Source organism: Streptomyces calvus (genome assembly GCF_006782915.1).
Lineage (GTDB): Bacteria > Actinomycetota > Actinomycetes > Streptomycetales > Streptomycetaceae > Streptomyces > Streptomyces calvus.
In genome coordinates this window covers 1-93,420 of sequence record NZ_VCNP01000007.1, presented here as the reverse complement: position 1 = coordinate 93,420, position 93,420 = coordinate 1, and the positions used below count along the sequence as shown (strand labels likewise).

The following is a 93,420-nucleotide window of genomic DNA, read 5'->3' as shown; positions in this document are numbered from 1 at the left end:
GCAGCGGGGCCGCGGCGCGGGCGGGCACCGTCAGCCAGCCCTTGACCGGATGGCCGCCGAACCCCGCGAACGTCACGTCGAACACCTCGACCGTGGACAGCCCCGTGTCGACCGGCTCGAAACGGGCGTCCAGATCGTGCTCGCGCGCCTCCCGCAGCGTCTTGGACCAGAACGCGTCGAAGTCCTCGGGCGCGGTGGACGCGCTGCGGTACTCGCGGAGTTCGTCGAGGGGAAGGTCGAACAGGGCCATCGGGGACCGCCTTCGTGAAGAGTCCGTGCGGAGCGATGACACCGTACGTGGATCACCGGGTGAATCGCCAGAGTGTGACGGGAAAGACGCAGGTGAAAGGGTAGAAAGCGGTTGCCGACGAAGGCTTCTCGCGTGCGGCTGTGCGGCTGTGCGGCTGTGCGGTTGTGCGGTTGTGCGGCGTCGGTCTCCCTCGGGCGCCCGCAGGGGTTCGGGCGCCGGGGAGGTCGGCAGGAGGGGTCAGCCGGAGACGTCAGCCGAAGCGCTCGATACGGATCCGGTCCACGGGCTGCCCGGCTGCCACCAGCAGCCTGGAGGCGTGCTCGGCAAAGGAGTTGGAGCCACACACATAGGCCTCCCACCCACCCGGGGGCTGCTCGGCCATGAGCGGCGACACATGTGCGGCCGTCATACGTCCGACTGCCACACCCTCGGGCGCGCTCCGCGTGAACACCGCAGTGGTCTCGGCACCCAGCTCCCGCGCGTAGATCAGGTCCTCGGGCCGGCGCGCCGACACCAGGAGCCGCAGCGGCACGGAAAGGCCGCGGGCCCGGTGGTGCCGCACCATCGACATCAGCGGGACCACTCCAGAGCCGGCGCCCACCAGCAGCGCGGGCCGGTCGCCCGGCCAGGCGAAGAAGCCGCTGAGCGGGCCGCGCACCTCGACCCGGTCACCGGGCCGCGCCACCGTGTGGAACCAGCCCGAGACCTCGCCGTCCTCGACGTGGTCCAGGGTCAGTTCCAGGTACCCGGAGCCGTCGGGTGCGGACGCGATCGAGTAGTGGCGCTGGGCCACATAGCCGTCCTCGGCGGTCAGCCGCAGCATCAGATGCTGGCCGGGCACGTGCCCCGGCCAGCCGGGCACCGCGAACCGGAACGTCGCCACGCGCGGCGTCTCCCGGCGGATCTCGGTCAGGGTGGCCGTCCGCCACACGGATGCGGTCTGCTCGCTCACCCCGATGCGCCCGGGCACGGCGAACCGCGTCGGCGGGGTGAAGCGCTCCGGTGCGGACGGCACCGGCCGCGTCGTCGGCGTGGTCTGCTCAGTCACCGGAGTACCGCTGCTCCTCCCAGGGGTTGCCGCGCGCGTGGTAGCCGTTGCCCTCCCAGAAGCCCGGCTCGTCGTGGTCGAGGAGCCGCAGGCCCGCGATCCACTTGGCGCTCTTCCAGAAGTACAGGTGCGGCACCAGCAGCCGCGCCGGTCCGCCGTGCTCGGCGGGCAGCGGGCGGCCGTCGTACTCCCAGGCGATCCACGCCCGGCCGCCGGTCACGTCGGCCAGCGGCAGGCTGGTGGTGTAGCCGGTGTGCGCATACGCGACCACATGTGTCGCCGACACATGGGGCCGGACCACGTCGAGGAACGCGTCCAGCGAGACCCCGCCGAACCGCACGCCGAACTTCGACCAGCCGGTCACACAGTGGATGTCACCCTCGTACGCCGAGTCGGGGAAGGCGTGTGCCTCGTCCCAGGTCCAGGTGCGGGGTTCCGCCACGAGACCGTCGATCCGCAAGGTCCAGTCGGCGGGCGTGAGCTCGGGGGTGACCTCGGCGGACAGGACGGGCCAGTCGTCGCCCGCGTCGTACTGACCGGGCGGCAGACCGGGATGGTCCACGCGGGGGCGGCCGGTGAAGCCTCGGGTGATGTTCACGTGATCGGCGATTCCGTTGCGAGTGGTACTCAGGTGTTTCCAGGTTCAACCGTACGCGGTGTCCGCGAACAGCGTCCCGCCAGGCCGGACCGGCCCCGCCGCCACCCCGGCCACGGCGTCGCCACGCCCCGCCACGGCGTCGCCCCGCCCCGCCGATGCCCGGCCACGAATCCGCTCACGTTCCTGCCCGGCCACCCGGCTCAGCTCACCTTCCGGCCACGGCTCAGGCCACGTTCCGGCCCCGCCCCGGCGCGCCGCTCACGCCCTGCCCTCGGCCCCGCCCCGCCCCGGCGCTCACACCCCGCCCTCGGCCCCGGCGTCCCCTCACGCCCCGGCCACGTGCTCCGGTCACAGGGCCCGCCCACGTCCTGCGTTCCCTCACGCCCCGAGATGCCGGTGCCGAGCGTGGCCCGATGCCGGCGTCCGCTCACACCTCCGCCGGCCCGTCCGTGCCGTGGCCTGCCCGCCCGTTGTAGCGCTCCAGGTACCCGGCGAACCGGCGCAGGTCCTCCTCCGGCCAGTCCGCGAGCCGCTCCGCGAAGGCGGCGCGGCGACGGTCGGTCACCTGGGCCAGGATCCGCCGTCCGGCCGCCGTCAGCCGCACCACCTGGACCCGCTGGTCCGCGGAATCCGGCCGCCGCTCCACCAGCCCGGCCCGCTCCAGGGCCGTCACCTGGCGGCTCACCGTGGACTTGTCCAGCGCGTAGTGGGCGGCCAGGTCGGTGGCCCGGCAGCCGCCGCTCGTCTCCAGATGCCCCAGCAGCGTGTACGACACCAGCGACAGCTCGGGGTGCATGCGCCCGGCCGAGGCGCGGGCCCGGCGGGCGAACACCGTCATCTCGCGCTGGATGGCCTCCACGGCCTCCGCTGCGTCCACCCCGTACACCTCCCCGCGCACCCTGCGCGCGCATCCCGGCTCCTTCATGCACCGTACAACCGCGCAGATCGTCGGGTACTGTGGCGGTCCGGCCGCGGACCGACCCGGCCGGGACGACCAGGGAGGTGAGACCCATTACCGCTGTGTCAGGTCGGGTGCTCTCACCTCGAAGCGACGCGGACCACCGGCAGTAGGTGACCGCGAGAGCGCCCTTCGGCTCCCGAAAGGCCCAGGCTCTTGCCGCACATGCCGTCCTCGTCCCTGTCCGCCGCCTCCTCGTCCCCCGTACCGTCCTCCTCTCCCGCCGTCCCGTCCCGTGACGCCGTCGTGGCCGCGCTGCGCGCCGCCGGGTGCGTCTTCGCCGAGGACGAGGCCGAACTGATCCTCGCCGCCGCCCGCGACCCGCGGGACATCGTGCCCATGGTCCGCCGCCGGGCCGCCGGGACGCCGCTCGAACTCGTCGTCGGCTGGGCCGAGTTCCGCGGTCGGCGCATCACCGTCGAACCCGGCGTCTTCGTGCCCCGCCGCCGTACTGAGTTCCTCGTCGAGCAGGCCCTCGCCCAAGCGCCCGGCGCTGCCGTCGTCGTGGACCTGTGCTGCGGCTCGGGCGCCGTCGGCGCGGCCCTGGCGGCCGGGCTCGGTCAGGTCGAGCTGCACGCCGCCGACATCGACCCGGCGGCCGTGCGCTGCGCCCGCCGCAACATCGCGCCCCTGGGCGGACGGGTCCACAGCGGCGACCTGTTCGACGCGCTCCCCGGCACCCTGCGCGGCCGTGTCGACATCCTCGCCGCCAACGTGCCGTACGTGCCCAGCGGCGAGATCGGGCTGCTGCCGCCGGAGGCCCGTGACCACGAGCCGCGCGTCGCGCTCGACGGCGGCGCCGACGGCCTCGACGTGCTGCGCCGGGTCGCCTCCGGCGCGCCGCGCTGGCTCGCGCCCGGGGGCTGCCTCCTGGTCGAGACCAGCCGCCGGCAGGCGCCCGCCGCCGTCGAGGCCTTCACCACCGCCGGACTGCGCACCCGCCTGGCCGTTTGCGAGGAGCGCTGCGCCCAGGTCGTGGTCGGGGTCAGGACACCGGCAACTTCGCCAGGAACCCCGTAGTCGGACACCTGCGGCCGGCGGCCTCGCGCAGCCTCAGCGGAAGACGGCATTTTCTCGCGGGCCGCCCTCAGGACTGCTTGGGGGCGAGTGCCCGGGTGTCCGTGTCGACGCGGTAGTTCTCGACCACGTCCGTCAGGCGTCCGGCGACCTCCTGAGGGTCACCGTCGGCGCTGACCTCCGGAACGTCCAACTCCGTCACGCGCTCACCCGCCAGCGGCACGAGGCTGGCCACCGGTGCGCCGGGAGGAGACGCCGCGAGGGCGGAGATGAATCCCTGCTCGTCGTGTACAACAGAAACGCGCATGCCGAATCCCTCCAGCGATTTCGGGTGCGGTCAGGCAGTGGTACGGGTGAGGTACACGGTGTGGGACTTGACGGTTCCCTGCCCGCTGAGCCCGCTGTTCCTCGTCTTCGCCCAGAGGTAGGACTGGACATTGCTGATGTCGCCGGAGCCGATGTCCTTCTTGCCCACCGAGACGTCGTCGAACGTCAGCCAGTAGAGGGTCTGCCGGAGGTTGGTGACCGGGTGGGCGGAGACGGTGAATGTGCCCCGGTCGAAGAACGGATCAGGGCCCCATGTGATCTCTCCCCGGTACCCCGGGGGCAGGTTCTGGACGAAGAAGTAGGAAAACGTCTGAGTGGCCATCGCTTCCTCCTGGATGTGCGGACGTTCAGATTGGCGCATGTCGCCGTTTCCAGAGTTCCGCCACCCGTGTTCGGGACGTGGTTCACACCTGTTGCCCGAGCCACTCGCGATAGAGCCTTATGTGCAGCCGAACTGCTGGCCGCGACGTTCACCTTCCCTTCCACGGTGATCCCGACGGCCCGGTGCCGCAAGTCGATCAGACGGTCCCACCACCCCCGTTGGCGGTCCGCGCAACCTCTCAAACGGCCTGGCCCCAGGTCAGGTCGAGGGCGTCTTCCTCCTCCATGCCGTCGCCGAAGGCGCGCGGGAAGCGTGCGACGCGTCGGCCGTTGAACCAACGCGAGGGAACGGCAGAGGAGTTGGCGAGGGACGTCTTTCGTCCGGCGTCGTGTCGGCGAGCCGTGGCTTCCGACAGCAGCCGATACCGGGGGAGCAACGTCCCGTGCAGAACGAGGACTTCGTCCGCGTGCCAGCCGCTTTGCGCATGCGAGCCGGACCGCTTCGCGGCAGCGGGAACGGCGTCGTCCCGACCCGCGTGCTGCGGACCACGGCGCATCCACCGTCGCGGGCCCGCGTACATCCGGTACGAGAATCCGTGCCCGGTGCGGCGCGAAGGCGTGACAGGTGCCGGGAACCGGGCGCGACGTCGAAGACACCGCCCGTGGGCGGAGACCTCAGGCGAAGGGTGTCGCGCGGGCGATCAGCAGTGCCACGTCGTCGGCGTTGTCGGGTTCGTGCAGCGTGCGCAGGAGCAGGTCGCAGACCTCCTCCAGCGACTCGCCGGGGTGGTTCAGCAGGGCCAGCAGCGTGTCCAGGCGCTCGTCCAGCGGGTGCCGGCGCGTCTCGACCAGGCCGTCGGTGTAGAACACCAGCCGGTCGCCCGGATCCAGTGCCACGGTGGTCGTGGAGAACGCGACACCGCCCACGCCCAGCGGCACCCCGGTGGGCAGATCGAGCAGTTCGGCAGCGTGACCGGCCCGCACCCGGGCCGGCGGCAGATGCCCGGCGTTGGCGATGGTGCACTGCCGCTCGCGGGGGTCGTGGACGGCGTAGACACACGTGGCGATCGACTGGTCCACGTCGCCCGTGATGCGGTCCAGGTGCTCCAGGAGCACCGCCGGATCGAGGCCCAGGGAGGCCAGGGTGTGGGTGGCCGTGCGCAGCCGGCCCATGGTGGCCGCCGCGGGGATGCCGCTGCCCATCACGTCACCGACGACCAGCGCCGTCCTGCCGTCCTCCAGCGGGATCACGTCGAACCAGTCGCCGCCCACCTCGCTGGTGGCCCCCGCCGGCTGGTAGCGGGAGGCGACCTCCAGCCCGCCCGTGACGGGCGGATGGCTCGGCAGCAGGCTCCGCTGCAGGGTGAGGGCCGTGCCGCGGGCGTTCTGGTACCAGCGGGCGTTGTCGATCTGGACGGCCGCGCGGGACGCCAGCTCCCGCGCCAGCAGCAGATCGTCCTCGTCGAAGGGGCGCGGGTTGCGCGTACGGATGAGGTCGAGGGCGCCCAGCACCTCGCCGCGCGCGATCAGCGGCACCGCAAGGTACGAGTGGACGCCGACCCGGGCCAGCAACTCGGCGGCCTCCGGCGAGCGGGCGATCCGCGCCAGGTCCTCGTCCTTGGCCCGCGGCACCATCACGGGCAGACCGGTGCGTACGCACTCGGTGATCAGCCGGTCCGGTGCGTAGCGGGTCACCCGGCCCGGCGGATCGGCGGCCGGCAGCACGTCGGCCGAGTCCACCCAGCGGACCGCGAGCGCCCGGATCACCGCAGGCTCGTCGGGGCCGAGGGTGTGGCGGCGGCCCTGCACCACCGCCTCCAGCAGATCCACCGCCGCCGCGTCGGCCAGCTCCGGCACGGCCACGTCGGCCAGCTCGCCGGCCGTGCGCTCCAGGTCCAGGGTGGTGCCGATCCGGGTCGTGGCGTCGGCGATCACGGCCAGCCGGCGCCGGGCCGTCTCCGCCTCCACGCCCGCCCGGTGCTGCTCGGTGATGTCCACCACGGACAGGGCCACGCCCAGCACCGTCCCCAGCGCGTTCTCCAACCGGTACAGCGAGACCGACCAGGCGCGGTCCTCGTCCGGATCCGCCGGCGTACGGCCGGTCATCGACCGGTCGACGGACGGCCGGCCGGTGTCCAGGACCTGGCGTGCCGCGTCCTCGATGGCGTCGGCGTCCACCAGCGGCAGCACCTCCCGGATGGTGCGCCCCAGATGCTCCGCCGCCGGGATGCCGTTGATCTGCTCCAGCGCCGGGTTGACCGAGACGTACCGCAGATCGGCGTCGAGGACGGCCAGCCCGATGGGGGACTGGGCGACGATCCGGGTGGACAGGGCGACGTCCCGTTCCAGGCGGCGCACGGTGGCCTGGTCGACCGCGAGGCCGAGGGCGTACACGTCCCCGTGGTCGTCCAGCAGCCGCATGTTGCGGAACTCCACCAGCCGGGTGCCGCCGTCCTTGTGCCGGACCGGGAACGCACCGGCCCAGCTCCGGCCGGTGCGCATGACGTCGGAGAACAGCTTCACCACGAGGTCCAGGTGCTGCTCGTGCACCATGATCCGGGCGGCGTACTGGCCGAGCGCCTCCCGCGCGCTGTACCCGAACAGCTCCTCCGCCTGAGGGCTCCACAGCACGATGCGGCCCTCGGTGTCGAGGACCACCGAGGCCACGCGCAGCACGTCGAGCAGCCCGCTGGGACGCACCGGCCCGCGGACCGGCCCGTCACCGTCGGCCAGGGGTGACTCCGCTGCACTCATCCCACGCCCCGCCTTCGCCGATCCTCACGGCACGCCGTCACGATGCCGACACACCCCTTGTTGTACCGCGCGCGGGGCCCCTTTTCCGCCGCTCCAGCCGTTGGATTACAGCTTCTCCCACCATCGTGGCGGGCGCCCGCGAAGCCGTCACCGCGGCAGCGCCACGCGGGTAGTGCTCACCGGCGGGCGGTGCTTTGCTGAGTGGGGGCGGGGGATGGGGGTAGGCGGCGTGGAGTACGAGAGGAGCGATCACGATGGGCAGTGAGCGACCGCACCCGGAATCCGTCTCGGTCGAGATCAGCGGATGCAGCAAGGACGACGCCCGCATCGTCTTCGACGCGCTGTGCGCGTGCTTCACGTCCGACCGGTGCTCGGACGACGTGCCGCAGGACTTCTCCGAGACCCGCCCGACGGTGTGGCTCGGCACCTTCGACGTCTCCGAGGCGCGCCAGGGCGCCCGGCCGTCGGCCCGGCTGGCCGCGTCGGTCGACGCCGACGTGCACGGCGGCTACTGGGCGATCGACCGGTTCCGCACCACCCTGGACTCCCTGTTCACGGTGCACGAACTCAGTACGGTGCCGGGCGACCAGGAGGAGGAACTGCACGTCCGTCTGGAAAGCCGCTGACGTCCCCCGGCCGGACGGCGACGCCCTCCGGCCCCGGGGCACTGTGCCCTCCGTCACGCTTGTGCAACTAGTTGCACAAAGCTGTGTGCGTGCCTTACAACTACAGGCACGACACCGCGTGCACGGAGGGCCAGATGAGCCGTTACCCCCACCTGCTGACCCCGCTCGACCTGGGCTTCACCACCCTGCCCAACCGGGTCCTGATGGGCTCCATGCACGTCGGCCTGGAAGAGGCCGAGGGCGGCTTCTCCCGCATGGCCGAGTTCTACGCCGCCCGCGCCCGCGGCGGAGTGGGCCTCATCGTCACCGGCGGCATCGCACCCAACGACGAGGGGCGGCCCTACGAGGGCGGCGCCCGCCTCACCACCGAGGCGGAGGCCGAACAGCACCGGGTGGTCACCGAGGCCGTGCACCGCGAGGGCGGGCGCATCGCGATGCAGATCCTGCACTTCGGCCGGTACGCCTACCACCGCGACCTGGTCGCCCCGAGCCCCCTCCAGGCGCCCATCAGCCCCTTCCCGCCGCGCGAGCTCACCGACGCCGAGGTCGAGCGCACCGTCGGCGACTACGCCCGCGCGGCCCGCCTCGCCCGGCAGGCCGGCTACGACGGCGTGGAGATCATGGGCTCCGAGGGCTACCTGATCAACGAGTTCATCGCCGCGGGGACCAACCACCGCACCGACCGCTGGGGCGGCTCCTACGAGAACCGGATGCGCTTCCCCGTGGAGATCGTCCGCCGGGTGCGCGAGGCCGTCGGCGAGGACTTCATCGTCATCTACCGGCTGTCCATGCTGGACCTGGTGCCAGGCGGCTCCACCCTGGACGAGGTGATCACGCTGGCCAAGGCCGTCGAGGCGGCCGGCGCCACCATCATCAACACCGGCATCGGCTGGCACGAGGCCCGCATCCCCACCATCGCCACCTCCGTCCCGCGCGGCGCCTACACCTGGGTGACCCAACGCCTCATGGGCGAGGTGGGCGTCCCGCTCGTCACCACCAACCGCATCAACACGCCCGAACTCGCCGAGCAGCTGCTCGCCGAGGGCCGCGCGGACATGGTGTCGATGGCCCGCCCGATGCTCGCCGACCCGGACTTCGTCGCCAAGGCCGCCGACGGCCGCCCGGAGGCGATCAACACCTGCATCGGCTGCAACCAGGCCTGCCTCGACCACACCTTCAGCGGGCAGATCACCTCCTGCCTGGTCAACCCGCGCGCCTGCCACGAGACCGAACTGGTACTGGCCCCCACCCGCCGCCGCAAGCGCATCGCGGTCGTCGGCGCCGGGCCGGCCGGCCTCGCCTGCGCGGTGAGCGCCGCCGAACGCGGCCACCACGTCACCCTGTTCGACGCCGCGAGCGAGATCGGCGGGCAGCTCAACGTGGCCCGCAAGGTCCCCGGCAAGCAGGAGTTCGACGAGACCCTGCGCTACTTCCGCACCCGGCTCGCCGAACTGGCCGTGGACGTACGCCTGGACACGCGCGTCACCGCCACCGACGTCACCGGCCACGACGAGGTCGTCGTCGCCACCGGCGTCACCCCGCGCGTGCCCGACATCCCCGGCGTCGACCACCCCAGCGTGCTCGGCTACCTCGACGTGCTGCGCGACGGCGCGCCCGTCGGCGACCGCGTCGCGATCCTCGGCGCCGGCGGCATCGGCTTCGACGTCGCCGAGTTCCTCACCGACGGCGGCGACAAGGCGCACGAGAACCCCGAGACGTACTTCCGCCAGTGGGGCGTCGACCTCGCATACCGGGCACCGGGCGGCCTCGCCGCGCCCGAGCGTCCCGCCCCGCCGCGCACCGTGCACCTGCTCCAGCGCAAGACGTCCAAGGTCGGCGCCGGACTCGGCAAGACCACCGGCTGGATCCACCGCACCGAACTCCGGCACCGCGGCGTCACCATGGTCCCGGGCGTGCGCTACGACCGCATCGACGACGCCGGACTGCACGTCACCGTCGACGGCGAGAGCACCGTGCTGGAGGTCGACACGATCGTGCTGTGCACCGGCCAGGAGCCGCGCCGCGACCTGTACGAGGAGCTGGTCGCCGCCGGGGCGCCCGTGCACCTGATCGGCGGTGCCGACGTGGCCGCCGAACTGGACGCCAAGCGCGCCATCAAGCAGGGCACGGAGCTGGCGGCGGCGCTGTAGGCGGGGCGCGGGCCGTCCCTAGGATGAGCCCATGTCACTCCCGCACGCGATCCTCACCGCCCTGCTCGAGAAGCCGTCGTCCGGGCTGGAGCTGACCCGCCGGTTCGACAAGTCGATCGCCTACTTCTGGTCCGCGACGCACCAGCAGATCTACCGCGAGCTGGGCAGGCTCGAGGCCGAGGGCCTGATCCGGGCCCTGCCCTCCGAGCAGCCGGCGCGGGGCCAGAAACGGGAGTACGAAGTGCTGCCCGCGGGGCGCGACGAACTGGCCCGCTGGACTGCCGCCTCCCAGGACCCCAAGCCGCTCAGGGATGTGACGCTGCTGCGGCTGAGAGCGGCGGCGGTGGTCGGCACGGCGGGCCTGGAGACGGATCTGCGGCGCCACCGGGAGCTGCACGCACGGCAGTTGGCGACGTACCTGGAGATCGAGCAGCGCGACTTCCCGCCCGGCAAGGACGGGCCGCAGGACCGGCTGCGGCATCTGGTGCTGCGGGCCGGCATCGACCTGGAGACCTTCTGGACCCAGTGGCTCGACCACGCCCTGTCGGAGTTTGCGCACCTGCCGGACACGGACGGAACGGGCCGGCCGGGTGCCGGGGAGGACTGACACCCGGCGCCCGGGTGGGGCGACGCCGGCCGCCCGACCGGAGCGCGTCGGACGTGAAGGCGGCCGGCGCCGGGTCTACAGGTGGCGCGGCCTGTCGCGCCGGCGCAGGTACCAGGCGGTGGCGACGAGGCCGGTGCCGACCAGGACGCCGCCCGCCACCAGCGTCACCGTGCCGTAGTCCGTGGCGGAACCGCCGATGCCGCCCATCACTCCGCGGGACGGCGAGGACGTGGGGGAGACGGAGGGACTGGGCGACGGTGCGACGATGACGGACTGCGTGCCCGCGGTGGTGCCGTTCGAGCACACGACGGTCACGGTGTACGTGCCCGGAGCGACGTTGGACCACGCGGCGGACTGTCCCGCGCTCGTCCCCGTCAGCGCCGCCTGACGGCCCTGCGAGAAGTTCGTCTGGCTGCTGTTGAGCAGCGAGGCGGTGCCCCACTGGCCGTTCATCTGGGTGCACGCACTGGTGCTGACCGAGACCGTCGACCCGCTGGTGTTCACGGAGATCCCCGGGGCCGCCGCGGCCGGACCGGCCAGGGCGAAGGAGAGCGCGGCAGCGGCTGCCACGGTCGGACCGGAGCGGAGCAGTGGCTTCGAGTTGCGCATGGTGGGCTGCCTTCCGGCGGCACGGCCGGCGGTACATCCTTGCGCCGCCGAGGTCGGGGAGCGCCCGTGCCGCCACGAGGCCAGCCAAAGGCCGGCCCGCCCGCCGCGCACTCCGGCCGCCGCCGGGCAGGTGACAGCCCCGTCCGCCGGGTCCGCCCGGCAGCGTCCGGTGCGGGTCAGTCCCCGGTGCCGGTCGTCACCGTGCGCTCCGCCGAGAAGGCGCCCCAGGTCCCGTCCGGCAGCTTCGCCCGGATCCGCACCCGGTGGCCGACACCCGCCTCCCGGCCCACGTAGAAGCGGTACGTCGCCCGGTCGCGGGGCGCGTCACCGCCGTAGACCAGCGAGGTCGCTGCGCGGCCGTCCAGGTGCACCTCGTACTCGGTGACGACCCCGTCGACCGGCGGCGGCACCCAGCCGAGGACGAGGTGGTGGGCGCCGTCGGAGCGTTCGGTGGTCACGCGGAAGCCGGTGGGTGCGGTGGCGCGGTCGTCCGCGCGGCCCGTGGTGGTGAGACGGACGGTGGCGCCGGGCGGTGACAGGTTGTCGGCGGCGTCCCGGGCCCGGACGGTGAAGGCGTAGCGGGTGCCGGGACGCAACCCGGTGACCACGGCGGCCCGCCGGCTCCCGCCCACACTGTGGATCTTCGTCCCGCCCTGGTACACGTCGTACGACACCACACCCCGGTCGTCCGTCGAGGCCGACCACGACAGCTGGGCGGCTCTGCTGCCCGCCGCCCGGCCGCGCAGTTCCGCCGGACGGGTGGGAGCGGTGTCGTCGGCCGCCACCGCCCGCGGTGTCGTCGCCCGGACCTTCCGGCTGGGCGGCCCGAGCCGGCCGTCCGCGTCCCGGGCCCGCACCGTGAAGACGTATGTGGTGCCGGGCCGGAGGCCGGTGACGTCCACCATGTGGCGTGAACCGGGTACGTCCTTGACCTTCGTGGTGCCCCGAAACACCTCGTAGTGGCTCACCTCGGCGTCGGCGGCGGTGACCGCGTTCCACATGACGTGCACGCCGGTGGCGCTGCCAGCCTCGGCCGTGACGCCGGTCGGCGCTCCGGGCGGCCGTTCGCCGGCCGTTTCCCCGGAGCCGCCCCAGCGGCACGAGACGGCGAGCAGGACCCCGCAGAGGACCCCGCACAGGGCGAGTGGGCGACGCGGGAACACGGCTGGGCGAACGCCACGCACGACTCTGCCTCCCCGGGCGGGACACGGCGACGATCCGAAGAATGGTCCGTACCAATATGCGCGGATGACGCGGCCGCATCAAGAGGTCGGAAGTGGGGAGCCGTCCGCGGGATTACGTATGCTGGAGCTTCGAGCGGCTCGAACGCCCCCTGAGGGCTGGGGAGTTCGGGCTCGTGGCGCGGACCGCTGTCGTCGCAGATCCCGCGCCGGTGCGGGTGGCCGGACGGCTCGAGTCGACACGGGCTCGGGCGCCCGGCCCCTGTCGCGGACGCTGGTTCGAACGGGCGCCGTCCGGCTCTGTTGGAGTCGCCATATCGTCATATCGGGACGAAATGGGGCAAAGTGCCCCGTGAGTGTGTGTCAGTGTCCCCGACGAGAGGCTCCTTGACCGTGTCCCGTGTCCACTCGCTCACTCTGACCGTGGCCGGTGTCGCCCTGCTGGCTCCCTCGACGCCCCCCGCCGCCGCGCCCCAGCCCCGTGCCGAACCGGCGGCGCGGCGCGCGGACTCCGTGGCCCCGCCCGGGCCGGCGGTGCGCGGCGCGGACGCCGTGACCGTCGCCGGGTCCCCGGGACGGCGTGCGGACTCCGGTTCCGGCGCGGGTACCGCCGCGCGGCGCACGGGCTCCGTGTCCGCCGCCGAACTGCTGGCCAGAGTGCGCGACTGCACGCCGGTCTCGAACGGCCGTTACCGCAAGGACCACGGCATGCGGGCCACCGTCCCGGTGTGCGGCACCAACGAGGCCGTCTTCTGGAAGGCGGACATGGACATCGACTGCGACGGCCGTCCCGGCCGCCGCTGCAACGCCCGCACCGACCCGTACTTCTCCGCCTCCACGGCATTCCCGCAGTCCGACGGCCGTCCGTTGAGCTCCGAGGAACTGCCCTACGTGGTGGTGCCCGCGCCCAGCACCGTCTGGAACTACCGGGCCCACGGCGTGCGCGGCGGGTCGGTCGCGGCGGTGATCCACCGCGACCGGGTGCGCTACGCGGTCGTCGGCGACGTCGGACCGGCGGACATCATCGGCGAGGCGTCCTACGCGGCGGCCGAGGAACTCGGCATCAACCCGGACCCGCACGGCGGCGGCACACCGGCCGACGTCACCTACGTCGTGTTCAAGAACAGCCGGGTCACCCCCATCGAGGACCGGCGGTCGGCGGTGACGACGGGGGAGCGGCTGGCCCGGCAGTTCGTGGACTCCACCGACTGAGCCCACCGGCCGTAGTCCACCGGCAGCACTTCGCCGGTCGCAGTTTGCCGACTGAGCCCCGTCGGCCGTACTCCGCCGGCCGCAGTCCACCGGCAGCACTCCGCCGGTCGCACTCCGCCGACTGAGCCCCGTCGACCGCACCCGTCGACCGCACTCCGCCGGCGTGCGGCCGTCGGTCGCGCGCCTCACACCTTCCGGTACGCGTACGCCTCCGCGGCCGCCGCCTCCACCGCGGCGAGGTCCGCTCCCGTGGACGCGGTGACCACCGCCGCCACCGCGCCCTCCACGAACGGCGCGTCCACCAGCCGTGTCCCCTCGGGCAGTTCGTCACCCTCGGCGAGCAGCGCCTTCACGGTGAGCACCGCGCTGCCCAGGTCGGTCAGCACGGCGACCCCGGCGCCACGGTCGACCGACGCGGCCGCCGCGGCGATCAGTTCGGCACTGGTGCCGAAGTCGCCGCTCTCGGTGCCGCCCGCAGGAGCCACCGGCACCGCGGTGCCGGCGCCCGCCAGGCCCTTGGCCAGCTCCGCCACCGAAGCGGCCACCGCCGCGCTGTGCGACACCAGCACGATCCCCACCAGTCCGGCCTCACTCACCGTCGCCCTCCGTCTCCGCCGAGGCGTCGACCAGAGCGGCGATCAGCAGCGCCGCGGACGTGGCCCCCGGATCCTGGTGCCCGATACTGCGTTCACCGAGGTAACTGGCCCTGCCCTTGCGGGCCTGCAACGGTGTCGTCGCCACGGCGCCCTCCTCGGCGGCGGTGCGGGCCGCGGCGAAGGAGTCACCGAGCGCCTCCACCGCGGGCACCAGGGCATCGATCATCGTCTTGTCGCCCGGCGCGGCACCGCCGAGCTGCCGCACTGCGTCCACCCCGGCGCGCAGCGCCTCGGCCAGCTGCCCCGCGTCGACCTCGGCGGCGTCGCCGAGCGACTTGCCGGTGCGGCGCAGCAGCGTCCCGTACAGCGGGCCGGACGCGCCGCCCACCGTCGAGATCAGCAGCCGCCCGGCCTGCGTCAGTACGGCGCCGGGAGTGGCGGGCGGCTCCTTCGCCAGGGCGTCCGTCACCGCCCGGAAACCGCGCTGGAGGTTGCTGCCGTGATCGGCGTCCCCGATCGGTGAGTCGAGGGCGGTGAGCCGTTCCGCCTCGCGGTCCACGGACGCGGCGGCGGCCGTCATCCAACGGCGGAAGAAGTCGGCGTCGAGCACGGGAACTCCTTGCTGGTAGGTGAGTGTCGGACGATGGACGCGGCGTTCCTCACATGCCCCAGCGCAGCCCGGGAGTGCGCACCGGGGCGTCCCACAGCCGCAGCAGCTCCTCGTCGATCTGGCACAGGGTGACCGAGGCGCCCGCCATGTCGAGGGAGGTGACGTAGTTGCCGACGAGGACGCGGGCCACCGGGACACCGCGTGCGGCGAGCACCCGCTGCACCTCGGCGTTGAAGCCGTACAGCTCCAGCAGTGGTGTGGCGCCCAGGCCGTTGACCAGGACCAGGACGGGGTTGCGCGGGGTGAGGTCGTCCAGGATCGCGTCGAGCGCGGCCTCGGCGATCTCTCCGGACGTCATCATCGGACGCCGTTCCCGGCCCGGCTCGCCGTGGATGCCGATGCCCAACTCCAGTTCGCCGGGCGGCAGGTCGAAGGTGGGGGTGCCCTTGGCCGGCGTGGTGCAGGCGCTCAACGCGACGCCGAAGCTGCGGGAGTTGTCGTTGACCTGCCGGGCGATGGCCTCCACCCGCTCCAGCGGCATTCCCTCCTCGGCCGCGGCGCCCGCGATCTTCTCGACGAACAGCGTCGCGCCGGTGCCTCGCCGGCCGGCCGTGTAGAGGCTGTCGGTCACCGCCACGTCGTCGTTGACCAGCACCTTGGCGACCTGGATGCCCTCGTCCTCGGCGAGTTCGGCGGCCATGTCGAAGTTGAGCACGTCACCGGTGTAGTTCTTCACGACGAAGAGCACGCCCGCGCCGCTGTCCACGGCCGCCGCGGCCCGCACCATCTGGTCGGGCACGGGGGAGGTGAACACCTCGCCGGGGCAGGCCGCCGACAGCATTCCCGGTCCCACGAATCCGCCGTGCAGCGGTTCGTGCCCGGACCCGCCGCCGGACACCAGGGCCACCTTCCCGGGCACCGGGGCGTCCTTGCGGACGATCACCCGGTTCTCCACGTCCACTGCCAGTTCGGGATGGGCCGCCGCCATTCCGCGCAACGCGTCCGCGACCACCGTCTCCGGAACGTTGATGAGCATCTTCATGGGTGCCTCCTGATGAGCCGGGCAGGTGGGTCGTCGTCCCGCGTTTGTGCTGTTCGGAGTGGGTGCGGTCAATCCTAGATCTTGGTGGCGCGCAACGGTCGGAAGACCGCTGAAGTCCTCCTGCCGGAAGTATCGACCGTGCGGGAGCGAAGGTCACGTGCGCGGACGCGCGGGCGTGCCCCGGGACGCGCCTCGGTGACCGGCGCGACCGGGTTCGGGGCCGGGCTGCGAAGAAGGGCAGGTGGGAGGGCGCTGTCGCGGGGCGGCTGCCGGTGCTCACGGCACGGGCGCTGCGGGGGCATCGTCCGTCGGGGCAGGCCGACCCGTGTCCGTCCGTACCGTCGACGCAGGCGCGTGCCGGTGCGTCCGGTGCGTCCGGTGCGTCCGGTGCGTCCGGTGCGTGCGGTGGGGGCGTGGGGTCGGTGTGGCGCGGACGGCTCGGGGCCTCGGGCCTCGAGGGAGGGGGCGCGGTGTACGGGTGTACGGGTGTACGGGTGGGATCCGGACGGCGGGGCACCGTCACCGGGTCAGGGGCGGCGGAACCGGCGCCGGTCGGGAGCCGACCGGTGACATCGGTCGGCTCCCGGCCGGTGCGGACCGCGGCGCCCGTGCCGCTCGTCCGCGGGATCCGCCGGGTGCGGGAGAACCGTCAGTGGCGCAGCTTCGCCCTGCTGACCGCCGCCACGCCGACGGCGGCGAGTGCGATCTGGATGAGCCACTCGATCCAGTCGACACCGTCGGTGTCGGCGACGCCGAACGCGGAGGCGAGGCCCGTGCCGATGAGGGCCGCGACGATGCCGATCGCGATCGTCCAGAGAACGCCGATGCGCTGGCGTCCGGGAAGGGCGAGTCGGCCGAGCACTCCGATCACGATGCCGATGACGATCGCGCTGACGATGCCTGAAATCTCCATGGTCGGTCCGTCACTCCTCAGTCGTGTTGGTGACATGCGAGTGCCCGTTCGAACGTGATGCAGTCCGCCGGGCGGCCGGAGGCGCCTCGGGCCCGCGTGGCGAACGGGCCTCCCGCCTACGGCCTGGGGTCCTGCGGAGGTGTGTCCGCCGAGCGCTCGGTCCGTTCGGTGGCGGAGCCCAACGGTCCTTGCGCACCCGGGGCGTTGCCGTCGGCGGCCGGTGCGGCGGTCTCGCCGCGGACGATCCGCGGGGAGGTGTCCGCCGTCGCCTCGCTCTCCTCCTTCATGGCGCGCGCCTCGGCCTTGAGGATGCGGGCCGACTTGCCTGCGGAACGGGCCAGTTCCGGGCCCTTCTTGGCGACGAGGACGGCGATGACGACGATGAGGACGACGGCGAGTTCGCTCAGTCCGAACATGGATGTCCTGCTCTCTTCTCCGGGACCCGGGCCTCGTGGCGCGAGCGGTGGCGGCGGTGGGGCTTACAGGTGGGGGCGTCGGCCGGACGCGGCTGGTGGACCTGCGGCCGGATCCGCGCGGAGGTACCGGCGCAGACGGGGCAGTATGCCCCGTTCCAGCAGCGCCCGTTGCCAGTCCAGCCGCGCCTGCCTCAGCCGTGCCGCGTGTACGGAGTCGTCACCGCCGCGCATCGCCGTTCTCAGCAGCGCGGCGAAGGCGAGGAGGGCACTGACGCCCGCGATCAGCGTCAGGACCCATCCGGCGGTGATCAGTGATCCGGTCAGCGCGTCCCGCGCGTCGGTCAGCCGGAGCAGGTGACCGAGAACGAGCAGGGCCGCGGCGGACGCGGTGGCCACGAGCGGGGTGAGCACCGTCAGGGCGGGCAGCAGGGTGCCGGCGGCGGGTCGGCGCGCCGCGCCCGGCCGGCCCGCCGCCCGCAGGGTGACATACGCGCCGTACTCCTCGTGCGCCGCGGCGGCTATCTCGTCGGCGTTCGCGAGGACGAGGCGGCGCAGCCGCGCGGCGGCTCGGCCGCTGGGGTCGGCGTCCAGGGTCTCCCGGATGTCCGTCGTGGTGAGCGCGCGGCGCAGGACCGCCTCGAAGTCCGGCCTGTCCTCCGGGCGGAGGGGCAAGGGGTCGGCCACGTGGTCTCCTGCGGGTGGGATGCTTCGGTGTTCGGTGTTCGGTGTTCGCGGTTGCGGTTGCGGTTGCGGTTGCGGTTGCGGTTGCGGGTTGCGGGTTGCGGGTTGCGGTCGCGGTTGCGGTGGGCGGTGTGCGGCGGATGTGCGGGGTGTGCGGCGGATGTGCGGTGGGCGGGCGGGCGGGTGCGGGCGGGCGTGGCGGGGCCCCGGCCACCGGGGGAGCCGGGGCCGGTGGAGCCGGCCCGGCGCCGCCGTCACGGGCTGTCAGACGTTCACGCCGAAGTCGGCGGCGATCCCGGCCAGGCCCGAGGCGTATCCCTGCCCGACGGCGCGGAACTTCCACTCCGCGCCGTTGCGGTACAGCTCACCGAAGACCATCGCGGTCTCGGTGGCGGCGTCCTCGGACAGGTCGTAGCGGGCGAGCTCCCGGAGGTCCGCCTGGTTGACGACGCGGATGAACGCGTTGCGGACCTGGCCGAAGCTCTGACCGCGGTTACCGGCGTCGTGGATGGACACCGGGAACACGATCCTGTCGATCCCGGCGGGTACGGCGGCGAGGTTCACCTTGACGACCTCGTCGTCGCCGTCGCCCTCACCGGTGAGGTTGTCGCCGGTGTGCTCCACCGAACCGTCGGGGCTGGTCAGGTTGTTGTAGAAGACGAAGTGCCGGTCGGAGGGCACCTTGCCGGAGGTGTCCAGGAGCAGCGCGGAGGCGTCGAGGTCGTAGTCGGTGCCGGTGGTGGTGCGCACGTCCCAGCCCAGGCCGACCAGGACGGCGGTCAGGCCCGGTGCCTCCTTGCTGAGCGAGACGTTGCCGCCCTTGGACAGGGAAACTCCCACTGCGTACTCCTTCTCGGCAGGTGCGGTCGTGGCCCGGAGCGGGCCCCCGGACGTAGAATCTACAGCACTGTAGAACAATCGGCAGGGGGATCGGGGGTGCGGGGGAGGCGCATCGGATGGCGTGAGGGGCAGGGCGGCGTCTATACGATGTCCGCTCGGGAACAGGCGCGGAAGGGAGACAGGGTGTGGCTGAGCAGCAGCGTCCCCGGCGACGGGGGCAGGGCGAGCTGGAGGCGCTGGTCCTGTCGGCGTTGCGGGATGCGGACGGTCCGGCGACGGCCGGCTGGGTGCAGGAGCGCCTGGGCGGCGACCTCGCCTACACCACCGTCATCACCATCCTGACCCGGCTGCTGGCCAAGGGTGCCGTCACCCGGGAGCGCGTGGGCCGCTCCTTCGCCTGGACCTCCGCCTCCGACCACGCCGGACTGGCCGCCCACAAGATGCGCAAGGTGCTGGACTCCGAGAGTGACCGGGAGGCGGTGCTGGCCAGCTTCGTCACCGGCCTCGGACCGGACGACGAACGGCTGCTGCGCGAACTGCTGGGCCAGCACCGGAGCGAAAGGGAAGACTGAGACCTCATGGGGGTGTTCGTCTTTCTGCCGCTGGTGCTGCCCTTGACGGCGTGGCCGATCGCGCGCCTGGCCGAGCAGCATCTGCACCCGCGCACCGCGACGCGGCTGCTGACCGCCGTCGCGGCGGTGATGGCGGTGTGCAGCACGGTGTGCCTGGGCCTGGTGATGGTGGTCGGCACCGCCCAGCTCCCCGGCAACCCGCTGCCCGACGGCTGGTCCGACCCGGAGGTGCGCGAGGCGGTCCCGTACGACGAGATCGTCGGCAAGGCGGCCATCCCGGCGCTGTGCGTGGTGCTCGTGGCGTGCGGGAGGACGCTGTGGCGGCACGCCCGGGTGCGCCGCCGGGCCCACCGGGCCCTGGCCGGACTGCGCCCGACGGAGGTGGCGGTCCTCCCGGACGGCGCTCCCTACGCCTACGCGCTGCCGGGCGGCCGACGCGATCGCGTGGTGGTGACCACGGCCCTGCTGCAGTGCCTCGAACCGGCCGAGCGGCGGGCCCTGTTCGCCCACGAACGGGCCCATCTGGCCGCCCGTCACCACCGTTTCCTGCTCGCCGTGCAACTGGCCGCGCGGGCCAATCCGTTCCTGCGACCGCTGCGTACGGCGGTGGCGTACACGGCGGAACGCTGGGCGGACGAGGAGGCGGCCCAGGTGGTCGGCAGCCGCCGGACCGTGGCGTGCGCCATCGGCAAGACGGCCCTGGTGTCCCGGGGCACGCCCGTGGTCACGCTGGCGGGCTTCGCCGCGGCGGGCCCGGTTCCCCGTCGGGTGGCGGCCCTGCTCGGGCCCGCTCCGGCGGCGCGCCGCTGGCCCTCGGTGTTCACCACGGTGGGCCTGGCCGTGTGGGCCGCCGCCGCGGGAACCGCCGTGTCCGCCATGTCGTCCGCCAACTCCGCCGTGACGATGGTCCTCATCCTGTACGCCGCCACCCCTCTGTGATCCGCCGGGAGCGGGCCGTCGGACGTCACCGACGGGCGACGAACCCCCGCCCCGTTCCGTCCCCGAGCGGCCGCTGTCCTCCGAGCCCCGTCGCCGCCCGCGCCCGGCCCGCCAGGTCCTTCAACCGTGCGGCCCGACCGTCCCCGCTCCCGCCGGAGCGCCCGTCCGACAGTCGGGCCCTGCGCTCAGCCCTCGTCGCCCTCGTCGTCGCCCTCGAAGAAGTCGCCGACCTCGTCGACGACCTCGGCCGCGACCATGCCGCCGACCACGCCGACCGCCAGACCGGCGGCACCCGCGGCGACGACGGTGCCCATGCCCGGACCCGAGCGGTGATGCCCCTCGTGCCCGTCGTGCCCGCCGTGCCCGTGCCCGGCGTACGGGTCGCCGGACACGTGGGCGCCGTGCGTGCCGTACGAGGCCCGGTGCTCGATCAGTCGGCGGATCCAGCCGTCGACCTCGGTGTTCCAGTCGCGCACGTCGTGATGGCCGACGGTGAACCGGGTGAGCGCGTCGTGGCCGCCGGAGAGGAACCCGCCGCGCTTGTCCGCCTCCAGGACGACCTCCAGTCCGGCCGGGCTCGCCAGGAAGGTCACCTCGATCTCGTTGACCTGGTGCGCGTACTGCGGCGACGGCGTGATCTCGATCTCCTGGTAGAAGGGCAGCTGCTGCCCGGTGCCGCCGATACGCCCGTACTCCAGGTCGGTGGACCTGAAACCGAAGCCGAGCCCGCCGAGGGCTTCGAGGATCGCCTCCTGGGCGGGCAGCGGACCGACGGCCAGCGGGTCGAGGTCGCCCTTGTCCCTGGCGCCCGCCACCGACAGTTCGGTCCGCACGCCGAGCACGACGCCCAGCGGCTGCCCGTGCAGCTCGGTGACCGGGGTCTCCCACGGCAGCGTCACGCTGAACGGCACGGCGCGCTCCTCGCCCTCGGCCAGCCGGAAGCCGCCGCCGACGGTGAACCGGTCGAAGGCGACGCCGCCCTCGCTCTCGCCCTCCTCGTGCTCGATCTCGACGCGGGCCACCAGCTCCAGGGTGATGTGCTCGATGTCGAAATCGGCACTGCCGCCCTTGAGGCGTACCTCTCCGGTGAGCGCGCCGCCGGGCCGGGCGGGACCCGGGTCGAGGACCGTGTCGACGGTGGGTCCGCCCACGCCGAGCGAGCCGAGCAGTCGTTTGAACACCATGGTGGCGTCCACTCCTTAAACGTGCGTGTGGTTCCTGAGGGTGCGGTGCCGCACAGATGCTTCTACAAGCGAGTAGAAGCATAGGGTGGTGCGGGGCAGGGAGGGACGGGCTGCATGGCCGGGGTGCGGGAAATGGCCGAAATAGGGCTGCCGTGTCGGCCGGGTGCCGCCGCCCCGCGCGACGGCGCGCGCCTTCGCCGCCGTCCGCACCGGGCCCCGCAGGTCCTCGCGTGCTGTCCGTACCGGGCCCCGCCCGGCCCTCGTGTGCTGTCCGTACCGGACCCCGCCCGGCCCTCGCGTGCCGTCCGCCGTCGGTGCCGCAGGTCCTCGCGTGCCGTCCGTGGCCGTGCGCGTTCCCCGCGGAAAGGCTCCTCCGTCACTGCTTTACAGTTGGTGTAGAGGCAGGGCATCCTGCTTCCCCATCCGTCTTCACCCCACGTCCACAGAGAAGGAGCGACGGTCCCCCGATGGGTGATCCTCCCAGTAGCAGCCGTGCCATTGCCCGCCGTCCACGCCGTACGGCCAGTGAGGGAGCGGGGGTGGCGCGGTGACCGAGGTGCTGCTGCTCCTGCTGGCTCTCCTGCTGACCCTGGCCTGCGCGGTGTTCGTCGCGGCCGAGTTCTCGCTCACCACCGTCGAGCGCGGAGAGCTGGAGCGCGCCGTCGAGGCCCGCGAACGCGGCGCCGACGGCGCACTGCGGGCCGTACGGCGCCTGACCCTCCAGCTCTCCGGCGCCCAGCTGGGCATCACCGTCACCTCGCTGGTGATCGGCATGCTCGCCGAGCCGTCCCTCGCGGCGCTGCTGCGCGGCCCGCTGCGGTCGGCCGGCCTGGGCGGCGCCGCGCCGTCGGTGGCGACCGTGCTGGGCGTGCTGGTGTCCACCGTCGTGCTCATGGTGATCGGCGAGCTCGTGCCCAAGAACTGGGCGATCTCCCGGCCCCTGGCCGTCGCGAAGGTGGTCGCCGGCCCGCAGCGCGCGTTCACGGCCGTCTTCGGGCCGTTCATCGGCCACCTCAACGCCACCGCGAACCGCTTCGTGCGCCGCCTCGGCCTGGAGCCGGCCGAGGAGCTGGCCTCCGCCCGCACCGCCGAGGAACTGGGCGCACTGGCCCGGCACTCGGCGGCCGAAGGCGCCCTGGAGGCGGACTCCGCGGAGCTGTTCGTGCGGACCCTGCACCTGGGCGCGCTGACCGCGGAGAACGTCATGACCCCGCGGGTCGACGTCAAGGCGCTCGAGGCGCACGCGACGGCCGCCGACGCGGCCAACCTCAGCCACGCCACCGGCCTGTCCCGCTTCCCGGTCTACCGCGACAGCCTCGACGAGGTCATCGGCACCGTCCACATCCGCGACGTGCTGGCCCTGGAGCCGGAGCGGCGGGCCGGCACCCCGGTCACCGAACTGATCGCCCCGCCGCTGCTGGTCCCGGACAGCCTCACCGCCGACCGGCTGCTGGAACGCCTGCGCACCCGCCACGCCATGGCCGTGGTCATCGACGAGTACGGCGGCACGGCGGGCGTGGCCACCATGGAGGACATCGTCGAGGAGGTCGTCGGCGAGGTCCGCGACGAGCACGACCCGCTGGAGGCGCCCGACCTGGTGCCCGCCCCGGCGGCGGAGGACGGCCGAGCGGTGTGGGAGGCCGACGGCAGCGTCCGCGTCGACCGGCTCGCGCAGCTGGGACTCACCGTGCCGGAGGGCCCGTACGAGACCGTGGCCGGACTGATCGCCACCCGCCTGGCCCGCATCCCCGGCAAGGGGGACGCCGTGGACGTCGACGGCTGGCGGCTGGACGTGCTGGAGGTCGAGCACCACCGCGCCGACCGGATACGCATCACCGAACCGGCCCCCGTGCCGGCCGCACGGCTCGCGGAGGACGCCCGATGACCGCGCTGCAACTCGCGATCGGCGCCCTGACCCTGCTCACCAACGCCTTCTTCGTCGGAGCCGAGTTCGCCCTGATCTCGGTGCGCCGCAGCCAGATCGAGCCGCGCGCCCGGACGGGCGACAAGCGGGCCCGGATGACGCTGTGGGCGCTGGAGCACCTGTCCGCGATGATGGCCACCGCCCAGCTCGGCATCACCGCCTCCTCCCTGGTGCTGGGCGCGGTCGCCGAACCGGCCATCGCGCACCTGCTGGAGCCCGCCTTCGAGGCGGTGCACATCCCCCACGGCCTGGTGCACCCGATCGCGTTCGTCATCGCCCTGGCCCTCGCCACCTATCTGCACATGCTGATCGGCGAGATGGTCCCCAAGAACATCGCGCTCGCCGCGCCGGTCACCAGCGCGCTGCTGCTGGGCCCGCCGCTGGTGGCGCTGACCCGGGCGCTGCGGCCGGTCGTGTTCGGCATCAACGCCTTCGCCAACGTCCTGCTGCGGCTGCTGCGGGTGGAACCGAAGGACGAGGTCGCGTCGGCCTTCACCGACGACCAGCTCGCGCGCATGGTCGTCGACTCCAGCGAGGCCGGCCTGCTGTCGCCCGCCGACGGCGAGCGGCTGCGCGACGCCCTGGAACTGGGCACCCGGCCGGTCGGGGAGATCATCGTCCCCGCGCAGCGGATGCGCACCGTCGACCACACCGTCACCCCGGCCCGGCTGGAGCGGAAGGCCGCCGAAGCGGGCTTCTCCCGCTTCCCGGTCACCGATGCCGACGGCACCGTCCTCGGATACCTGCACATCAAGGACACCCTCGGCGTGACCGACCGGGACCGGCCCTTCCCGCGCAGCGCGCTGCACCGGATCACGCGCGTGCGCATCGACACCCCGCTCGACGACACCCTCACCGCGCTGCGGGCCGAGGGCAGTCACCTCGCCGCCGTCGTCGGGGCGAGCGGCCGCGTCATCGGCTTCGTGACCATGGAGGACGTGCTGTCCGAACTGGTCGGTCCGACCGCACCGGCCACCGGATGACCGCCGGGCCGCCGCGGGCGCGCCCCCGCCCGGGGCGGCCCGGTCCGGCGGTCCGGTGACAGCACCGCCCTGCGCGCGCGGGTTCCTCCCGGCATCGGGAACATGATTCCGGCCGGATTCGTTACCTGTGCACACCCATGAAAGAAGGAGTCACCCCCTTGTCCGCCAGATCGACGACGGACCCTCCGGGGCACAGTCCCCGACCATTCCGCCAGGCGTTTGCTGAGCGCGGCACACGGCGGGATGGTGTTCGATGAGTGCCGCGAACGCCCTCCTGGGCCTGCTGGCCGTGGTCGTCCTGACCGCCGGCACCGGATACTTCGTCGCCCAGGAGTTCGCCTACGTCTCCGCCGACCGGCTCGCCCTCGCCCGTGACGCCGAGGCGGGCGACCGGAAGGCCGCCCGTGCCCTGAAGGTGCTGGAGCGGCTGTCCTTCATGCTGTCGGGCGCGCAGCTCGGCATCACCGTGACCGGTCTGGTCGTCGGTTTCATCGCCGAACCGTCCGTCTCCGCACTGCTCGAACCCGCGCTGTCGGGTGCCGGACTGCCCGACGCGGCCGTCAGCGGCATCTCGGTCGTGCTGGCCTTCGTCCTCGCCACCGTCGTGCAGATGGTGCTGGGCGAACTGGCCCCGAAGAACCTCGCCATCGCCGTGCCGGAACGGCTGGCGAAGTCGCTGGCCGCCTCGACCCTGGCGTACCTGAAGGTCGTCGGCCCGGTCGTGCGGATCTTCGACGGGGCGGCGAACCGGCTGCTGCGCCGGGTCGGCATCGAGCCGGTGGAGGAACTGCACCACGGCGCCACCCTGGAGGAGCTGGGCCACCTGATCGGTGAGTCCCACGAGCGGGGCGCGCTGCCGGAGGACACCGCCGCCCTGGTGGACCACGCGCTGGAGTTCTCCGACCGGACGCTGGACGAGGTGATGGTGCCCCGCGTGGACGCCGTCTTCGTCCGCAGGGACGCCACGGCCGCCGAGGCCGTCGACCTGATCGCCGCACACGGCCACTCCAACTACCCGGTGCTCGGTGACCACCCCGACGACGTCAACGGGGTCCTCGGCGTCGCCGAGCTGATGCGGCTGAGCCCCGAGCGGCTGGCGGACAGCACGGCCGGTGCGGTCGCCCGGCGGCCGCTGCTGCTGCCGGACACGCTCCCGCTGCCGGACGCGGTCACGCAGATGCGGGAGCGGGACGACGAGTTCGCCGTCGTGCTGGACGAGCACGGCGGCGTGGCCGGCATCGTCACCTACGAGGACATCGCCGAGGAGCTGGTCGGCGACATCGCCGACGAGACCGACACCGTCACCGAGGTGGCCGTACCGGACGGCGAGGGCTGGCTGGTGGACGCCGGCCGCCGCCTGGACGAGGTGGCCGAGGCCACCGGCGTCGAGCTGCCCGAGGAGGACGACTACGACACCGTGGCCGGCCTGGTCGTCGACCGGCTCGGCCGCTTCCCGGCCGTCGGGGACCGGCTCGCGGTCACGCTGCCCGACGGCGGACGTGCCGTGATCGACGTGCACACCCTCGACCGGCACGTGCCGGGACGCGTGCGACTCGAGCGACGGACCGAACAGACGGAGAGGCAGACATGAGTTTCCCGATGGCGCTCTTCGTCACCGTGCTGCTGCTGATCGGCAGCGGGTTCTTCGTGGCGGCCGAGTTCGCGCTGGTCGCCGCCAAGCGGCACCGCATGGAGAAGGCGGCGGCCGAGGGCCGGCGCGGCGCCGGGTCCGCCCTGGCCGGCATGCGGGAGCTGTCCCTCATGCTCGCCGGTGCCCAGCTCGGCATCACCGTGTGCACGCTGGGCCTCGGCTCGGTCTCCAAGCCCGCGATCTCCCACGAGCTCGACCCGCTGCTGCAGCGGCTGGGACTGCCCGGCGCGCTCGGCTACGGCGTGGCCTTCGCCGTCGCGATGATCGTGGTGGTGTTCCTCCACATGGTGGTCGGCGAGATGGCACCCAAGTCGTGGGCGATCGCTCACCCGGAGCGTTCCGCGATGCTGCTCGCTCCGCCGTTCCGGGCCGTGGTGAAGGCCGTACGGCCACTGATCCGGCTGCTCAACGCGTTGAGCAACGCACTCGTACGGCTGTGCCGGGTCGCCCCGCGCGACGAGCTGGCCTCGGTCCACAACCGGGAGCAGCTCACCCACCTGGTGACCGAGTCCGAGCGGCTCGGCCTGATCAGCCGGACGGACTCGGAGCTGCTGACGCGTTCGCTGACCGAGCCGGAGACCCCGGTGCGGGATCTGCAGGTGCCGGCCGACGGGATCACCTCGGTCGACGGCGCCGCCGACGCCGACGAGATCCTGCGCCTGGCCGCGGAACGCGGCCGCACCCGGCTCCTGGTGCGTGACCACGACACCGTCCTCGGCTCGGTGCACGCCCGGGACGTCGTGGTGGCGCGTGCGCGGGGGCGGGCGACGAACGCCCGTGCACTGGCCCGTCCGGTGCCCGAGCTGAGCGGCGACGCCACGGTCGCGGACGCCATCGACCTGCTGCGCCGCCGCCGGGCCTCGCTCGCCGTCGTCCGTGACGAGACCGGCCGGCTCACCGGCATGGTGAGCCTGGACGACCTGCTGGCGCGCTTCCTGCAGCCGCAGTCGGCCTGACGGCACCACCGCGCGGGCGCCCCGGTGTCACCGGGCCGCCCGCACGGTGAAAACTACAGTGCTGTAGAAGTCTCTTCGGGGCGTGACCGTTTCGGCGGGCCCCGGTCCGGCCGGACCTGCCGGTGCGGGCCGTCGCACGGCGCGGAGGAGACAGGGCAGCAGGATGCCGCAGCACCACCACGATCACACGGCCGCAGCCGTCGCCCCGCCGGGGCGGCGGCGCCTGGCCCGCCACTGCCGTGGCATCACCGAGGCCCGCTGGTTCGCCCTGACCGTCTTCGGCGTCATCCTCGCCAACGCCGCACTGCTGGGGGCGGAGACGTACTCCGGGGTCGTCGACGAGTGGCACCGCTGGTTACGGCTCGCCGAACACCTCTGCCTGGCCGCGTTCACCGTCGAAATCCTGCTCCGCATGGCCGCCCACGCCGACCGCCCGCGGAACTTCTGGAAGGACCCGTGGAACGCCTTCGACCTGGCGGTGGTCCTGTGCGCCTTCCTGCCCGTGGTCCGCGAGAACACCACGGTGCTGCGGCTGCTCAGGCTCGCCCGGGTCCTGCGGACCGCCCGCTTCCTGCCCCAGCTGCGTGTCGTGCTCGTCGCCGTCGCCCGCAGCCTGCCCGGCACCCTCGGCTTCCTGCTCGTCGGGGCGCTGCTGCTGTACGTGTACGCCATGGTCGGCTGGGTCTTCTTCGGCCACCACGACCCCGAGCACTACGGCTCCATCGGCCGTGCCGTCCTGACCCTCTTCCTGCTGATGATGCTCGACGGCATCGGCGACGCCGTCCACGCGGGGCTGGAGATCTCCCGCTGGAGCCTGCTCTACTACGCCTCCTACGTGCTGCTCGCCTCGTTCGTCCTCGTCAACGTCCTCATCGGGGTCGTCCTCAACTCCCTCGACGAGGCCAAGGACACGGACGAGGACGGGAACCCGTCGGGTGCGCGCCGGGCGGCGGCCGAGCCGGAGGACCGGCACCTGCTGCTGCGGCGCATCGAGGCGGCCCGCCGTGCCCTGGACGACCTCGAACGCGACCTGGCCCGGACGGCCGGCACGGCTCCACCGCCGTCCGGCGAACGGGAACGGGTCGTGCCGGGTGCGGAGCGGCGCACGTGACGGCCCCGGCGGGCCCGCCGCCCTCGGCGTCGACACCGGTGCCCGCCCGGTCCGGGGCCGCGGTAATCGTCGCCCGGCCCGCGCGACGATCGCCGACCGCGCCAGCCTCAAGGCCGCGCCGGTCTGGAGGCCGTACCGGCTCGGAGGTCGCGCCGGATCGGAGGCCGCGCCGACCCCGACGTCGCACCGGCCGGAGGTCGCATCGGCCCGGAGGTCGTACCGGCTTGGAGGTCGCGCCGTCTCGGAGGCCGTACCTGCCCTGGGGTCACGGGTGTACGGGCCGCCCGGCCGGGTGCGGCGGGACGGTGGCGCCGTCCCGCCGGGCTGTCCGGCGTCGGTCAGAGGTCGAACTCGTGCGGCGGCAGGTCCAGGGCGTAGCACGCCTCGCGGACCACCGCCCGCTCGTCGGCGTCGAAGTCGCCGTCGGCGCCGCCGATGACGATGCCGATCTGGACGACCGCCCGCGCCTCGGCGGGCTTCTTCTTCGCCTTGGCGATCTCCTGGAGGACGCTCACCTTGCCGAAGTCGAAGTCCGTGGTGAGCTTGCCGAGGTTCTCCTCGAAGCGGCGGCGCAGATCGTCGACGGGGAAGTTCGCCAGTACCTCGTTGGTGGCGATGAGCTGGGCCACGCGCTGCCGCTCGGATGCGTCGACCGTGCCGTCCGCGGCCGCGACCAGGGCGCACATCGCCATGCTCGCGTCGCGGAAGGCGCCGCTCTTCAGGTCGTTCTTCCGCGCCGTCAGCTGGGTCTGCATCAGTGACGCGGACTCCTTGAGGCGGTCCCACAGGGCCATGAGAACTCCGTACGTGTCGGGAGGGCGCCCGGCGCGACGACGCCCCGGACACCCTTCACTTCTACAATGCTGTAGAAGTTACCAGTCGTCGCCGTCCGGGCGCCGGTCGACACCGCACTCCGTCGGCCCGACCCCCGGATGAGTCCGCGTCACGGGCCCGACGTCGATGTCAGGCCGCGGTCGGGGGTGGCGTGAGGCCGCCCACCGGCGGTGCGAGGCGGGCGAAGCCTTCCTGGCGCTCGTAGGGGAAGTACGGGTAGGGCGCCGCCTTGCCGCTCGCCGCGTTGAGTCTCGCCATTTGGTCGGGCGTGAGCGTCCAGCCGACGGCGCCGAGGTTCTGGCGGAGCTGCTCCTCGGTGCGGGCGCCGATGATGACGGAGGAGACGGTCGGCCGCTGCAGCAGCCAGTTGATGGCGATCTGTGGGACGGCCCTGCCGGTCTCCTCCGCGACCTCGTCGAGGGCGTCGATCACGCGGTAGAGGTGTGCGTCCTCCACCGGCGGGCCGTAGCCGGCGGTGTCGTGGAGCCGGCTGCCGGCGGGGAGCGGCCGGTCCCGCCGGACCCTGCCGGTGAGCCGTCCCCAGCCGAGCGGGCTCCAGACGAGGGCCCCGAGGCCCTGGTCGAGTCCGAGGGGCATCAGCTCCCATTCGTAGTCGCGGCTGACGAGGGAGTAGTGGACCTGGTGGGCGACGTGGCGCGCGTGGCCGTACCGCTCCGCGACGGCGAGGGACTTCATCGCCTGCCAGCCGGAGAAGTTGGAGATCCCCGTGTAGCGGACCTTTCCCGCGCGGACGAGGTCGTCGAGCGTGGACAGGACTTCCTCGACGGGTGTGCCGGCGTCGAAGGCGTGCAGCTGCAACAGGTCGATGTGGTCGGTGCCGAGCCGGCGCAGCGCGTCCTCGCAGGCCGTGATCAGGCGCGACCGGGAGGAGCCCGCGTCGTTCGGGCCGTCACCCGTCGGCAGGCCGGTCTTGGTGGACACGATCACCCGGTCCCTGCGGCCCTTGATCGCTTCGCCCAGCACCTCCTCGGACGCGCCGTCGGAGTAGACGTCGGCCGTGTCGAACATCGTGACCCCGGCGTCCAGGCAGATGTCCACGAGGCGGCGCGCTTCTCGCGCGTCGGTGGTGCCCCAGGCCCCGAACAGTGGTCCCCGGCCGCCGAAGGTGCCCGCGCCGAAACTCAGTGCGGGCACCTTGAGCCCGGACGCACCCAGCCGCCTGTATTCCATGGTCACTCCTCGATCTGCTCAGCCGGTCACTAACGGTTCCAGAGTTCCGTTAAGATGGGAGCCAAGGTAGCAGGTGGAAGCGATTAACGAAACTGGAGTCCCGTTATGGGTTCTGAGGGTGCTGCGGAGCCGGGAACCGTCCGGCCGGGAGGACGCACCGCGCGGGTGCGGGCGGCGGTGCTGCAGGCGGCCGGGGACTGTCTGGCCGAGCGGGGCTTCGCATACCTGGACCTCGCCGACGTCGCTCGCCGTGCCGAGGTGGGCAAGACGACCGTCTACCGCCGCTGGGGAAGCGTCACCGGCCTGGTGGCCGACCTGCTCGCGGACATGGCCGAGCAGTCACTGCCGCGCACCGAGACCGGCACGCTGCTCGGCGACCTCAGGGCCAACGCCCGGCTCGTCCAGCGCACTCTGGCCGATCCGCGGCAGGGCGCGCTGTTCAGGGCGGTGATCGCGGCCGCCACCTGCGAACCGAAAACCGCCGAGGCCCTGCACCACTTCTACGACACCCGCGTCGAGGAGTGGGCCCCCTGCGTCCGGCAGGCCGTCGACCGGGGCGAGGTGCCCGAGGGCACCGACCCTCACGAGGTGATCCGTGCCGTCTCCGCCCCCCTCTACTACCGCCTGCTGACCACCGGCGACCGCCTCGACGAAGACGCCGCGGACCGGGCCGCCGAGGCCGCCGCGGCCGCGGCACGCGCGGGCGTGTACGTGCGGGGCGACGGCGTGGTGTGACCGGCGCGCAGCCGTCACCGGGGGGCGTACCGTCGTGCGTGATCTGCGGCGACGTGGGGCGCGCCAGATCGTCCGCGGACCCGGCGCGCACGGGCGGTCGGTGCGGGCGGCGACTTCGGCGGGTGGGCCGCGCGGTCACCGACGGGCCGACGGGGGAGCGAGGGTGAGTGTGCCGTCGGCGTCCACGGTGAAGCCGACGCCGCTGATCCGCTCCAGCGTCTCCCGCAGCCACGCCCGCTCCTCCCGGGATGCGTCCTCCAGCCGCATCCGCCGGGCGCGCAGCGGCACCAGGCGCAGCCCCGGCCGTCCACCGCCCGCCTCGACCGACACCAGATGGGCGAGCCGGAGGTCGTCGCGGTACTCCTCGTGACCCGAGATGCCCTCGTAGTCGTCCACGAAGTCACCGCAGCCGTACAGGATCAGCCGGTCCCGGTACACCTCGACGGGCCGGGGATGGTGCGAGGAGTGGCCGTGCACGACGTCGACACCGCCGTCGACCAGCGCGTGGGCGAAGCGGACATCGGCGGACGGGACGCCGTACCCCCAGTTCGAGCCCCAGTGCACGGACACCACCGCGATGTCACCCGACTGTTTCGCCCGTCGCACCCGCCGCAGGACCGCCTCGGCCGCGGCGGCGGACGCCGTGGGAAGGTACGCCACGCCCGACTGCTCACCGGTCGCCGCCCAGCCCGGCGGGATGCCGCTCGACGTCAACCCCACGGCGAACACCAGCACCCTGCCGCCCGCGACCGGGACCACCGCGGGCGCGTACGCGGCGGCGGCGTCCCTCCCCGCGCCCGCCGTCCGCAGACCCGCCCCGCGCAGCGTCTCCAGCGTTTCCCTCAGCCCCGGACGGCCGAAGTCCAGCACATGGTTGTTGGCCAGGACGCACACGTCGGGCCTGGCCACCGCCACCGCGGGCACGTTGGCCGGGTGCATCCGGTAGTGCACCGCCTTCCCCGGCGCGAACGCGCCGCCGCGCGTGACGGCGGTCTCCAGATTGACGATCCGCACGTCCGGCGCGGCGTCGTCCAGCACCTCCAGCGCCCGGCCCCACGGCCAGGAGAACGGGACCGGGCGGGGGACCGGGCCGTTCACGGCCTCCGCCAGCGCGACGTAGTCGCGGGCGTCGCGGACGTATCCCTCCCGCAGCACCGGATCCCCCGGGTGCGGGAGGATCTGGTCGACGCCCCGACCCAGCATCACGTCGCCGCACAGGAACAGCGTCACCATTCCGGCCGCCCTGAACTCCGTAGGGGCCGACCGGGTACCCGGGGCGGAACGCCGTCGAACCCGCGGCCGGTGGCGGGCCCCGCAGCGGACCCGGTGGTGCCCGCGCTTGCCGGGCGCCGCCCCGGGTACGCGAGTCGCCGTGGCATCCGGCGCGCGGCAGGAGACGGCGGCACCGGACGTGGCCGTGCTCGTGGGGCTCCAGGCGTCCGGCAAGTCGACGTTCTACGAGCAGTGCCTGGCCGGCCGTTATGCGCCGGTCGGCAAGGACCGGATGCCCCGGTCGGCGCGGCGCAAGCAGGACCGGCAGATGCGCCTGGTGCACGAGGCGCTCGGCGCCGGCAGGTCGGTGGCGGTCGACAACACCAATCCCTCCCCGGAGGAGTGGCGGCCGCTCGTCGCCGCCGCGCACGCCTGCGGGGCGACCGTCACCGCGTACTGGTTCCCGCCCGACCTGCCGGGATCGCTGGAGCGCAACGCCCTGCGGGACGGCCGTCACCGGGTCCCCGACATCGGCCTCCGCGCCACCGTGCGGCGGCTGCGCCGCCCCACCCGGGCGGACGGGTTCGACGCCGTTCACGAGGTGCGGTTCGACGGCCGCGGCGGATTCCTGGTCCGGCCCCTGGACGGGGAGAGCTGACACCCGGCCGGACCGCGACGACGACCGGCGTCCCGCCCTGACCGGCCGGCGCATCGGCTCGGGACTCGTCGTCGCGCCTGCCCGCGTCCCGCTCGGCGTCCCGCCGCTGAACCGGTCCGCCCCTGCCCGCGGCCCGGCCGACGTCCCACCCACGTCCCGCTCGGCGTTCCGCCCGGAACCGGCCAGTGTTCCTGCCCGCCGACCGGCTCGGCGTTCCGCCCGGAACCGGCCAGTGTTCCTGCCCGCTGACCGGCTCGGCGTTCCGCCTGGAACCGGCCAGTGTTCCTGCCCGCCGACCGGCTCGGCGTTCCGCCCGGAACCGGCCAGTGTTCCTGCCCGCTGACCGGCTCGGCGTTCCGCCTGGAACCGGCCAGTGTTCCTGCCCGCCGACCGGCTCGGCGTCCCGCCCGGAACCGGCCCAGTGCTCCTGCCCGCCGACCGGCTCGGCGTCCCGCCCGTGGACCTGTCGGCGCCCCGTCAGGAGTGGTCCCCGCCCGTACCGTCGTCCTCCGCGCCGGTCCGCACCCGCGCCCCCTGCCGCAGCAGTTCCTGCTGGACGAGCGCGTACGGCAGCTCCCGCGGGGTGCGGCCGAGGCGCACCGCCAGCGCCGCGCAGACGCCCGCCGCCTGACCGGTGGCCATCGCGATCGGCATGACCCGGTACGAGGAGTGCGCCACATGCGTGCCGGAGATGCAGCGCCCGGCCACCAGCATCCGCTCCGTCCCCCGGGGCAGCAGACAGCGCAGCGGGATGTCGTAGAACCGTCCGCGCGGCACGCGTTTGAGGACGGTGCCCGTGCCCCTCGGGTTGTGGATGTCGACCGGATAGGCGCCGTGCGCGACGGCGTCGGGGAAGGAGCGGGCGGCCAGGATGTCGTGTCCGGTCAGCTGGTACTCGCCCAGGATGCGGCGCGTCTCCCGGACCCCGATGTGGGTGCCGCTCTGCACCACGTAGGAGTCCTCGAAGCCCGGCACGTGGTGGCGCAGGAAGTGGTCGATCTGCTGGAGCTGGCGGCGGGCGGTGTACTCGGCACGGCTCAGGTCCCACACGTCGGTGCCGAGCGCCCTGGTGACCCGGGTGCTGTTGACGCTGACCTCGCCCGGGTGCGGGGTGCCGAAGAACAGCATGTCCTCGCGCGGCAGCCGCAGTTCGCCGTCGGCCGTGGCCTGCTCCACCAGGTCCCACAGGCCGTGCACGCCGCGCCACTGGTCCGGGTGGGCGCGGACGTACTCGGCGAACCGCGGCCGGAGGAAGTCGGCGACGCGGAACATGAGCGTCATCGGCTGCACCAGCCCGTCCTCGGGCCGCCCGATCTCGTACGGCGCTCCGCAGGCGGCCGCGACGTCGCCGTCACCGGTGGCGTCCACCACCACGCCCGCGTCGATGACCACCGGCCCCGACTTCGTCTCGAAGACCACCCGCCAGCCGCCGTCGGCCGGCAGACAGGCCGAGGCGAAGGAATGGAACAGCATCCGCACCCCGGCCTCGTCCAGCAGGTCCAGCAGGACCAGCTTGAAGACCTCCGGGTCGAACGGCACCGTGTACCCGGTCTCCAGGGACGGCGGGACGCATCCGCCGCGCTCGGCGAGCCGGTCCAGCAGCCGCCACAGCACCCCGGCCACCACGGGCTCGCCCTCGCCGTGGTCCGTGGGCAGCAGCCGGGTGCCGTCCCCGGCCGCGTCGAACGCGGCCTGCCGGTGCTCGTTGTGGAACGACATCAACGGCATGACCAGGGCCACCGTCGCGTTGCCGCCGAGGAACCCGTAGCGCTCCACCAGCACCACGCCGGCCCCGGCGTCGGCGGCCAGCGCGGCACCGCAGCCGGCCGGGCCGCCCCCCACCACCAGCACGCCGGTGCGGCCCGCGTGCCGGGCCGCCCGCGGCGGCAACGTGACGGTGCGGGACGGATCGGGTGCTTCGAGGATGGGCATCGTGTCACTCCCGTCGGCTCGCTCGTGCCGTGCCGCTACGGCGGTCCGCCCGCGGCACGCACCCCCTGCCCGGGGCCGCCCGCGCCCTCCGCGCCGCCCGCGCCCCGCTCGCCGGCGCCCGTCGCCCCGGCGTCCATGCGGTCGAGCAGCACGCCGCAGCGCGTGCACGTCTCCAGGGCCAGCGTGCGCAGTTCCCGCACCCGGCACCGCAGCTCCGCGCGGCGCTGCGGATACTCGTCCCAGAGCCGGTCGACCTCGGCCAGCAGCAGCCCGGTCTGCTCCCGGGCCACCCCCACCAGCGCGGGCGCCCCGATGCGCCGCGCGAAGTCGAAGACCTTGCCCGAGTACGGCAGCGGCAGCACCGGCAGTCCGGCCAGCGCCGCGAACATCACGAAGTGCAACCGCATGCCGACGGCGAGGTCCAGATGGCGCATGAACCCCAGCACCTGCCCGGGACTGTAGGCGCCGTTCAGGATCCGTCCCCGGTCAGGGGCGCTCATGTGGGACAGCACGGCGTGCGCGTGCCGCACGTCGTGCCGCTCCATCGGCATGAACACCACGAACGCGTCCAGACGCCGCACCAGGAAGTCCGCCACCTCGGCGAGCAGCACGTGGTAGTCGCTCTCGTCGAGCTTCTCGGCCGCCCGGCCCGGCTCCCGCACCGACATGCCGACCAGCCGGGTGCCGGTGGGCACGCCCTCGTCCCGCATCATCCGCGCGGTGAACGGCTCGGGGCACAGCCGCAGCGCCGGATCCGCGGTGACCCTCAACTCCCGTTCCAGGCCGACTTCCTCCAGCACCAGCCGGGACTCCTCGTCCCGCACCACCACGTCGTCCATCCCCGGCAGCACCGCCCGTACCGCCTCCCGGTCCTCCGGCTCCCGCAGCGGGCCGGCGCCGACGGCGTACGCGAACGTGCGCACACCACGGGTCTGCGCCGCCCGGACCAGCCGGAGATAGCGGCGCGCCTCGCCGTCGTAGAGGATGCCGCCGCCGCCCAGCACCAGCAGGTCCAGGCCGGACAGCACCTCCAGGACCGCGCCCTGCGCGACGCCCTCCCAGCCCGCCACCTCGTCGGCGTCGCCGCTGTGGGCGCGGGTGTGCGCGGGGTCCCGGCTGAAGACGACGAGCCGGGCGGCCGGGCGGTGCGCCCGCAGACAGCCCAGCACGCAGGCGAGGATGGCCTCGTCGCCGGTGTTGAAACCGCCGTAGGAGCCGAGGACCCCGATGCGCGGGCCCGCCGGGCCGGGGAACGGGCGGAGGCGCGGGGCGACATCGGACATCCGTGCACTCCCCTCGCGTCGAAGCCGGGGCGACGACCCGGGTAACCGCCATCGCCCCTCTTCACACAACGGGCCCGCGGCCATACGGGACGGGCCCGCGGTCGTAGGGGACGGGCCCGCGCTCGTACGGGACGGGCCCGACGGCCCACGGTCCGCAACCTACGGCCTACGGCCTACGGCCTACGGCACGCCGAGCTCGAACAGCACGTATCCCGCGTACGACCCGGAGGCCACCGCCGCCGTGCCCAGAACCGTGAGCAGCGACGGCAACTTCAGGCGCCGCATGGCCAGCGCGAGCGGCACGAACAGCGGGAACAGCGGCAGCAGGTAGCGGGAGACGTTCCCGAAGTACTGCTGGGTGGCCATCACCATCAGGTACGACAGCACCGTGTACACGACGAGCACCACCGGCGGGCGCAGCCGCACCAGCAGCACCGTCAGCACCGGCACCAGCAGCACCACCCCGACCCCGATGGTGTCCTCCATGGGCATGGCGAACAGATAGTCGTGGTGGCCCACCGGCAGCGAGGTCAGCACGTCCAGCGTGTGCCGGCCGAAGTCGAACTTGTGCGCCCAGGCGCCGTCCTGGAGCTTGTTGTAGCCGCCCCAGTCACCCATCCGGTACCCGACCCAGCCCAGGTAGCCGACCGCGCCGAGCGGCGCGATCAGCACCGCGACCAGCGGACGGCGGATGCCCTCCTCCCGCCGCAACACCGCCACCAGCCCGGCCACCGCCAGCGCGGCGACCAGGGTGACCGCGGTGGGCCGGGCCAGTCCGGCGGTGAAGGTCAGCACCCCGGCGGTGAGCCAGCGGCGGGTCATCACCGCGTAGCAGGCCCAGGCGGCCAGCGCCGTGTAAACGGACTCCGAGTACACCGCCCACTCCGCGCCGGACCCGGGCCACACCGCCCACAGCCCGACGGCGACCAGGCCGGCCGCGCGCCCGCCCAGCCGGGCCGTGACGGCGTAGATGCCGAGCGCGGCGACGAACGAGGCCACCACGGACACGGTCATCCCGGCGCCGTACGGGCCGAGCCCGGTGACCTCCGAGACCAGCCGCATCAGCGCCGGATAGAGCGGGAAGAACGCCGCCGAGTTGCCCTTGAGGGTGATCAGGCCGGTCGCGCCGGGTATCGGCTCCAGCGCCGGGTCGTAGCCGTGCAGGGCGATCTGCTGGTACCACCAGCCGTCCCAGCTGCCCAGGACGTCCCAGGGGTGGGCGCCGCCGCCGAAGCGCGGATGCTTCTCGCGGAAGTCCCCGGCCGCGTCCAGCAGGTACATGAACACGGCGAAGCCCACGAGCTTCAGTCCGCCGTACATCGCGAGGACGGGGCCGTAGTGCGCGGCGGCGCGGCGCAGCCGCTCGCGCCGGTCCGGGGCGGCCTTCCCCGGTTCGGGCTCGGACGCCGGGGCCGGGACGGCCCGGCTGGTCCCAACGGTGGTCATGAGGCGGAGGATCCTGTCGTACGGCGGGAGCGGTGGCCGGGGAACACCCAGGCCCGCAGGAGGAGGAAACGCAGCAGGGTCGCGGCGAGGTTGGCGGCGACCAGCGTCAGCAGTTCCACGCGCGGGCCGGCCCCGGGCGCGGTGCGGTGCAGCACGGCCAGCGAACCGCTGGTGAGGGCCAGCCCCACCAGGAACGCCGCCAGGCCCTTGAGCTGGTGCCGCAGCACGCCGGCGCGGCCCCGCACCCCGAAGGTGAGCCGCCGGTTCGCGGCGGTGTTGGCGACGGCGCTGGCCAGCAGGGCGAGGGCGTTGGCCGCCTGGGCGCCCGCCGCGGGCCGCAGCAGACTGTAGAGCAGCAGGTAGAACAGGGTGCTGGCCACGCCGACGGCGGCGAAGCGCAGCAGTTGCGGAACCAGCGCGGGCGGCAGCCCCGCGGCCTTGTCGACCTCCTCGGGGCGGCGCAGCACGGCCAGCGGCAGCCGGCCGCCGGCCAGTGCCCGCCCCAGCCGGGCCATGCCGCGCAGGTCCGCCAGCGCCGTCGCCAGGATGTCGACCCGGCTGTCGGGGTCGTCCACCCAGTCCACCGGCACCTCGTGGATGCGCAGCCCGGCGCGCTCGGCGATGACCAGCAGCTCGGTGTCGAAGAACCACTCGCGGTCCTCGACCAGCGGCAGCAGCCGCTCGGCGACGTCCCGCCGCACCGCCTTGAAGCCGCACTGCGCGTCGGAGAACCCGACGGCCAGGGTGCCGCGCAGCAGCCCGTTGTAGCAGCGGGAGATGATCTCCCGCTTCGGGCCGCGCACCACCCGGGACCCGCGGGCCAGCCGGGTGCCGATCGCGATGTCCGAGTGCCCGGAGATCAGCGGCGCCACCAGCGGCAGCAGGGCCGCCAGGTCGGTGGACAGGTCCACGTCCAGATAGGCCAGGACCGGGGCCTTCGACCGCGACCACGCGGTGTGCAGGGCGCGTCCGCGGCCCTTCTCGTCCAGCCGTATCCAGTCCGTCCCGGCGAGTTCGCCGCTCAGCCGCTCGGCGATCCGCGGTGTGCGGTCCGTGCTGGCGTTGTCGGCGATGGTGATGCGGAACGGGTAGGGGAAGGTCTCCGCGAGGTGCGCGTGGAGCCGCCGCACACAGGGCTCCAGGTCGTTCTCCTCGTTGTACACGGGGACGACCACGTCCAGGACGGGGTCCGGGTGGTGCGCCGGCAGCGGCGCCCGGCGCGGCAGCGCCAGCGGGACCGCGGGCGCGGCGGTGGTGCGGCGGTCGGTCGGCGCCGACCGCCTCGCGGTTCTCATGACGGGCTCACGGTCTCTTTCCGGCGTACGGCATGGCGGGTGTTCGGTGGGGACACGCCACGGTCGCCCGAGGTGGGTGGTCGGGTGAACGGCCCGGGCGGCGGTCGCCCGGGCGGGCGGCGGTCGCTAACCGCCGTCGGCCGAGGCGGAGTCGGCCGGAGTCGAGGACGCCCGCGTCGCGTGCGTCGGCGGCGGAGCGGACGTCGACGACGTCGCGCCCCGGAGGCCGGCACCGGGAGTGGCGGACGGGGGAGGGGGATACGACGGCGTGGCGTCCCGCGGGGGGATCGTCGTCGCGTCCGTGGGCGGGCGGGAGGTGCCGGGCGCGGACGTCGTCGGCGCCGGGGACGCGGGCGGCGGTGTCGGACTGGTCGCCGGCAGGGGCCGCCGATCGGCCGGCCGGGTCTCCGGGCCGGTGCCCGGCAGCAGCGCCAGCGCGGCACCGAGCCCGGTCACGGCCAGCGCCGACCCGCCCGCCCGCCACAGCAGACGGGCCCGGCGGCGGGCCCGGATGCCCTGGTACAGACGCCGCTGGTGGCGCGGCTCGAAGGGAGCGTGCTGCCGGGTGTCGTGCAGCATGCGCGTCAGTTCCCGCTCGAAGTCGTCCATCGCTTCTCCCCTCACCCCACGGGCCTGACGGAGTCGGACAGGAGTTGCCGCAGGCGCGCCACACCACGTGAGGCGTGGGAGCGGGCGGTGCCCACCGGGCAGCCGAGGGCCTGCGCGACCTGCCCTTCCGGCAGGTCCTCGTAGTAGCGCAGCACCACCGCGGCCCGCTGCCGGGGCGGCAGTTGGGCCAGCGCGGCCTCCAGGCGCGAGCGTTCGGCGACGGCCGAGGAGACGTCGTCCGGTTGCGGCCGGTCCGGCACGTCCCCCACCGGCCGCTCCCCCCACCAGCGCCGCCGGGCCGATCGTGCCGCGAGCCGCACCAGGATCTGCCGGACGTACGCCTCAGGGGCCTGCTCGGCGACCTTGGGCCAGGCGAACCAGAGCTTCACCAGGGCCTCCTGGACGAGGTCCTCGGCGCGCTGCCGGTCGCCGCCGGTGAGCAGTCGGGCGACATGGAGCAGCGCCGACCAGCGGGCGGCCACGAACTCGTCGAAGCCGTCGGCCCGAAACCGCTCCATCCCCACCGTCCCGCATTCGAACAACCCCTTGCACCTCAGACAAAGACTCTTGGCCCGCCGAAACGATGCACCGAGGCGCTGTGATCCATCTCACTCCGGGCGTGCGAAGGGGCGGGCCGGTCGCCCACGACCGCCGCGAACGGCGATCGGTGGGCGCACGGCCCGCCCCTTCGCACCTTTGGGGTCACTGCACCTGGTACTCCGGTGCGGTTCGGGACGATGAGTGTGGTGCCCCTGCGGACCGGACTCGGCCCGCGGGCTTCCACGCGGGAGCTACGGGGTGTCCGCCTCGGTGAGGGTCAGGGACGGCGGCCCGTCCGGATCGGGATTGAACTCCACCTTCCCCCCGCCCCTCGTGTAGAGCTGGACGCCGCCGATCGTGCCGGTCCCACCGGTCTCGATCGCCAGGTAGACGAAGTCGCTGCCCGCCTGGTCGCCGAGGAACTCCCATCGGCCGCTGAAGTCGACGGGATCGGCACCTCCCCGTCCCAGATACTCGTCCGCCGAGATGCCGGTGGCGGTGAACGTCCCGTCGGACCCGAGTTCGATCTCGCCGCCGGTCTCGGAGTTGCGGTACACACCGGGGAGTTCGCCGGCGTCGACCGATTCCGTGCACCCCGTGGTGAGTGCCGCGGAAGCGGCCAGGACGGCACCGAGCCACCGTCCACCTGTCGTCTTCAGGATCACGGGCCCAGCGTAGACGTCGAAGTCCATCACCTGGGCCCCGGGGTCACCGACCGCCCGGAAGCCGCCGACGACCGTGCCGACGCGACGGCCGTGTCGACGCGACGGCCGACGGCGCCGCTCCGCCCGTCAGGCGTTGTCCGATGACGGTGGGTGGGGCGCCGACTCGGGCCGTCAGCTGCGGTCGCCCTTCGGCTTGCCGCGCTGGTCCGGAGTGCCGTGCGGCGGCGGGCCGAACGGCTCCGGCGACGTGGCCGGCGAGACCGGCGACCCGGACCGGCCGGTGCTCTGCTCGGGGCGCAGGGCGTCCGGGTCGCCCGACGTCGGCTCGGCGCCCGCGCGCAACTGGTCCAGCCGGGCCGTCAGCACCTCGGTCACCGGGAGCCGGTCGGCGTGCGACCGCTCGTAGGCCAGGAGTTCCTCGACCTCGCCCGCGGACAGCGAACGGACCCGGCTCTCCAGGCCCCCGACGGGCAGATGGTCGTAGTCCGGCAGCGGCAGGGCGTTGCGGGCGGGATCTGCCATGGTTCTCACTTCCTTGTACGACGTTTGCCTGGGCGCCGGGCACGGCGCCGGGCCGCGGACGGTCAGCGGCCGCCCGGGCCTCCGCTGCCGAACGCACCGCTGCCGCCCTCGTCCCAGCGGGGCCGCTCCTGCGAGGCGCTCGTGCGGCTGCCGGAGTTGCCGTGCTCGTTCAGCTCGTGCGGGGTGAGCCGCTCGTCGCTTCTGGGCATCTCGTCCGGCTCCCGGTGCTCCCGCACCTCGTGGACCGGGCCTCCCTCGGGCATCCGGGGCTGCTCCTCGGGCCGGGGCCGACGCACCTTGTTGTTCCTGACCCGGCGGCTGCCGAACACGAACATGCCGATCAACAGGGCCAGCACCACCACGCCCGCCACCACGAGCCCGGCGCCGAGGGCGCCACGTCCTGCCGCGAGGTCGGCCGCGTGCATCCAAGAGGTGTTCATCATGGCTCGCGAGTACCCCCCGTCCCGGCCACGAACCCGCTCATCTCACCGCTCACCGTGCACCGCTCATCGCTCACTGATCACCGATCTCCGTGCACTGGTCACCGTGCACGCTTCACCGTCCGTACGTCGTCCCGCGCGTCGTCCACTCGTCACCGTGCCGCGCGCGTGCGGCCGCGGTTCGCCTTGCGGATCGCCTCCAGCAGCTCCGCCTTCGACATCCGCGACCGTCCCTCGACGCCGAGCCGCCGGGCGACCCCGTAGAGGTGCTCCCTGGAGGCCTGCTCGTCCACGCCCTCGCCGCTGCGTCCGCCCTGCTGCCGCGGGCGCGCTGACCGCGGATCCGAGGGGCCCTTGCGGCCGCCCTCCTTGCGTTCCCAGTGGTCGCCCACCTTTTCGTGCGTGTGCTTGAGGGCTCCGTAGGCCACGCGGTGCGCCCGTTCGCCCTCGCCGTACTGCTCCACGGCCGCGTCATGGGCCTTGATCCAGGTGCGCCGGGCCTCCTCCGAGGAGCGTTCCAGGGTCGAGGGGAGTTCCTGACGTCCGGGCATCTTCCCCACCTCCGTCACTGCTCGCTCCGGGCCGCCCGGGTGCCCTGCGCGGGTCCCCGGAAACCGGACGGAACCCTTGCGGGAGCCGGGTTTGGCCGCCCCGGCCGGGGCTACCCGCGCCGTGTGACGACGACATCTCAAAAGGAGCTGTTCCGGTTCCTGGAGGACCGCTTCGCCTGCGCCCAGGCGTGCACGGAGTGCGCGCGGGCCTGCGCGATGCGGGCGAGTCTCGTGGACCCGGACGGCACCGAGAACCAGGAACTCGTACGACGCAAGGGCATCATGTGCGCGGAGGTGTGCGACGCGACCTGCCGCGTGCTGTCCGAGCAGAACCAGGTGGACGAGGCGGCCATCCGCATCCAGGTGGAGTGGTGCCGCCAGGTGTGCCTGGAGAGCGCCCAGGTATTCGACGAGCACTCCGGGGCGGAACAGGCGGCGGAGGCCTGCCGCGCCTGCGCCCGGGCCTGCACGGAGTTCCTCGTCACCCTGAACTGACCACGCACACCGGGTGATCCGCCCGTGCGAGGTGCCGTTCGGCGACGAGGCGGGCAGGAGGGCGCCGGTCATCCGGCCGGGCCGGGCGGGCACCGAGCGGCCGGAGGAGCAGGGCTGCCCGTCGTGCGTGCCTGTGCGGTGGACGGCGGGACGGCAGGCGTCGGGCTCGTGCGGCAGCAGGCCGTGGGCGTGACCGGGCGGCGGGCGGACGGACGGTCCGGGGCCGGTCGGGCACCGTACAAAATCGGGCGAGTTGTCGCCATACTGGACGGGCCAGGGGAGGGCGGCGACTGCGACGGGGGCGGGCGGCTCAGATGGGGGACAGCGGGCTGATCCATGGCCGTTACCGGTTGATGGACCGGATCGGACGCGGCGGCATGGGGGAGGTGTGGCGGGCACGCGACGAGTCGCTGGGCCGGCAGGTCGCCGTGAAGTGCCTGAAACCGCTCGCGGAGCAGCCCGACCCGTCGTCCGCCCGGGTACTGCGCGAACGGTTCCGCCGCGAGGCCCGGGTGGCCGCGGCGCTCCAGCACCGCGGGATCACCGTGGTGCACGACTTCGGCGAGTCCGAAGGCGTGCTGTACCTGGTGATGGAACTCCTCCGGGGCCGCAACCTCAGCCGGCTCCTGGAGGACAACAAACACCACCCGCTGCCCCTGGACGAGGTGGTGGAGATCGCCGGGCAGGTCGCCGACGCCCTCGCCTACACCCACGACCAGGGCGTCGTGCACCGGGACCTCAAGCCCGCGAACATCGTGCGGCTGCACGACGGCACCGTGAAAATTTGCGACTTCGGCATCGCCCGCCTCGGCCACGACATCGGCTTCACCTCCCGGCTGACCGGCACCGGCGTCGCGATGGGCACCCCGCACTACATGTCGCCGGAGCAGATCGGCGGCGGCCAGGTCGACCGGCGCAGCGACCTGTACTCCTTCGGATGCGTGCTCTACGAAATCGCCACCGGCGTACCGCCGTTCGACCTCGACGACGCCTGGGCGATCCTCGTCGGCCACCGCGACACACCGCCCACGCCGCCGCGCGGCCACCGCGCCGACCTGCCCGAGCGGCTGGAGCGGATCATCCTGGACCTGCTCGCCAAGGACCCCGGCGAACGGCCGCACAGCGCCCGCGAACTCGCCGACCGGATCGGCGTGTTGCGGGCCGCCGGGTCGGGCGGCGTGCCCGCCGCGGTGGCGGCGGCCCGCCCGGAACCCGCGGGCACGCCAGGCGGAAGCGGGCGCGCGCTCCGTCCGCGGCGCGCCGCCGAGCCCGCCCCGGCCGGCCGCGCCGCCCGGCTGCCGTCCTGGACCCGCACCACGACCACCGGCCACGAGCCGGTCGACACCGGCGACACTGGCGACGGCGGCGGCGGCGGCGACGGCGTGGACGGGCGGGCCGCCGTCGGCGGTGGCGGCCGGCCCGGGCTGCGCACCACGCCGCCCGCCCCGTCCGACGAGTGCGCCCGACGCCCCGGAACCGCCGCCCGCCAGCGCACCGCACCGCCGAAGCGGCCCACCCCGTCACCGCAGGAGCCGCCCGACGACCCGGCCGGGCGGCACAACGCGGGCCTCGGCCTCGGACGCCTCGGCCGCTGGGCGGAGGCGGCACAGCTGCTCCGCGAGGTCGCCGCCGAGCGCACACGCCTCCTCGGCCCGGACCACCCCGACACCCTCGCCAGCCGCTACGAGGCCGCCTTCGCCCTCAGCCGCACCGGCCGCGCCGCCGACGCGCTGCGCGAGTACAAGCAGGTCGCCGCGGCCCGTATCCGCGCCCTCGGCCCCGACCACCCCGACACCCTCGCCGCCCGCCAGGAAATGGCGTACGTCCTCGCCCAGTCGGGCCGCGCCGCCGACGCACACCAGGTGTACCTGTCGGTGCTCGCCGCCCGCGAACGCACCATGGGACCCGACCACCCCGACACCCTGCGCTGCCGCCACAACCTGGCGTACAACCTCAGCCGGCTCGGCCGGCCGGAGGACTCCCACGACCTGGCCCGCGAGGTCGCCGCCGCGCGCGCCCGGGTGCTCGGGCCCGAGCACCCGGACACCCTCGTCACCCGGTGCGAGGTCGCCCACGCGCTCGGCCGCCTCGGCCGCTGGAGCGAAGCCCTGGAGACCTACCGCGAGGTCGCCGAGGCACGCGCCAGGGCCCTCGGCCCGGACCACGCCGACACCCTCGCCGCCCGCCACGAGATCGGCATCGCCCTGGGCCGGCTCGGCCACGTCGGCGAGGCCCTCGACCACTACCGCGACCTGGTCGCGGACCGCACCCGGGTGCAGGGCCCGGCCCACCCCGACACGCTGCGCGCCCGGCACGGCATCTGCGTCGGTCTCGGCCGTCTCGGCCGCTGGGCGGAGGCCCTGGCCGAGGCCCGCGAGGTGTGCGCGCAGCGCGAGCGGGTCCTGGGCGCCGAGCACCCCGACACCCTCGTCAGCCGCCGCGAGGTCGCCGTCGGCCTGGGCTGGCTGGGCCGCTGGGCGGAGGCGCTGACCGAGTACCGGCGGGTCGCCGAGACCCGCGCGAGCGTCCTCGGCCCCGACCATCCCGACACCCTCGCCGCCCGCGACGACGAGGCGCACTGCCTGGACCGGCTGGACCGCGGCCGCAAGGCGGGCCGGCCGCACCGCCGGGCGGCCGCGCTGCGACCGTGGCGGGCCGCTCGCGGGGCCTGACCGCGGACCACGTCTGGCCGGTGCGGATCACCGCGTGCTACCAAGAACCATGACCGCAGCCCAGGCATCCCGGACGTACGACGCCGTCATCGTCGGCGGAGGCCACAACGGCCTCGTCGCCGCCGCCTACCTCGCCCGTGCCGGCCGCTCCGTGCTGGTGCTGGAGCGGCTGGACCACACCGGCGGGGCGGCGGTGTCCACCCGCCCGTTCACCGGCGTCGACGCCCGGCTGTCCCGGTACTCGTACCTGGTCAGCCTGCTGCCGCGGAAGATCGTCCGCGACCTGGGGCTGGACTTCCGGGTGCGCACCCGCACCATCTCCTCCTACACGCCCGCCGAACGCGACGGACGGCCCACCGGACTGCTCGTCGGCGGCGGCGAGCGGCGCACCCGCGAGGCCTTCGCCCGGCTCACCGGCTCCGACCGCGAGTACCGGGCCTGGCAGCGCTTCTACGACCTGACCGGCCGCGTCGCCCGCCGCGTCTTCCCCACCCTCACCGAGCCGCTGCCCACCCGCGACGCCCTGCGCCGCACCGTCGACGACGAGGAGGCCTGGCGGACCCTGTTCGAGGAACCCATCGGCGTGGGCATCGAGGCGCACTTCACCGACGACCTCGTGCGCGGAGTCGTCCTCACCGACGCCCTCATCGGCACCTTCGCCGACGCCCACGACCCCTCGCTCCAGCAGAACCGCTGCTTCCTCTACCACGTCATCGGCGGCGGCACCGGCGCCTGGGACGTCCCGGTCGGCGGCATGGGCGCGCTGACCGACGCGCTGGCCGCAGCCGCGCGCGACGCCGGCGCGCTCCTCGCCACCGGCCACGAGGCGGTGCGCGTCGACACCGACGGCCGCACGGCGGAGGTCACCTACCGCACGGCCGACGGCGAGGGCGTCGCCGCCGCCCGGCACGTCCTGGTGAACGCCTCACCGCGGGAACTGGCGCGGCTCACCGGCGACACACCGCCGCCGCCCGCCGAGGGCGCCCAGCTCAAGGTGAACATGCTGCTGAAACGGCTGCCCAGGCTGCGCGACACCGCCGTCGACCCGCGCGAGGCGTTCGCCGGCACCTTCCACATCGCCGAAAGGTACGGGCAGTTGGCCGCCGCGCACGCCCGGGCCGCCGCGGGTGAACTGCCCGACGCCCCGCCCTCCGAGATCTACTGCCACTCCCTCACCGACCCGACGATCCTCGGCCCGGACCTGGCCGCCCGCGGCTACCAGACACTCACCCTGTTCGGACTGCACACCCCGGCCCGGCTGTTCACGCGGGACAACGACGCCGTGCGCGAGGAACTGCTGAAGTCGACGCTCGCCCAGCTCGACGCGCACCTCGCCGAACCCCTCGCCGACTGTCTGGCCACCGACGCCGACGGGCGGCCCTGCCTGGAGGCCAGGTCGCCGCTGGACCTGGAACACGACCTCGGGCTGCCCGGCGGCAACATCTTCCACCGCGCGCTGTCCTGGCCCCACGCCCAGGACGGCACCGGCCGCTGGGGCGTGGAGACCCGGCACGCCAACGTCCTGCTGTGCGGCGCCGGCGCGGTGCGCGGCGGCGGAGTGAGCGGCGTACCGGGGCACAACGCGGCCATGGCGGTGCTGGAATCGGGCGCGGGCTGAGCCGCGGGAGGCGGGGTCAGTCCGCCGACCGGGTCCAGCCCTGCGCCCGGATCCGCGCCGAGTCCGCCGGCCGTGCCTCGTCGAACAGCACACCGCCGTCGGCCTCGACCCGCAGCCCGTCGACATAGGCGCCGCGTCCCACGTACAGCCGGTCGGTGGTGTACCGCCAGCGCAGGACGAGGCCGGGCGTGGCGGGCAGGTCGGCGGAGAGGGCGTGCCAGACGCGGCCGGACCAGCCGGTGGCCGTGCCCGACGGGTGCCGCTGCGGCTCCCCGTCCCCGGCCGCGGTGGTGAACGGCACCGGCTGCCAGGTCGAGCCGCCGTCCGTGGTGGACTCCAGCACGAGGACGTCGGCGCGGGGCTCCGTGTCCCACCACAGCGCGCAGCGCAGCCGCGCCCGGCCCGAGGAGGTGTCCAGCGCGGGCAGGTCGAGGGTCGCCGCAGCCGGGCCGGCCATTCCGGAGAACCACGCCGTACGGCCCCGCGCGGGACGCACCGCAACCGCGCGGGCCAGCTGGTTCGCGGTGGCCACGCGGGGCGCCGACCCGGAACGCCACGTGCGCACCGGATGCACGGAGTTGCCCAGGACGACGAGGAAGGAGTCGGTGGTGGGGTCGAGCACCAGCGAGGTCCCGGTGAAGCCGGTGTGGCCCGCCGTGCGCGGGGTGGCCATCGCGCCCATGTACCAGTGCTGGTACAGCTCGAAGCCGAGTCCGTGCTCGTCGCCGGGAAAGGCGGTGTTGAAGTCGGTGAACATCAGCTCCACCGACTCCGGCGTCAGGATCCGCCGCCGGCCGTAGGAGCCGCCGTTGAGCAGGGTCCGTCCGAGGACCGCGAGGTCCCAGGCGTTGGAGAAGACGCCCGCGTGGCCGGCGACCCCGCCCAGGCTGTGGGCGTTCTCGTCGTGCACCTCGCCCCACACCAGCCCCCGTTCGAGGCCGGACCACGGCTGGCGCGCGTCCTCCGTGGCCGCGATCCGCGGCTTCCAGGAGGCGGGCGGGTTGTAGCGGGTGCGGCGCATGCCCAGCGGTCCGGTGATCTCGTCGCGCAGCAGGACGTCGAGCGTGCGGCCGGTGATCCGCTCCAGGACCAACTGGAGCGATATCAGGTTCAGGTCCGAGTACAGATAGGTGCTGCCGGGCGGATTGGCCGGCTTCTCGTCGTAGACGAGCTGGACCTTCTCCTCGTAAGTCGGAACCCTGTACAGCGGGATCCATGCCCGGAAACCCGAGGTGTGCGTCAGTAGTTGACGGATCGTCACCTCCTGCTTGCCGGCGCGTCCGAAGTCCGGCAGGTACGAGGCGACGGCCGCCTCCAGCTTCAGCGCGCCCCGTTCGATCTGCTGCACCGCCAGGATCGAGGTGAACAGCTTGGAGATCGAGGCCAGGTCGAAGACGGTGTCCTCGGCCATGGGTATCTGCCGGTCCGGCGGGAACTCCACGCCGGTGTCGGTCTCCTCGTCGTACGCCTGGTAGCGCACCGCCATGCCGATCGGGTGGTGCAGGGCGACGGTGCCGCCGCGCCCGGCGAGCAGCACGGCGCCCGCGTACCACGGGTGCAACGGGGAGGGTGCGAGGAACGCCTCGGCGTCGGAGACGAGTTGGCGCAGCGGCTCGGCGAGCAGCCCGGCCCGCCGGGCGGACCCGTGCCGCAGGGTCGGCCGGGCGCCGCTCGACGGGACGGCCGCCGCGGCCGGGTCGGCCGGGAGGGAGGCGAAGGCCAGTGCCCCGCCCAAGGCGACGGCTCCCGCCGCCAGTTGACGCCGGGTGAGGCCTCTCGCCCCTTCGTCCGCCATGGAGTTCCTCCCGTGTCGTGGCCCGGATCGGGCTGAAAGAATTTTTCGGGGGTCGCCTTGCGGAGTGAAACTTTCCTGTCAGGGGTGGGATGTGTCAATGGTGCGTGCGAGGTTCGCCGGCAACGGACGCTCCGGGGAGGGTGGCCGCGGGCCGAGGTGATCCGACCGCGGCGGCGCGCAGGGGTCGGTACGGCGGCGTGGTGCCCCTGGCGCGACGGAACGTCCGGCGGCGCGCTCGCCGCCGGACGTCCCGGCCAGCCGGAGCGGGAACAGCCGGTCTCCTCCGTGGTCCTCAACAGGTCGGGCCGTGCCCGCTGCGTGGGCGCAGCGGACGGAGACGGTCGTTGTCCGCCCGCTATCCGCGCGGCTCGCGCAGGTCCACGATGCGCCGGATCTTGCCCACCGACCGCTCCAGCGTCTCCGGATCGACGATCTCCACGCCGACCGAGACCCCGATGCCGTCCTTCACGGCCGCCCCGATGGACCGGGCGGCGGCCTCACGCGCGGCCGGGTCCGCGTCGGGCCGGGCCTCCGCGCGCACGGTGAGGCAGTCCAGGCGGCCCTCCCGGGTGAGCCGCAGCTGGAAGTGCGGGGCGACGCCCGGAGTGCGCAGCACGATCTCCTCGATCTGCGTGGGGAAGAGGTTCACGCCGCGCAGGATCACCATGTCGTCGCTGCGGCCGGTGATCTTCTCCATCCGCCGGAACACCCGGGCGGTGCCCGGCAGCAGACGGGTCAGGTCCCGGGTGCGGTACCGGACGATCGGCATCGCCTCCTTGGTGAGGGAGGTGAAGACCAGCTCACCCCGCTCGCCGTCGCGCAGCACCTCGCCGGTGACGGGGTCGACGACCTCCGGGAAGAAGTGGTCCTCCCAGATGTGCAGGCCGTCCTTGGTCTCCACGCACTCCTGCGCGACGCCCGGCCCGATCACCTCGGACAGCCCGTATATGTCGACCGCGTCGATCGCGAACCGCTCCTCGATCTCCTGCCGCATCCGCTCGGTCCAGGGCTCGGCGCCGAAGATGCCCACCCGCAGCGAGGTGCCGCGCGGATCGACGCCCTGCCGCTCGAACTCGTCGAGCAGCGTGAGCATGTAGGACGGGGTCACCATGATGATCGAGGGCTTCAGGTCCTGGATCAGCCGCACCTGCCGGGACGTCATCCCGCCGGAGGCGGGGATCACCGTGCAGCCGAGCCGCTCCGCACCGTAGTGGGCGCCCAGGCCGCCGGTGAACAGGCCGTAGCCGTACGCCACATGGGCCGTGTCGCCGGGCCGGCCGCCCGCCGCGCGGATCGACCGGGCCACCATGTCGGCCCACATGGACAGATCGCCCTCGGTGTAGCCGACCACCGTGGGCAGTCCCGTGGTGCCGCTGGAGGCGTGGAGGCGGCGGATCCGCTCGCGGGGCACGGCGAACATGCCGTACGGGTAGTTCTCCCGCAGGTCCGCCTTGGTGGTGAAGGGGAAGCGGGCCAGATCGGACAGTGAGCGGCAGTCGTCCGGGTGCACGCCCGCCTTGTCGAAGGACTCCCGGTAGAACGGCACGTTGTCGTAGGCGTGCCGCAGCGAGCTCCGCAACCGCTCGAGCTGGAGCGCCCGCAGGCCCTCGACGTCGAGCCGCTCCGCCGGGTCCAGCAGGTCCGCCGCCTCCGTCATCAGCACCCTCACCTCGCCAAACGCATCAAATCGGGCGACCGATCATTCGGTCGATGTTCCGGGATCAGTAATTCAGGCCACCACCGCCCAGGGCAAGAGGCCGTCCTTACTTTTTCCCGTGTCGCGGAGGCTCCCCGGCGGCGGCCGGGCTCGCGGCGCGGCGGGCAGCGGGCGCCCGGGCACCACCCGGGGCCGGCCCACCCGCGCCGGTTCGCCCGAACGCGTGGCGCGATGCCTCACGGGGCCTGCGCAGCGGCCCCCTCGCCCCGCGGCCCGAACGCCGTCATGAAGCGGTCCCGGAACGCGTCCATGCGCCACCGCGGAGCGTCCGGCGCGGGCTCGAGCCCGTCCGTCCAGTCCCAACCAACCACCCGGTCCAGCACCGCGGGATCCTTCGCGACGATCGACACCGGCACGTCCTTGCCCGCGTTCCCGCCGGTGACGGTCGGCACCGGCTGGTGGTCGCCGAGGAAGACCAGGACCGTGTCCTCGTCGCCGTACCGCTCGACCCACTCGGTGAGGCTGCGCAGCGAGTACTCGATGGCCCGCCGGTACTCGGTGCGCACCCTCTCCGGATCCCGCCAGACCTCCTTGGGGTCCGTGCCCTGCTTCTTGATCCCGTGGAACACCGAGCCGTCGCCGAGGTCGTCCCAGTCGATCATACGCGCGATGGGTGACCAGGGGTTGTGGCTGGAGGCGAGGATGATCTCCGCCATGATCGGCTCGCGGTCCTTCTTCCCGTGCTCCAGCCGCTCGAAGGCCTCCAGGCTGAACTGGTCGGGCACGGGCGTCCAGCTGAAGTACGGCCCGTGGTAGCCCAGGTGCTCGGAGTCGTAGATGTGGTCGAGGCCGAAGAACTTCCCCTCCGGCCAGGCCCGCCGCACCCCGGGCACGATGCCGACGGTGCGCCAGTCGCCGGCCCTGCGGAAGTACCTGGTCAGGGTCATGCGGTCGCTGGTGGTCAGGCTGCGGTAGCGCTGCTGGTTGCCGATCCACAGGCCGGACAGGAGGGTCGAGTGGGCGAGCCAGCTGCCGGCGCCCGTCACCGGTGACTTCAACCAGCCGCTGCGGGAGGCGAAACCGGCGTCCCGAAGCCTGCGCGTGCCGTCCTCGAGCGCCGCGCCGACCGGGCCCGCCATCGCCGGGTCGTCGATCGCGACCCGGCCGTAGCTCTCGATGAACGTGAACAGGACGTCCTTGCCGCGCAGCGCGGTGAGCAGCCGGTCCGGCGGTGTCTTCGCGAAGGCGTCGACCGCGGACTGCCGCTCGAAGACCCGCGCGTCGCGCAGCCCTGCGCGCACCTGGTCCACCCGGTTGCCCAGGATGTCCGCGTTGGCCCGGGTGGCCACGGGTGTGCCGGTGATCTGCACGCCGAGGGTCACGCAGGTGATCCACGCGACGCCCAGGACCAGCGTGGTCCGCACGGCGGCCGGGCGGTGGCGGACCATCAGGTCCGTCAGCCGCAGCGCGGCCAGCGTCATCAGCACGAGCAGGCCCAGGAACAGCACGACCGCACCGGCCACGGCGAGCACCTGTCCGCCCCGGCCGAACGACTCCCGGACGAAGTCCGCCGCGTCGTCGAGCAGGATCCAGTCGAGCACCAGGTCGAACGGCCGGGCCAGCACCTGGTAGAAGCCGATGTCCACCAGCTTCAGGACCGTGAGCAGCCCGAGGAACGCACCCGAGACCCCCGCCGTGATCCGCCGGAAGCGCGGCGGCAGCGCGAGCAGCAGCGCGGCGACCAGGATCCCCTCGGCGGGCAGCCGCAGGAACGCGGCCGCGTGCACACGTTCCGGCCGGTTCGGCAGCAGCAGCGCGAAGAGCACCAGCGCACCGGCCAGAACGGTCGTCCCGACGGTGACGCCGCGCGCCGCGCGGGGCCACCGGCGCAGCAGGCCGAACCGGCCACGGGGCCCCGGAACCGGTGTGCCGGCAGCGGTGTCGCCGGCGGCGGCCGGCGCGCCGTCCGGGTCCGCCCCGCCCGCGCCGGCGTCCTGTGGTTGACGGGAGCGAATGAAGAGCGGCACCCGGAGGGTCCTTCCGTGCGGTCCTGCGGCGGCATGGCGAACGGGGCCGCTGAGCGGGCCCGCCCCCACCAGTACGTCCGCGCGGCACCGTGGGTTCAACGCTCCCGGCACGTCCCGCGCCGCCCGTGCGAACGGGACTTCCCGCGCGGCCTGTCCGGGGCAGGGGCCGGTCGCTAGGCTGGCGCGGACGACGGAATCGGGAGGAGCACGGACGTGGCCGAAAGCACCACCCAGCAGCGCCCGCTCACGGGCTGGGACAAGCCGGACCTGGACCTCAGCAACGCGCAGTGGCAGTCCAGCAGCCGAGGGCTGGGCGATGTCCAGATCGCCTTCGTGGAGGGCTTCATCGCCATGCGCAACAGTGGCCGCCCGGAGAGCCCCTCCCTGATCTTCACGCCCGCCGAATGGGGCGCGTTCGTGTCGGGGGCGCGGGAGGGCGAGTTCGACCTGACCTGACCGGCAGGTCCGCGCCGGCCGGCCGCCGGACGTGTTCCGCGCGTTTTTCCGGACACGCGACCTGAAGCGCCGTTCCCGGGCCACGCCTGAGCCAGGCTGGCCCGGGGAGGGTGAAGGTCGTACTCCGGAGGCGAGGAACCATGAGCACTCAGCCGGTCGTCGCGGCGGTCGACGGTTCGGACGACAGCCTGCGCGCCCTGGAGTGGGCCCTCGACGCCGCCCGCCGGCGCCAGGCCCCGCTGCGGGTCGTGCACGTACGCCAGTACGTGCCCTGGGTGCAGCCCGAGGTCCTGGCGGCCGGGCCGCCCGACCCGGACGAGGACCCGGTCCTCGACCGGGTCCGCGCCCTTCTCACGGGACGGACCGCCCTCCCGGCCGTCGAGTACGCCGCCCTGGAGGGCGCGCCCGGCGCGCTGCTGCCCGAGGCCGGGTCCGCCGCGCAACTGCTGGTGCTCGGCTCCCGCGGCCGCGGCGGCTTCGCCAGCCTGCTGCTCGGCTCCAATTCGCTGGCCGCGGCCCGCGACGCCGAGTGCCCCGTGGTCGTGGTGCCCCGGCCCGGACGCGGCACCGACGGCGCGCCGCGGGCCGGGTCCGGCCGGCCCGTGGTGGTGGGACTGCACGCGGACAGCCCCGACGAGGCCACGCTAGCCTTCGCCTTCGCCGAGGCCGCCCTGCGCGGTGCCCGGCTGCGGATCGTCGCCGCCTATCCGTGGCCCCTGCAGACGTGGATGCTGCCCGGCGAACTGCCGCCGCCGGAGATCGACCAGGACGCCGTCGAGCACGAGACCCGCATCCTCGCCGACGGCTTCCTCGCCCCGCACCGCGAACGCCACCCCGACGTCACCGCCGACACCGACGTGCTGCCCGGGGACGCCGCCGGTCACCTGGTCGACGCCTCGCGGGACGCCGAGTTGGTCGTCGTCGGCCGCCACCGCCGCCGTCTCCTGGCCCCCGCCCGGATGATGGGTTCGGTCACCCAGGCCGTCCTGCTCCACGCGGCGAGCCCGATCGCCGTCGTCCCGCCGGCACCCGCCGAGGAGTGACCCGCCCGGCGCCGGCGCGGACCCGCGCGGAGCAGCGGCGGCCCGGTCGCCCGGCCCGCTTACGGGGTGCCCGCCGCAGCACGAGAGGGGTCCCGTCCGGGCCGCCCTCGGCGTGTGTACGGGCGACGCACGACAGCGGCCGCGCGCCTGCCACGGGCCGCGCCGCGTCCGCCACTTCCCGCCGGAGCACCCGCGCCGGAAGCGGTGCGAGCCGTCCCGCGCAACCGCCCCCGCGCGGCCCGCCACCACGAGCGGCACCGGACCCCGACCGGCCTCCGCGGTCGCCGCCCGACCGTCCGCTCACGGGCCCGGGCACGTACCATGGCGGCATGTCGTTCCTCCGCCGCCGCAGCGCCACCCCCGCCGGGCCCGACTTCGACGTACTGGCCATGGACCCGGGCGACTGGCCCGGAAACCTGGGTGCCGGACTGCTGCCCGCCCCCGACGGAAGCTGCCAGGGAGTCTTCCTGCGCTACGACCTCTTCGGCGGCCGCGGCCCCGCGATGGTCATCGGCAACCTGCCCGAGGGCTCACCGGCCCGGGACGTCCCCGAGGGCGAGGTGCCCTTCGAGGTCGGACAGCTGCTGCTGGCGCTGGAGAACGACGAGGAGGTGACCGTCGTCGGCACCGAGGACGTGCCGGTGATGCAGGGCGACAACCTGCTGATCGTGCGGCGGGTCAAGCTCTCCGAGGGCCGCATCTCCTGCGTGCAGTTCGACCGCAGCGACAACGTGCTGGTGACCATCGCCGCCTGGGACCGGCCCATCACCGACGACCTGTACGCCCTCCTCAAGCCGCTGCCCGCGGAACTCTTCCAGCAGGGCTGACCCCCCGTACGACACGGACGCTCCCGGCGCGCCGGAGGGCCGGGCCCCCGTGGGAACCCGGCCCTCCGCCCCGCTCCGGCGGTGCTACGACGACGTCACCGTCACGTCCGCCGCCCGCACGAAGCCGACCCGGTGGCCGAACTGGATCTCGTAGTACAGGTCCTTGCCGGTCACCACGCGGTGCGAGGCCTCGTCGAACGTCACCGCGTAGTAGTACTCGCCGGGCACCTTCCCGCCCGTGACGTACTTCTGGCCCTTCGGCAGGGTGTACGGCAGCGGCGACACCGCCTGCGCCGGCACCCCCTCCGGATAGGCCTCCTTCTCCGGGTAGGCCCGCCCGTACACCGGCACCGACTCCAGACCCTCGCGCGGGGTCACGACCAGGCCCTTGGACGGCACCGCCGCCGGCTGCCGCTCCGGGTTGCGGAACCATGCCTTCTGCCCCAGGTACCAGATGGCGGTCCAGTCGCCCCAGCGGTCGGCGACCGCGTACTGCTGGCCGGTGGACACACGCGAGGACAGGTCGTTCACCCCGGTGGTCGGTGCCCTGCCCAGACCGACGTCCTTGATCAGCGGCGCGTTCTCGTCATGGTCGGAGTACAGCCGCACCGCGCTCGACCCGTGCGTCGCGCAAGGCTCGCCCGCGCTCTCGCAGCCGGTGAAGACCGGCCGGTTGGCGGAGTAGTCGGGCCGGATCGTCACGACGCCGGAGTTCTTGCCCGCCGTGGCCTCGAAGGGACGGCCCAGCAGCTCGAAGTAGTGCGCCCAGTCCCAGTAGGGGCCGGGGTCGGTGTGCATCCCGGGGATGGTGCCCGAGGTCGGGCCCGGCACCGTGTCGTGGCCGAGGATGTGCTGCCGGTCCAGCGGAATGTCGTACTTCTTGGACAGGTACTTCACCAGCCGCGCCGAGGACCGGTACATCGCCTCCGTGTACCAGGCGTCGGGCTCCGCCAGGAACCCCTCGTGCTCCAGGCCGATCGACCCCGCGTTGACGTACCAGTTGCCCGCGTGCCAGGCCACGTCCTTCGCCTTCACGTGCTGGGCGATGTGACCGTCCGTGGAGCGCAGACTGTACTGCCACGACACATAGGTGGGGTCCTGCACCATGTCGAGCACGCCCTCCCAGGCGCCCTCCGTGTCGTGCACGACGATGTACCGGATCGGTTGCGAGGCCGGCCGGTTCCCCCGGTCGTGGTTGCCGTAGTCGCCGTCCCCGAACTCCTCGTAGGGCGCCGGGATCCACTCGCACGACACCGTCCTCGGGCACTCCGTCCCGGCGGCGGAGGCGGTGCGCAGCCCGGCGCGGTCCAACGCCGAGGTGTCGGGCGCGAGGTCCGGGCGGGCGGCCAGGGCGACCTCCTGCCCGGCGTCCGTGACACGCGCCTCGCCGGAACGGATCACCGCGTACACCTCGTCGGCGTACGCCGCGGCCGACGCGGAGTCGTCCGCGCCGGAGAACAGCGCCACCGCCGCGTACCAGTCCGCCGGGTCGTCGCTCGGCGGTTCGCCCAGCCGCCGCTGCGCCTCGGCCAGCAGCGCGGCGCCGCCCGCCACGTTCGCCGCCGGGTCCTCGCGCAGCAGCTCGGGGCTCAGACCGGTCAGCCGGGCCGCCTTCGGCAGGGTGGTGAGCCGGTCCGGCAGGCCGGTGGTGCGCGGCGCACGCTCCTCGGGGCGCAGCGCCGGGCGGGCGTCGTCCCCGCGGGGGTCCTCGGTGCCCTCCGCGTGGTGCTCCGACGCGGCGAGCGCGGCCTCGGCGTCCGTGAGGTGCATCGGACCGTAGCCGCCGGTGACACTCGGGGCACCGCCGTGCGCGTCCCAGCGGGACTGCAGATAGGAGACGCCCAGCAGCACACTGCGCGGCACGTCGTACTCGGCGGCCGCCGCGGAGAACGCCTGCTGGAGCCGGGCGGTGGACGGCCGGGCCTCGGACGGGGCCGCGCCGAGCAGCGGCAGGGTCAGCGCGGCCGCCGCCAGGGCGCACAGGGCACGCCGGGTGGCACGTCGGGACGGCCCGGCCGCACGGCCGGGCTCGGTGGCGGGTTCTCGCAATGCAGCCTCCTGGGACGGTCGGGCACGACGTGATGTACGGAGCCGAGCGGTGCGTCAGTGGTACCGGTCAGCAGATAATCCGTCAATCATGCCCAGGGAGGCGCGATATCCCTTGTCAATCGGGGTGTGCGGGGGTTTCGTGGCGACGGCCGCGGGGCCTGCGACGCGTCACAGGCGTACACCAATGGTCCCGTACGGAAGCGGCCGGAGGCCGTACGGAGCGTTCGGACGGGGACACATGCGGACGTCCGCGGTGCGCCTACGTCGGAGCGCACCGCGGACGTCCGCCGCCGTCAGCGAGTACCGACCGCCGCGCGCACGGCCCGGCGGGCCAGCTGGCAGTCGTCGTGCAGCCGCCGCAGCAGCAGCCGCTGTTCCTCGCCGGACGGCACCGCACCCGGGTGAGCCGTCCCGGGGGCCGCCGTCACCGTGTCCCGCATCGAACGCTGCACGGCGGTCTCGCAGGTACGGATCTCCCGGGTCAGCACCAGCATCAGGTTCACCAGGAAGGCGTCCCGCGAGGCGGGACCGCCCGACTGGGCGATCTGGCTGATGTGGCGCCGGGCCGCCGGCGCGTCCCCGAGGACCGACCACAGGGTCGCCAGGTCGTAGCCCGGCAGGTACCAGCCCGCGTGCTCCCAGTCCACCAGCACCGGACCGGCCGGGGAGATGAGGATGTTCGACAGCAGGGCGTCGCCGTGGCAGAACTGGCCCATGCCCTGCCGTCCGGCCGCGAGCGCGATGCCGTGCAGCAGCTTCTGCAGGTCGCCCAGGTCCCGGTCGGTGAGCAGGCCCAGCTCGTGGTACCGGGAGATGCGGGCCGCGTAGTCCAGCGGCGCGTCGAACGTCCCGGCCGGCGGGCGCCATGAGTTCAGCCGGCAGATCGCGCCGAGTGCCGCCCTGATGTCCGCCCGCGGGGGTGCCTCGACCGGGTGCCGCTGGAGCGCCGCCACCCGGCCGGGCAGCCGCTCGATCACCAGCGTGCAGTTGTCCGGATCCGCCGCGATCAGCCGGGGCGCCCGCACGGGGGGGCGGTGCCGGACGAACGAGCGGTAGGCCGCTATTTCATGGCGGATCCGCTCGCTCCACGCGGGGGAGTGGTCCAGTAAACACTTGGCGACCGCGGTGTTGCGTCCGGCGGTGCCGACCAGCAGGACGGAACGGCCGGTGCGGCGCAGCACCTGGACCGGCGTGAACTCCGGGCAGATGCGGTGCACCGAGGCGATCGCCGTGCGCAGCTGGGCGCCCTGGGGGCCGGACAGGTCCAGCCTCCCGCTGAGCGGCTGGGTGCCCGGTCCCGTGGTGCGCCGTGCGGTGCCCGCGCCGATCAGGGGGGCCGCCGGGCGTGCGGGGGCGAGGTAGGGGCCGCTGTCCGAGGGACGCGGACGCAGCGGCCGGGGCGGGGCGGACACGGAGGACGATGCTGCGTACATGGGTGATACAGATCCCTTCGTGTGCCTGCGACGTCTGCGCACCACACGGCCCGGCCGCCCGGGCGCACCCTGGGGAATGCCCCTGCGGCGACGGGGTCGTGGTGGCGCGTTCCTACTCGACACCCGATGGCCCCTGGCACACCATCTGGCGCACCCTGGCGAACCCTGGCGAATAGTCGCTCGGCAACCCGCACCGGGCTACTGTCAACTCAGCCGAGAACCTGGGGGCTTGACGTGAGCGGACAACCCAACACCCGGCTCGCGGACCTGTTCGGCCTGGCCGGCTGGTCCAAGGGCGAACTCGCGAGGCTGGTCAACCGGCAGGCGGCGGCCATGGGCCACGCCCAGCTGGCGACCGACACCTCCCGGGTGCGGCGGTGGATCGACATGGGAGAGATCCCGCGCGATCCCGTGCCGCGGGTGCTGGCGGCTCTGTTCACCGAGCGTCTCGGCCGTGTCGTGACCATCGAGGATCTCGGTCTGGTCCGGCACGGGCGTACGGGGAAACGGCCACGCGACGGGGGTGCGCAACACCCCGACGGAGTGCCGTGGGCGCCCGAGCGGACAGCCGAGGTCCTCACCGAATTCACGGGAATGGACCTCATGCTCAACCGACGCGGCTTGGTGGGCGCGGGCGCCGCGCTCACCGCGGGATCCGCACTCAGCAGCGCCATGCACGACTGGCTGCACACCGATCCGGCCCTCACCGCCGACGCTCCCCGACTCGACAACCCCCTGCACGCCGACCCCGCTGGGTTCGACCGCTACGAGGCCGCCCCCATCGGGTCGCAGGAGATCGAGGAACTGGAGCGCTCCGTGGAGGTGTTCCGCGCCTGGGACGCCGCCCGGGGCGGCGGCCTCCAGCGCAAGGCGGTGGTCGGCCAGCTCAACGAGGTGGGCGGCATCCTCGCCTACCGCCACCCACCCCATCTCCAGCGGCGCCTGTGGGGCGTCGCCGCCAACCTCGCCGTCCTCGCCGGCTGGATGTCCCACGACGTCGGCCTGGAGCCCACGGCGCAGAAGTACTTCGTGATCGCCGCCCACGCGGCCCGGGAGGGCGGCGACCGGCCGCGCGCCGGCGAGGCGCTGTCCCGGGCGGCCCGCCAGATGGTGCACCTGGGCCGGCCCGACGAGGCGCTGGACCTGATGAAGCTCGCCCAGTCCGGCTCGGGCGAGGAGGTCCTGCCGCGCACCCGCGCGATGTTCCACACCATCGAGGCCTGGGCGCAGGCGTCCATGGGAAAGGGCCAGGCGATGCGCCGCACCCTGGGCCGCGCGGAGGACCTGTTCGTCTCGGACAAGTCCGACGTGGAGACGCCGGACTGGATGCAGACCTTCAAGGACGAGGATCTGTACGGCATGACGGCCCTGGCCTACCGCACACTGGCCGAGTTCGAGCCCGGCGCCGCCGTGCACGCCCAGCACTACGCCGAGAAGGCGCTGTCGCTGCGCGTCGACGGGCGGGAGCGGTCGAAGATCTTCGACCATCTGTCCATGGCCTCCGCCTGCTTCATCGCGGACGACCCCGAACAGGCCGACCGGTACGCGCGCCTGGCGCTGATGTCGATGGGCTCCAACTCCTCCCGCCGCACCTGGGACCGGCTGCGCCAGATGTACCGGCTCACCGCGGAGTACGCCTCCTATCCGAAGATCCAGGAGCTCAGGGAGGAGATCCGGCTGGCGCTGCCGAAGCCGCGGGGCAAGGGCGGTTCCGGCGCCCAGGTGTGAGGGACCGCCCCGTCGAGGGGCCCGCTACCCGGCGATCCGGGCGACGAGCACACAGGCGTCGTCCTCGCGCTCGCCCTCGCCGAACTCCCGTACGACGGCCCGGACGCAGTCCTGCGCGGTACGGGCGCCGGCGAATCGGGGAGCCAGGGCGAGGAGCCGGTGCGCGGCGGTGTTCCCGGCGTGCCCGGGCACCAGTCCGTCGGTGTACAACAGCAGGAGATCACCGGCTTCGAGGGTCTCCTCGGCCTGTCCGTAGGAGGCGCCGGAGACGGCGCCGAGCAGGACGCCCCGGGGCGCGTCGAGCGCACGCCCCGTTCCGCCGCGGAACAACAGCGGAGCGGGGTGTCCGGCCTGCGCCCACACCAGTGAGCGGGTCTCGGGCCGGTAGCGCAGGCAGACGGCGCTGCCCAGGGCGGGCTGTGCGGTGGTGTCCAGTAACCGGTTGAGGCAGGCCAGCAGCGGGCCGGGATCGGCGCCGGTCATGGCGATGCCGCGCACGGCGCCGAGCATCATGGCCATGCCGGAGGCCGCGCCGATCCCGCGGCCGGTCAGGTCGCCGACGCTCAGCAGCGTCGTGCCGTCGGACAGGCCGAGGGCGTCGTACCAGTCGCCGCCGACCGGGGTCTGCGTCGACGGCGGCAGATGGGTGGCGGCGAGGTCGAGGGTGTGGGAGGCGTCGTGCGGGAGCCGCAGGGAGCCGTGCGCCGGTGGCAGCACGGCCTCCTGCAACTCGACCGCGAGCCGGTGCTCGGTCCGCGCGGCGGCGTGCCGTTCGCGGCGCAGCGAGTCACGGGTCTCGCTCACCGTCCGTCGGCAGCGGCGCAGTTCGCTGACGTCGCGCAGCACCGCCCACATCGAGGCGGTGCTGCCGTCGGCACCGAGCACCGGTTCGCCCACCATGTGCACCGTTCGTACGCCGTCGCCGGGGCGTACGACACGGAACTCGCCGTCGATGGGCCGGGCGTCGACGAGACAGCCCGTGACCATCGACGTGAGCCTCGGCCGGTCCTCGTCGAGCACCAGCGAGGGCAGTTCGTCCAGGGTGAGCGGGGGAGCGGCCGGGTCGCGGCCCAGGATGCGGTACAGCTCCCCGGACCAGGTCACCTCGTCCGTGAGCAGGTTCCACTCCGCGCTGCCGACCCGGCTCAGCAGTGAGCCGCGGCGCGGCCCGGGCTGCGTCACCGGGTCCCCGGCGGACGGCCCGGACGCGGTCTGCGGGTCGTCCCGCAGCTGCGCCAAGTGCCGGTCGACGTCGTCCAGTTGGTGCAGCGTGAGGTCGTACAGGGCGCGCCGCCAGCGTTCCCGCGGGTCGGTTCCGTCGGCCGGCGTGTCCCGTCGTACGGCGTCCACCTCGCCCTTGAGCCGTCGGGCCTGCGTGATGAGCGCGTCGACCGGGCCGCTTCCCTGCGGCTGGGCGGCTGGGCGGTCCGCGGAGAGGTGGGACGGCATGACGCACTCCGATGCGGGGGAGGAACGGCCTTCAGGCGGACGGAGGGACCGTAACGACTGTCGCACAGCCCGCGACGGCCTGTAAGGGATTCGGCAACACACGATAAGGCGGTGCCTACGGCATATGCCACCGTCTTCGCCCGGTTACTCCCGGATATACGTCAGAGGTGCGACCGGCGTATCAACTCCCATGGTACGCAAGTGATATGACGCTCCGTCGGCCGGGCCGCCGTCACTCATACGCGCGTTCGACACGGGGTCGTCCATTCGTCGAGTACCGGCGGGTAGCCCCGGCCCGGTGAAGCCTCAGTAGCGGAGCACGCCGGCCATGCCGTCCGCGTCGCCGAGCATGCCGTCCGGGACGAAGCGGACCTCGGCTCCGGTCTCCAGGCACTGCTCCACGATCTCGTCCACGATGTCCTCGCGGGTGTCCAGCTCCCCGTCCCCGGTGACGATCAGATGGTCGCCGGCGTCACGGACCGTGATCCGGTAGTTCTCCTCGACGGCCAGCAGCCGGACGCGGCCCTCCCGGGCGCTCTGCCACAGCTCGTCCACCCCGGCGGCGAACTCCTTGCGGCCCCGGGCCGATTCCAGGGACCGGGCCACGTCCTCGGTGCGCTTGCGGGCCTCGCTCTCGAGCACCGGCCGCACGGCCTGCCACACCGCCTCCGGCGTGCCGTGCGCGAGCCCGCCGTGCTGGACGTGCACCGCGTCCTTGGCCGCGCTGCCGGCCTCGCACAGCAGGGACAGGGCGGCGGGCTCACCGGTGACGTACAGGGGCCGCGGGTGGTCGCGCAGCAGCCGGCCCAGCGCGGTGTCGGCGTCGCGCAGGAACCGGCGGGTGCCCTCGTCGCGGAACGAACTCGGCTGGTCGCCGATCCGCTCCTGCCGCTCGGGGTCGAAGTTCGGCGCCTCCCGGTTCAGCGGGAAGCCGCCGGAGCGTTCCTCGACGACCCGGTCCACGCCGCCGTTCCACAGGGTGACCCGGTCCGCGGAGACGGACAGGACCCAGAACGGCCGCTCCGCCGTGTGCGCGGAGACCAGGTTGCGGGTCAGGAAGGTGTCGGAGACGACGATGCGCTCGGGCACGGTGCGGGCCAGCGACCACACCTGGTGCTCGCCCGGGGCGGCGAAGATGGCCAGGCCGTCCTCGGAGTGCGCCAGGTCCACCTCCGCCAGGGCCTGGTCGAGCTGGCGGGCCACGTCGACGCGCCGGTCCCGGGTGACCGCCGGGTCGGACTCCAGCTTCTTCTTGGCCTCGGCGACCGCGTTGCGCAGGCGGACCGCGTCCTGGGCGTTGAGGGGATCGCGCCGGTGCGTCGGAGTCAGCACGGACACCGCCGGATAGGGGCGCGGGCGGCGAAGCTCGGCAAGGGTCGCGGGACTCAGATCGTGCTCCATGACAGCACCATAGGGCGGATCGCCCGGCAGGGCATTCGGTACGAAATCGCCCAGGTGCGAGTGGGGCCGTGGCGCTGGTGGGTGCAGCCTGGTGGGGGAGGTGACCGTCGATGGCGCACCTGGTCGTGGAAGGGTCCGCCGCCGCGCGGACCGTGGTCGTCCGGCTGTCCTGGTGGGAGGCTCTCGTGGCCCGGCGCCGCGCGGTGCGCGTGCCGTTGGCCGAGGTGCGGGCCATCGGTGTGGAGCCCGACTGGTGGCGCGCGATGCGGGGGACGCCGGTCGTCGGGCGCTGCCGTGCCGGACGGTTCTGCGTGGGCGAGCGGGAGCACCCGTGGGGCCGGGACTTCGTGGCCGTACGGGCGGGCGTGCCCGTGGTGGTCGTGGACCTGCGGCATCCGGTGCCGTTCGTCCGGCTGGCCGTGTCCGTGCCGGACGCCGGGGCGGCGGCGCGGGCACTGCGGCGGCACCTGGGCGCGGACGGAGCCGCCGAGGACGCGGCCTGACCGGTCAGAGGCGGTCCTGGTCCTCCGCGCCGCAGGAACTGCCGCTGCGCGGCAGGGAGCCGTACAGCAGGAAGTCGTCGATCCTGCGGTGCACGCACTCGGACGACCCGTAGCCGGTGTGCCCCTCGCCCCGGTTGTCCAGCACCACGGCCGAGGAGCCCAGCCGCTCGGCCGTCTCGATCGTCCAGCGGTACGGCGTGGCGGGGTCGCCGCGGGTGCCGACCAGCAGCATCTTCGGCGTGTCGAGGTCCTTGACCCGCTTCCGGATGTAGTCGGTCCCCTTGGGGCGGCCGTAGCACAGCACCACCTGGGCGAGCCGGTACCGGCCGAAGACCGGTGAGGCCTCCGCGTAGGCCGTGCGCAGCCGGGCCAGGTCACGGGTGAGCCGCCCGGCGGCGGGACGGTCGGGATCGTCCGCGCAGTTCACCGCCATCAACGCCGCCGGGAGGTTGTCGAGGGGCACGTCCTCCTCGTCCACGAGGGGGTCGTCGGCCCGCTGCGGGACGGGCAGCATCCCGCCTCCGGCGAGGGCCTCCACCCCGCTGGTGTCCCCGTCCTCCATCAGCTGGGCGAGCGCCCGTTGCAGCAGTGGCCACATCTCCTGGGTGTACAGGCCCTGCCCGATGGCGCCGGCCAGGTCCTGGCCGGTGAACTCGTAGCCGAAGTCGGTCGGGACGGGATTCTCGTCGAGCGACTCGACCAGGTCGACGACCTGCACACGGGCGTCCCTGGGGTCCTGCCCGAACGGACAGGACAGCTCCTCGGTGCACCACGTGAGGAAGTTCTCCAGCGCCCGCTGCTGTCCCCGGGCACTGGCCAGCCCCTGCTCGGCCAGCGGCTCGGTCAGCGTGTCCACGCCGTCCAGCGCCATGCGGCCCACCCTGTCGGGGAACCGGGCGGCGTACACCGCGCCGAGCCGGGTGCCGTAGGAGAAACCCAGGTAGTTGAGCTTCTTGTCGCCGAGCACCTGGCGCATCACGTCGAGGTCCTGCGCCACGTTCACGGTGCCGATGTGGTCGAGGACCGGACCGGAGTGCTCGGCGCACTCCACGGCCACCTCGCGCAGCTGCCGCAGCGTCTCGCGCGGATCGGACATCTCCTCGCCGTCGGTCGCCTCCAGCGCCTGGCCGGTGGCGTCGGCGCCGCAGCTCACCGGTGAGGAGCGGCCGACGCCACGGGGGTCGAAGGAGACCACGTCGTAGTCGTCGGTCAGGCCCAGGAAGTCCTTGCGGCCGTGGGCGAGTCCCAGCACTCCGGAACCGCCCGGACCGCCGAAGTTCAGCAGCACCGAGCCGCGCGGCTCGTCGGACGCCCGGTAGCGGGCGAGGGCCAGTTCGAGGGTGCCCTTCTCGGGGTGCGCGTAGTCGAGGGGCACGGTGATGCTGCCGCACTGGAGGTCCTTGGGCAGGTCCATGGCCTCGCAGGCCGACCAGGTGATCTCCTGGTCGTAGAACCGGTCGAGGTCCGCGTTCGAGCGGCCGGTGGCCGTCAGGCCCGCTCCCAGCAGGACCAGTCCGACGGCCCCGGCGGCCGCGCAGCCGGGGAACGCGGACCGCACCGCAGGGCGCCGGGCCGGGGGTCGCGTGGACAGCTTGGCCAGCATCGATGCCTCCAGGGGCGCCCCGCAGCGGACCGGGAAACGGCGCCCTCGCCCACCATAAGCGGGCCCCGCGGCCCCCGCCTGTCGGCCCGGCGGCCCCCGGGGAGCGTCCCCGTCCGGGTGTTCGGGCGCCGCGGGTTCGAGGGCCTTTTGCCCGGGGTTCGAGCGACACGCCCCCCGATGGGGTGAAGCCGCTGCGGCATTCGGACGAGCCATAACCCGGATGCCGCGCCCGCGTTCTCCCCGGTGCGGGCGAGCGCCCGCGACCATGGCCGGGAAGGCAGGGAACCCATGAGACAGGTCACGCGAAACGGTGTGATCGCCGTCGCCGTCGTGTCGGGCGCGATGGCCGTGGCGGCACCGGCGTACGCCGATGCCGGGGCGGAGGGCCGCACGGCCGGCTCGCCCGGGGTGGGCTCCGGGAACACCCTGCAGGTGCCGGTGCACCTGCCGGTGAACGTCTGCGGGAACACCGTGAACGTGGTCGGACTCCTCAACCCCGCGGTGGGCAACGCCTGCGTCACCGAGGACGGGGACCGGGCCACGCAGGGCGGAAGCCGTGAGTCCGCAGCCGGTGCGACGGCCACGGGCGGCGCGTACGGCTCACCGGGCGTGGTGTCGGGCAACGAGGTGCAGCTTCCGGTGGACCTGCCGGTGAACGTCAGTGGGAACAGCGTGAACGTGGTCGGTGCCGGGAACGCGGCCGTGGACAACGAGTCCGTCCACTCCGGGCAGCGGCCCGACCGCCCGGCCGACCCCGGGCCCCGGCCGTCCGAGCCGCCCCGCGACCGTCCCGCCCCGGCGCCGCACGGAACGCCGCCGCGGACCGCCGCCCTCGCCGACACGGGCGCCGACCGGACGGTCCCGGTCCTGGCGACCGGAGCCGCGCTCTTCCTCGGCGGCGTCGCCCTCTACCGCCGGGCCCGCCCGCGGACGGACGGCTGAACGGCTCCGCGGGAACGATCAGCACCGCCGGGCCCGCCCTCCATCGTCCGGCGGGGCTCCGCGGGTCCCGGGCCGTCCCGGTCCCGGACCCGCGGCACGGGCCGCCCGGTTCAGGCCTGGCCGCGGTGGAACCGCCGGTGCAACCGCCTGACCTCCTCGGCCAGCCCGGGCACCGGCCCGTCCACCGCCACACCCGGGGCCACCTGTGCGACGGGCAGCGTGCGCACCGGCGGGGCGGGCACGCCCAGCTCGGCGAGCCAGGACGCCAACTGCTCGGAGGAGGCGACGTACACGATGCGTCCGAGGCCCACCCAGGCGTGGGCGGCGGCGCACATCGGGCAGTGCTCGCCCGAGGTGTACACCGTGGCGGCGGCCCGCTCGGCGGGGCTCATGCGGGCCGCCGCCCAGCGCGCCAGCTCGAACTCCGGGTGCCGGGTGCGGTCCCCGGAGGCCACCCGGTTGCGGTCCTCGGCGAGCACCGTCCCGTCACCGGACACCAGGACCGAACCGAACGGCTCGTCGCCGGACTCCAGCGCCTCGGCCGCCAGCTCCACGCAGCGGCGCAGACGGGGCAGCTCCTCATCCTTCACGGCCATGGCCCGGCCTCCTCACGACGGCTTGATCGACGGCCACCTTAATCCCGTTGTGCCCGGCTACGCCCGGTGATGGACTTCGGCACCATGGATCACGCCGCCGTACTCGCCCTCTTCGACCACCACCTGCGCGAGAAGGCGCGGCCCGACGGCCCCGGCGCGCGGGTCGAACGCGTGGGCGCCGTGGTGCGCCAGAGCGCCCCCGAGCACGGCTGGAACGGCGTTCTGTGGTCCGCGCTCGGAACACCGGGCACGGACCCCGACGCGGTGATCGCCGAGCAGATCGCCCACTTCACCCGGCTCGGCCGCGAATTCGAATGGAAGCTGTACGGCCATGACCGGCCCGCGGATCTCGGACGGCGGCTCCTGGCGGCCGGCTTCGTGCCCGAACCGGACGAGACGCTCATGATCGCCGACACGGCTCGGACGGCCCTCGACACCGAGCAGCCCGCCGGGATCCGCGTCGTGCCCGTCACCGACCGGGCGGGTGTCGACCTGGTGGCGGACGTGCACGAGCGGGTCTTCGGCACCGACGCCTCCCGGCTCCGCCGTCAGCTGCTGGACCGGCTCGTCGACGACCCCGGCACCGTCGTCGCCGTGGTGGCGCTGGCCGGTGACGAGCCGGTGAGTTCCGCCCGCATGGAACTGGTGCCGGGCACCGGGTTCGCCGGGCTGTGGGGCGGCGGCACCGTGCCGGGTTGGCGCCGCCGTGGCATCTACCGTGCGCTGGTCGCCCACCGCGCCCGGGTCGCCGTCGACCGCGGCTACCGCTACCTCCGGGTCGACGCCTCCGGCCAGAGCCGCCCCGTTCTCGAACGCCTCGGCTTCGCCGCCCTCACCACGACCACGCCGTACGTGTACCGGCCGGTGCGGTAGCACTCCACTCCCGTCCGCCCCTCGTCCACGGGGCCGCCTCTCCGAGCACCGACCCCTTGGCGCTTTCCGGCCCCGAGGGGCCATGAAGCGCGGGCACACCCCGTGGATTGCTAGCCGCTATCCCTGGAGTTATAGTCTCTAACTATTGCGAGGGTCGATAAGCGGCCCGTCGCGTCCGCTGCCCAGGAGACCGTCATGCCTGCTGACGTCCACGACTCCCGCCCCCTGCACGCCGTCCTCGGGTCCGGTCCCGCCGGCACCACCCTGGCCCGCGAACTCGTCCGCCGCGGCCACCCCGTCCGGCTCGTCGACCGCACGGGCAGTGGCCCCGCGATCGACGGCGTCCGCCGGCACGCCGCCGACGTCGCCACCGAAGAGGGGGCACGGGCGGCGGTCGAGGGGGCCGCCGTGGTGTACCACTGCGTCAACGTCGGCTATCACCTCCAGGTCGAGGTGATGCCCCGGATCCAGCAGGCCGTGCTCGCCGCCGTCGAGGCGTCCGGGGCCCGGCTCGTCGTACTCGACACGCTCTACCCGTACGGCGAGACCCAGGGAGCGGTGATGACCGAGGAGACCCCCTGGCGGGCGACCACCCGCAAGGGCCGGATGCGCGCGGCCCTGGACGAGCGCTACCTCGCCGCGCACCGGGAGGGCCGCGCCCGTGTGGTCCTCGGCCGCTCCGCCGACTTCGTCGGCCCCGGCGTGCTCAACTCCACGCTCGGCGCGGCCGTGTTCCCGGGCGCGCTGACCGGGGGTGAGGTGCTGGCGCTGGGCGACATCGACCTGCCGCACAGCTGCACCGGCATCGAGGACGTCGCCGTCGGCCTGGCCACGCTCGGCGAGCGGCCCGAGGGCGACGGCCGGGTCTGGCACCTGCCCACCGCGCCCGCGGTCACCACCCGCGACATCCACACCATGATCGAGAAGCGGACCGGCCGGCCGCTGAACGTCGTCGTCCTCGCCGAACCGCGCCCCTTCGGGCCGTTCGACGAGCAGTTCATCGCCGAGTACGCCGAGATGTTCTACCAGCACACCGAGCCCCAGATCATGGACTCCTCGGCCGTGGAGCGGGCCTTCGGCCTCCGGCCGACGCCGCTGGAGGACACCCTGGACGCCACGGTGACCTGGTACGAGCAGTGGTTGTCCCGTCCCTGAGGCGGCAGGCGCCGACCGGCTCGCGAGGTATCCCGCGCGCGGGCGCCGGCCCGCACGCCCGGCGCCCGCGGTGCGCCGCGAGTCCGCACCCGTCGGTCGGGCGGACCGGCCCCCGACCCGCTGCCGGGACCCTCCCCCGACGTGAAAGGGCCGGCCCGCGGTGTGCGCGGACCGGCGCTCGGCTCCTTTCGCGACCTTGCTACGGCCGGGCGGTGCTCTTGGCGGCCGTGGCCGCGCAGACCGCGCCGAGGAGCACGGCGAGGGCGCCGATGACGATGTTGTTCCAGATCACGCCGGCGTCGGGTCCGTCACCGACGATCCACGGCGAAATGATCATCCACGCGCCCAGTGCGCACATGGCCCAGCTGAGGCCGTACATGCGTGCCGGGGCCGCGGTGAACCCCAGGGCGAGCAGACCGATCGCGATGCCCACGATCAGGTTGTGGGTCACGAGCGCGGGCTGGCTCGTCGTGTAGTGGAGTATCCACGGGGACACCGCACAGTAGAGGCCGAGCAGGAACACCGGTCCGTCCACGAGGGCCACATCGCGACCGCCGAGCATGCGGTCGTAGCGTGCCCGCATCTCGTGAGCATCGGGGTGGCTCGTGATGTCACCGCGCGGGTGCGAGACGTTGGCCATGGGTCGTCTCCTTTGACTAGCAGGCCTGACCGCGGCTGGTGCGATATGCGGGTAAACGCCGCGTACGTATCATTCTGCGCTTATTTGCCCTTTATGTGTAGGGGTTGTGGGGGAGTTCGGCGCGGACGCGGGGATGCTCTCCGCGGTCCTGGCGATGTTGCGGGCCATGCCGCCGAACACCACGGCGTGGAACGGCGCGACGGCCCACCAGTACAGGTGGCCGAGCAGCCCGTGCGGATGGAACAGCGCCCGCTGGCGGTACCGGGTGCGGCCGGCGTCGTCCGTCTCGGCGTACATCTCCAGCCAGGCCAGACCCGGCAGCCGCATCTCGGCCCGCAGCCGGAGCAGACGGCCCGGCTCGATCTCCTCCACCCGCCAGAAGTCCAGCGAGTCGCCGACCCGCAGCCGGGACGCGTCCCGCCGCCCCCGGCGCAGCCCCACCCCGCCGACCAGCCGGTCGAGCAGGCCGCGCACCGTCCAGGCGAGCGGGAAGGAGTACCAGCCGTTCTCGCCGCCGATGCCCTCGACCACCCGCCACAGGGAGGCGCGCGGGGCGTCCACGGTCCGCTCCCGCACGTCCGTGTAGAGGCTGCCGCCCGCCCAGTCGGGGTCGGTGGGCAGTGGATCACTGGGTGCCCCGGGCACCGAGGCCGACGACCACCGGGTCGCCACATCGGCCTCGCGTACGCGCTTCAGAGCCAGCCGCACCGCCTCGTCGAAGCCGATCGGATGCCCGGGCGGATCGGGCACGTACCGTGCGATGTCGTGCTCCCGGCACACCACCTCGTGCCGCAGGGACTCGGTGAGCGGCCGGGCGATGCCCGCCGGCACCGGGGTGACCAGGCCCACCCAGTGACTGGACAGCCCCGGCGTGAGCACCGGCACCGGCACGATCACCCGGCGCGGAAGTCCGGCGACGGCCGCGTACCGCACCATCATGTCCCGGTAGGTGAGCACCTCCGGGCCGCCGATGTCGAAGGTCCGACTGACGTCCTCGGGCAAGCCCGCCGCGCCCACCAGGGCGCGCAGCACATCACGCACCGCGACCGGCTGGATCCGGGTGTGCACCCACCTCGGAGTGACCATCACCGGCAGCCGCTCGGTGAGATGGCGCAGCATCTCGAAGGAGGCCGAACCCGAACCGATCACCACGGCCGCGCGCAGCACGGCGGTCGGAACGCCCGACTCCAGCAGGATCCGGCCCACCTCGGCCCGCGAACGCAAGTGCGGGGACAGCTCCCGCTCCGGGACGCCCGCCGGGGTCAGGCCGCCGAGGTACACGATGCGCCGCACACCCGCCGCGCGCGCCCGCTCGCCGAAGGTACGCGCCGCCTTGCGGTCCGTCTCCTCGAAGTCGCGGCCCGTGCCCAGCGCGTGCACCAGGTAGTACGCCACATCCGCCCCGCGCAGCGCCGCGGCCAGTGACACCGGGTCGGTGACGTCGCCGCGGACCACCTCCGCGCGCTCCGCCCAGGGGTGGTCGCGCAGCCGGTCCGGCGACCGGGCCAGGCAGCGCACCCGGTACCCGGCGTCGAGCAGGTCGGGCACGAGCCGCCCGCCGACGTAACCCGTCGCACCGGTCACCAGGCACAGCGGTGCCCGGCCGGTGCCGTCCTCCGGTACCGTCACCGCGGCCTCCTCATGTCGCCTGCGCCGCCGTACTCCTGCTCACCCCCGGTTCCCCTCTTTGTCTCCTTTCTCCCTCATTCCTCCCCCTTTCCCCCTTTCCTCCTTTCCTCCTTCCTCCCCTTCCCGTCGTCCTCTCCTCCCGCTCGTCCCCCGAGGCGTCCCGCGGACGACGGCTGCGCGCATGTCCCCGCCCGGCCGGGGCAGGCGAACCGTACGCAGGACGACGGCCGGGAGGCCGAGCGACGACCGGAGGTGTGCACCCCGATGACTGCCGTGACCGGAGCGAAGGTGCTGAAGCGGTTCCCCGCGGGATCCCCGCGCGGATCGTGGCCGGCGGAGGAGTACGCGGCCCGGCGCCGTGCCGAGGGCGAGCCCGCGACGGTCGTCATGGATCTGGAGTCGGACGCCTTCCTGGTGGTCGTCACGCACCGGGACGCCGACTGACCGCACCGTCCAGCGACCGGGCCCGCCGCACGAACGCCTCGTGCAGGGCCCGGGCGGCCAGCGGCACCGACGCGGCCCTGCGCCGCCGCAGCACGAGCAGCACCCCGGCCGGGTCGCCCGCGAGCGGCCGCCACACGAACGCGCCCCGCCGCTCCAGCGGATCCCCCACGACACTGAAGTCCGGCAGCACCGTCGCCCCCAGCCCTTCGGCGACCATCAGCTTGCCCATCTCCGCACCGTCGGTGGAGCAGACGAACGCCGGTGCGCGTCCCGCCAGCAGCCGGTGCACATAACGGTGCATCACATAGCCGGACCGCATGACGATCAACGGCTCGGTCAGCAGGTCGTCCACCGACACCTGCGCGCCGGCCGCGAGCGGACTGTCCGGGTGCAGGCACACCACCGGCCGGCCGCGCAGCAGTTCCGTCGACTCGAACTCGGCCGGCATGTCGTCACCCTCCAGGTGGTTCACCAGCCCCAGATCGAAACCGCCCTCCAGCAGGGCCCGTTGGATGTCGCTCTGCTGCGCGCCGACCACCTCGACCTGGGTGAGCGGATGCGCGGCGCGGAACTCCCGCACCACGGGCACCAGCAACGGCACGGTCGCCGCGTTGACCGTGCCGACGCGCACCATGCGGCGGACACGGTGCTGTTCGCCCGCGGCCGCGCGCAGCCGGTCCACCGCGTCCAGGACGTCGACGATGCGCGGCAGCAGCTCCCGGCCCGCCGCGCTCATCGTCGCCCCCGAGCGCTTGCGCTCCAGCAGGTCGACACCGAGTTCCCGCTCCAGGTTCCGCACCGTCTCGCTCAACGCCGGCTGCGACAGGCGCAGTTCCTCCGCCGCGCGGCGCAGCGAGCCCAGCCGGGTCACGGCCGCGATGTATTCCAGTTGTTCGGTCCGCACGGCAACAGAATGCGGACGCCCTCCACCGGCGTTCAAGGGTTTTCCTGTCACGCCTTCGTTAAATTCAATGGTCCGCGATACGAGACCGGTCGGGTTTTCCTTGACGGTGCAGGGCCGCGGCTGTCACGATCGTCGGCATGACGATGCGACTGGAACTCACGCGGCGACGCCACGTCGACCTCGCGCGCGTTTCCAGCTCCTGCTGTCGCACCGCGGCCTGATCCCCCCAGATCCGCCGCCGTACGCTTTCCCCGCCGCGCCCGGTCCGAGACCGGTTCCGCGTCGTTCCCTCCCGGCACCGCCCATTTCGCGCTCCCGCGCGCCTTTCGAATGCGGCGTGCCCGAAATCCCTCTGAATTCCGCACGAGGAGTTCCGCATGTCCGCAGAGCCTGTGAAATTCGCCTATTGGGTCCCCAACGTCAGTGGCGGACTGGTCACCAGCACCATCGAACAACGCACCGACTGGGGATACGAGTACAACCGGAAACTGGCCGTCCTGGCGGAGGACAACGGCTTCGAGTACGCCCTCACCCAGGTCCGCTACATGGCCAGCTACGGTGCCGAGTACCAGCACGAGTCGACCGGCTTCAGCCTCGCCCTGCTGCTCGCCACCCAGCGCCTAAAGGTCATCGCCGCCGTGCACCCGGGGCTGTGGCATCCGGGCGTCCTCGCCAAACTCGGCGCCACCGCCGACCACCTGTCCAACGGACGCTTCGCGGTCAACGTGGTCAGCGGCTGGTTCAGGGACGAGTTCACGGCGCTGGGCGAGCCCTGGCTCGAACACGACGAACGGTACCGCCGCTCCGAGGAGTTCATCCGCGCCCTGCGCCTGCTCTGGACCGAGGACCACGCCGAACTCGCCGGAGACTTCTACCGGCTGCGCGACTTCACCCTCAAGCCCAAGCCGCTCGGCACGCCCGGCCGTCCGCACCCCGAGATCTTCCAGGGCGGCAACTCCACCGCCGCCCGCGCCATGGCCGGCCGCGTCTCCGACTGGTACTTCTCCAACGGCCGCGACCTCGACGGCGTCGCCGAACAGCTCGCCGACATCCGCGCGTCCGCCTCCCGCGCCGGAAGGCGGCCCCCGGGATTCGGCCTGAACGCCTTCCTCATCGCCCGCGACACCGAGGCCGAGGCCCGCGAAACCCTCCGGGAGATCGTCGCCCACGCCGACACCGAGGCCGTGGAGGGCTTCGGCGCCGCCGTCGCCCAGGCCGGCCGGTCCACAGCCGACGGCAAGGGCATGTGGCAAGACTCCACGTTCGAGGACCTGGTCCAGTACAACGACGGCTTCCGCACCGGCCTGATCGGCACCCCCGAGCAGATCGCCGAACGGATCGTCGCCCACAAGCGGCTCGGCGTCGACCTCTTCCTCCTCGGCTTCCTCCACTACCACGAGGAGATCGAGTACTTCGGCCGCCGCGTCCTGCCCCTGGTGCGGGAACTGGAGGCCGCCGACAGCACGGACCTCGCCTCCGTCCCCGCGCACGCCTGACACCCCCGCACCCCGTACGCACACGAGAGAGGGCCACACCCATGAGCACCACCACCCCCACCGACTGGAACCTCCGCCCCGCCCCGCGCACCGCCGAGGAGTGGATCGCCCGCGCGGGCGCGGTCGCGGCCGTACTCGCCACCGACGCCGCGGCCCGGGACCGCGCCGGCGCCGCCCCGCACGCCGAGGTGCGGCTGCTGAAGGACTCCGGTCTCGTCACCCTGCTCGGCCCCGCCGAGCACGGAGGCGGCGGCCAGAACTGGATCACCGCCTACCACGTGGTCCGGGAGATCGCGAAGGCCGACGGCTCCATCGGGCAGCTCCTCGGCTACCACTACCTGTGGAACTGGGCAGCGCGCCTGGTCGGCACACGCGAACAGTGGGAGCACGTCGAGGCCGAGGCCGCCCGCAACCGCTGGTTCTTCGGCGGCGCCGTCAACCCGCGGGACAAGGACGTCGTCGTCACCGAGGACGGCGACGACCTGGTCTTCACCGGCCGCAAGACCTTCTCCACCGGCAGCAGGGTCTCCGACGTCACCGTCCTCGAAGGCGTCCTGGACGGCACGGACCGGCACGTCTTCGCGATCGTGCCGTCCGACAGCGAGGGGCTGACCTTCCACGACGACTGGGACAACATCGGCCAGCGGCTCACCGAGAGCGGCAGCGTCACCCTCGACGGCGTCCGCACCCCCTGGTCCTCCGCGGCCGGATACGTCGACCGGGAGTTCCGGCCCCGCGTCTACAACACCCTCAACGTCCCCACCATCCAGCTGGTCTTCGTCAACTTCTACCTCGGCATCGCGGCCGGCGCGCTGGAGACGGCGGCCGCCTACACCCGCACCCGGACCCGGCCCTGGCTGCACGGCGGCCACGACCGCGCGGTCGACGAGCCCTACGTCGTCGACACCTACGGCGACCTCACGGCGAAGCTGTGGGCGGTCGAGGCGCTCGCCGACGCCGTGGCCGTCGAGGGGCAGCACCTGCACGACGACCCCGACGCGGTCACCGAGCAGACGCGCGGCGACTTCGAGGTGCGGGTGGCCGCGGTGAAGGCCCGGGCCACGGACGTCGCCCTGGAGGTCACGAGCCGCATCTTCGAGGTGACCGGTGCCCGCTCGACCACCACCGCCGAGGGCCTGGACCGGTTCTGGCGCAACATCCGCACCCACACCCTGCACGACCCGGTCGCCTACAAGCGCCGCGAGGTCGGCCGCTGGGTCCTCGAGGGCGAACTGCCCGAGCCCACCTGGTACTCCTGACCGCCCCGCCGCCCCGCCCTGCCGGCACCCCGCACCCCGTCCCCACCGCACCTGCACCCCGCCCGCACCGCCTTCCGAGGAGGGCCCATGGCCACCGTCCTGTCCGTCTCCGGCAGCCCGTCCGCCACATCCCGCACCAACCGGCTGCTGCGCCACCTCGACCAGCGGCTGACCGCCCACGGCCACGAGGTGATCCCGCTCGACGTCCGCGCCCTCCCCGCAGAAGCCCTGCTCGGCGCGGACTTCCGGCACCCGGCCGTCGTCCGGGTCACCGACCTGTTCGCCCGCGCCGACGGCGTCGTCGTCGGCACCCCCGTCTACAAGGCGTCGTACTCCGGGGTCCTCAAGGCGCTCCTCGATCTGCTGCCGCAGCACGCGCTGGCCGGGAAGACGGTGCTGCCGCTGGCCACCGGTGGCTCCACCGCCCACGTCCTCGCCATCGACTACGCGCTCCGGCCGGTGCTGAACTCCATGGGTGCGGCCCACATCGTGCAGGGCTGGTTCACCCTCGACCGGGACATCACCGTGCACGAGGGAGGCGCGCTGACCGTCGCCCCGGCCGCCGACGAGGCCCTCGCGGACGTGGTCGACCACTTCTCGGCCGCCCTGGCACGCGTCCCGGCCCCGGCCGCCGCGGGCTGACCGCCATGACCACACACGTGATCGCCGACGACGCCGAAGCCCTCGCCGTCGCGGCCGCCCTGGCCGAGGAGTTCCGCGAAGGAGCCTCCGCGCGGGACGCCGAACGCAGACTGCCCCGTGCGGAGGTGGACCGGCTCTCCGCCTCCGGCCTGCTCGCCGTCACCGTCCCCGCCGCCCACGGCGGGGCGGACGTGAGCCGGGAGACCCTCGCGGAGGTGTTCCGGCTGCTGGCCACGGCCGACGCCAGCCTCGCGCAGATCCCGCAGAGCCACTTCGTGTACGCCGAGGTGATCGAACGCCGGGGCACCGACGACCAGCGGACGTTCTTCCACGCGGAACTCCTCGCCGGACGGCGCCTCGGCAACGCCCAGTCGGAGGCCGGCACCCGGCACGTCCAGGACATCCGTACCCGCCTGGAGCCGCAGCCGGACGGCTCCTACCTGCTGAACGGCGTCAAGCACTACGCCACCGGAGCCCTCTTCGCCCACTGGATCCCCGTGCTCGCCCGCGCCGGCGACGACGCCCTGCACGTGGCCTTCGTGCGGCGCGGGGCGCCCGGGCTCACGGTGACCGACGACTGGGACGGCATGGGCCAGCGGACGACGGCCAGCGGCACCGTCCGGCTGACGGACGTACGGGTTTCCGCCGACCGGGTGTTCCCGCACCACCTCACCTTCCAGGAGCCGCAACTGCACGGCGCGGTCGCGCAGTTGCTGCACGCGGCGATCGACACCGGGATCGCCGGGGGAGCGCTGGCCGAGGCCGCCGCGTTCGTCCGCACCAGGAGCCGTCCCTGGTTCGAGAGCGGCTTCGAGACGGCCGCCGAGGATCCGCTGCTCGTCCAGAGGTTCGGCGAACTCGCCGTGCGCGTCCGGGCGTCGGAGGCGCTGCTGCGCGAGGCCGGGCGCACCGTGGACCGGGCGCGGGCCGGCCTGACCGACGACTCGGCGGCCGAGGCGTCGATCGCGGTGGCCGCCGCGAAGGCACACGCCGCCGACACCGCGGTGGAGGTGGCGAACGCCCTCTTCGAGGTGGCCGGCACCCGCTCGGCGCTCGGTGCCCTGAACCTGAACCGCCACTGGCGCGACGCCCGCACCCACACCCTGCACGACCCGGTCCGCTGGAAGATCCAGCACATCGGCAGATACGTGCTCAGCGGGATCCGGCCGCCCCGCCACGGCCTGTTGTGACCTGCGACGACACATCCGGAAACGGGCGCGCCGCCACGGCCCGCCGTGCCGGACCACCCGAGAACGAGCCCGATCGGAGCCCCGCGTGTCCCTCACCTTCCACTGGTTCCTGCCCACCAACGGCGACAGCCGCCACGTCGTGGGCGGCGGCCACGGCACCCCCGCCTCCCCGGCCGGGCAGGACCGGCCCCCGACGATCGCGTATCTGAGCCAGATCGCCCGTGCCGCCGAGGACCTCGGTTTCGTGGGCGCCCTGACACCCACCGGCGCCTGGTGCGAGGACGCCTGGCTGACCACCGCGATGGTCTCCCGGGAGACCGAGCGGCTGAAGTTCCTGGTCGCCTTCCGGCCCGGCTTCGTGTCACCCACGCTCGCCGCGCAGATGGCGTCCACCTTCCAGCGGCAGAGCGGCGGCCGGCTGCTGCTCAACGTGGTCACGGGCGGCGAGAGCCACGAGCAGCGGGCCTACGGCGACTTCCTCGACAAGGAGGCCCGCTACCGCCGTACCGGCGAATTCCTGGAGATCGTACGGCAGTTGTGGCAGGGCAGGACCGTCACCGTGGACGGGGAGCACCTGAGCGTGCGTGAGGCGGTCCTGGCCCGCCTCCCCGAGCCCGTGCCGCAGGTGTACTTCGGCGGCTCCTCGCCCGTCGCCGCTCAGGTGGCCGCCCGGCACGCGGACGTCTACCTCACCTGGGGCGAACCGCCCGCGCAGGTCGCCGAGAAGATCACCCGCCTGCGGGAGCTGGCCGCCCGCGAGGGCCGCACGCTGCGGTTCGGCATCCGCCTGCACGTCATCACCCGTGACACGGCCGGGCAGGCCTGGGCCGAGGCCCGTCGGCTCCTGGACGGCTTCGACCCGGAGACCGTGCGGACCGTGCAGGCCGGTCTCGCCCGCAGCGAGTCCGAGGGCCAGCGACGCATGCTCGCCCTGCACGGCGGCGGCCGGGACGGACTGGAGATCCACCCCAACCTGTGGGCCGGCATCGGGCTGGTGCGCGGCGGCGCGGGCACCGCCCTGGTCGGCAGCCACGACGAGGTCGCCGAGCGGATCCTCGAGTACCGGGCGCTGGGCATCGAGGAGTTCGTCCTCTCCGGCTACCCGCATCTGGAGGAGGCGTACTGGTTCGGTGAGGGGGTGCTCCCGCGCCTCGCGGCCCGCGGACTGTGGCGGCACCCCTCCGCCGCGCGGCCGGCCCCCGTCGCGCAGGTGCCGTTCGCGAGCTGAACGGCCGGGCGGGGAGCGGCCGGACGCCTGCGGTGCGGAGCGGTCGGACGCTCGCGGTGCGGAGCGGGCGGACGCTCGTGGTGCGGAGGGGTCGGACGCCTTCGGTGCGGAGCGGGCGGACGCCTGCGGTGCGGAGCGGTCGGACGCTCGCGGTGCGGAGCGGGCGGACGCTCGTGGTGCGGAGGGGTCGGACGCCTTCGGTGCGGAGCGGGCGGACCCTCGCGGTGCGGAGCGGTCGGACGCTTGCGGTGCGGAGCCGTCGGACGCTCGTGGTGCGGAGGGGTCGGGGCCCGGGGCGGGGCGGGGGAGCGGTCGGGCGGTGTGGCGGGGAGCGGTTGACTGGTCTACACCCTTGACTGGTACAGACCAAAGCGGTTGAGTGTGCCCCGCACCCCCCACCACGGCCGCCCCCACTGCCGTGACCGGCCCCGCCGGCGCGTGCGGGCGAGGCCCGCTCAGGCGTGTCCTCGCCGGGAAGCGGCCCTGTTCCGCAAAGGAGTCGTCCCGTGTCGAGAAGACGCATCGCCGCCGTGACCGCCGCCCTCGTCCTCGCCGGCAGCGCCCCGGTCCTGCTCCCCGCCGCCACCGCCTCCGCCGCCGCGTGCTCCAGCTACCCGAACTGGGTGGCCGGAAAGGCGTACAACGCCGGTGACATCGTGCGCTACACCGACGGCAGGGCCTACATCGCCGAGCACGCCAACCCGGGCTACGACCCGACCATCAGCACCTGGTACTGGGAGCCGTACGCCTGCGACAACGGCCCCGGGACGCCGGTCGGCAACTTCGTGGTGACCGAGGCGCAGTTCAACCAGATGTTCCCGAACCGGAATCCCTTCTACACCTACAGCGGCCTCACCGCCGCCCTGAGCGCCTACCCCGGCTTCGCCACCACGGGCAGCGACACGGTGAAGAAGCAGGAGGCCGCGGCGTTCCTCGCCAACGTCAGCCACGAGACCGGCGGCCTGGTGCACGTCGTCGAGCAGAACACCGCCAACTACCCGCACTACTGCGACTGGGGACAGCCCTACGGCTGTCCGGCCGGGCAGGCCGCCTACTACGGGCGCGGGCCGATCCAGCTGAGCTGGAACTTCAACTACAAGGCGGCCGGCGACGCGCTCGGCATCGACCTGCTCAACAATCCCTGGCTGGTGCAGAACGACGCCGCCGTGGCCTGGAAGACCGCGCTGTGGTACTGGAACACCCAGACCGGCCCCGGCACCATGACCCCGCACAACGCCATGGTCAACCAGGCCGGTTTCGGCCAGACCATCCGCAGCATCAACGGCGCGCTGGAGTGCGACGGCAGGAACCCGGCGCAGGTGCAGAGCCGTGTGACGAAGTACCAGCAGTTCACCCAGATCCTCGGAACGTCACCCGGCGGCAACCTGTACTGCTGACGCCCGACCGCCCGGCGTGGTGTCATGCACCTGACTTAAGACCTCCGGTCATGGCCCGCCCACGGCAGTGCGCGGGCCATCCCTCGGACGAAGGACACCACCGCATGCGCACCCCCCACGCCCTGTTCACCACGACCGTCACGGCCGCCGCGCTGGCCGCGACGGTCGTGACCCCGGCCCCCGCCGCGGGCGCCGACGCTCTCCCGCCGTCCGGCACGTACTACGTGCAGAGCGCGACGACCGGACTGAACGCCGCCGACGCCTCTGGCGCCGTCGAGCAGCACAGACCGCGCGGCGACGAGGACCACCAGCAGTGGACCCTGCGGGCCGACGGCGAGACGCACCTCCTGGAGAACACCGACAGCCCCGGCACCTGCCTCGGCCGGGCCGGCGACCAGGCCAGGACCGTCGCCTGCGCGAGCCCGGACGCCCGCTGGCGGATCACCCCCGCCGGTGCCGACCGGTTCACCCTCGCCGTCCCCGGCAGCGACCGCGGCCTCACCGTCGCCCCCAAGCCCGCCGGCGCCAACCACCCCGCACAGCTCGCCGTCGGCACCGGCACGGGCGACCTCGCCACCTGGTACCTCACCCCGGCCGACCCGGTCACCCGCCCCATGCCGCCCCAGGACGCGCGCACCCTGGACCAGGTCACCTTCCTCACCACCCACAACGCCTACGCCAACGGAGTCGACGGCGGCTTCGCCCCGCCCTTCGTCAACCTCTTCCCCAACCAGAGCCGCGGCATCGAACGCCAACTCGCCGACGGAGTCCGCGGATTCATGCTGGACATCCACCAGACCCCGGACGGCGCGATCCTCTGCCACAACAGCTGCACCCTGGTCAGCCGGCCCGTCGCGCTCTGGGTCGACCTCCAGCGGATCGTCGACTTCCTGCGCGCCCACCCCGACCAGTTCGTCACCGTCTTCCTGGAGGACTACGTCGACCCGGGCGTCCTGCGCGACGAACTCGCCCGCGTCCAGGGCCTGTCGGACGTGCTCTACCGGCCCGACCGCACCGGTGTCCGGGAGAACGGCTGGCCGACCATGGCGGAACTGGCCGCCGCGGGCGACCGGTTGCTGATCCTCACCGACCACAGCCGCGCCGCCGACGAGTCCGCCGGGCTGACCCGCGACACCTTCGGCGTGATGTACCAGCGCGAGTGGACCGTCGAGAACCACTGGTCCATGGGATCGGGCGCCGGCACCTCCGACTGGTCCTGCTACAGCCGCTGGTACGACGCGAACACCACCATCCCGCTCACCCGCACCGAGCCGGGCTTCCGTCCGCTGTTCGTCATGAACCACTTCCGGGACGCCACGGTCACCGACACGGCCAGGACGGACAACAGCAAACTCGCCGACCGGGCCCGCCGGTTCTGCCAGCCCGCCGCCCGCAAGAAGCCCAACTACCTCGCCGTGGACCGTTACGACCTCGGCGACCCGGCGGCCGCCGTCACCGCGCTGAACACCTACACCTACCCGTAGCGCTCCGCCACCGCGGCCGTCGCGCGGCACCCCGTCGACGACCACCGCCGGCACTCGTCGGCTCGGCCACCTGCCCGTCCACCGCACCGGCCCCCGGCGATGCGGCGGACGGGCAGCGCCGTGTTCCGGCCCGGCACCCCGAGCGAACCGCGACCACTCGATCGCCGCCCGCCCGGACCACAGCCGTACCGGGTCCCGCCGGGACGTTCGAACCCCTTCCGCGGCGGGCTTGGCGACGCGGTGGTTTTACGTATAACCTCTCCCGTCAATCACCCCTGCGAGAGGTCACGATGCGTCGTATCGCCCTGGTCAGCCTTGTCGTCGACGACTACGACGAGGCGATCCGCTTCTACACCGAGGCCCTCGGTTTCCGGCTCGCCGAGGACTCGCCCCGCCCGGACGGCGGCCGCTGGGTCGTCGTGGAACCGGACGCCGGGCACACCGGCGCGGCCCTGCTGCTCGGCCGCGCCAAGGGCGAGGCCCAGCGCGCCCGGATCGGCGACCAGACCGGCGGACGGGTCGGCTTCTTCCTGTACACCGACGACTTCGCCCGCGACCACGCGCGGATGACCGCCGCCGGAGTGACCTTCCTGGAGGAGCCGCGCCACGAGCCGTACGGCACCGTCGCCGTCTTCCAGGACCTGTACGGCAACCGCTGGGACCTGCTCCAGCCCGCCGAGTGACCCCGCACCGCACCGATCCCGAGGAACGCCGCCCATGACCGCCCCCGCCATCGACACCGACACCCTCCGCCGGCTGCCCAAGGCCGTGCTGCACGACCACCTCGACGGCGGACTGCGCCCCGCCACCCTCGTGGAACTCGCGGACACGGTCGGCCACACCCTGCCCACCACCGACCCCGACGAGCTCGCCGCCTGGTACGTCGAGGCCGCCGGCTCCGGCGACCTCGTGCGCTACATAGGCACCTTCGAGCACACCCTCGCCGTCATGCAGACCCGCGAGGGCCTGCTGCGCACCGCCGAGGAGTACGTGCTCGACCTCGCCGCCGACGGAGTCGTCTACGGCGAGGTGCGCTACGCGCCGGAGCTGATGACCAGGGGCGGACTGACCCTGCCCGAGGTCGTCGAGGCCGTGCAGGAGGGGCTCGCGGCCGGTATGGCCAAGGCGGCCGCCGCGGGCACGCCGGTGCGGGTCGGGACGCTGCTGTGCGGCATGCGCATGTTCGACCGGACGCGGGAGATCGCCGACCTGGTGGTGGCCTTCCGGGACGCCGGCGTCGTCGGCTTCGACATCGCCGGCGCCGAGGACGGCTTCCCGCCCGCCGACCACCTGGCCGCCTTCGAGTACCTGCGCGGCGAGAGCGTGCCGTTCACCATCCACGCCGGTGAGGCGCACGGCCTGCCCAGCATCCACCAGGCCCTCCAGGTGTGCGGCGCGCAGCGCATCGGCCACGGCGTGCGGATCACCGAGGACATCCCCGACCTCGCGGCCGGCAAGCTCGGCCGGCTCGCCGCCTGGGTGCGCGACCGCCGGATCGCCCTGGAGATGTGCCCCACCTCCAACCTGCAGACCGGCGCCGCCGACTCCATCGCCGGGCACCCGATCACCGCGCTGAAGGACCTCGGCTTCCGCGTCACCCTCAACACCGACAACCGGCTCGTCTCCGGCACCACCATGACCCGGGAGATGTCCCTGCTGGTCGAGCAGGCCGGCTGGACGGCCGAGGACCTGCGCACGGTCACCGTGAACGCGGTGAAGAGCGCCTTCCTCCCGTACGACGAGCGCACCGCGCTCGTCCGGGACGTCGTGCTGCCGGGCTACGCGTCCGTGCTCTGAACCAGCCCCCGCACATAGGCGGCCTGTCCGACGTGCTGGAGATCGTCGGACAGGACGCTCACCAGCCGTACGCCCAGGGTCACCGGCGGGTCCCAGCCCTCGTCGACCACGCGCTCCAGGTCCTTCGCGGCGAGCGAGCGCAGCGCCCCCAGGGTCTGCTCGTGGACCGCGTCGTAGTAGCCGGTCAGCAGTTCGGGGGAGTCGACGCGGACCTTGGCGACCTTCGCCGAGGTGTGGCCGTACCCGGTGTCGTGCCGGGGCAGGCCGAGCGCGAGGCGCTTCGCCCAGTCCTGCGACAGCCACACCTGGTCGAGGCCGAACGCGTCGGCGACGTGGTCGTCCTGGACCCGGGTGAGGTGCCAGACCAGCCAGGCGACGGAGTTCGCGTCGGGGCCGGGCCGGGCGTTCAGCTCGTCGGGGCCGAGGCCCTCGACGGCGGCGTGGACCTCTTCGCGGATGCGGCCGAAGCCGTCGATGAGGATGTCCTTGGCATGCATGCCTCCACCCTCGCGCATCCGGGCCCCTCACGCGCTCCCGTGGTCCAGCAGCGCCATCAGCGCGCGGGCCGCCGGACTGGTCGCCCGCGGCGACGGCACCAGCGCGACGGTCTCGTACGCCGCCTCGCCGGTGTCCTTCAGCGCCAGCGCGGCCAGCGCCTCGCGCTTGTGCCGGAAGTGCCGCGGCACGACGGCGACGCCCAGGTTCTCGTCGACCAGATCCAGCAGGCTGTGCACGTCGTTCACCTCCAGCGCCACCGTGCGCCGTACGCCCGCGGCGGCGAAGGCGGCGTCGGTGGCCCGGCGCGGGCCCCAGTCCGGGTGGAAGTCCACGAAGACCTCGTCACCCAGGTCGCGCGGAGTCACCGGCGCGCCGGCCAGCGCCAGGGGATGGCCCGGGTGGCACAGCACGGTCATCGGCTCGCTGGTGAGCGGCACGCAGCGCAGCTGCTCCGGGTCCGCCTCCGTCCGGTAGGCGAAGGCCAGGTCCAGCCGTCCCGCCGCGACCTCCTCGGCCAGCGCCGCCGACCCCCACTGCCGCAGCCGGATCTCCACGTCCGGGTGCCGCCGCCGGAAGGCGGCGAGCAACTCCGCCACGTGCACCCCGGCGATGCACTGCTCCGAGCCCACCGCCAGCGTGCCGCGCAGGACCCCCTGCACCGCCGCCACCGCCTCGTGCGCCGCCCGCACCTGTGCCAGGATGCGCTCGGCCTCCGCGAGCAGCGCCCGCCCGGCCTCGGTGAGCGTCACCCTCCGGGTCGTCCGCACGAACAGCGGTGTGCCCAGCTCGCGCTCCAGCGCGCGGATGGACGCGGACAAGCCCGACTGGGAGACCATCAGCCGTTCCGCCGCCCGGGTGAAGTGCTGGTCCTCGGCGACGGCGACGAAGTGCTGGAGGTGACGCAGTTCCATGATTGAGAAGCGTATCCGCTGAATACCATCGGATTCTTCTGTTGGACCACTGCCCGCAGGTCACGCCAGAGTGGACCGGTGGTTCGACGGAACCGCCAAGACGTGTGCCAACCCCTCTGGAGTCGCGTTGTACACCGCACACCCCGACCGCTACGCGGACATGCCCTACCGGCGCACCGGCCGCAGCGGCCTGAAACTCCCCGCGCTCTCGCTCGGCCTGTGGCACAACTTCGGTCCCGACCGTCCGGCCGAGACCCAGCGCGCCATCCTGCGCCGCGCCTTCGACCTCGGCGTCACCCACTTCGACCTCGCCAACAACTACGGGCCGCCGCCCGGCGCGGCCGAGACCGCCCTCGGTGAGGCGCTGCGCACGGACTTCGCGCGCTACCGCGACGAGCTGGTGATCTCCACCAAGGCCGGCTACCTGATGTGGCCCGGCCCGTACGGCGAATGGGGCTCGCGCAAGTACCTGCTGTCCTCGCTGGACCAGTCCCTGAGCCGCATGGGCCTGGACTACGTCGACATCTTCTACTCGCACCGCTTCGACCCGGAGACTCCGCTGGAGGAGACGATGGGCGCGCTGCACTCGGCGGTCCAGCAGGGCAAGGCGCTGTACGTCGGCGTGTCCAACTACTCCGCCGAGCAGACCCGGGAGGCCGCCCGCATCCTCGGCGAGCTGGGCACACCGCTGCTGATCAACCAGCCGCGCTACTCGATGCTCGACCGCCGCCCGGAGGACCAGGGCCTGATGGACGCCCTGGACGAGCTCCAGGTCGGCTCGATCGCCTACTCCCCGCTGGAGCAGGGCCTGCTCACCGCCCGCTACCTCGACGGCATCCCCGAGGACTCCCGGGCCGCGAGCGACAGCCCCTTCCTGAACACCGACGCGCTCACCGAGGACCTGGTGGGCCGGCTGCGCACGCTCAACGGGATCGCCGCCTCCCGCGGCCAGACCCTGGCCCAGATGGCGCTGTCCTGGGTGCTGCGCGGCGGCCGCCTGACCTCGGCGCTGGTCGGCGCGAGCAGCCCCGAGCAGCTGGCGGACAGCGTGGCGGCCACCCGCAACCTGGACTTCTCCGACGACGAGCTGGCCCGTATCGACGCGGTCGTCAAGCAGTAGCACCACCGACGTCCCCCGGTCGCGCACCGGGTCCCGCCCGGGGCCCGGTGCGCGCGCCGTTTTCGGCCAAGCGCGGCGGTGAATATGCCAGGAGACTGGCCGGAAACACGTGGTGACAGTGATTCAGCGGTGAACATACTCGACGGGAGAGCGCTTCACACCGCGCGACGGCGCCCTCACGCACAGCATGCGAGCCACGAACGGGCAGTCGGCCCGTCCGGTGGGCGAGCGACGCAGCGGGGGAGGGAACGTGCACGACGAATTCCTGTGCCACGTCACGGCGTACGGCATCTGCGACGGACGGCGCATCGGCGTACCGCTGGGCACCTACCGGGCGCCCACCCTGGCCCTCGCCCTGTGGTGGCTGCGCGACCGCGCCTCCTGGATCGCCGAGCGCCTCGACCCCCGGCCCGACTCCGAGCACTTACCGCCGGGCGCGCTCGTGCCCGTACCCCCGAACGTCCCCGACGTGCCCACCGTGCTGCGCACCTGGTGCGGCGACGTCGCCCGGCAGGAAGCGGTGGCCGAGGCGCTCGCCGCCGGACGGATGGTGCGCGTCGCCACCGGCGACGAGACCACCGAGTACGAACTGCTGGCCGAGTCCGTGGACGCCCTGCGCATGCAGCGCGCCGCCCGGGTCCTCGGCGTCCCCGTCGCCTGACCTCCCGGCCGGTTCAGCGCTCCGCCCCGCGGCCCCGCCGCCGCACCGCGCGCGCCAGCCACGCCCCCGCGAACCCGGCCACCAGCCCCCACAGCAGCGCCAGCCCCAGCGCGGTCCACAGCCGCGGCTTCAGCAGCACCTGCCCGGAGAACCCGTCGCCGAGGTCACCGATGCCGAGCACGGACAGACCGATCCGCGCGGAGATCCGCGCCATCAGGCAGATCATCAGTACCGTCAGCGCCAGCGCCACCGCCATGCGTACGGCGTGCTGCCAGGCCGGAACCCCGGCCGGGGACGCGGACGCCGTCAGGAACGCGGCGGCGAGCAGCAGCACGGCGTCCGCCACCAGCAGCCACCACCAGCGCCCGCCGTCGTGCTCGACCAGGGTGCCCAGGTTGAGCGCGGAGACGTCCGGTGTGCGCAGCACCTCGTCGAGGACGTGCGGCATCGGCAGCCCGAAGGGTCCCTCGACCCGGCCGTCCCAGGTGGCGCCGAGCCCGACCGTCAGCGCCAGCCAGGCCACGTTGGGCAGCCCGAGCAGGATCACCGCGAACGTCTCGACCGCGTGGCCCCGGGTGGCGGCGACGAACAGCGCGACGACCAGACAGATCACCACGGCCGCGAGGAGCAGCCGCACCATCGTGTGCGCCGCCGGACGCACCGCCGGCCCGAAGCGCAGCAGCCCGGCAGGCAGCGCAGCGCCGGGGGACGCCAGCAGCGCCACCACCAGCACCCCGGCCAGCCAGACCAGGCCGATGAGGACGGTCAGCGGCACGTCCGCCGCGAACCCGACCACGGGCGTCAGCCCGAACAGCTCACCCAGGTCACCGAGCGGGCCGTCGCCGAGGGAGATCTCGAAGGTGTGCCGGGCGGCGAGCGCCAGACCGAGGAGCGCGAGCAGCCACAGCACGGCGATCCGTGCCGCCCACCCGGCCAGCTCCGGAGCCCCGGCCACCGCCCGGCGCCGCAGCGGACGCAGGAAACCGGTGCCGACGACCAGCGCCCCGGCCAGCGTCACCGACAGCGGGATGACGGTCAGACCGCCCTCCGTGCCGGCCAGCGCACCGGCGTCCCCGGACAGCTCCACCGTGCCGCCGACGGCCGTGACCACCGTCGCCGCGACCACCGCGGGGAAGGAGCCCCCCGGCAGGTCCGTGGCACCGGCCGCCCACAGCCCGAGCGCGGCCACCGCACCCATGGCGACCAGTCCGCCGAGAACCGTGACGAGGGCCTGCGGCCAGCCGTGGCGGGCGGCCGGACGGTCGGAGGAGATGCGTGCGCTCACGTGTGCACGCTAAGCAGGCCCGGCGCCCCTCGCCCGCCGGGAGGTCCGTCCGCGTCGGCCGTCAGCGATGATGTCCGGTCCGGATCACCAGCGCGTGGTCGCCCAGACCCAGCAGCAGGCCCGGCGGCACCTCACCGAACGTCGTCAGCACCGTCTCGACCCGGGCCGTGACCGGGTCGAAGGCCGCGTCGAGCACCGTGCCGCGCTCCTCACCGCACTCCGTGAGCACCCTGGCACCGAGCAGATCACGGTGCTGCGGCGCCCCGGCCGGCCCGTCGGCCGAACGCACGACCAGCATGTCCGTGCCGACCGCACCCAGCGCCTCCCACGCCACCACGGCCTGCCCGCGCAGCCGTCCGCGCCCTATCCGGACGTGCGTGACCCGCCCGGCCGCCGCGTCGACCGTCAGCGCCCGCACCACCCCGATCCGGTCGGCGGCACCCGGCGTCAGCACGGGCAGCCCGCGCACCCGGGAGAACAGCATCACCGCACCCCGCCTCCGCCCCGGTCGTGGCCCGCGCCGACACGCGCCACGAAACCCGGCAGGTCGTCGGTCACGTACGCCGTCGCGTGCGCGGGGATCACCAGCGTGCGGCCCGTGACGCTCAGCGCCTCGCCGCGCGGCACGTACACCCGGTGCCGGCGGTGCCGCGAGCCGTGCACCAGCTCCCGCTGCGCGGCCAGCCGGAACGCGACGAGCCGGCCGCTGGTGCCGCCCTCCACCAGCACGTCCAGCACCGTGCCCACCGTGCGGCCGTCCTCGGTCACCACCTGCGACCCGAGCAGCCGGCCGCGCACCGCCTCGCGGCGCGCCACCGACAGAGGCAGGTCGAACAGCGCGCCCTCGTCGCGCACCATGACGGCGTGCCGCCCGAGGCAGTGCACCGCGGGCCAGGGCAGGTCCCGCGGCAGCGGGCCCGACAGCAGGCTCCGTCCGGTGAGCGTGAAACGCGCGATCCGCTCGCCCGAGGGGTCGAAGACGGTGTCCTTCACGTGCGCCACGGCGTCGCCGCCCAGCGTCACCACGGGCAGCGTGGCGAGGCTCCGCACCGCCGTCAGTCCGTTCATGGCACGCCCTTCCGCCGTACCCCGGCGCAGCCCGGGTTCCCCGCCCCGCGGGCCGCACACGGATCGGGTGGACTGCACGGCCGGACTCGGGGTACCAGGACTGGTGCGGATCGTCCGGCCGGACCGGCTTCGCAGAGAGAAACGCATGACCTACCACCTGGACGGGGCAGTGATACCGACTGGTTTCGACGTGCCCGTGGAACCGCTTCGGCGGACGGCACACTTCACCGGCGAGCCGGGATGCATCGCCGAGGCGCGGGCCTTCGCCGCGCAGTTCCTCGAGCAGCTGAGGACGGAGTGGTGCGCCACGATCGGCGAGCGGGCCGACGGCGCGGTGCTCCTGGTGGTGAGCGAACTGGTCACCAACGCGGACCGGCACAGCGACGGGCCGTACATCCTGGAACTGGAGGGCACGGACAGCACCATCACGGTCGCCGTCTACGACAGCAGCGCCGCCCTGCCCCGCGTCTTCCCGCGCGACCCCGAGCGCATCGGCCGGCACGGTCTGGAGATCGTGCGCGCGCTGGCGCACACCGTCGACGTGGAGCGGGTGCCCGTCGGCAAGCGGGTGCGCGCCGTGCTGCCCGTCGACGCACGCTGAACGGCGCCGGTGGCGCCGCGCCCGCCGGTCAGACGCGGCCCAGCTCGCCCAGCATCCCCTCACGCAGCCGCATGATGATCCGCTTGATCAGCCGGGACACGTGCATCTGGGAGCAGCCGAGGCGCTCGCCGATCTCCGCCTGCGTGGCCTCCTCCACGAACCGCAGGTGGATGATCTCCCGGTCGCGTTCGCTGAGCTCCGCCATCAGCGGGGCCAGCGCGTGGAAGTCCTCGACCAGGGCGAGGCGCTCCTCCTCGACGCCGATGAAGTCGGCCAGGACGGACTCCCCGCCCTCGGGGCCGTCACCGGTGAGGGCGGCGTCCAGCGACGACGAGTTGTAGCCGTTGGCCGCGATCTGGCCCTCGACGACCTGCTGTTCGGTGATGTTCATCAGGGTGGCCAGCTCGGCGACCGTGGGCTCGCGGTCCAGTCGGCTGGCGAGTTCCTCGCGGGCCTTGGCCAGTTCGACGCGCAGCTCCTGGAGGCGGCGCGGCACGTGCACGGCCCAGGTGGTGTCACGGAAGAAACGCTTGATCTCGCCCACGATGTAGGGCAGCGCGAAGGAGGTGAACTCGACCTCGCGGGACAGCTCGAACCGGTCGATGGCCTTGATCAGCCCGATCATGCCGGTCTGGACGATGTCGTCCATGTCGTCGCCCCGGCCGCGGAACCGTCCGGCCGCGAACCGCACGAGGGACATGTTCATCTCGATGAGGGTGTTGCGCGCGTACTGGTACTCGTGCGTGCCCTCCTCCAGCTCCGCCATACGGCGGAAGAACTGCCGCGACAGCTCCCGCGCATCGCGCGGGGCGACCGAGCGGGGGTCCACGACGTCCCGCGGGACCCCGTCACCCGTCCCGGCCTCGGTGTGCTCGTCGACAACCTGCGCCTGCGACCGGATCACGGCGGTCTCCCTTGCCTCTCCCCACGAACGTCACGGCCGGCGTGTGCCTGGGCCCTACCGGCCATGCGGGTACCCGGGTGGTGCGGACCCATTCACACCGTAGTGCGAACAGCCGGAGGGCGGGTGCCCCGCGGCCGTCACCCGTACGACCGATGGTACGCGGGAGTGGTCCGGGCGGCAGTCCGGGGCGTCCGCGGCACGCCGGGCCGGTCCGCGCAGCGCACGTCGCGGCCGGCACGCGGTGGGACGCCGCTTCACTCAGGGCGGAACGCCGCTCCCTTCCCCCGCGCGACGGAATTCCTACGCTGAGGGGGTGACCAGTCAAGCGCCCAACCACGCCCGCGTCATCCCCCTGCGACCCGGCCAGGCCCCGCCCGCCTCCGCCCCGGACCCCGCCCCCGCGGCCAGGGAGCCCCTGTGGCGCGACCTCGTCGGCGACGTGCTGCGCCGCGAACGGCTCGCCCAGGAGCGGACGCTGAAGGACGTCGCGGACGCGGCCCGCATCTCCATGCCCTATCTCTCCGAGGTGGAGCGGGGCCGCAAGGAGGCCTCGTCGGAAGTCCTCGCGGCCGCCGCCCAGGCGCTCGGCCTCGGCCTCGGCGACCTGCTGACCCGGGCCCACGGAGAGCTGGTCCGCAGCACCGCCCGCCGGGCCGGACACGGCCTGTCCGGCTCCGCGCGCAACGGGCTGTGCCTGGCCGCCTGACCGCCGCCCGGCCCGGCGCCCTCCGGCTATGCCAGGCGCCGGGCCAGCACCTCGTCGGCCAGGCCGTACGCCACGGCCTCGTGGGCGGTGAACACCTTGTCGCGGTCCATGTCCGCGCGCAGGGTCGCGACATCGTGGCGCGTGTGCCGGGACAGCACCTCCTCCACCTGCGAGCGGATCCGCACCATCTCCTTGGCCTGCAGTGACAGGTCGGACGCCGTGCCGCGCGCGCCGCCCGAGGCCGGCTGCCCGAGCAGCACGCGCGCGTGCTCCAGCACGAACCGCCGCCCCGGGTCCCCGCCGGCCAGCAGTACGGCCGCCGTGGACGCCGCCTGCCCGACGCAGAACGTGGAGATCGGCGCGCGTACGAACGTCATCGTGTCGTAGATCGCCATCAGCGAGGTGAACGAGCCGCCGGGCGAGTTGATGTAGATCGCGACCTCGCTGTCCGGGGCCTCGGACTCCAGATGGAGGAGTTGCGCGATGACCACGTTGGCGACCCCGTCGTCGATCTCCGTCCCCAGGAAGATGATCCGCTCGGACAGCAGCCGGCTGAACACGTCGTAGGACCGCTCGCCCCTGGGGGTGCGCTCGACGACGTTCGGAATCGTGTAGGTCCCCATCACTGCAGCCCCATCCTGCGTCGTGCGGCGGCCGGGCGGACGTCGTCGAGCGACTCCACCACCCGGTCGACCATCCCGTACTCCCGCGCCTGCTCGGCGGTGAACCAGCGGTCCCGGTCGCCGTCCCGGGAGATGGTCTCCGGGGTCTGGCCGGTGTGCTCGGCGGTGATCCGTTCGATGGTCCGCTTGGTGAACTCCAGGTTCGCCGCCTGGATCTCGATGTCGGCGGTGGTGCCGCCGATGCCGCCCGACGGCTGGTGCATCATGATGCGCGCGTTGGGCAGGGCGTACCGCTTGCCGGGCGTGCCGACACAGAGCAGGAACTGCCCCATGCTGGCCGCGAAGCCCATGGCGAGGGTCGAGACGTCGTTCGGGATGAGCCGCATCGTGTCGTAGATGGCCAGCCCCGCGTGCACGGAACCGCCGGGGCTGTTGATGTACAGGGCGATGTCGGTGCGGGGGTCCTCGGCGGACAGGATCAGCAGCTGTGCGCACACCCGGTTGGCGGAGACCTCGTCGACCTGGGTGCCGAGCAGCACGATCCGCTGCGCGAGCAGCTGGGCGGCGAGGTGGTCGTCGAACTGGGTCGGCGGGGTGTCGCCCTCCTCGGCCCGGGGCAGTGCGGCCGGCCGGGGGCCGGCGGTGAGTGGAGACATGGGCGCTCCTGGTGATCGCTCGTCGGAACGCGGCCCGGGCGGCCGCGTGTCTCCACTGTCGGCCGGTGGCGGCGCCGGGCGGCCGTTTCTCTGCCCGTGGCAGATTCGCCACGGGCAGAGCGGCCGTCCGGCCTGACTGTGCCTCAACTCCCGGAAGGGGTCCGTGACATGGCCGACCAGCGGTCCGGCTCGTCCGTCGCCGCGGAGTCGGCCCGGGCCCGTGTCGGGCGGCCGGGGCGCCGCTCGCGGCGGCTGAGCGCGCGCGTGCCGCCCCGGCCGGAGACTGCGTCCAGCGGGCCGGGCGGCGCCCGGAGGCGAGTGCGCGCTTCCGCTCTCCGGGCGCCGGCGCCCGCTTCGGGAGTCGGATGGCGGCGTCGTGCGCGGGGTGCCGGGCCGACGGCCCGGCACCGCCGTCCTGACCGGTTCGGCGCCGCACCGATGAGTTCCGGGGCGCGGACCGGTCGACACCCATGACCGTGTTCCACGCCCGGGAGGTACTCATGACCGCCGATGGATTCACCACCTGCCTCTGGTTCGACGGCCAGGCGGAGGAGGCCGCGAACTTCTACGTCTCCCTCTTCAAGGATTCGGGCATCAGCCGGATCCTCCACTACACCGCGTCCGGTCCGGGCCCCGAGGGCGACGTCCTCACCGTGGAGTTCACGGCCAACGGCCAGAAGTTCGTCGCGCTGAACGGCGGACCGGAGTTCACGTTCAACGAGGCGATCTCCTTCCAGCTCGACTGCGCGGACCAGGCGGAGGTCGACCACTACTGGGAGAAGCTCGTCGAAGGCGGCGGCGAGCACGGCCCCTGCGGCTGGCTCAAGGACCGGTTCGGCGTCTCCTGGCAGGTCAACCCGGTGCGGCTGACCGAGATGATCAGCGACCCGGACCGGGAGAAGGCGGACCGCGCGATGAAGGCCATGATGTCGATGGGCAAGATCGACATCGCGGCCCTGGAGGAGGCCTACGCGGGCCGGTGACACCGGCCGGACGACGGGCCCCGCCGCGCGGGCCCCATCGGCAGCCGGCCCACCGCACCGGCGCCCGGACACACGGCGGCCCGCGGGTTCCGGGCCACGCTCAGGCCCCCACCGGATCGCCGGCCCCGCCCATCCCCGGTGGACACGCCGGGGACACCGGGCCGGGCGGCGGGCCGTCGGCCGGGTGGCCCGGGAAGGCCGGCGCCCGGACCGCGGGGCCGTACGGCTCGCCCGCGCACCCCGGCCGTACGGCTCGCCCGCGATGCCCGGGCCGTGCGGACCCGGCCGGGCGTGGCATGATCGGGCACATGGGTGAACGTGTTGTGGCCGCGTGCGACGGGGCTTCCAAGGGAAACCCCGGGCCCGCTGGCTGGGCCTGGGTGGTCGCCGACGCCTCCGGGACACCGGTCCGCTGGGAGGCGGGAGCGCTCGGCAGGACCACCAACAACGTCGCCGAACTCACCGCGTTGGAGCGGCTGCTGGCCGCGACGGACCCGGCCGTGCCGCTCGAGGTCCGGATGGACTCGCAGTACGCGATGAAGGCCGTCACCACCTGGCTGCCCGGCTGGAAGCGCAACGGCTGGCGGACCGCGGCCGGCAAGCCGGTCGCCAACCAGGACCTCGTCGTCCGCATCGACGACCTGCTGCAGGACCGCTCGGTGGAGTTCCGCTACGTCCCCGCCCACCAGGTCGACGGCGACCCGCTCAACGACTTCGCCGACCGCGCCGCCAGCCAGGCGGCCGCCGCGCAGCAGGACGCCGGCAGCGCGCTGGGCTCGCCCGAGCCGCCGCCCTCTCCCGTCCGCCCGGCCGGCACCGCCGCCCAGCGCACCTCCGGCGGCGGCAAGCCGGGCCGGCGGCGTGCCGGTACCTCCGCTACCCGCACGATCAAGGCCAAGTTCCCCGGCCGCTGCCCGTGCGGACGGTCCTACGCGGCGGGCGAGCCCATCGCCAAGAACGGCAAGGGCTGGGGCCACCCGGAG

The 93,420-nt window shown here is 73.6% G+C and carries 92 protein-coding genes; 42 read left to right on the top strand and 50 right to left on the bottom strand.

Annotation, left to right across the window (positions count from 1 at the left end):
* The 4 genes from FGW31_RS02870 to FGW31_RS02855 form a co-directional block, all read right to left on the bottom strand.
* Positions 1-250, bottom strand: a 250-nt coding sequence (locus FGW31_RS02870; protein WP_142191709.1) for an acetylxylan esterase, incomplete at its 3' end; no start/stop codon positions are given.
* Positions 251-500: 250 nt separating this feature from the next.
* Positions 501-1,265, bottom strand: a complete 765-nt coding sequence (locus tag FGW31_RS02865; RefSeq protein ID WP_167530173.1) for a ferredoxin reductase — start codon at positions 1,263-1,265, stop codon at positions 501-503.
* Between the two features lie 25 nt (positions 1,266-1,290).
* On the bottom strand, positions 1,291-1,896 hold the full coding sequence (locus tag FGW31_RS02860; RefSeq protein WP_142191708.1) for a sulfite oxidase-like oxidoreductase: 606 nt from the start codon (positions 1,894-1,896) through the stop codon (positions 1,291-1,293).
* 427 nt (positions 1,897-2,323) lie between these two features.
* Complete coding sequence (locus FGW31_RS02855) at positions 2,324-2,773, bottom strand: MarR family winged helix-turn-helix transcriptional regulator (RefSeq protein WP_142191707.1); 450 nt, start codon at positions 2,771-2,773, stop codon at positions 2,324-2,326.
* Positions 2,774-3,019: 246 nt separating this feature from the next.
* On the opposite strand from FGW31_RS02855, the gene FGW31_RS02850 reads away from it, so the two are divergent.
* Positions 3,020-3,874: a putative protein N(5)-glutamine methyltransferase gene (locus tag FGW31_RS02850; RefSeq protein ID WP_142191706.1), complete on the top strand. Its 855-nt coding sequence runs from the start codon at positions 3,020-3,022 to the stop codon at positions 3,872-3,874.
* Between the two features lie 67 nt (positions 3,875-3,941).
* Here the strand turns inward: FGW31_RS02850 and FGW31_RS02845 are convergent, their stop codons facing one another.
* From FGW31_RS02845 to FGW31_RS02835, 3 genes are all read right to left on the bottom strand, one after another.
* Entirely contained in the window at positions 3,942-4,178 is a 237-nt protein-coding gene (locus FGW31_RS02845) for a hypothetical protein (protein WP_142191705.1), read from the bottom strand.
* Between the two features lie 30 nt (positions 4,179-4,208).
* Positions 4,209-4,520: a hypothetical protein gene (locus FGW31_RS02840; protein ID WP_142191704.1), complete on the bottom strand. Its 312-nt coding sequence runs from the start codon at positions 4,518-4,520 to the stop codon at positions 4,209-4,211.
* A gap of 674 nt (positions 4,521-5,194) precedes the next feature.
* Positions 5,195-7,273: a SpoIIE family protein phosphatase gene (locus FGW31_RS02835; RefSeq protein WP_142191703.1), complete on the bottom strand. Its 2,079-nt coding sequence runs from the start codon at positions 7,271-7,273 to the stop codon at positions 5,195-5,197.
* Positions 7,274-7,527: 254 nt separating this feature from the next.
* Between FGW31_RS02835 and FGW31_RS02830 the strand changes: the two genes are divergently transcribed.
* From FGW31_RS02830 to FGW31_RS02820, 3 genes are all read left to right on the top strand, one after another.
* Complete coding sequence (locus FGW31_RS02830) at positions 7,528-7,899, top strand: hypothetical protein (protein WP_142191702.1); 372 nt, start codon at positions 7,528-7,530, stop codon at positions 7,897-7,899.
* Positions 7,900-8,033: 134 nt separating this feature from the next.
* Positions 8,034-10,049, top strand: a complete 2,016-nt coding sequence (locus FGW31_RS02825) for an oxidoreductase (RefSeq protein ID WP_142191701.1) — start codon at positions 8,034-8,036, stop codon at positions 10,047-10,049.
* 31 nt (positions 10,050-10,080) lie between these two features.
* Positions 10,081-10,656, top strand: a complete 576-nt coding sequence (locus FGW31_RS02820) for a PadR family transcriptional regulator (RefSeq protein WP_142191700.1) — start codon at positions 10,081-10,083, stop codon at positions 10,654-10,656.
* Positions 10,657-10,731: 75 nt separating this feature from the next.
* Here the strand turns inward: FGW31_RS02820 and FGW31_RS02815 are convergent, their stop codons facing one another.
* Entirely contained in the window at positions 10,732-11,265 is a 534-nt protein-coding gene (locus FGW31_RS02815) for a hypothetical protein (protein ID WP_142191699.1), read from the bottom strand.
* Between the two features lie 176 nt (positions 11,266-11,441).
* On the bottom strand, positions 11,442-12,449 hold the full coding sequence (locus FGW31_RS02810; protein WP_142191698.1) for a fibronectin type III domain-containing protein: 1,008 nt from the start codon (positions 12,447-12,449) through the stop codon (positions 11,442-11,444).
* A 390-nt stretch (positions 12,450-12,839) separates the two neighbouring features.
* On the opposite strand from FGW31_RS02810, the gene FGW31_RS02805 reads away from it, so the two are divergent.
* Complete coding sequence (locus FGW31_RS02805; RefSeq protein ID WP_182674508.1) at positions 12,840-13,658, top strand: glycoside hydrolase family 75 protein; 819 nt, start codon at positions 12,840-12,842, stop codon at positions 13,656-13,658.
* A 185-nt stretch (positions 13,659-13,843) separates the two neighbouring features.
* Here FGW31_RS02805 and FGW31_RS02800 read toward each other — a convergent pair whose 3' ends face one another.
* The 7 genes from FGW31_RS02800 to FGW31_RS02770 form a co-directional block, all read right to left on the bottom strand.
* Positions 13,844-14,254 carry a PTS-dependent dihydroxyacetone kinase phosphotransferase subunit DhaM gene (locus tag FGW31_RS02800; RefSeq protein ID WP_142191697.1) on the bottom strand — a complete coding sequence of 137 codons (411 nt, stop codon included), beginning with the start codon at positions 14,252-14,254 and terminating at the stop codon, positions 13,844-13,846.
* The gene (gene dhaL / locus FGW31_RS02795) at positions 14,247-14,864 is read right to left on the bottom strand and encodes a dihydroxyacetone kinase subunit DhaL (RefSeq protein WP_142191696.1); all 618 of its coding nucleotides are present in this window, start codon (positions 14,862-14,864) and stop codon (positions 14,247-14,249) included. Before dhaL ends, FGW31_RS02800 begins: the two co-directional genes overlap by 8 nt.
* A gap of 49 nt (positions 14,865-14,913) precedes the next feature.
* Positions 14,914-15,906, bottom strand: coding sequence for a dihydroxyacetone kinase subunit DhaK (dhaK, locus tag FGW31_RS02790; RefSeq protein ID WP_142191695.1), 993 nt, complete (start codon positions 15,904-15,906; stop codon positions 14,914-14,916).
* 649 nt (positions 15,907-16,555) lie between these two features.
* Positions 16,556-16,819 (bottom strand): GlsB/YeaQ/YmgE family stress response membrane protein, encoded by a 264-nt coding sequence (locus FGW31_RS02785; protein ID WP_142191694.1) that lies wholly within the window; start codon positions 16,817-16,819, stop codon positions 16,556-16,558.
* A gap of 116 nt (positions 16,820-16,935) precedes the next feature.
* Positions 16,936-17,235, bottom strand: coding sequence for a twin-arginine translocase TatA/TatE family subunit (locus FGW31_RS02780; RefSeq protein ID WP_142191693.1), 300 nt, complete (start codon positions 17,233-17,235; stop codon positions 16,936-16,938).
* A gap of 63 nt (positions 17,236-17,298) precedes the next feature.
* Positions 17,299-17,919 (bottom strand): hypothetical protein, encoded by a 621-nt coding sequence (locus FGW31_RS02775; protein WP_142191692.1) that lies wholly within the window; start codon positions 17,917-17,919, stop codon positions 17,299-17,301.
* 261 nt (positions 17,920-18,180) lie between these two features.
* Positions 18,181-18,756 (bottom strand): TerD family protein, encoded by a 576-nt coding sequence (locus tag FGW31_RS02770; protein ID WP_142191691.1) that lies wholly within the window; start codon positions 18,754-18,756, stop codon positions 18,181-18,183.
* A 185-nt stretch (positions 18,757-18,941) separates the two neighbouring features.
* Between FGW31_RS02770 and FGW31_RS02765 the strand changes: the two genes are divergently transcribed.
* Both FGW31_RS02765 and FGW31_RS02760 read left to right on the top strand, forming a co-directional pair.
* Positions 18,942-19,328 carry a BlaI/MecI/CopY family transcriptional regulator gene (locus FGW31_RS02765; RefSeq protein ID WP_142191690.1) on the top strand — a complete coding sequence of 129 codons (387 nt, stop codon included), beginning with the start codon at positions 18,942-18,944 and terminating at the stop codon, positions 19,326-19,328.
* Positions 19,329-19,334: 6 nt separating this feature from the next.
* On the top strand, positions 19,335-20,267 hold the full coding sequence (locus FGW31_RS02760) for a M56 family metallopeptidase (RefSeq protein ID WP_142191689.1): 933 nt from the start codon (positions 19,335-19,337) through the stop codon (positions 20,265-20,267).
* A 185-nt stretch (positions 20,268-20,452) separates the two neighbouring features.
* Here FGW31_RS02760 and FGW31_RS02755 read toward each other — a convergent pair whose 3' ends face one another.
* A complete protein-coding gene (locus FGW31_RS02755) occupies positions 20,453-21,451 on the bottom strand; it encodes a sporulation protein (protein WP_142191688.1) in 999 nt (332 codons plus the stop codon).
* 547 nt (positions 21,452-21,998) lie between these two features.
* Between FGW31_RS02755 and FGW31_RS02745 the strand changes: the two genes are divergently transcribed.
* From FGW31_RS02745 to FGW31_RS02725, 5 genes are all read left to right on the top strand, one after another.
* A complete protein-coding gene (locus tag FGW31_RS02745; protein ID WP_142191687.1) occupies positions 21,999-23,336 on the top strand; it encodes a hemolysin family protein in 1,338 nt (445 codons plus the stop codon).
* Complete coding sequence (locus FGW31_RS02740) at positions 23,333-24,358, top strand: hemolysin family protein (protein ID WP_142191686.1); 1,026 nt, start codon at positions 23,333-23,335, stop codon at positions 24,356-24,358. Before FGW31_RS02745 ends, FGW31_RS02740 begins: the two co-directional genes overlap by 4 nt.
* Before the next feature lie 253 nt (positions 24,359-24,611).
* The gene (locus FGW31_RS02735) at positions 24,612-25,949 is read left to right on the top strand and encodes a hemolysin family protein (RefSeq protein WP_142191685.1); all 1,338 of its coding nucleotides are present in this window, start codon (positions 24,612-24,614) and stop codon (positions 25,947-25,949) included.
* The gene (locus tag FGW31_RS02730) at positions 25,946-26,965 is read left to right on the top strand and encodes a hemolysin family protein (protein WP_142191684.1); all 1,020 of its coding nucleotides are present in this window, start codon (positions 25,946-25,948) and stop codon (positions 26,963-26,965) included. Before FGW31_RS02735 ends, FGW31_RS02730 begins: the two co-directional genes overlap by 4 nt.
* Before the next feature lie 163 nt (positions 26,966-27,128).
* Positions 27,129-28,076, top strand: a complete 948-nt coding sequence (locus FGW31_RS02725) for an ion transporter (RefSeq protein WP_142191683.1) — start codon at positions 27,129-27,131, stop codon at positions 28,074-28,076.
* Positions 28,077-28,414: 338 nt separating this feature from the next.
* On the opposite strand, the gene FGW31_RS02720 is transcribed toward FGW31_RS02725, so the two are convergent.
* Positions 28,415-28,870, bottom strand: a complete 456-nt coding sequence (locus tag FGW31_RS02720; protein ID WP_142191682.1) for a tellurite resistance TerB family protein — start codon at positions 28,868-28,870, stop codon at positions 28,415-28,417.
* Between the two features lie 169 nt (positions 28,871-29,039).
* Complete coding sequence (locus FGW31_RS02715) at positions 29,040-30,101, bottom strand: aldo/keto reductase (RefSeq protein WP_142191681.1); 1,062 nt, start codon at positions 30,099-30,101, stop codon at positions 29,040-29,042.
* A 105-nt stretch (positions 30,102-30,206) separates the two neighbouring features.
* On the opposite strand from FGW31_RS02715, the gene FGW31_RS02710 reads away from it, so the two are divergent.
* Positions 30,207-30,836, top strand: coding sequence for a TetR/AcrR family transcriptional regulator (locus tag FGW31_RS02710; RefSeq protein WP_142191680.1), 630 nt, complete (start codon positions 30,207-30,209; stop codon positions 30,834-30,836).
* Positions 30,837-30,971: 135 nt separating this feature from the next.
* Here FGW31_RS02710 and FGW31_RS02705 read toward each other — a convergent pair whose 3' ends face one another.
* Complete coding sequence (locus FGW31_RS02705) at positions 30,972-32,069, bottom strand: CapA family protein (protein WP_142191679.1); 1,098 nt, start codon at positions 32,067-32,069, stop codon at positions 30,972-30,974.
* 139 nt (positions 32,070-32,208) lie between these two features.
* Between FGW31_RS02705 and FGW31_RS02700 the strand changes: the two genes are divergently transcribed.
* On the top strand, positions 32,209-32,706 hold the full coding sequence (locus FGW31_RS02700; protein WP_233452355.1) for an AAA family ATPase: 498 nt from the start codon (positions 32,209-32,211) through the stop codon (positions 32,704-32,706).
* Between the two features lie 477 nt (positions 32,707-33,183).
* Here FGW31_RS02700 and FGW31_RS02695 read toward each other — a convergent pair whose 3' ends face one another.
* From FGW31_RS02695 to FGW31_RS02650, 10 genes are all read right to left on the bottom strand, one after another.
* Positions 33,184-34,638: an FAD-dependent oxidoreductase gene (locus tag FGW31_RS02695; protein WP_142191678.1), complete on the bottom strand. Its 1,455-nt coding sequence runs from the start codon at positions 34,636-34,638 to the stop codon at positions 33,184-33,186.
* 35 nt (positions 34,639-34,673) lie between these two features.
* On the bottom strand, positions 34,674-35,921 hold the full coding sequence (locus tag FGW31_RS02690; protein WP_142191677.1) for a polysaccharide pyruvyl transferase family protein: 1,248 nt from the start codon (positions 35,919-35,921) through the stop codon (positions 34,674-34,676).
* A gap of 180 nt (positions 35,922-36,101) precedes the next feature.
* A complete protein-coding gene (locus tag FGW31_RS02685) occupies positions 36,102-37,367 on the bottom strand; it encodes a hypothetical protein (RefSeq protein WP_142191676.1) in 1,266 nt (421 codons plus the stop codon).
* On the bottom strand, positions 37,364-38,662 hold the full coding sequence (locus FGW31_RS02680) for a bifunctional glycosyltransferase family 2/GtrA family protein (RefSeq protein ID WP_142191675.1): 1,299 nt from the start codon (positions 38,660-38,662) through the stop codon (positions 37,364-37,366). The genes FGW31_RS02685 and FGW31_RS02680 overlap by 4 nt, the downstream gene beginning before the upstream one ends.
* A gap of 126 nt (positions 38,663-38,788) precedes the next feature.
* Positions 38,789-39,271 carry a cellulase gene (locus tag FGW31_RS02675; RefSeq protein WP_142191674.1) on the bottom strand — a complete coding sequence of 161 codons (483 nt, stop codon included), beginning with the start codon at positions 39,269-39,271 and terminating at the stop codon, positions 38,789-38,791.
* Between the two features lie 11 nt (positions 39,272-39,282).
* On the bottom strand, positions 39,283-39,789 hold the full coding sequence (locus tag FGW31_RS02670) for a SigE family RNA polymerase sigma factor (protein ID WP_142191673.1): 507 nt from the start codon (positions 39,787-39,789) through the stop codon (positions 39,283-39,285).
* Between the two features lie 273 nt (positions 39,790-40,062).
* A complete protein-coding gene (locus FGW31_RS02665) occupies positions 40,063-40,476 on the bottom strand; it encodes a hypothetical protein (protein WP_142191672.1) in 414 nt (137 codons plus the stop codon).
* A 171-nt stretch (positions 40,477-40,647) separates the two neighbouring features.
* Entirely contained in the window at positions 40,648-40,998 is a 351-nt protein-coding gene (locus FGW31_RS02660) for a hypothetical protein (protein WP_142191671.1), read from the bottom strand.
* A gap of 62 nt (positions 40,999-41,060) precedes the next feature.
* Positions 41,061-41,438 (bottom strand): DUF6479 family protein, encoded by a 378-nt coding sequence (locus FGW31_RS02655; protein ID WP_142191713.1) that lies wholly within the window; start codon positions 41,436-41,438, stop codon positions 41,061-41,063.
* 152 nt (positions 41,439-41,590) lie between these two features.
* Complete coding sequence (locus tag FGW31_RS02650; RefSeq protein WP_142191670.1) at positions 41,591-41,989, bottom strand: ChaB family protein; 399 nt, start codon at positions 41,987-41,989, stop codon at positions 41,591-41,593.
* Positions 41,990-42,112: 123 nt separating this feature from the next.
* On the opposite strand from FGW31_RS02650, the gene FGW31_RS02645 reads away from it, so the two are divergent.
* The 3 genes from FGW31_RS02645 (at position 42,113) to FGW31_RS02630 (ending at position 46,774) form a co-directional block, all read left to right on the top strand.
* Positions 42,113-42,484, top strand: a complete 372-nt coding sequence (locus tag FGW31_RS02645) for a ferredoxin (RefSeq protein WP_142191669.1) — start codon at positions 42,113-42,115, stop codon at positions 42,482-42,484.
* 314 nt (positions 42,485-42,798) lie between these two features.
* Positions 42,799-45,156 (top strand): serine/threonine-protein kinase, encoded by a 2,358-nt coding sequence (locus FGW31_RS02635; RefSeq protein WP_142191668.1) that lies wholly within the window; start codon positions 42,799-42,801, stop codon positions 45,154-45,156.
* A gap of 49 nt (positions 45,157-45,205) precedes the next feature.
* Positions 45,206-46,774, top strand: a complete 1,569-nt coding sequence (locus FGW31_RS02630; protein WP_182674431.1) for a phytoene desaturase family protein — start codon at positions 45,206-45,208, stop codon at positions 46,772-46,774.
* Between the two features lie 16 nt (positions 46,775-46,790).
* On the opposite strand, the gene FGW31_RS02625 is transcribed toward FGW31_RS02630, so the two are convergent.
* The 3 genes from FGW31_RS02625 to FGW31_RS02615 all read right to left on the bottom strand — a co-directional run bounded on the left by FGW31_RS02625 (position 46,791) and on the right by FGW31_RS02615 (position 52,253).
* Positions 46,791-48,569 carry a serine hydrolase domain-containing protein gene (locus tag FGW31_RS02625; protein ID WP_142191666.1) on the bottom strand — a complete coding sequence of 593 codons (1,779 nt, stop codon included), beginning with the start codon at positions 48,567-48,569 and terminating at the stop codon, positions 46,791-46,793.
* Between the two features lie 355 nt (positions 48,570-48,924).
* On the bottom strand, positions 48,925-50,226 hold the full coding sequence (gene paaK / locus FGW31_RS02620; protein ID WP_142191665.1) for a phenylacetate--CoA ligase PaaK: 1,302 nt from the start codon (positions 50,224-50,226) through the stop codon (positions 48,925-48,927).
* Between the two features lie 236 nt (positions 50,227-50,462).
* Positions 50,463-52,253 carry an alkaline phosphatase family protein gene (locus FGW31_RS02615; protein WP_233452353.1) on the bottom strand — a complete coding sequence of 597 codons (1,791 nt, stop codon included), beginning with the start codon at positions 52,251-52,253 and terminating at the stop codon, positions 50,463-50,465.
* Positions 52,254-52,466: 213 nt separating this feature from the next.
* Between FGW31_RS02615 and FGW31_RS02610 the strand changes: the two genes are divergently transcribed.
* The 3 genes from FGW31_RS02610 (at position 52,467) to FGW31_RS02600 (ending at position 54,579) form a co-directional block, all read left to right on the top strand.
* Entirely contained in the window at positions 52,467-52,709 is a 243-nt protein-coding gene (locus tag FGW31_RS02610) for a DUF397 domain-containing protein (protein ID WP_031102233.1), read from the top strand.
* Between the two features lie 140 nt (positions 52,710-52,849).
* Entirely contained in the window at positions 52,850-53,752 is a 903-nt protein-coding gene (locus FGW31_RS02605) for a universal stress protein (protein ID WP_142191664.1), read from the top strand.
* A gap of 329 nt (positions 53,753-54,081) precedes the next feature.
* Entirely contained in the window at positions 54,082-54,579 is a 498-nt protein-coding gene (locus tag FGW31_RS02600; protein ID WP_142191663.1) for a glycosyltransferase family protein, read from the top strand.
* A gap of 84 nt (positions 54,580-54,663) precedes the next feature.
* Here FGW31_RS02600 and FGW31_RS02595 read toward each other — a convergent pair whose 3' ends face one another.
* Positions 54,664-56,628, bottom strand: a complete 1,965-nt coding sequence (locus FGW31_RS02595) for an N-acetylmuramoyl-L-alanine amidase (protein ID WP_182674429.1) — start codon at positions 56,626-56,628, stop codon at positions 54,664-54,666.
* A 293-nt stretch (positions 56,629-56,921) separates the two neighbouring features.
* The gene (locus FGW31_RS02590) at positions 56,922-58,061 is read right to left on the bottom strand and encodes an aminoglycoside phosphotransferase family protein (protein ID WP_142191662.1); all 1,140 of its coding nucleotides are present in this window, start codon (positions 58,059-58,061) and stop codon (positions 56,922-56,924) included.
* A gap of 234 nt (positions 58,062-58,295) precedes the next feature.
* Between FGW31_RS02590 and FGW31_RS02585 the strand changes: the two genes are divergently transcribed.
* Positions 58,296-59,789, top strand: a complete 1,494-nt coding sequence (locus tag FGW31_RS02585; RefSeq protein ID WP_142191661.1) for a DNA-binding protein NsdB — start codon at positions 58,296-58,298, stop codon at positions 59,787-59,789.
* A gap of 24 nt (positions 59,790-59,813) precedes the next feature.
* Here the strand turns inward: FGW31_RS02585 and FGW31_RS02580 are convergent, their stop codons facing one another.
* Both FGW31_RS02580 and FGW31_RS02575 read right to left on the bottom strand, forming a co-directional pair.
* Positions 59,814-61,238 carry a PP2C family protein-serine/threonine phosphatase gene (locus tag FGW31_RS02580; RefSeq protein WP_142191660.1) on the bottom strand — a complete coding sequence of 475 codons (1,425 nt, stop codon included), beginning with the start codon at positions 61,236-61,238 and terminating at the stop codon, positions 59,814-59,816.
* 306 nt (positions 61,239-61,544) lie between these two features.
* Entirely contained in the window at positions 61,545-62,639 is a 1,095-nt protein-coding gene (locus FGW31_RS02575; RefSeq protein ID WP_142191659.1) for a baeRF3 domain-containing protein, read from the bottom strand.
* 110 nt (positions 62,640-62,749) lie between these two features.
* Between FGW31_RS02575 and FGW31_RS02570 the strand changes: the two genes are divergently transcribed.
* Complete coding sequence (locus tag FGW31_RS02570) at positions 62,750-63,142, top strand: hypothetical protein (RefSeq protein ID WP_142191658.1); 393 nt, start codon at positions 62,750-62,752, stop codon at positions 63,140-63,142.
* Between the two features lie 4 nt (positions 63,143-63,146).
* Here FGW31_RS02570 and FGW31_RS02565 read toward each other — a convergent pair whose 3' ends face one another.
* Positions 63,147-64,745: an alpha/beta fold hydrolase gene (locus tag FGW31_RS02565; protein ID WP_142191657.1), complete on the bottom strand. Its 1,599-nt coding sequence runs from the start codon at positions 64,743-64,745 to the stop codon at positions 63,147-63,149.
* 288 nt (positions 64,746-65,033) lie between these two features.
* Between FGW31_RS02565 and FGW31_RS02560 the strand changes: the two genes are divergently transcribed.
* The gene (locus FGW31_RS02560) at positions 65,034-65,687 is read left to right on the top strand and encodes a chaplin (RefSeq protein ID WP_142191656.1); all 654 of its coding nucleotides are present in this window, start codon (positions 65,034-65,036) and stop codon (positions 65,685-65,687) included.
* Between the two features lie 110 nt (positions 65,688-65,797).
* Here FGW31_RS02560 and FGW31_RS02555 read toward each other — a convergent pair whose 3' ends face one another.
* Entirely contained in the window at positions 65,798-66,283 is a 486-nt protein-coding gene (locus FGW31_RS02555; protein WP_142191655.1) for a nucleoside deaminase, read from the bottom strand.
* 84 nt (positions 66,284-66,367) lie between these two features.
* On the opposite strand from FGW31_RS02555, the gene FGW31_RS02550 reads away from it, so the two are divergent.
* Together FGW31_RS02550 and FGW31_RS02545 are read left to right on the top strand one after the other, a co-directional pair.
* Positions 66,368-67,156, top strand: a complete 789-nt coding sequence (locus tag FGW31_RS02550) for a GNAT family N-acetyltransferase (protein WP_142191654.1) — start codon at positions 66,368-66,370, stop codon at positions 67,154-67,156.
* 195 nt (positions 67,157-67,351) lie between these two features.
* On the top strand, positions 67,352-68,311 hold the full coding sequence (locus tag FGW31_RS02545) for an SDR family oxidoreductase (protein ID WP_142191653.1): 960 nt from the start codon (positions 67,352-67,354) through the stop codon (positions 68,309-68,311).
* A gap of 199 nt (positions 68,312-68,510) precedes the next feature.
* On the opposite strand, the gene FGW31_RS02540 is transcribed toward FGW31_RS02545, so the two are convergent.
* On the bottom strand, positions 68,511-68,951 hold the full coding sequence (locus FGW31_RS02540) for an SPW repeat protein (RefSeq protein WP_142191652.1): 441 nt from the start codon (positions 68,949-68,951) through the stop codon (positions 68,511-68,513).
* A 69-nt stretch (positions 68,952-69,020) separates the two neighbouring features.
* Positions 69,021-70,580 carry an SDR family oxidoreductase gene (locus FGW31_RS02535; RefSeq protein WP_142191651.1) on the bottom strand — a complete coding sequence of 520 codons (1,560 nt, stop codon included), beginning with the start codon at positions 70,578-70,580 and terminating at the stop codon, positions 69,021-69,023.
* A gap of 264 nt (positions 70,581-70,844) precedes the next feature.
* Here FGW31_RS02535 and FGW31_RS02530 point away from each other — a divergent pair, with 264 nt between their 5' ends.
* Positions 70,845-71,024: a hypothetical protein gene (locus FGW31_RS02530; protein WP_142191650.1), complete on the top strand. Its 180-nt coding sequence runs from the start codon at positions 70,845-70,847 to the stop codon at positions 71,022-71,024.
* Here the strand turns inward: FGW31_RS02530 and FGW31_RS02525 are convergent.
* Positions 71,002-71,928, bottom strand: a complete 927-nt coding sequence (locus tag FGW31_RS02525) for a LysR family transcriptional regulator (protein ID WP_182674425.1) — start codon at positions 71,926-71,928, stop codon at positions 71,002-71,004. The two genes, FGW31_RS02530 and FGW31_RS02525, sit on opposite strands and share 23 nt — an antisense overlap.
* A 137-nt stretch (positions 71,929-72,065) precedes the next feature.
* Between FGW31_RS02525 and FGW31_RS36160 the strand changes: the two genes are divergently transcribed.
* From FGW31_RS36160 to FGW31_RS02475, 10 genes are all read left to right on the top strand, one after another.
* On the top strand, positions 72,066-72,149 hold the full coding sequence (locus tag FGW31_RS36160) for a putative leader peptide (protein WP_375141383.1): 84 nt from the start codon (positions 72,066-72,068) through the stop codon (positions 72,147-72,149).
* A gap of 156 nt (positions 72,150-72,305) precedes the next feature.
* Positions 72,306-73,424, top strand: a complete 1,119-nt coding sequence (gene sfnG, locus FGW31_RS02515; protein WP_142191648.1) for a dimethylsulfone monooxygenase SfnG — start codon at positions 72,306-72,308, stop codon at positions 73,422-73,424.
* Between the two features lie 41 nt (positions 73,425-73,465).
* A complete protein-coding gene (locus FGW31_RS02510) occupies positions 73,466-74,683 on the top strand; it encodes an acyl-CoA dehydrogenase family protein (protein WP_142191647.1) in 1,218 nt (405 codons plus the stop codon).
* A gap of 87 nt (positions 74,684-74,770) precedes the next feature.
* Positions 74,771-75,325 (top strand): NADPH-dependent FMN reductase, encoded by a 555-nt coding sequence (gene ssuE, locus FGW31_RS02505; protein WP_142191646.1) that lies wholly within the window; start codon positions 74,771-74,773, stop codon positions 75,323-75,325.
* 5 nt (positions 75,326-75,330) lie between these two features.
* Positions 75,331-76,515, top strand: a complete 1,185-nt coding sequence (locus FGW31_RS02500) for an SfnB family sulfur acquisition oxidoreductase (RefSeq protein WP_142191645.1) — start codon at positions 75,331-75,333, stop codon at positions 76,513-76,515.
* 85 nt (positions 76,516-76,600) lie between these two features.
* The gene (locus FGW31_RS02495; protein ID WP_142191644.1) at positions 76,601-77,743 is read left to right on the top strand and encodes an LLM class flavin-dependent oxidoreductase; all 1,143 of its coding nucleotides are present in this window, start codon (positions 76,601-76,603) and stop codon (positions 77,741-77,743) included.
* 506 nt (positions 77,744-78,249) lie between these two features.
* Positions 78,250-79,140, top strand: coding sequence for a glycoside hydrolase family 19 protein (locus FGW31_RS02490; protein WP_142191643.1), 891 nt, complete (start codon positions 78,250-78,252; stop codon positions 79,138-79,140).
* Positions 79,141-79,244: 104 nt separating this feature from the next.
* Positions 79,245-80,624, top strand: coding sequence for a phospholipase (locus FGW31_RS02485; RefSeq protein ID WP_142191642.1), 1,380 nt, complete (start codon positions 79,245-79,247; stop codon positions 80,622-80,624).
* Between the two features lie 290 nt (positions 80,625-80,914).
* Positions 80,915-81,307, top strand: coding sequence for a VOC family protein (locus tag FGW31_RS02480; protein WP_142191641.1), 393 nt, complete (start codon positions 80,915-80,917; stop codon positions 81,305-81,307).
* Between the two features lie 34 nt (positions 81,308-81,341).
* Positions 81,342-82,421: an adenosine deaminase gene (locus FGW31_RS02475; protein ID WP_142191640.1), complete on the top strand. Its 1,080-nt coding sequence runs from the start codon at positions 81,342-81,344 to the stop codon at positions 82,419-82,421.
* Here the strand turns inward: FGW31_RS02475 and FGW31_RS02470 are convergent.
* Entirely contained in the window at positions 82,403-82,918 is a 516-nt protein-coding gene (locus FGW31_RS02470; protein ID WP_142191639.1) for a mycothiol transferase, read from the bottom strand. The genes FGW31_RS02475 and FGW31_RS02470 overlap by 19 nt on opposite strands.
* Before the next feature lie 27 nt (positions 82,919-82,945).
* Positions 82,946-83,830: a LysR family transcriptional regulator gene (locus FGW31_RS02465; RefSeq protein ID WP_142191638.1), complete on the bottom strand. Its 885-nt coding sequence runs from the start codon at positions 83,828-83,830 to the stop codon at positions 82,946-82,948.
* Positions 83,831-83,957: 127 nt separating this feature from the next.
* On the opposite strand from FGW31_RS02465, the gene mgrA reads away from it, so the two are divergent.
* Both mgrA and FGW31_RS02455 read left to right on the top strand, forming a co-directional pair.
* Positions 83,958-84,950, top strand: coding sequence for an L-glyceraldehyde 3-phosphate reductase (gene mgrA, locus FGW31_RS02460; protein WP_142191637.1), 993 nt, complete (start codon positions 83,958-83,960; stop codon positions 84,948-84,950).
* 250 nt (positions 84,951-85,200) lie between these two features.
* On the top strand, positions 85,201-85,611 hold the full coding sequence (locus FGW31_RS02455; RefSeq protein ID WP_142191636.1) for a hypothetical protein: 411 nt from the start codon (positions 85,201-85,203) through the stop codon (positions 85,609-85,611).
* A 13-nt stretch (positions 85,612-85,624) separates the two neighbouring features.
* Here the strand turns inward: FGW31_RS02455 and FGW31_RS02450 are convergent, their stop codons facing one another.
* The 3 genes from FGW31_RS02450 to FGW31_RS02440 form a co-directional block, all read right to left on the bottom strand.
* Complete coding sequence (locus tag FGW31_RS02450; RefSeq protein ID WP_142191635.1) at positions 85,625-86,896, bottom strand: streptophobe family protein; 1,272 nt, start codon at positions 86,894-86,896, stop codon at positions 85,625-85,627.
* Positions 86,897-86,957: 61 nt separating this feature from the next.
* Positions 86,958-87,380, bottom strand: coding sequence for a PRC-barrel domain-containing protein (locus FGW31_RS02445; protein WP_142191710.1), 423 nt, complete (start codon positions 87,378-87,380; stop codon positions 86,958-86,960).
* Positions 87,380-87,964, bottom strand: coding sequence for a PRC-barrel domain-containing protein (locus tag FGW31_RS02440; protein WP_142191634.1), 585 nt, complete (start codon positions 87,962-87,964; stop codon positions 87,380-87,382). Before FGW31_RS02440 ends, FGW31_RS02445 begins: the two co-directional genes overlap by 1 nt.
* Before the next feature lie 145 nt (positions 87,965-88,109).
* On the opposite strand from FGW31_RS02440, the gene FGW31_RS02435 reads away from it, so the two are divergent.
* Positions 88,110-88,565, top strand: a complete 456-nt coding sequence (locus FGW31_RS02435) for an ATP-binding protein (RefSeq protein ID WP_142191633.1) — start codon at positions 88,110-88,112, stop codon at positions 88,563-88,565.
* A 28-nt stretch (positions 88,566-88,593) separates the two neighbouring features.
* Here FGW31_RS02435 and FGW31_RS02430 read toward each other — a convergent pair whose 3' ends face one another.
* Positions 88,594-89,469, bottom strand: coding sequence for a SigB/SigF/SigG family RNA polymerase sigma factor (locus FGW31_RS02430; RefSeq protein WP_142191632.1), 876 nt, complete (start codon positions 89,467-89,469; stop codon positions 88,594-88,596).
* Between the two features lie 313 nt (positions 89,470-89,782).
* Between FGW31_RS02430 and FGW31_RS02425 the strand changes: the two genes are divergently transcribed.
* On the top strand, positions 89,783-90,175 hold the full coding sequence (locus FGW31_RS02425; protein ID WP_142191631.1) for a helix-turn-helix domain-containing protein: 393 nt from the start codon (positions 89,783-89,785) through the stop codon (positions 90,173-90,175).
* A gap of 26 nt (positions 90,176-90,201) precedes the next feature.
* Here the strand turns inward: FGW31_RS02425 and FGW31_RS02420 are convergent, their stop codons facing one another.
* Together FGW31_RS02420 and FGW31_RS02415 are read right to left on the bottom strand one after the other, a co-directional pair.
* Complete coding sequence (locus tag FGW31_RS02420; RefSeq protein ID WP_142191630.1) at positions 90,202-90,798, bottom strand: ClpP family protease; 597 nt, start codon at positions 90,796-90,798, stop codon at positions 90,202-90,204.
* Positions 90,798-91,454: an ATP-dependent Clp protease proteolytic subunit gene (locus FGW31_RS02415; RefSeq protein ID WP_142191629.1), complete on the bottom strand. Its 657-nt coding sequence runs from the start codon at positions 91,452-91,454 to the stop codon at positions 90,798-90,800. Before FGW31_RS02415 ends, FGW31_RS02420 begins: the two co-directional genes overlap by 1 nt.
* Before the next feature lie 500 nt (positions 91,455-91,954).
* Between FGW31_RS02415 and FGW31_RS02410 the strand changes: the two genes are divergently transcribed.
* Both FGW31_RS02410 and FGW31_RS02405 read left to right on the top strand, forming a co-directional pair.
* Positions 91,955-92,437, top strand: a complete 483-nt coding sequence (locus FGW31_RS02410) for a VOC family protein (RefSeq protein WP_142191628.1) — start codon at positions 91,955-91,957, stop codon at positions 92,435-92,437.
* A gap of 296 nt (positions 92,438-92,733) precedes the next feature.
* A partial coding sequence (locus FGW31_RS02405; protein ID WP_142191627.1) for a ribonuclease H family protein occupies positions 92,734-93,420 on the top strand: 687 nt, incomplete at its 3' end.

Bases quoted from the DNA above. Each gene is read 5' to 3' on its own strand.
- FGW31_RS02850 (WP_142191706.1), top strand. From the start codon at position 3,020: ATGCCGTCCTCGTCCCTGTCCGCCGCCTCCTCGTCCCCCGTACCGTCC.
- FGW31_RS02845 (WP_142191705.1), bottom strand. From the start codon at position 4,178: ATGCGCGTTTCTGTTGTACACGACGAGCAGGGATTCATCTCCGCCCTC.
- FGW31_RS02840 (WP_142191704.1), bottom strand. From the start codon at position 4,520: ATGGCCACTCAGACGTTTTCCTACTTCTTCGTCCAGAACCTGCCCCCG.
- FGW31_RS02835 (WP_142191703.1), bottom strand. From the start codon at position 7,273: ATGAGTGCAGCGGAGTCACCCCTGGCCGACGGTGACGGGCCGGTCCGC.
- FGW31_RS02830 (WP_142191702.1), top strand. From the start codon at position 7,528: ATGGGCAGTGAGCGACCGCACCCGGAATCCGTCTCGGTCGAGATCAGC.
- FGW31_RS02825 (WP_142191701.1), top strand. From the start codon at position 8,034: ATGAGCCGTTACCCCCACCTGCTGACCCCGCTCGACCTGGGCTTCACC.
- FGW31_RS02820 (WP_142191700.1), top strand. From the start codon at position 10,081: ATGTCACTCCCGCACGCGATCCTCACCGCCCTGCTCGAGAAGCCGTCG.
- FGW31_RS02815 (WP_142191699.1), bottom strand. From the start codon at position 11,265: ATGCGCAACTCGAAGCCACTGCTCCGCTCCGGTCCGACCGTGGCAGCC.
- dhaK (WP_142191695.1), bottom strand. From the start codon at position 15,906: ATGAAGATGCTCATCAACGTTCCGGAGACGGTGGTCGCGGACGCGTTG.
- FGW31_RS02785 (WP_142191694.1), bottom strand. From the start codon at position 16,819: ATGGAGATTTCAGGCATCGTCAGCGCGATCGTCATCGGCATCGTGATC.
- FGW31_RS02780 (WP_142191693.1), bottom strand. From the start codon at position 17,235: ATGTTCGGACTGAGCGAACTCGCCGTCGTCCTCATCGTCGTCATCGCC.
- FGW31_RS02760 (WP_142191689.1), top strand. From the start codon at position 19,335: ATGGGGGTGTTCGTCTTTCTGCCGCTGGTGCTGCCCTTGACGGCGTGG.
- FGW31_RS02755 (WP_142191688.1), bottom strand. From the start codon at position 21,451: ATGGTGTTCAAACGACTGCTCGGCTCGCTCGGCGTGGGCGGACCCACC.
- FGW31_RS02740 (WP_142191686.1), top strand. From the start codon at position 23,333: ATGACCGCGCTGCAACTCGCGATCGGCGCCCTGACCCTGCTCACCAAC.
- FGW31_RS02735 (WP_142191685.1), top strand. From the start codon at position 24,612: ATGAGTGCCGCGAACGCCCTCCTGGGCCTGCTGGCCGTGGTCGTCCTG.
- FGW31_RS02730 (WP_142191684.1), top strand. From the start codon at position 25,946: ATGAGTTTCCCGATGGCGCTCTTCGTCACCGTGCTGCTGCTGATCGGC.
- FGW31_RS02725 (WP_142191683.1), top strand. From the start codon at position 27,129: ATGCCGCAGCACCACCACGATCACACGGCCGCAGCCGTCGCCCCGCCG.
- FGW31_RS02720 (WP_142191682.1), bottom strand. From the start codon at position 28,870: ATGGCCCTGTGGGACCGCCTCAAGGAGTCCGCGTCACTGATGCAGACC.
- FGW31_RS02715 (WP_142191681.1), bottom strand. From the start codon at position 30,101: ATGGAATACAGGCGGCTGGGTGCGTCCGGGCTCAAGGTGCCCGCACTG.
- FGW31_RS02710 (WP_142191680.1), top strand. From the start codon at position 30,207: ATGGGTTCTGAGGGTGCTGCGGAGCCGGGAACCGTCCGGCCGGGAGGA.
- FGW31_RS02705 (WP_142191679.1), bottom strand. From the start codon at position 32,069: ATGGTGACGCTGTTCCTGTGCGGCGACGTGATGCTGGGTCGGGGCGTC.
- FGW31_RS02695 (WP_142191678.1), bottom strand. From the start codon at position 34,638: ATGCCCATCCTCGAAGCACCCGATCCGTCCCGCACCGTCACGTTGCCG.
- FGW31_RS02690 (WP_142191677.1), bottom strand. From the start codon at position 35,921: ATGTCCGATGTCGCCCCGCGCCTCCGCCCGTTCCCCGGCCCGGCGGGC.
- FGW31_RS02685 (WP_142191676.1), bottom strand. From the start codon at position 37,367: ATGACCACCGTTGGGACCAGCCGGGCCGTCCCGGCCCCGGCGTCCGAG.
- FGW31_RS02680 (WP_142191675.1), bottom strand. From the start codon at position 38,662: ATGAGAACCGCGAGGCGGTCGGCGCCGACCGACCGCCGCACCACCGCC.
- FGW31_RS02675 (WP_142191674.1), bottom strand. From the start codon at position 39,271: ATGGACGACTTCGAGCGGGAACTGACGCGCATGCTGCACGACACCCGG.
- FGW31_RS02670 (WP_142191673.1), bottom strand. From the start codon at position 39,789: ATGGAGCGGTTTCGGGCCGACGGCTTCGACGAGTTCGTGGCCGCCCGC.
- FGW31_RS02660 (WP_142191671.1), bottom strand. From the start codon at position 40,998: ATGGCAGATCCCGCCCGCAACGCCCTGCCGCTGCCGGACTACGACCAT.
- FGW31_RS02655 (WP_142191713.1), bottom strand. From the start codon at position 41,438: ATGAACACCTCTTGGATGCACGCGGCCGACCTCGCGGCAGGACGTGGC.
- FGW31_RS02650 (WP_142191670.1), bottom strand. From the start codon at position 41,989: ATGCCCGGACGTCAGGAACTCCCCTCGACCCTGGAACGCTCCTCGGAG.
- FGW31_RS02635 (WP_142191668.1), top strand. From the start codon at position 42,799: ATGGGGGACAGCGGGCTGATCCATGGCCGTTACCGGTTGATGGACCGG.
- FGW31_RS02630 (WP_182674431.1), top strand. From the start codon at position 45,206: ATGACCGCAGCCCAGGCATCCCGGACGTACGACGCCGTCATCGTCGGC.
- FGW31_RS02625 (WP_142191666.1), bottom strand. From the start codon at position 48,569: ATGGCGGACGAAGGGGCGAGAGGCCTCACCCGGCGTCAACTGGCGGCG.
- paaK (WP_142191665.1), bottom strand. From the start codon at position 50,226: ATGACGGAGGCGGCGGACCTGCTGGACCCGGCGGAGCGGCTCGACGTC.
- FGW31_RS02605 (WP_142191664.1), top strand. From the start codon at position 52,850: ATGAGCACTCAGCCGGTCGTCGCGGCGGTCGACGGTTCGGACGACAGC.
- FGW31_RS02600 (WP_142191663.1), top strand. From the start codon at position 54,082: ATGTCGTTCCTCCGCCGCCGCAGCGCCACCCCCGCCGGGCCCGACTTC.
- FGW31_RS02590 (WP_142191662.1), bottom strand. From the start codon at position 58,061: ATGTACGCAGCATCGTCCTCCGTGTCCGCCCCGCCCCGGCCGCTGCGT.
- FGW31_RS02580 (WP_142191660.1), bottom strand. From the start codon at position 61,238: ATGCCGTCCCACCTCTCCGCGGACCGCCCAGCCGCCCAGCCGCAGGGA.
- FGW31_RS02575 (WP_142191659.1), bottom strand. From the start codon at position 62,639: ATGGAGCACGATCTGAGTCCCGCGACCCTTGCCGAGCTTCGCCGCCCG.
- FGW31_RS02570 (WP_142191658.1), top strand. From the start codon at position 62,750: ATGGCGCACCTGGTCGTGGAAGGGTCCGCCGCCGCGCGGACCGTGGTC.
- FGW31_RS02565 (WP_142191657.1), bottom strand. From the start codon at position 64,745: ATGCTGGCCAAGCTGTCCACGCGACCCCCGGCCCGGCGCCCTGCGGTG.
- FGW31_RS02560 (WP_142191656.1), top strand. From the start codon at position 65,034: ATGAGACAGGTCACGCGAAACGGTGTGATCGCCGTCGCCGTCGTGTCG.
- FGW31_RS02555 (WP_142191655.1), bottom strand. From the start codon at position 66,283: ATGGCCGTGAAGGATGAGGAGCTGCCCCGTCTGCGCCGCTGCGTGGAG.
- FGW31_RS02550 (WP_142191654.1), top strand. From the start codon at position 66,368: ATGGATCACGCCGCCGTACTCGCCCTCTTCGACCACCACCTGCGCGAG.
- FGW31_RS02545 (WP_142191653.1), top strand. From the start codon at position 67,352: ATGCCTGCTGACGTCCACGACTCCCGCCCCCTGCACGCCGTCCTCGGG.
- FGW31_RS02540 (WP_142191652.1), bottom strand. From the start codon at position 68,951: ATGGCCAACGTCTCGCACCCGCGCGGTGACATCACGAGCCACCCCGAT.
- FGW31_RS02530 (WP_142191650.1), top strand. From the start codon at position 70,845: ATGACTGCCGTGACCGGAGCGAAGGTGCTGAAGCGGTTCCCCGCGGGA.
- FGW31_RS36160 (WP_375141383.1), top strand. From the start codon at position 72,066: ATGACGATGCGACTGGAACTCACGCGGCGACGCCACGTCGACCTCGCG.
- sfnG (WP_142191648.1), top strand. From the start codon at position 72,306: ATGTCCGCAGAGCCTGTGAAATTCGCCTATTGGGTCCCCAACGTCAGT.
- FGW31_RS02510 (WP_142191647.1), top strand. From the start codon at position 73,466: ATGAGCACCACCACCCCCACCGACTGGAACCTCCGCCCCGCCCCGCGC.
- ssuE (WP_142191646.1), top strand. From the start codon at position 74,771: ATGGCCACCGTCCTGTCCGTCTCCGGCAGCCCGTCCGCCACATCCCGC.
- FGW31_RS02500 (WP_142191645.1), top strand. From the start codon at position 75,331: ATGACCACACACGTGATCGCCGACGACGCCGAAGCCCTCGCCGTCGCG.
- FGW31_RS02485 (WP_142191642.1), top strand. From the start codon at position 79,245: ATGCGCACCCCCCACGCCCTGTTCACCACGACCGTCACGGCCGCCGCG.
- FGW31_RS02480 (WP_142191641.1), top strand. From the start codon at position 80,915: ATGCGTCGTATCGCCCTGGTCAGCCTTGTCGTCGACGACTACGACGAG.
- FGW31_RS02475 (WP_142191640.1), top strand. From the start codon at position 81,342: ATGACCGCCCCCGCCATCGACACCGACACCCTCCGCCGGCTGCCCAAG.
- FGW31_RS02470 (WP_142191639.1), bottom strand. From the start codon at position 82,918: ATGCATGCCAAGGACATCCTCATCGACGGCTTCGGCCGCATCCGCGAA.
- FGW31_RS02465 (WP_142191638.1), bottom strand. From the start codon at position 83,830: ATGGAACTGCGTCACCTCCAGCACTTCGTCGCCGTCGCCGAGGACCAG.
- FGW31_RS02445 (WP_142191710.1), bottom strand. From the start codon at position 87,380: ATGCTGTTCTCCCGGGTGCGCGGGCTGCCCGTGCTGACGCCGGGTGCC.
- FGW31_RS02440 (WP_142191634.1), bottom strand. From the start codon at position 87,964: ATGAACGGACTGACGGCGGTGCGGAGCCTCGCCACGCTGCCCGTGGTG.
- FGW31_RS02435 (WP_142191633.1), top strand. From the start codon at position 88,110: ATGACCTACCACCTGGACGGGGCAGTGATACCGACTGGTTTCGACGTG.
- FGW31_RS02420 (WP_142191630.1), bottom strand. From the start codon at position 90,798: ATGGGGACCTACACGATTCCGAACGTCGTCGAGCGCACCCCCAGGGGC.
- FGW31_RS02415 (WP_142191629.1), bottom strand. From the start codon at position 91,454: ATGTCTCCACTCACCGCCGGCCCCCGGCCGGCCGCACTGCCCCGGGCC.
- FGW31_RS02410 (WP_142191628.1), top strand. From the start codon at position 91,955: ATGACCGCCGATGGATTCACCACCTGCCTCTGGTTCGACGGCCAGGCG.